The 115,343-nt window shown below is 40.5% G+C and carries 86 protein-coding genes and 1 pseudogene (1 of these 87 cut by a window edge); 51 read left to right on the forward strand and 36 right to left on the reverse strand.

What is annotated here, in order from left to right; all coding sequences use genetic code 11:
* The 4 genes from B0G92_RS11960 to B0G92_RS11975 all read right to left on the reverse strand — a co-directional run.
* Positions 1-749, reverse strand: the start of a protein-coding gene (locus tag B0G92_RS11960) for a beta strand repeat-containing protein (protein ID WP_101472369.1). Its footprint begins 8,473 nt before the window's first position; only the first 749 of its 9,222 coding nucleotides appear in the window; its start codon is at positions 747-749; its stop codon lies beyond the left edge, outside the window.
* An 88-nt stretch (positions 750-837) separates the two neighbouring features.
* The gene (locus B0G92_RS11965) at positions 838-2,784 is read right to left on the reverse strand and encodes an OmpA family protein (RefSeq protein ID WP_101472370.1); all 1,947 of its coding nucleotides are present in this window, start codon (positions 2,782-2,784) and stop codon (positions 838-840) included.
* A gap of 14 nt (positions 2,785-2,798) precedes the next feature.
* Positions 2,799-3,719 (reverse strand): PorP/SprF family type IX secretion system membrane protein, encoded by a 921-nt coding sequence (locus B0G92_RS11970; RefSeq protein WP_101472371.1) that lies wholly within the window; start codon positions 3,717-3,719, stop codon positions 2,799-2,801.
* Positions 3,720-3,737: 18 nt separating this feature from the next.
* On the reverse strand, positions 3,738-5,021 hold the full coding sequence (locus B0G92_RS11975; protein WP_101472372.1) for a T9SS type B sorting domain-containing protein: 1,284 nt from the start codon (positions 5,019-5,021) through the stop codon (positions 3,738-3,740).
* Positions 5,022-5,707: 686 nt separating this feature from the next.
* Here B0G92_RS11975 and B0G92_RS11980 point away from each other — a divergent pair.
* From B0G92_RS11980 to B0G92_RS11990, 3 genes are all read left to right on the forward strand, one after another.
* Positions 5,708-8,443 (forward strand): fibronectin type III domain-containing protein, encoded by a 2,736-nt coding sequence (locus tag B0G92_RS11980; RefSeq protein WP_101472373.1) that lies wholly within the window; start codon positions 5,708-5,710, stop codon positions 8,441-8,443.
* Between the two features lie 119 nt (positions 8,444-8,562).
* Positions 8,563-9,609 carry a glycoside hydrolase family 130 protein gene (locus tag B0G92_RS11985; protein ID WP_101472374.1) on the forward strand — a complete coding sequence of 349 codons (1,047 nt, stop codon included), beginning with the start codon at positions 8,563-8,565 and terminating at the stop codon, positions 9,607-9,609.
* A 16-nt stretch (positions 9,610-9,625) separates the two neighbouring features.
* On the forward strand, positions 9,626-10,564 hold the full coding sequence (locus B0G92_RS11990; RefSeq protein ID WP_180326436.1) for a polysaccharide deacetylase family protein: 939 nt from the start codon (positions 9,626-9,628) through the stop codon (positions 10,562-10,564).
* Positions 10,565-10,630: 66 nt separating this feature from the next.
* Here the strand turns inward: B0G92_RS11990 and B0G92_RS11995 are convergent, their stop codons facing one another.
* The 4 genes from B0G92_RS11995 to B0G92_RS12010 form a co-directional block, all read right to left on the reverse strand.
* On the reverse strand, positions 10,631-10,831 hold the full coding sequence (locus tag B0G92_RS11995) for a hypothetical protein (protein ID WP_101472376.1): 201 nt from the start codon (positions 10,829-10,831) through the stop codon (positions 10,631-10,633).
* A gap of 116 nt (positions 10,832-10,947) precedes the next feature.
* Positions 10,948-12,273, reverse strand: coding sequence for a sensor histidine kinase (locus tag B0G92_RS12000; protein WP_245867845.1), 1,326 nt, complete (start codon positions 12,271-12,273; stop codon positions 10,948-10,950).
* 2 nt (positions 12,274-12,275) lie between these two features.
* Positions 12,276-12,950 carry a response regulator transcription factor gene (locus B0G92_RS12005; RefSeq protein WP_056065491.1) on the reverse strand — a complete coding sequence of 225 codons (675 nt, stop codon included), beginning with the start codon at positions 12,948-12,950 and terminating at the stop codon, positions 12,276-12,278.
* Positions 12,951-12,989: 39 nt separating this feature from the next.
* On the reverse strand, positions 12,990-13,457 hold the full coding sequence (locus tag B0G92_RS12010; RefSeq protein ID WP_101472377.1) for a PepSY-like domain-containing protein: 468 nt from the start codon (positions 13,455-13,457) through the stop codon (positions 12,990-12,992).
* A 395-nt stretch (positions 13,458-13,852) separates the two neighbouring features.
* Between B0G92_RS12010 and B0G92_RS12015 the strand changes: the two genes are divergently transcribed.
* From B0G92_RS12015 to B0G92_RS16800, 3 genes and pseudogenes are all read left to right on the forward strand, one after another.
* Positions 13,853-14,479, forward strand: a complete 627-nt coding sequence (locus B0G92_RS12015; protein WP_101472378.1) for a hypothetical protein — start codon at positions 13,853-13,855, stop codon at positions 14,477-14,479.
* 173 nt (positions 14,480-14,652) lie between these two features.
* Positions 14,653-15,372: a low molecular weight protein tyrosine phosphatase family protein gene (locus B0G92_RS16730; RefSeq protein ID WP_218971859.1), complete on the forward strand. Its 720-nt coding sequence runs from the start codon at positions 14,653-14,655 to the stop codon at positions 15,370-15,372.
* A gap of 224 nt (positions 15,373-15,596) precedes the next feature.
* Positions 15,597-15,686: pseudogene (locus B0G92_RS16800) on the forward strand (Crp/Fnr family transcriptional regulator); the annotation flags it as partial.
* A gap of 128 nt (positions 15,687-15,814) precedes the next feature.
* Here B0G92_RS16800 and B0G92_RS12030 read toward each other — a convergent pair.
* Positions 15,815-16,219, reverse strand: a complete 405-nt coding sequence (locus tag B0G92_RS12030; protein ID WP_101472379.1) for a DoxX family protein — start codon at positions 16,217-16,219, stop codon at positions 15,815-15,817.
* Between the two features lie 160 nt (positions 16,220-16,379).
* Here B0G92_RS12030 and B0G92_RS12035 point away from each other — a divergent pair, with 160 nt between their 5' ends.
* The 8 genes from B0G92_RS12035 (at position 16,380) to B0G92_RS12070 (ending at position 22,747) form a co-directional block, all read left to right on the forward strand.
* Complete coding sequence (locus tag B0G92_RS12035) at positions 16,380-17,312, forward strand: helix-turn-helix domain-containing protein (protein WP_101472380.1); 933 nt, start codon at positions 16,380-16,382, stop codon at positions 17,310-17,312.
* A 197-nt stretch (positions 17,313-17,509) separates the two neighbouring features.
* Positions 17,510-19,060: a tetratricopeptide repeat protein gene (locus B0G92_RS12040; protein WP_101472381.1), complete on the forward strand. Its 1,551-nt coding sequence runs from the start codon at positions 17,510-17,512 to the stop codon at positions 19,058-19,060.
* Positions 19,061-19,261: 201 nt separating this feature from the next.
* Positions 19,262-19,654, forward strand: coding sequence for an OB-fold protein (locus tag B0G92_RS12045; protein ID WP_143395037.1), 393 nt, complete (start codon positions 19,262-19,264; stop codon positions 19,652-19,654).
* Positions 19,655-19,662: 8 nt separating this feature from the next.
* Positions 19,663-20,511, forward strand: a complete 849-nt coding sequence (locus B0G92_RS12050) for a DUF5777 family beta-barrel protein (protein WP_101472482.1) — start codon at positions 19,663-19,665, stop codon at positions 20,509-20,511.
* A 10-nt stretch (positions 20,512-20,521) separates the two neighbouring features.
* Complete coding sequence (locus tag B0G92_RS12055; protein WP_056065469.1) at positions 20,522-20,875, forward strand: hypothetical protein; 354 nt, start codon at positions 20,522-20,524, stop codon at positions 20,873-20,875.
* Positions 20,876-20,885: 10 nt separating this feature from the next.
* The gene (locus B0G92_RS12060; protein ID WP_101472483.1) at positions 20,886-21,443 is read left to right on the forward strand and encodes a YceI family protein; all 558 of its coding nucleotides are present in this window, start codon (positions 20,886-20,888) and stop codon (positions 21,441-21,443) included.
* 2 nt (positions 21,444-21,445) lie between these two features.
* The gene (locus B0G92_RS12065) at positions 21,446-21,970 is read left to right on the forward strand and encodes an ankyrin repeat domain-containing protein (protein ID WP_101472382.1); all 525 of its coding nucleotides are present in this window, start codon (positions 21,446-21,448) and stop codon (positions 21,968-21,970) included.
* 6 nt (positions 21,971-21,976) lie between these two features.
* Positions 21,977-22,747: a T9SS type A sorting domain-containing protein gene (locus tag B0G92_RS12070; protein WP_101472383.1), complete on the forward strand. Its 771-nt coding sequence runs from the start codon at positions 21,977-21,979 to the stop codon at positions 22,745-22,747.
* 296 nt (positions 22,748-23,043) lie between these two features.
* Here B0G92_RS12070 and B0G92_RS12075 read toward each other — a convergent pair whose 3' ends face one another.
* The gene (locus B0G92_RS12075; protein ID WP_101472384.1) at positions 23,044-24,363 is read right to left on the reverse strand and encodes a serine hydrolase domain-containing protein; all 1,320 of its coding nucleotides are present in this window, start codon (positions 24,361-24,363) and stop codon (positions 23,044-23,046) included.
* Positions 24,364-24,698: 335 nt separating this feature from the next.
* Between B0G92_RS12075 and B0G92_RS12080 the strand changes: the two genes are divergently transcribed.
* The gene (locus B0G92_RS12080) at positions 24,699-26,531 is read left to right on the forward strand and encodes a M1 family aminopeptidase (RefSeq protein WP_101472385.1); all 1,833 of its coding nucleotides are present in this window, start codon (positions 24,699-24,701) and stop codon (positions 26,529-26,531) included.
* Between the two features lie 5 nt (positions 26,532-26,536).
* On the opposite strand, the gene B0G92_RS12085 is transcribed toward B0G92_RS12080, so the two are convergent.
* The 3 genes from B0G92_RS12085 to B0G92_RS12095 form a co-directional block, all read right to left on the reverse strand.
* Positions 26,537-26,752 carry a hypothetical protein gene (locus tag B0G92_RS12085; RefSeq protein ID WP_101472386.1) on the reverse strand — a complete coding sequence of 72 codons (216 nt, stop codon included), beginning with the start codon at positions 26,750-26,752 and terminating at the stop codon, positions 26,537-26,539.
* A 172-nt stretch (positions 26,753-26,924) separates the two neighbouring features.
* A complete protein-coding gene (locus B0G92_RS12090; RefSeq protein WP_101472387.1) occupies positions 26,925-27,323 on the reverse strand; it encodes a hypothetical protein in 399 nt (132 codons plus the stop codon).
* Positions 27,304-27,894: an RNA polymerase sigma factor gene (locus B0G92_RS12095; protein WP_056065446.1), complete on the reverse strand. Its 591-nt coding sequence runs from the start codon at positions 27,892-27,894 to the stop codon at positions 27,304-27,306. Before B0G92_RS12095 ends, B0G92_RS12090 begins: the two co-directional genes overlap by 20 nt.
* Positions 27,895-28,152: 258 nt before the next feature.
* Between B0G92_RS12095 and B0G92_RS12100 the strand changes: the two genes are divergently transcribed.
* Positions 28,153-28,491, forward strand: coding sequence for a DUF6249 domain-containing protein (locus B0G92_RS12100; RefSeq protein WP_056065442.1), 339 nt, complete (start codon positions 28,153-28,155; stop codon positions 28,489-28,491).
* A 383-nt stretch (positions 28,492-28,874) separates the two neighbouring features.
* Here the strand turns inward: B0G92_RS12100 and B0G92_RS12110 are convergent, their stop codons facing one another.
* Positions 28,875-29,303, reverse strand: a complete 429-nt coding sequence (locus B0G92_RS12110; protein WP_101472389.1) for a PepSY-like domain-containing protein — start codon at positions 29,301-29,303, stop codon at positions 28,875-28,877.
* A gap of 240 nt (positions 29,304-29,543) precedes the next feature.
* On the opposite strand from B0G92_RS12110, the gene B0G92_RS12115 reads away from it, so the two are divergent.
* Complete coding sequence (locus B0G92_RS12115; protein WP_180326437.1) at positions 29,544-31,874, forward strand: T9SS type A sorting domain-containing protein; 2,331 nt, start codon at positions 29,544-29,546, stop codon at positions 31,872-31,874.
* A gap of 67 nt (positions 31,875-31,941) precedes the next feature.
* Here the strand turns inward: B0G92_RS12115 and B0G92_RS12120 are convergent, their stop codons facing one another.
* The 5 genes from B0G92_RS12120 to B0G92_RS12140 form a co-directional block, all read right to left on the reverse strand.
* A complete protein-coding gene (locus B0G92_RS12120; protein WP_101472391.1) occupies positions 31,942-34,770 on the reverse strand; it encodes a M16 family metallopeptidase in 2,829 nt (942 codons plus the stop codon).
* Positions 34,771-35,185: 415 nt separating this feature from the next.
* On the reverse strand, positions 35,186-35,941 hold the full coding sequence (locus tag B0G92_RS12125) for a hypothetical protein (RefSeq protein WP_101472392.1): 756 nt from the start codon (positions 35,939-35,941) through the stop codon (positions 35,186-35,188).
* Between the two features lie 456 nt (positions 35,942-36,397).
* A complete protein-coding gene (locus tag B0G92_RS12130; protein ID WP_101472393.1) occupies positions 36,398-37,162 on the reverse strand; it encodes a LytR/AlgR family response regulator transcription factor in 765 nt (254 codons plus the stop codon).
* Complete coding sequence (locus tag B0G92_RS12135; protein ID WP_101472394.1) at positions 37,159-38,256, reverse strand: sensor histidine kinase; 1,098 nt, start codon at positions 38,254-38,256, stop codon at positions 37,159-37,161. The genes B0G92_RS12130 and B0G92_RS12135 overlap by 4 nt, the downstream gene beginning before the upstream one ends.
* 128 nt (positions 38,257-38,384) lie before the next feature.
* Positions 38,385-39,065 (reverse strand): Crp/Fnr family transcriptional regulator, encoded by a 681-nt coding sequence (locus B0G92_RS12140; RefSeq protein WP_101472484.1) that lies wholly within the window; start codon positions 39,063-39,065, stop codon positions 38,385-38,387.
* 105 nt (positions 39,066-39,170) lie between these two features.
* Here B0G92_RS12140 and B0G92_RS12145 point away from each other — a divergent pair, with 105 nt between their 5' ends.
* Genes B0G92_RS12145 through B0G92_RS12180 form a run of 8 tightly spaced genes read left to right on the forward strand, consistent with a single transcriptional unit; the run spans position 39,171 to position 47,844 of the window.
* Positions 39,171-41,561: a heavy metal translocating P-type ATPase gene (locus B0G92_RS12145; protein ID WP_101472395.1), complete on the forward strand. Its 2,391-nt coding sequence runs from the start codon at positions 39,171-39,173 to the stop codon at positions 41,559-41,561.
* A gap of 60 nt (positions 41,562-41,621) precedes the next feature.
* Entirely contained in the window at positions 41,622-41,825 is a 204-nt protein-coding gene (gene ccoS / locus B0G92_RS12150) for a cbb3-type cytochrome oxidase assembly protein CcoS (protein ID WP_056065388.1), read from the forward strand.
* 32 nt (positions 41,826-41,857) lie between these two features.
* Positions 41,858-44,050: a cytochrome-c oxidase, cbb3-type subunit I gene (ccoN, locus tag B0G92_RS12155; protein ID WP_056065385.1), complete on the forward strand. Its 2,193-nt coding sequence runs from the start codon at positions 41,858-41,860 to the stop codon at positions 44,048-44,050.
* Positions 44,051-44,054: 4 nt separating this feature from the next.
* Complete coding sequence (locus tag B0G92_RS12160) at positions 44,055-44,258, forward strand: cytochrome c oxidase subunit IV (protein ID WP_056065382.1); 204 nt, start codon at positions 44,055-44,057, stop codon at positions 44,256-44,258.
* Positions 44,255-45,187 (forward strand): cbb3-type cytochrome c oxidase N-terminal domain-containing protein, encoded by a 933-nt coding sequence (locus B0G92_RS12165; protein ID WP_101472396.1) that lies wholly within the window; start codon positions 44,255-44,257, stop codon positions 45,185-45,187. Before B0G92_RS12160 ends, B0G92_RS12165 begins: the two co-directional genes overlap by 4 nt.
* A gap of 26 nt (positions 45,188-45,213) precedes the next feature.
* Positions 45,214-46,632 (forward strand): cytochrome c oxidase accessory protein CcoG, encoded by a 1,419-nt coding sequence (gene ccoG, locus B0G92_RS12170; RefSeq protein WP_101472397.1) that lies wholly within the window; start codon positions 45,214-45,216, stop codon positions 46,630-46,632.
* Between the two features lie 51 nt (positions 46,633-46,683).
* Complete coding sequence (locus tag B0G92_RS12175) at positions 46,684-47,136, forward strand: FixH family protein (RefSeq protein WP_056065373.1); 453 nt, start codon at positions 46,684-46,686, stop codon at positions 47,134-47,136.
* 6 nt (positions 47,137-47,142) lie between these two features.
* Positions 47,143-47,844 (forward strand): sulfite exporter TauE/SafE family protein, encoded by a 702-nt coding sequence (locus B0G92_RS12180; protein ID WP_101472398.1) that lies wholly within the window; start codon positions 47,143-47,145, stop codon positions 47,842-47,844.
* 236 nt (positions 47,845-48,080) lie between these two features.
* Here B0G92_RS12180 and hemN read toward each other — a convergent pair whose 3' ends face one another.
* From hemN to B0G92_RS12195, 3 genes are all read right to left on the reverse strand, one after another.
* Positions 48,081-49,448, reverse strand: coding sequence for an oxygen-independent coproporphyrinogen III oxidase (gene hemN, locus B0G92_RS12185; RefSeq protein WP_101472399.1), 1,368 nt, complete (start codon positions 49,446-49,448; stop codon positions 48,081-48,083).
* Between the two features lie 100 nt (positions 49,449-49,548).
* Positions 49,549-50,445, reverse strand: a complete 897-nt coding sequence (locus tag B0G92_RS12190; protein WP_101472400.1) for a helix-turn-helix domain-containing protein — start codon at positions 50,443-50,445, stop codon at positions 49,549-49,551.
* 78 nt (positions 50,446-50,523) lie between these two features.
* Positions 50,524-51,345, reverse strand: coding sequence for an SDR family NAD(P)-dependent oxidoreductase (locus B0G92_RS12195; protein ID WP_101472401.1), 822 nt, complete (start codon positions 51,343-51,345; stop codon positions 50,524-50,526).
* Between the two features lie 195 nt (positions 51,346-51,540).
* On the opposite strand from B0G92_RS12195, the gene B0G92_RS12200 reads away from it, so the two are divergent.
* The 9 genes from B0G92_RS12200 (at position 51,541) to B0G92_RS12240 (ending at position 70,045) form a co-directional block, all read left to right on the forward strand.
* Positions 51,541-52,956: an aldehyde dehydrogenase family protein gene (locus B0G92_RS12200; protein WP_101472402.1), complete on the forward strand. Its 1,416-nt coding sequence runs from the start codon at positions 51,541-51,543 to the stop codon at positions 52,954-52,956.
* Between the two features lie 73 nt (positions 52,957-53,029).
* Positions 53,030-53,833, forward strand: a complete 804-nt coding sequence (locus tag B0G92_RS12205) for a helix-turn-helix domain-containing protein (RefSeq protein ID WP_101472403.1) — start codon at positions 53,030-53,032, stop codon at positions 53,831-53,833.
* Between the two features lie 316 nt (positions 53,834-54,149).
* Positions 54,150-56,900, forward strand: a complete 2,751-nt coding sequence (locus B0G92_RS12210; RefSeq protein WP_101472404.1) for a T9SS type A sorting domain-containing protein — start codon at positions 54,150-54,152, stop codon at positions 56,898-56,900.
* 12 nt (positions 56,901-56,912) lie between these two features.
* A complete protein-coding gene (locus B0G92_RS12215; RefSeq protein WP_056065351.1) occupies positions 56,913-57,107 on the forward strand; it encodes a hypothetical protein in 195 nt (64 codons plus the stop codon).
* A gap of 339 nt (positions 57,108-57,446) precedes the next feature.
* Positions 57,447-60,767 carry a T9SS type A sorting domain-containing protein gene (locus tag B0G92_RS12220; protein WP_143395038.1) on the forward strand — a complete coding sequence of 1,107 codons (3,321 nt, stop codon included), beginning with the start codon at positions 57,447-57,449 and terminating at the stop codon, positions 60,765-60,767.
* A 173-nt stretch (positions 60,768-60,940) separates the two neighbouring features.
* Positions 60,941-63,766 (forward strand): T9SS type B sorting domain-containing protein, encoded by a 2,826-nt coding sequence (locus B0G92_RS12225; RefSeq protein WP_180326438.1) that lies wholly within the window; start codon positions 60,941-60,943, stop codon positions 63,764-63,766.
* A gap of 111 nt (positions 63,767-63,877) precedes the next feature.
* Positions 63,878-69,241: a T9SS type B sorting domain-containing protein gene (locus B0G92_RS12230; protein WP_180326439.1), complete on the forward strand. Its 5,364-nt coding sequence runs from the start codon at positions 63,878-63,880 to the stop codon at positions 69,239-69,241.
* A 32-nt stretch (positions 69,242-69,273) separates the two neighbouring features.
* Positions 69,274-69,489 carry a hypothetical protein gene (locus B0G92_RS12235; RefSeq protein ID WP_056065342.1) on the forward strand — a complete coding sequence of 72 codons (216 nt, stop codon included), beginning with the start codon at positions 69,274-69,276 and terminating at the stop codon, positions 69,487-69,489.
* A gap of 157 nt (positions 69,490-69,646) precedes the next feature.
* Positions 69,647-70,045 (forward strand): hypothetical protein, encoded by a 399-nt coding sequence (locus B0G92_RS12240; protein ID WP_056065340.1) that lies wholly within the window; start codon positions 69,647-69,649, stop codon positions 70,043-70,045.
* Positions 70,046-70,188: 143 nt separating this feature from the next.
* Here B0G92_RS12240 and B0G92_RS12245 read toward each other — a convergent pair whose 3' ends face one another.
* Positions 70,189-71,160: a hydrogen peroxide-inducible genes activator gene (locus B0G92_RS12245; RefSeq protein WP_101472408.1), complete on the reverse strand. Its 972-nt coding sequence runs from the start codon at positions 71,158-71,160 to the stop codon at positions 70,189-70,191.
* Between the two features lie 112 nt (positions 71,161-71,272).
* Between B0G92_RS12245 and B0G92_RS12250 the strand changes: the two genes are divergently transcribed.
* Both B0G92_RS12250 and B0G92_RS12255 read left to right on the forward strand, forming a co-directional pair.
* Positions 71,273-72,301, forward strand: coding sequence for an alpha/beta hydrolase (locus B0G92_RS12250; protein ID WP_101472409.1), 1,029 nt, complete (start codon positions 71,273-71,275; stop codon positions 72,299-72,301).
* Positions 72,302-72,337: 36 nt separating this feature from the next.
* Entirely contained in the window at positions 72,338-72,757 is a 420-nt protein-coding gene (locus tag B0G92_RS12255; RefSeq protein ID WP_056065334.1) for an OsmC family protein, read from the forward strand.
* Between the two features lie 84 nt (positions 72,758-72,841).
* On the opposite strand, the gene B0G92_RS12260 is transcribed toward B0G92_RS12255, so the two are convergent.
* From B0G92_RS12260 to B0G92_RS12275, 4 genes are all read right to left on the reverse strand, one after another.
* Positions 72,842-74,773, reverse strand: coding sequence for an OmpA family protein (locus B0G92_RS12260; protein ID WP_101472410.1), 1,932 nt, complete (start codon positions 74,771-74,773; stop codon positions 72,842-72,844).
* 11 nt (positions 74,774-74,784) lie between these two features.
* Positions 74,785-75,696 carry a PorP/SprF family type IX secretion system membrane protein gene (locus B0G92_RS12265; protein ID WP_056065329.1) on the reverse strand — a complete coding sequence of 304 codons (912 nt, stop codon included), beginning with the start codon at positions 75,694-75,696 and terminating at the stop codon, positions 74,785-74,787.
* A gap of 51 nt (positions 75,697-75,747) precedes the next feature.
* The gene (locus B0G92_RS12270) at positions 75,748-84,588 is read right to left on the reverse strand and encodes a DUF7507 domain-containing protein (protein WP_180326440.1); all 8,841 of its coding nucleotides are present in this window, start codon (positions 84,586-84,588) and stop codon (positions 75,748-75,750) included.
* A 267-nt stretch (positions 84,589-84,855) separates the two neighbouring features.
* The gene (locus tag B0G92_RS12275) at positions 84,856-85,587 is read right to left on the reverse strand and encodes an aquaporin (RefSeq protein WP_101472412.1); all 732 of its coding nucleotides are present in this window, start codon (positions 85,585-85,587) and stop codon (positions 84,856-84,858) included.
* 261 nt (positions 85,588-85,848) lie between these two features.
* Between B0G92_RS12275 and B0G92_RS12280 the strand changes: the two genes are divergently transcribed.
* Positions 85,849-88,848 (forward strand): ligand-binding sensor domain-containing protein, encoded by a 3,000-nt coding sequence (locus B0G92_RS12280; RefSeq protein ID WP_101472413.1) that lies wholly within the window; start codon positions 85,849-85,851, stop codon positions 88,846-88,848.
* On the opposite strand, the gene B0G92_RS12285 is transcribed toward B0G92_RS12280, so the two are convergent.
* Complete coding sequence (locus B0G92_RS12285; RefSeq protein WP_056073792.1) at positions 88,845-89,483, reverse strand: response regulator; 639 nt, start codon at positions 89,481-89,483, stop codon at positions 88,845-88,847. The genes B0G92_RS12280 and B0G92_RS12285 overlap by 4 nt on opposite strands.
* Before the next feature lie 184 nt (positions 89,484-89,667).
* Between B0G92_RS12285 and B0G92_RS12290 the strand changes: the two genes are divergently transcribed.
* A complete protein-coding gene (locus tag B0G92_RS12290; protein ID WP_101472414.1) occupies positions 89,668-90,540 on the forward strand; it encodes a cation diffusion facilitator family transporter in 873 nt (290 codons plus the stop codon).
* A 79-nt stretch (positions 90,541-90,619) separates the two neighbouring features.
* On the opposite strand, the gene B0G92_RS12295 is transcribed toward B0G92_RS12290, so the two are convergent.
* Together B0G92_RS12295 and B0G92_RS12300 are read right to left on the reverse strand one after the other, a co-directional pair.
* On the reverse strand, positions 90,620-91,186 hold the full coding sequence (locus B0G92_RS12295; RefSeq protein WP_101472415.1) for a hypothetical protein: 567 nt from the start codon (positions 91,184-91,186) through the stop codon (positions 90,620-90,622).
* Positions 91,187-91,204: 18 nt separating this feature from the next.
* Positions 91,205-91,621: a hypothetical protein gene (locus tag B0G92_RS12300; protein WP_143395039.1), complete on the reverse strand. Its 417-nt coding sequence runs from the start codon at positions 91,619-91,621 to the stop codon at positions 91,205-91,207.
* Between the two features lie 275 nt (positions 91,622-91,896).
* Between B0G92_RS12300 and B0G92_RS12305 the strand changes: the two genes are divergently transcribed.
* A complete protein-coding gene (locus tag B0G92_RS12305) occupies positions 91,897-92,808 on the forward strand; it encodes a phytanoyl-CoA dioxygenase family protein (RefSeq protein ID WP_101472417.1) in 912 nt (303 codons plus the stop codon).
* Between the two features lie 4 nt (positions 92,809-92,812).
* On the opposite strand, the gene B0G92_RS12310 is transcribed toward B0G92_RS12305, so the two are convergent.
* The 4 genes from B0G92_RS12310 to B0G92_RS12325 all read right to left on the reverse strand — a co-directional run bounded on the left by B0G92_RS12310 (position 92,813) and on the right by B0G92_RS12325 (position 95,326).
* Positions 92,813-93,322 (reverse strand): hypothetical protein, encoded by a 510-nt coding sequence (locus B0G92_RS12310; protein WP_056073802.1) that lies wholly within the window; start codon positions 93,320-93,322, stop codon positions 92,813-92,815.
* A gap of 117 nt (positions 93,323-93,439) precedes the next feature.
* A complete protein-coding gene (locus B0G92_RS12315; RefSeq protein ID WP_101472418.1) occupies positions 93,440-93,883 on the reverse strand; it encodes a response regulator in 444 nt (147 codons plus the stop codon).
* A gap of 117 nt (positions 93,884-94,000) precedes the next feature.
* The gene (locus B0G92_RS12320; protein ID WP_143395040.1) at positions 94,001-94,438 is read right to left on the reverse strand and encodes a hypothetical protein; all 438 of its coding nucleotides are present in this window, start codon (positions 94,436-94,438) and stop codon (positions 94,001-94,003) included.
* 174 nt (positions 94,439-94,612) lie between these two features.
* Positions 94,613-95,326: a LexA family transcriptional regulator gene (locus tag B0G92_RS12325; protein WP_162239720.1), complete on the reverse strand. Its 714-nt coding sequence runs from the start codon at positions 95,324-95,326 to the stop codon at positions 94,613-94,615.
* A gap of 412 nt (positions 95,327-95,738) precedes the next feature.
* Between B0G92_RS12325 and B0G92_RS12330 the strand changes: the two genes are divergently transcribed.
* The 7 genes from B0G92_RS12330 to B0G92_RS12360 all read left to right on the forward strand — a co-directional run bounded on the left by B0G92_RS12330 (position 95,739) and on the right by B0G92_RS12360 (position 107,617).
* On the forward strand, positions 95,739-102,764 hold the full coding sequence (locus B0G92_RS12330) for an Ig-like domain-containing protein (RefSeq protein ID WP_101472420.1): 7,026 nt from the start codon (positions 95,739-95,741) through the stop codon (positions 102,762-102,764).
* Positions 102,765-102,800: 36 nt separating this feature from the next.
* Positions 102,801-103,727, forward strand: a complete 927-nt coding sequence (locus B0G92_RS12335; RefSeq protein ID WP_101472421.1) for a PorP/SprF family type IX secretion system membrane protein — start codon at positions 102,801-102,803, stop codon at positions 103,725-103,727.
* Positions 103,728-103,738: 11 nt separating this feature from the next.
* A complete protein-coding gene (locus tag B0G92_RS12340) occupies positions 103,739-105,673 on the forward strand; it encodes an OmpA family protein (protein WP_101472422.1) in 1,935 nt (644 codons plus the stop codon).
* Positions 105,674-105,828: 155 nt separating this feature from the next.
* Positions 105,829-106,029, forward strand: a complete 201-nt coding sequence (locus B0G92_RS12345; RefSeq protein ID WP_101472423.1) for a hypothetical protein — start codon at positions 105,829-105,831, stop codon at positions 106,027-106,029.
* 14 nt (positions 106,030-106,043) lie between these two features.
* Positions 106,044-106,223, forward strand: coding sequence for a hypothetical protein (locus B0G92_RS12350; protein WP_056073817.1), 180 nt, complete (start codon positions 106,044-106,046; stop codon positions 106,221-106,223).
* 141 nt (positions 106,224-106,364) lie between these two features.
* Positions 106,365-107,219: an SDR family oxidoreductase gene (locus B0G92_RS12355; RefSeq protein WP_056073819.1), complete on the forward strand. Its 855-nt coding sequence runs from the start codon at positions 106,365-106,367 to the stop codon at positions 107,217-107,219.
* 146 nt (positions 107,220-107,365) lie between these two features.
* Complete coding sequence (locus B0G92_RS12360) at positions 107,366-107,617, forward strand: hypothetical protein (protein WP_143395041.1); 252 nt, start codon at positions 107,366-107,368, stop codon at positions 107,615-107,617.
* An 82-nt stretch (positions 107,618-107,699) separates the two neighbouring features.
* Here the strand turns inward: B0G92_RS12360 and B0G92_RS12365 are convergent, their stop codons facing one another.
* Entirely contained in the window at positions 107,700-108,005 is a 306-nt protein-coding gene (locus B0G92_RS12365; protein WP_101472425.1) for a hypothetical protein, read from the reverse strand.
* A gap of 455 nt (positions 108,006-108,460) precedes the next feature.
* Between B0G92_RS12365 and B0G92_RS12370 the strand changes: the two genes are divergently transcribed.
* The 5 genes from B0G92_RS12370 to B0G92_RS12390 all read left to right on the forward strand — a co-directional run bounded on the left by B0G92_RS12370 (position 108,461) and on the right by B0G92_RS12390 (position 114,688).
* Positions 108,461-109,018: a helix-turn-helix domain-containing protein gene (locus B0G92_RS12370; protein WP_056073824.1), complete on the forward strand. Its 558-nt coding sequence runs from the start codon at positions 108,461-108,463 to the stop codon at positions 109,016-109,018.
* Positions 109,019-109,064: 46 nt separating this feature from the next.
* A complete protein-coding gene (locus B0G92_RS12375) occupies positions 109,065-109,511 on the forward strand; it encodes a response regulator (RefSeq protein WP_375153603.1) in 447 nt (148 codons plus the stop codon).
* An 18-nt stretch (positions 109,512-109,529) separates the two neighbouring features.
* Entirely contained in the window at positions 109,530-111,308 is a 1,779-nt protein-coding gene (locus B0G92_RS12380) for an ATP-binding protein (RefSeq protein ID WP_101472426.1), read from the forward strand.
* 158 nt (positions 111,309-111,466) lie between these two features.
* The gene (locus B0G92_RS12385) at positions 111,467-113,854 is read left to right on the forward strand and encodes a TonB-dependent receptor (protein WP_101472427.1); all 2,388 of its coding nucleotides are present in this window, start codon (positions 111,467-111,469) and stop codon (positions 113,852-113,854) included.
* Positions 113,855-113,866: 12 nt separating this feature from the next.
* Positions 113,867-114,688 carry a DUF4249 domain-containing protein gene (locus B0G92_RS12390; RefSeq protein ID WP_101472428.1) on the forward strand — a complete coding sequence of 274 codons (822 nt, stop codon included), beginning with the start codon at positions 113,867-113,869 and terminating at the stop codon, positions 114,686-114,688.
* Here B0G92_RS12390 and B0G92_RS12395 read toward each other — a convergent pair whose 3' ends face one another.
* Positions 114,689-115,072: a rhodanese-like domain-containing protein gene (locus tag B0G92_RS12395; protein ID WP_101472429.1), complete on the reverse strand. Its 384-nt coding sequence runs from the start codon at positions 115,070-115,072 to the stop codon at positions 114,689-114,691. It lies immediately after the preceding gene.
* Positions 115,073-115,343: the final 271 nt, after the last annotated feature.

A 115,343-nucleotide genomic window follows, 5' to 3' on the forward strand; every position in this document is an offset into this window, starting at 1 on the left:
TCGTTCGTATAGGTATAGGTACCATCATTGTTATTCACTAATGTTGTTACAGTTTCGTTGCCACGAACGATGTCCTGGATGTTGATGGTATGGGAAGTTCCCGTATTGTCAACATAGGTAAAGCTGTTTCCGTCATAGTAAACGTTTCCGCCTACCGAGGTGTTCGTCAGATTCGTTATCAGCTGGTTAAGCACGCTGCTGTTGCTGATGATGTTCTGGAAATTGCTGATGACATCTGCCGGCACATTGATAGTGACCTGAGTGCCTGCTTCGTTAGTATAGGTATAGGTACCATCATTGTTATTGACAAGTGTTGTTATCTTTTGCAAATCCGACAAAGCTATCCTCACATTATTTCCATCACTATCTGTCAGAATCAAATCCTGACCGTTTTGGGTCAGGCTGACATTGGTCGTGTTGGTATCATCGCCATTGCTAATCATTTTAATCCATTTGTTCTCATACCAATAGTAGAATCCCGGTGTAACACCTAAAGGAGCGGTTCCGGTTTCTGCCGTGTTAAAAACCAATAAGCTATTGGGCAGGGTTCCCGTATTGACGATCGGGTTCATACTGCTGGTACTCTGAAGTGCCACCCTTGGTATAAGAATACCTCTTTTCTCTGGTTGCCCGTCAACAGTTACTTCTAACTGTGATGAGTTATTAGGGGTTCTGGTTCCTATTCCTACCTGGGAATAAGCTGCAGAGGCTCCTAATATCGCAATGGCGGTGAGTAATAATTTCTTCATGATCGTAGTTTTAGTTTATTCTTAGTGCCGGCCTTAATATCTCCGTAAAACACGGCCAAAGGCTTTTAGTTTTTAAAATGTTTATTTATTATTTGATTTTTAGGATAACAAACTCGCTTCTCCTGTTTATTTCATGTTCCCTATCTGTACATTCCACACCATCAGAACATCCATTTCTTAACTGTGTTTCACCGTAACCTTTAGCCGAAAGTCTGCTGGAATCTATTCCGTGGTCTATCATATACCGCTTAACAGCATCGGCTCTTCTTTGGGAAAGCTTCAGGTTGTATTCACGTGTGCCTCTACTATCTGTATGGCATCGTATTGCTACCGTCATTGCCGGATACTGCCTCATGACGTCTATTATCTTCTCCAGGTCAAGAGCTGCATCAGGTCGTATGCTTGCTTCGTCAAAATCAAAATAAATATCCCTGATACCAAAGGCATCTGCAATATTTCCTTTTTCCCTGATTTCAGTAATTCGTTTTTGAAGAGCGATATCTACCTCTACAAAACCATTTGAACCATCTGACTCAACACTCTTTTCGTCTGTCAGGTAGTCTTTCTTTTCTGCACGTATATGATATCGTTTGCCCTTTTGCAGTTTTGTCTTAAAAATGTAATTACCCTTGCGGTCTGTGACTGCTTCTTCCAATAATTTAAACTTGTCATCAAAAAGGCCAAGTTTTACATTTTCCAAGCCTTTATCGTTTATCGAATCGCTTACATGTCCTTCCACAAACTGTTCATTTTCCAATTTCCTGTTTTCTTTCAATCTGTAGATATCGTCATATCCCATTCCTCCATTTCGGTTGGAAGAGAAGAAACCACCTTGTGATTTGGTATCAATCATAAAGGCAAAATCATCCTGACCTCCATTAACAGGAGTACCCACATTCTGGGGTTTCTCAAATCCGTTTTCGCCCATCTTACTTCTGAAAATATCCAGTCCTCCCAATCCGGGATGCCCGTCTGAAGCGAAATACAATTCATTTTCGTCAGATATAAATGGAAAAGTTTCTTTACCTTCCGTATTGATTTCTTTTCCCAGGTTTTCAGGTTTGCTGAATGTACCGTCAGCATTTATGCTTACCTTATAGATATCTGACTGTCCTATAGAGCCCGGTCTGTCTGAAGCAAAATAAAGCGTCTTGTCATCCGGGCTAAGTGCCGGATGCGCCGTGTTAAATTCATCGTTATTGAATGGTAACTCGGTAACGTCTCTCCATTTTTCATCTTCAAAAGTTGCCTTGTATATTTTTAGTACAATCCTCCTGTCTTTACTTCTTCCATTTTTTCCGTTATTGTAGTTATTGCGGGTAAAATATATGGTCTTCCCGTCTTGCGTAAAAGCCGGTGTAGCCTCATGGAAACCGCTACTGATTTCATTTGCAAATCTTTCCGGAGCTTCCAGAGTACCGTCACTTCTTACCTTTGAAGCATACAGATTCGTAAACGGAAGTTCTGTCCACCTGTCTATCCTTTTTGCGGCGCCTTTTTCTTCTCTTGAAGAAGCAAAGATGAGAGAGCCTTTATAAAAGGCTGTACCGTAATCCTGTCCTTCAGAATTGATTCCTGCGCTTTCAATACTATATCGTCCGGAGTTATCCAGAATAGCAGACAGATAATCCTTGTCTCCTTCATACAATCTTCCTCTGGCATCAATGGCATTCTTTTTTGAAAATCTGTCCATCATCTGTGCCGATTTTTCATAATCGCCAATAGACTTCAGCGTCTGGGAATACCTATAAAAATATTCAGGCTCGGGTTCTTCAACTAAAGCAAACAGTTCCGTATACCATTTGTTGGCTTTTTGAAATTCAGCATTGAAATAGTAGGCGTTGGCCAGTTTTTTGAGCAGGTCTGGTGAACTGTATCCTTTTGCGACTATGTTTTCATAAACAGTAATGGCATCGATATAGGCAAAGTCATCATAGAGCTTATCCGCTTTTGCCACCTTTCTTTGCTGGGCTACAGCAGAAAGTGTAAAAAAAACAGACAGCCATATGGTCATTACGAGGGTAATTTTTTTCATAAATATCCAGGAGTTTAGAAGAATCGAGGCGTCATTACCTTGTCATATTTTTTAAACAATTCAAATCGTAGAAATATCTCGTGAGAACCTGAATTATAGGTCGCCAGTTTGGTAGTTTCTGCATCATAGGCATAGCCGGCAAAAAAACCGTCGGTCATTTGAAATCCAACCATAGCACTCACAGCCGCACTCCATCTGTAGGCTACTCCGGCCGTTATTTTTTCGTTGAAAAGGAAATTGGCCGAAAAATCTGCCTGAAGCGGTGCCCCTTCAGCTATTTTAAAAAGAACGGATGGTTTAAATTTCAAATCCGGATTTAATTCAAAGACATGTCCTCCCATCAGGTAGAAATGCATATTTTGTCTTGCGGTGGAATAATTTCCATTATCCTGATAATGTTTGGTTTCAAGGAAAGCAGGCACAGAAAGCCCTACATAAGTATCTTTCGAATACAAAAAGGCACCTGCCCCAATATTTGGAGTAAAGGAATCTTCTATATTACTTTGAAATCTGGGGTCGTTAGGGTCATAGATATCCAGTTTGGTATAGTCAACGTTTAACAGGTTGGCCGTTGTTTTCAATCCGAAGGCCAAATTGAACTCTTCCGAAAGCCTAATCATATAGGAAAAATCGACCGAAATATTATTCTCACTGGATGGTCCTATTTTATCGTTCACAAAAGAGAGCCCAAGCCCAACATTGCTATTACTTATAGGAGAATGTAAGGCGAATGCGCCGGTTTTTGGTGCCCCTTTCAAGCCTATCCATTGTGCGCGATAGAGCCCAAAAATGCTCAACACATCTCTGGAACCTGCATAGGCAGGATTGATGTTCGCCGTATTGTACATATACTGGGTATACTGCGAATCCTGCTGGGCAAACCCTACTGCTCCTACAAGAAGAGCCAGCAAGGCAAGCTTATAACTGGTTTTCATGTTCTGTTTGTTTTCTGATTAGTTATCGTTCAGATATAGGTAACCTGCCTTTTCAATATTTCTTTTGTTTCCGGATGGCGAAGAAAATTCATAGGTAAGCACATAGAAATAAGTACCGGAAGGCAATTTGCTGTCTGGTTGTATGGTTGCTCTTCCATGCGAAATGCCATTGAATACATTCCCATCAGAATCGTAATTTGTAGTTTCAAAGACTTTCACGCCCCAACGGTTGTAGATACTCACCCTGTTGTTTGGGTAGTGCGTGATGCCGTCAATAAAAAAGTAGTCGTTTTTGCCATCACCGTTTGGAGTAACCCCGTTGTAGATTACGATATTTCCTTCCGGTTCTACTCTTCTTTTTACTTTGGCAAGTGTAAATACGCCAAATCCCGAAGTTGTGAAAAAAGACGTCACGGTTCCTGTGCCTCCATTGCCTCTATCGACAATTCCGCCTTCATCAACCCAAAGGTTCTGCTCTTCATTCCAGCGGACAATAGTCACTTTTTCTTCCTCTACGCCAGAGCCTTCAAGACCACGCCAGATAAATTCAGGAGTTGTCAATTCGTTCCAGGTAAGAGAAAGCATAATTTCGGTCTCCCCGTCTAATCTGTCAATTGTCCAGTATTCGGTATTGTCGATTACCTCTACATTTCCTGCCTTGCTGGCGTGTGGATATAAGGCATTGGAGTTTTCGAGAAAGTATTTCCCTATAAATGCGTCGGTAGGTGCATTTGGAGATGTAGGTGCTATTTTGGCTGGTCTGTGGTATCCTCCATTCCCTATTGGAAACCAGAATTCCTCATCACCGTTTTTTTGTACGTATCCGTCAATATGACTGTCATTGTCGGTATTGGAATGGGTTGCCTTGTTTTCATAAACAGCCAGACCATCACCTTCACCTTTCACAATACCGTTTAGTAAATCAGAATTGCCTGATATACTTATTGTTCCCGAAAGCCTGAAAGGAGGTTGTGGTGAACTGTTGTTGAAAAGTACATCATAAAATTTAAAGTAGTCGCTTGGTGCATTTCCGGAAATAGACTGCAGCCTGTTACCCTCAAACAAGGTATAGCCACGTTGTCCTGACGTGAAACTTACTTTTCCGTCGTTGTTAAAATTTCGGAAGACATGGAACTCTCCGTCATTTGTAAAGGTTGCTGTTGGGGTATTGTCAAAATCCAGATAGGTAGAAAGTGTGGTTCCCGGCAATACTGACATTTCTCCTGTATTTGCCATCTGTGCCTGCATGCTCCCCCCAAAGAGCAGTACTAAAAATAAATTCCCGATTATTGTTGTTCTCATATTATCCTCTGGTATCCCTTATCCTTACTTACTTTTTTGCCGCGCCCAGCGGGATCCGTACGAAGAACTTTACCCCTAAAACTCTTACGGCTTTCCCGCTTCCGCAGCCTGAAAAAGCGCCCGGCAGTGCTGCCTCTACCACAATACAGCACTCATGCAGGACGAGCGTCCTATAAGAGCATGTTGGGCCTTCTTTTTATCATGTATTTTTTACAATCTACATTACTGATAACATTTAATCCTTAAAAAATAAATACTAACCTGAGAACAGTTTTCATGGATAAAACTATCCAATGATGAAAAACACACACAAGTAAGAACCCATTCTCTTCAGAATATTTTTAAGTAGGGATTTATATAATCCTAAAGGATTTGTAGAAAGCTGGGGCATAGCTTTATGATTACAGAGATTAAATAACTCTCAATCACAGTACAAAGATGTGACGGTTACTTAGAAGGTTATAGCAAAAAGTAACAACTGGCAGTATACAAGCGTAACTGGCAACATACAAGAATAACTGGTTAGACCTATTGTAAGAATTTATAGGAAATGGTCTTTCTCCTTAATCGTTTCTTAAAACAAGCCTGAAAAAAAGCCGTCATTCTTTAACCCTAACTTAATCTTTTTCTAATTGCTGAAAATTTTAGCAAACCTATTTTTGTGCCAACAAACAACATAACACATCATGAAAAAATTCTATCTCTTATTACTGCTCTTTGCAGGATGGATGGCTGAAGCTCAATCTCTCTATCCCTACCTGCAAGCTCCTACTACCAATTCCATTTATGTCAACTGGAAAACAGAAAGCAATCCGGAATCTATAGTAGAATACGGAAGTGCGCCAAATGCGCTCACCCTCTCTGTTACCGGAACCAACAGCATATTTACAGACACCGGATATCCGGCCAATTACTATTACCACAGTGTAAAAATATCAGGGCTTAACCCAAACACTAAGTATTATTACCGCGTCAGAACCGGAACCAGCACTTCACAGACTATGTCATTCAAAACGCTACCGCTTCCCGGTCAAGCCGCTACATCTGACGGCCACCTGCGTTTTTTGGTTTTGGGAGACAACCAGATGCGAAACGTTCCGCGATTTGACACGCTTGTTGCCCAGGCCAAAAGAAAAATTGCAGAAAAATGGGGAATCACGGCAGACCCGTGCGATAATATTGCATTGACAGTAATGGTGGGTGACCAGGTAGATGTGGGTACTTTAGACCATTATGAAAACGTACATTTCAAAAAGAATAAGGCTTTATCCGGCTACCTTCCTATTCAGACTTTGGTAGGAAACCATGAAACTTACGGTACATTAGCCATGCAGGCCTATTATGACCATTATGTACTTGATGAAATGTCGTATAGAGGTATTTCATCCGGAACAGAGAATTATTATGCCAATCAGGTAGGAAATGTTCTTTTCATAGCTATGGATACAGAACATACCGGAATCCAACAGTTAAACTGGCTTACACAGGTGGTGCAGGCTGCTGATGCTGACCCGACTGTTGACTGGATAGTTTCTTTAGGACACAGACCTTATCAGGCAGAACAGTATGTGGGCGATATTTCTCCATGGATCCGAAATTCCGCTATGCCGGTTTTGGTAACTTCTGCAAAGCACATCTTGCATATTGGAGCCCACCACCACTTATATCACAGAGGCCAATTGAAAAATACGCCAACCTACCAGATTATTTCCGGAGGTGTGGCCTGGGACCAATATTGGGGCATGGCGGCAGAAAAAGATTTTGACGACGTACAGAAAACGATTTCCAACTGGATGTACCAAATTATAGATGTTGACGTCAATAACGATACTTTTGACGTGGAGTCCTACTCTATTGGTAGCGCCTATACCTGGAAAAACAATGAACTTATGGATGAATTCCACCGTTATAAAGGATTGGATTCACCACAACAACCAACAATATTGAACGATTTTAATGGTGGTGATGTAGAGTTACCTCTTGAAATTTCAAGTTCTGCCTATACTACTACTTCCGGCCAGTTGTTAAACTCGACAGAGTTCCTGATTGGAAAAACAGCCGATTTTGAAATCATTGAAAAAGACATTTACAGAGATTATGAAAACCTGTATGGCCCTTTAAACGGTCAGGTTGACGTATCGAAAGATATCAACGCGGGCATCGATATTACAAAAGTGACTCTGGCAGCAAATGAAATTCCTAACGGACAGTATTTTGTAAAAGTACGCCACAGAGACAGGAATTTAAACTGGTCTCCATGGAGTGCCGTAAAGTCATTTAATGTAACCAACAGCGGTTTTGCCAATACGCAAATTCAGTTAGACACTATTGCCTACAGACCTAACACCCCAATAAGTGTTTCTTTTACTGATGGTCCGGGTAACCAAAGAGATTGGATTGCTTTATATAAGGTTGGCCAGACACCGGGAAGCGCCAGTCCTTCACAATTGTGGACTTATGTAAACGGTCAGCGAAGCGGAACCGTTACTTTTAATGGTTTGACACAGCCGGGAAGGTATTATGCAACGTTTTTAGAAAATGACGGCTATACAGAATTGGCCGGTAGAAAAGAATTTTATGTAGGCCCATTGGTAACACTTTCTTCTAATGCCCAAACCTACGCTTCAGGGAGTCCGGTTACACTATCTTTTGCCAACGGACCCCGGCTTACCAATGACTGGATTGGAATTTATAAAGTAGGCCAAACTCCAGGCGGACCTGCTTCTACACAATGGCGCTATGTTACTACGGCTTCCGGAAACTTTACCTTCAACAATTTGGCCGATGGTTATTATTTTGCCGAATATTTCCTTCAGGACGGCTATAACAGTGTTGGAAACAAAGTATTTTTCCAGGTTGGAAACCAGATTACGCAACTAAGCATCAACAAGACCATCTACAACCTCAATGAAAATATTATTGCAACCTGGACAAATGCTCCGGGTATTGTTAAGGATTGGTTGGGAATCTATCATGCCGGAGACGACCCAAATGTAGACGAACTGGTAAGTTTTACCTATTTTGAGGGACTTTCTGAAGGGACAAAAGTTATACAGGACGACAAGCTGCCTACAGAAGCCGGAGATTATTTCATCGTAATGTTTACAAACGATTCTTATAATGAAGTATCCAACCGAATTTCTTTTGTGGTTGAAGAAGCATTGGGAACGGGTGAGTTTTCTTCTCAAAACGGGGTAAAAGTATATCCTAACCCGGTTAAGGAAGGCGAAAAGACCTATATCAAATCAAAATATCCAATCGACCAAATCGATATGTTTGATATGACCGGAAATCTGTTCTATTCTTCAAAAAACATTAATGATTACAATTATTCGATTATCAACCAAAGTTTGCCTTCGGGAACTTACATATTAAAAATTCACTCTAATAAAGTGTATACTGTAAAGGTTGTGGTAAACTAATCAAAACACAAAAATCTATAACAAAAGCCTCCAGATGGAGGCTTTTGTATTTACATTTAGGATTCTCTTAAGGTCATCCGACAAAAAGTTTTTGTAAATTCAATCCAATAAAAGTGACTATGAGAGATATTGCCAACCGTTTTCCTGAAAATCCGTTACTAAGCCCTAAAGACCTGTTGGCCAGCAACAGCCAGTTTCAGGTAATCTGCCTGCTCAATCCGGGTGTTTTTATTTATGAAAATAAAATCTGGCTCATTGTGAGGGTTGCCGAAAATATCAGCCAAAAAGAAGGTTCTGTTTTCTTCCCTGTCGTGGATGAATCCGGAGAAATTGAAATTCTTGAAATACTGCTGGACGACCCACATCTTATTGCTAATGATGCCAGGGTAATCAATTATAAAGGAAATGACTATTTAACCACCCTTTCTCATCTTAGGCTCTTGTGCAGTGATGACGGTATCCGTTTTAAGGAACCTGAAGGTTATCCAATCTTATCGGGAATAGGATATCAGGAAAAATTTGGTGTTGAAGATTGCAGGGTCAGCAAAATAGACAATATTTACTACCTGACCTATACTGCCGTTTCAAACAATGGCGTTGGTGTTGGTTTGCGGACTACAATCAATTGGAAAGATTTTGAACAGAAAGGAATGATTTTTCCACCCCATAATAAAGACTGTGCTATTTTTGAAGAACGCATCAATGGCAAATATTACGCCCTGCACCGTCCTAGCAGTAAGGAAATTGGAGGTAATTACATCTGGATAGCCGAATCGCCAGACGGACTGCATTGGGGAAATCACCAATGTATTCTCAAAACCAGAGAAAATCATTGGGATAGCGCCAGAGTTGGTGCCGGTGCTGCTCCAATTAAGACAGAACGCGGATGGCTGGAAATCTATCATGGCGCCAATGCCGAAAACTTCTATTGTCTGGGTGCTTTCCTAATGGAACTGGGCAATCCTTCAAAAGTAATATCCCGAACTGTCGAACCCATAATGGTTCCAACAGAAACTTATGAAACCAATGGCTTTTTTGGTGGCGTAGTTTTTACGAACGGCCATATTATTGAAGGAGACAGGCTGACCATTTATTATGGTGCTGCCGATGAATTTGTTTGTGGAGCCCATTTTTCAATCCGGGAAATTTTATCTTTGTTGGAATAAGTACTATCTCCAAACAATGACAATTACCCAAAAACACACCTTCATCCTGCTGTTTTTCCTGTTACATACAGGATTATATGCCCAAAAAGAAATTGCAATTACCATAGACGACCCCAACACGACGGTTACTCCAAAATTAGAATGGCAGGAACGAAATAATGCCCTTTTGAAAACACTTAAAAAGCATCACATCAAAGCAGCATTGTTTGTGTGCGGCATGCGCGTAGCCGATTCCAACGGCAGAGATTTATTAAAGCAATGGGACGACCAGGGTCATATGATTTGCAACCATTCCTATTCGCATCTGTATTTTAATTCCAAATCCAATTCCTTTAAAAAGTTCAGCGCAGATTTTAACAAGGGCGACAGCATAATCAAACCGTACCGGAATTATGCCAAATACTTCAGATTTCCATACCTGAAAGAAGGCAATACGGTTGAAAAAAGAGATTCGATGAGAGTATTCATGTCGCAAACTAATTACAAAAATGGAGCGGTTACGATTGATGCTTCGGACTGGTATATTGATGCGGAAATAGCCAAAGCATTAAAAGAAAATCCTGATGCCGACCTCACTCCCTACAAAAACTACTATATCCAACACATCCTTGACCGCGCCGCTTATTATGATGCTCTGGCTGTTCAACTGTTCAACAGACCGGTTAAGCACACACTCCTGCTACACCATTCTTTGCTAAATGCTTTGTTTCTTGACGATTTATTAACGGCTCTCAAAAAGAAAGGATGGAAATTAATTGATGCTCAAATGGCTTTCAAAGACCGCGTTTTTGAAAAAACTCCGGATATTGTTCCTTGTGGAGAAAGCATTATCTGGCAATGTGCTAAAACAACAGCAACCCTTTCCCAATCATTGCGTTATCCGGGCGAAGATGCCGAATATGAAAAGATTCCGCTGGAAGAAGCTGTAAAAGCCTATAAAAACAGTCGGAATTAAAAATAAAAAAAGCTCCTGATATCAGGAGCTTTCCGGGCACGTTTATTGCAGACCAGGCAAAGAGTCTTAGGCTTTCGCCTTAGGCGCTTCTTCTTTTTTTACTTTAGCCACTTCAGCCTTTTTGGTTTTTGCTTCGGCTTTCTTCATTTCTTTATTTGTTGCTTTTGCTTCAACTTTTACTTCTGCTTTTGCAGGTGCTTTTTGTTGTGCATTTACCATAGCGCTGGTTCCTAGAACTAATGCGGCTAACATCATTAATTTTTTCATGATTTCTATTTTTTAATTAAACAAGAATTATGTTTGTTTCTTAATTATAGGTCAAAGTTAGATTCGTTAAATGAAGATAAGATGAAGATTTTACCGTTAGCGATTAATTTAACATTTTATTTTTTCACTTCCTGAAAAATCAGACTGAAAGTTGTTCCCACATTCAGTTCTGAGCTTACCTTTATTGCTATTTTATGCAGATTGGCAATGCTTGAAACGATTGACAGCCCCAGCCCCTGCCCTTCATCTTCCAGATTTATTTTCATAAACCGATTAAAAATCTGTGACAATTGTGTTTCGGTCATTCCTTTACCCGTATCTGAAATGGAAATACTGTAAAGTCCTTCTTCAAAAGAATCTGAAACGGAAACACTACCGCCATTGGGCGTAAACTTGATGGCATTGAAAACAATATTATAAATCAATATGTGCATCAGCGTTTTATTCCCTTCAAAAACAAAATGTTCTTTTACTGTATTACTCACCCGAAGCTGCTTCATTTCAATACGGTCTTCAAGGTCTGCCAAGAGTTCAGAAATCAAACTCTGGAAATCGATAGGTTCAAAATTGGAATATTGGTGATTTTCTATTCTTGAAATGAGCAAAAGATTGTTAATAATACGTTTCAACGTGTCCAGATTCCGGAGCGAAACAACAATCTTATCGACACCTTCATCATTGATAGATTCGTTGTTGAGCAGGTTTTCCAGCCTGTTCTGCAAAACCGACACTGGTGTCAGCAATTCGTGGGAAACGTTGGCAATAAACTGCTTTTCCTTTTTAAATTGTTCCTGTATGCGGTCCATCATCTGGTTCAATCCATCATCCAGAACAATAAAATCAGATGTAGTCGTATGCACTTTAGAAAGGTCAAACAATTCCGGTTCATTAATAAGGTTAATCTTTGTGTCAATTATTTTCTGGAAAGGTTTTAGCAGATAATCAATAAATATGGATTGGGCAAAATGAGACACAATGAGCGTTGCCGTAAGCAACAATAAAATAACCAGATGAAACTTATCCAACAATTCGTTTACCTCGCTAAGCCGCTCTCCTATTTCAAGCACATAGTTGGTGTTTTTATAAGTGAAATGATGGTAAAGTACTCGGTATTCATTCGATTCATTTTCTACAATCCGGGTTTCGTCAACAAAATAATCTTTTGAGCGCACCGCGTTGTTGGAACGGTATAACTGGAGAAATTCGCTGTGAAGATTGGAGAAACTAATATAAAGCTCCGTACTGTCATTCCGTTCTATAAAAGCATTGATTTCGGAAGTATTGAGATTTTTGACAAACTTATCCCGTTTTTCAACCATCGAATTTTCAATCTTCTTATAGGCCACCTTTTTAATTACAAAAGACAGCGTAAACCACATGATGATTAATAGCAACAGGCGGATTACGGCACTGAATATCGAGATTTTATTTTTGAGCTTCATGTTTAGCTTATAATTCTATAGCCTACATTGCGTACGGTTTCAAACCATTCGATAGAAGCGTGTTTGTCGAGTTTCTTGCGCAGGTTCCGTACGTGAACATCTATAAAATTAGAATCGGAACTAACTTCCAGCACATCGCCCCATACATGTTCTGTAAGCTGCAGCCGCGTAATGACACGGTTTTTATTCAGTACCAGATATTGAAAAATATCAAATTCTTTTTTGGTCAGTGCCACGGCATTTTCCTGATAACTTACCTTATAATCCTGCAGCCTGATTTTGAATCCGTGGATATCGAGTTCATTAACCGTAAATCCGTGGATTCTACGAATTACGGCATACAATCGGGCACCCAATTCCGTCAGGGCAAAAGGTTTGGTCAGGTAATCGTCTGCGCCCAAATCAAGACCGTTAATTTTGTCGTCTAGCTCACCACGGGCGGTAATTACAATAACTGCCATTTTTGATTTGGCTTTCCGTACACTTTTCAGCACGTCAAACCCGCTACCGTCAGGCAGTCCCAAATCAAGCAACAGTGCATCATATTGGTTTACCGAAACCTCTTCCAGAGCTTCTTCGCAAGTAGCCACCCATTTGCAGACATAACCACTCTTGTCAAGATAGTCAATTAACTCTACTGCTAATTCTTTGGTATCTTCTACAATCAGGACATTCATAATTTACTTTATAATCATTTTGCAGACTATTCTTAAACATTAGCGGTCTTTCTCCACCATTTGCAGAAAATCGCCGGCGTCACTAAAAACGGCATCATAAAATTTTGAGTCGCTGGTAAGTCCCACTTCATAAGTATAGTAATTCGGTGTTTTTCGTATTCTTGCGGCTTCAACAATTTTATAGGTCGGATAATTTTTTTTAAGGTAAGATTGGATAGTTTGTGGCAACTTGTTCGGTTTGACCGCATGCTCCAACACCTGTAGTTCGCCTCTCAGATTATAATAGGCTGAAACCCTGGTGCCCTGAACGGTAAAATCTGCTACATACAGTTCTTCATTGCCATCATCACCGTCAAACTCGCTTCTCCATACGGCATTTGTTTTCGGAAATTCTTTTTCAAAAGCAAAACGTGCTTCGTCAGGCGGTGAATAAGGTTCTTTTTTGTCGGTTTGTCCATAAAAACTGGCCGTAATGAGCAATAAGGCTGCTAAAAAAGTATTTTTCATAATGCATAGGTTTTAAATTATACAAAAGAGACTCCATAACGAATTTACCATTTTTTATCTGATTTTTGGTTTTGTATGGTAAGAATCATAAACAAATATAGCTTGTAAAAATGAAGAGAAAATGAAGATAATTTTGGATTTGTGATTTATGAATGCTGACTTAGGATTTTGGATTTTTGATTTTAGCCACAGATTTTAATGATTACACAGATTTAAGGTATTTATATAATCTCTCAGTAAAAGAAAAACATTTACCCATTACCAATCAACTAAAAACTATCGCCTATCAACTATACATTATCAACTATAATAACTCAATTGGCCGCATTAAAAAAATTGTAAATTAGCCTTAGAAAAATTAAACCATTAAGAGCTACTTTAATAAAATAATAACAATGGGCATATTCAAAAAAATATTTGGCAGACAGAGTAAAGAAATTATTCAAAACACAACGCAAATAAAAAAAACTGACGGTTCTTTTGGTGATACAATTTTAAGATTTCAGAACTCTATTCAAAAATCTATTGAGTGGGATGACTTAAAGAATGTTGAATTTGCAATGTGGCTTCCTTGTAACGAAGACAAAACATTTGCATCATCACCAATTACTGAAAAATGGACAACTGTATATTCATTGACAAAAGACTATTGGTCCTATATTACGGCAGACCTATTGAAAACTTTAGAACTTACAGATGAGAAAACTTTCAGATTGGGACTTCCTGACAATTTTGAAGCATTTGCTTTTTTGACAAATGATAATGAACAAATTATTCTGTCATTATCCAAAGAAAAAGGAATCAGACTACATTTTGCAGAAACAACACCATTTAAATACAAGGCAGCATTTTTAGACAATTTTATATCTTATTGCATTGCGTGGAAAGAGTTAATAGAATTCAATAATGGGCCAAAAGATGAAAACTTAGGATTTGAAGAATGGTGGTTATTTACACTAAAAACATCTATAGCTGTAGAAGAACAAGAACCTTTGACAGGAGTAGGAAAAATTGTGATTTAATATCGTAAAAACAGCCGCTAACAAAGGTTTGGCAATATGGTGGCTGAAGAGTTTCTATAAACAATATGACAAGGTTCAACAGCAGGATCCGATTAAACTTTTGTATTAAAAATCCGCTACCAAAACGATAGCGGCTATTATAATTAATGCCACCAACAGACAAACAAGAACGAATGAAACCAACCTTTAGATGTGGGACAAGAAAAGCGATTGATGAGTTATCAGAAGAACTAAATATTCCGCATAATTCTTCTATGCAGGACTGGTCTTATACAGAAGGAAATCCTGATGACATTGAAAAGTACATTTCACATTACTACCTGACAACAGATGACGACAAGAAATTTGTTTTAATGGAAATTATAATTCAGGCAACAGAAGACCAAAATACTGAGGAACTTTTTATAAAGTATTGCGAAACAATTAAACCAATTTTAGAAGCCAACTTCAAGCTTCACGAATTTACTATTCATTACTGGGCTTGCTTTGACAACGAAAATATTGATGACTGTTGGAAAATCGCAACTCTAATGCGACAATTATGGACAGACAAATCCAAACTAAAATTACTTTTCGTTTGCACGGTAAACAGAATGAGAAGTGCAACTGCACACAAAATATATGAAGACGATAAACGTTTTGAAGTAAAATCAGCAGGCACAGATAAATCAGCAAATACTGTAATTTCCGATGAAATATTAAGTTGGGCAGACAGTATTATTGTTATGGAAAAACATCATAGAAATTTCATAAGACAAAAGTTTCCCGAAATTTATAAAAATAAAAAAATTGTATGTTTATACATTCCGGACGACTATGATTATATGCAGGCAGAACTAATTGACATACTAAAGAATAAAGTGGAAGATGTTTACAGACGAAGACTTATTTGACACCAAATTTACAGTCTGAAATACACCTTTTGCCAGATACCGAACTGTTACAAGATTAATACTACACATTAATTTGTGATTTTAGATTTTTGATTTTAGCCACAGATTTTAATGATTACACAGATTTAAGGTATTTATATAATCTTTCTTAAAAGAAAAATTGTGTAACCTCCACAAATCAACTAAAAACTATCCACTATACTCTATCAACTATCCACGACCTGATAATAGTAAAAAGGCTACCCAACAAAATGGTTGCTTCATACCTCAATATTTCGCAGGAAACCTTGAGCCGACTGAAATCAAAAGTGTAACTACCAAACACTACTCCGGATTGATTTTAGATTTGGGATTTTTGATTTTAGATTTCTATATCTAATCTCTAATTTCTACCATCTGCTATCTGCTATCTGCAACCCGATTTCTGATTTATAAAGTCCGTTTAAGCCTCTTTTTTCTCATCCCGCAATGCATCAATACTATAAGGCCCGGCACCAAAATAGGCTAACATAAGTGCCGCTCCAATAATCGACATGTTTTTCATAAATGTCATCAGAACCAGCTGGTGTAGCATAGGGTCACTGACAGTCCAGAAATCGTGCATGATAAAAGTAACCGGAACCAGAAAAATAATAATCAGCCAGGCACCCCATTTGGCCATAAAACCAAATAAAATACTAAGTCCTGCCGCCATTTCCAGTACGCCAACCAATGGAATCAGTATATACGACAGCGGAATTCCTTTAGCGGCTGCCTCATACACAAACGTATCTGAAAACTTAGCAATGGAAGAATACATAAAGATGATGCTGAAAAGAAACCTGCCAATCAAAGGGATATATTTCATGATATTTAAAATTTAATGAGCTGTAAATAGCTGTATTAAATTTACGGCTAAGTCAACAATAACACTTCGTGCCATTCCATCCGAAATTGGTCTGAAACCCGCCTTTTTTCCTACAACAGTCTAATACTGAGTTGACCGCAAAAAAGAACTCTCGCATAAAATGACTAACTTTACGACACTAAAGACGATTGATTTGGAAAAAACAGGCATCCGAAAGCTCTCAATCAGCGATATTCTGGAAATATTAGGTGATGTCCCGCAATCCGAAGGGCTCCATGTTTATATGGGAAAAGGTGCCATTACAACCATTCCGTTTCCTTATCCGTATCGCTCTGATAATTTTTCGGTGATGCTCATCCTTTCCGGAACGATGAAACTCCAACTGGACCTTATCTCCCATACTGCCAATCCAAATGACCTGATTATTATTTCGCCAAGAACCATCAACCATATCCTTGAAATTGGTGGGAATCTTGAACTGATTGCCGTTAGCTTTACGTTAGATTTTGCCCGGCAATCCAATCGGAATAAAAATGAAATCGATGCCTTTGAGTTCTTTGCTTCAAAAGCCATCCCTAAGCTTACCTTTAGTGAGGAGGAATGCCGGAATTTTATTTTTCTGGCCCGTTTACTTATGCAGGAAAACATTGAAAAGAACCATGAGCCCTATAGCGATGAAGTGCTTCACCATACCTTTAGCCTGCTTATGTATATAGTAGCTTCACGCTATAAAAAAGAAAACTCCGGACTAAAACCGGAACTGTCCCGTCAGGAAGAACTCACCTTAAAATTTCTCAAATTGCTTGACACCCATTTCAAACAGCAGCGCAGCGTGCAGTTCTATGCCGATTCGCTCTGTGTTACGAGCGGACATCTTACCAAAATTCTAAAAGAAGTTTCCGGAAAAACAGCCGGAGAACTGATAGAAGAAGCCCTCCTTTTGGAAGCGCGCATACTGCTGTCTGACCCTATGCTGACCATTGCCCAAATAGCAGACGAACTCCGGTTTAGCGACCAATCTTCCTTTGGAAAATCTTTTAAGAAAAACATAGGGCTTTCGCCCACAGAATACCGTAGAAAAAACAGCCGGTAGAGGCTTTGCAACTTTACAACTTTACGACTTTACAACTTTACGACTTTATATACAAAGTAATTCGCCCCTTTGGTACAAACTTCCTGACAGTGATTAAATATTTATATCTTTGAAATCCTTATTATTATCAAAAAACTGCCATGCGCTACAACCGGCTGCTTCTATTTTTGCTTTTATTTTTGCTATGCTTAAACAGCATGGCGCAGCCTTCGTCACAAAATACATTAATCCAGAAAGGTTGGGATGCGCTTGTAAAAGACCATGACGACGAAGCTTTCCGGTATTTTTTCCTATCCTATGAAAAAGCAAAAAAAGACAGGAATGAAACAGATATGGCAGAATCACTGCTCTATCTCGGCATCTGCTCTTTTGGTTCCAGCTATGAAAAAGGACTTGACTACGCTTTCCAGTCGCTCAATATTTACAACCGGTTGGAAAAAACCAATCCCGATGTGGGACAAATTGGCCGCAGCAAATGCCTGCAGCTTATCAGTACCATTTATTCACGACAGAAAAAATATGCACAGGCCAAACCCATCAGCCGCGAAGTAATCAGCATTCTCGAAAGCCGTGAAGACAAAAGCGGTACTCTGGGTCTTGCCTATTCCAGTCTGGGTTCTTTATACGAACAGCAACAGCTCAAAGATTCAGCCTATTATTTTTACAAGCTGGCCTTAAAAGACTTTGAAAAATCAGGCAATCAGGCCTATCTGCCCAATGCCTATATCAACATAGGCGAAAGCGAAATGGGACGCCACAACGACCAAAATGGTCTGGACTACTTTCAAAAAGCACTGGAGATAGCCAATACCACAGAAAATAAACAGGCTCAGGCTTCAGCACTTCTGGCCATTGGCAGATGGCACCTCAATCACAAACACAAAACAGAAGCTTTGTTTTATTTCCAAAAGGCACATGTGATATCGGAGGCACTTTCCGACAAGCTTTTTGAAATCATGACCGTCGAAGCACTCATCGAGCTAAACGAAAAGGAAAAGAATTACTTCGAAATGTCCAGGCTTCAAAAACGCCTTATTTTCCTGAAAGACCAACTCCATTCCTTAGAAAGGGAAAAAATAGTCAAGAGCCTTGAAATGCAATTTGAAGTGGCTGAAAAAAACAGAAAACTTGCCCTGGTTTCAAAGGAAAAAGAAGTGGCAAGACTTACCAATTATCTGTTGGCCATTTGCATTATTGTACTCCTGACAGCTTTAGTAACAGGATATTTATACCTTAAAAGCAGAAACAAGCGCGACAGGAATCTGCTCAAAACCAAAGAAGCTCTTCTGGAAGCCAAAGAAAAACAGCGCGAACTGGAAGAGATACGTTTCCAGAACGACCTGGACCATAAAGAAAGCCAATTGAGCGCCATCACCCTACAGATGCTGCAAAAGAACGAATTGTTAAGCGATATCAAATCGGCTATAGAACAGCAGCCTCAATCCGAACAGCAACTCATCAAGATGGTCAACCGCCATTTTGAGCAAAACAACAATTGGGATGATTTCAACCTCTATTTTGAAAGCATCAATAAAAACTTCTACACACGCCTCAAACAACTGTATCCGGAAATCAGCGCCAACGATTTAAAAATATGTGCGCTTATCAAGCTGAATCTTTCCATCAAGGAAATGGCTTCCATACTAAATATTTCTCCGGACAGTGTCAAAACTGCCCGTTACCGACTGCGTAAAAAATTACAGCTTGCGGCAGACGAAAACCTTACCAACTTTATACTTTCGGTCTAAAACAAGACTCTTGTCTACTAACTTTCTACCGCATTATACGGGCTTGTCTACCTTTTGTCTACCTGATTTTTTCGGGGCTTACCAACGTATCCACTAATTTTGGATAAAAGTTTTTAGTTGTTTAAGAAACTCCCGGGAATAGATTCCGTGTTTCCAAAAATCTTCTTCCGGGAACTTAAAAAAACAAAAAATAGCCCAATCATGAACAGAAAAAAATGTATATGGTTTATAGGTATAATCCTGCTGATTATCTGCGGAGCTTATCTCTATAACGGTGTCCTGTATAAAGAAGCCCGTAACATTGCGGAAGAAAAACCGGCATTCCGGCTTTCTTCTTTGCAATTGCTCAGTAACTACAAAGCAAATATGTCCGTATCGGATTCAAGCTACCTGAACAAAACACTTGAAATCAGCGGAAAAGTGACCCAGATTTCCGATTCATTATTAACCCTTGATTCCGGCATATCCTGCAGTTTTGCCAAAAACTTAGCTCCAGATATTCACGGCAAGGAAATAACCCTGAAAGGAAGATGTATTGGTTTTGATGAACTGATGGAAGAAGTAAAACTAGACCAATGTATCCTAATACAATAATTGTATCCATGAGAAATATAATCTTACCGTTGGCCTGTTTGTTATTGCTTGGCGGTTCTGCCTGTGCCCAGGAAGACCTGCTGTCGCAACTGGATTCAACCCAGGTACAGGATACTTATGCCACAGCCGCATTTAAAGGATTGCAGGTCATTACGTTGCAATCGACCAAAATGCCCGCTAAGAAAGAATTTTATTTTGTCGTATCACACCGGTTTGGAACCGTAAAAGGTGGTATTTCCGAGTTTTTCGGGTTTGATGATGCCACAACCAAAATTGGCGGTATTTACGGGCTGACGGACTGGCTTGCCGTTAGCGGTTCAAGACATACGCTTTCAAAAGTATATGAAACATCCGTAAAATATAGATTGGCCAGACAAAGTGACCTGTTTCCGTTTGAAATTGTGGGTTACAATACACTGGATATCAACAGCCTGCTAAAAAAGGACGATTACCCCAAAATTGAATTTTCAGACAGGCTGACTTATATCACCCAGCTGATTGTTTCCCGAAAAATATCGGAAAGGCTCTCTCTGGAACTCGTACCATCATACATACACAAAAACCTGTACAATCCTGAAATAGAAAACGATAACCAATTTGCATTGGGTTATGGCGGCAGGATGAAAATTAGTAAAAGGCTCTCTGTTAATCTGGAATATGCTTATAATTTTAACAAGCCTGATTTTTACAAAAACCCGCTTTCTGTTGGACTTGATGTAGAAACCGGAGGTCATATCTTCCAATTACTTTTTACCAATTCCCAATCGATGACAGAAAGCGGTTATTTAACGAGTGCTACCGGAGATTGGGGCAAAGGTGATTTTTTCTTCGGATTTAATCTATACCGTGTTTTTTAATTGAACAGACATGAAAAAGATATATTTATTATTGGCCCTGACGCTGTTTTTTGCTTGTGATTCCAATACTTATGAAGATTTGGAAAAACCAACTACTGTTGACGGACCGGTCACTTATCAGAATACCGTTAAAGCGATTGTAGACGCCAATTGTATACGATGCCATTCGCCCGGAGGTGTTTCCTCTTTCCGTCCGCTCACAACCTATCAGGAAGTCAAGGATGCAGTGCAGAATACCAACCTGCTGGACAGGATACAAAGACAGAACGGGGAAACAGGACAGATGCCGCAAACCGGAAGAATGCCACAAGATAAAATCAACCTGATTCTGCAATGGAGAGCCGATGGCCTACCGGAAAACTAAACTGAAAAATATGAAAATACTAAAAAACAAATTACCGATACTGCTATTGTTTCTGTTAGGAACCTTCTCTGCACAGGCGCAGAAATATATCACCAAAAACGGAAACGTAAAATTTGAAGCTTCCGTTCCTTCATTTGAAGAGGTTGCGGCAGAAAGCAAAAGCACCTCTGCCGTTTTAGAAACTTCTACAGGAGACTTTGCCGCACTGACACTAATGAAAGGATTTCGTTTTAAAGTAGCCCTGATGGAGGAACATTTTAATGAAAATTATGTGGAATCTGACAAATATCCTAAAGCAACGTTTAAAGGCAAAATAGAAGATTTTGATGCCTCACAGATTACTACCACAGAAAAGACAGTGACCATTACAGGTGACCTTACCCTGCACGGAAAAACCAAAAAGGTATCAAGCACGGCAAAAATCTCAAAATCCGGAACCGGTTTTAAAATAACCGGCAACTTTATCGTAAAGCCTGAAGATTTTGGGATTGAAATTCCAAAGATTGTCAGCAAAAAAGTAGCCGATAAGGTTACTGTAGATTATAATTTCTTACTCAATAAGCAATAAAAATGAAAAAACTTTTATCACTCCTGTTTCTCGTTACTGTTTCTGCCATTGCGCAAAACAAGGGCCCAAAAGATGTTTTCGATACTGCCCGTTATGGCACTGTTGAAGAAATAAAGGCATTGGCTGCCAAAAATCCGGATACAATCAATAAAGTCAATGCGATGGGATTTACACCATTGATTCTTGCCTGTTACAGGGGCAATCTGACCGTGGCAGAATACCTGACCGAAAACGTAAACAATATTAATTACAGCAGTTCCAGCGGTACAGCACTGGCCGCGGTTGCCGTAAAAGGAAATATCAAACTGGCAGAAGCCCTGCTGAAAAAAAAGGCCGACCCGAATATTGCCGATGCCGCCGGAATGACACCGCTGCTTTATGCTATACAATTCAAGAATAAGGAACTTATTGAATTGTTACTGCGTTACAAGGCAGATAAGACACAAAAAGACAAACAGGGCAAGGCGCCTTTTGAATATGCCGTAGATACCAGAAATCAAGAAATCATTAACCTATTTAAAAACTAAGAAAATATGAAAAAAACACTACTCACAGTAACTCTTGGACTTTTAGCGCTTGTGGCGCAAGCCCAGACAAAAACCACCGGAACGGTAAACCTGCTTGCCGGAATGACGGCAAAACTGGACCTGAACAGCACCAACTCTACTGCTACCCTAACGCTAACCGGACCATCAGACCGCTGGTTTGCGCTGCAATTCGGTTCATTTAGTAACGGACAAGGAATGGAAGCCGGACAAGATGTGGTATACTATAACGGAACCACGCTGATAGATGCCGTACATAATGGTGTTGGTACGCCACCAACTGCTGACACAAATAATTGGACAGTAACGTCAAACACGGTTGCTTCCGGAACCAGAACTATAGTAGCTACGAGAGCTTTTGACACAGCCAGTTCAAGCGATTATACTTTTGTTTATGCTAATACTTCTATTGATTTTGCTTTTGCAAGAATGAGCTCTGCCAGTTTTTCTTTAGCATATCACGGAGCCAACAGAGGCTACCAGATTGATGTTCCTTTGGCTCCTGCTTTGGGTGTTGACGATATTGAAGCTGCAAAAAAGTTTGCTATTTATCCGAATCCTTCCAGCAGTCAGTTTTCAATAAGAACAGATGAAGACATCAGGTCTGTTGTGATTTATGATGCGACCGGAAAACTAGCAGCCCGCTTTTCCAACCGCAAAGAAATGCTTGACATCTCTTCATTGCAATCCGGATTGTATTTTGTAGAAATTGAAACAACTAATAATGAAACTTCTATTGAAAAACTTATGAAAAAGTAAAATTGCTGTTTGCTTGGTTTCATTAGGTGAAAGGGCAGTCGTAAGGCTGCTCTTTTTTATTTTAGATTTTTGGATTTAGGATTTTTAGATTTTTGATTTATGATTTATGATTTAGGGTTTGGATTTTTGATTTGGGATTTTGGCCACGTCTAAAGACTCACAAATCCAGAAAGTTTACTTTCACCTTAGTTCCCGGAACCTTAACCCTTCTCACTTTCAACTTTCATCTTTCGACTTTCATCTTTCGACTTTCGACTTTCAACTTTCCACTATCAACTATCCACTATCACCTTTCCTTATTTTTTCATCAAAAACTTCGCAACAGCATGATAAGCCGGAATAGAATAAGCGTCATTGGCGCTATTTGCGGCAACAGGATGGGAAGCAAAACGCACAATAACCATGTCTGCCTTGGGGTCAACATAAATCACCTGGCCATGTACACCTCGGGCGCAGAACGCACCATGTTCGTTATGCGTAATCCACCACATATTTTTGTAGCTCCATCCTTTCAGTAGCGGATAACCCGCTTTGGCAAAGGCATTTTTGTTGCCTCCCTTTTTGATGTCTTCAATGGCTACCTTCGGGATAATCTGATATCCGTTTGCAAAACCGTTATCCAGAATGAGTTGGCCAAAACGTACCATATCTCTTAATCCCAGATTAAAGCCTCCACCGGCAAAAGGCGTTCCTGTAGCATCAACAGACAGGTAGGCGTCCTGCTCAACACCCAGTCGTTTCCATATCCTTTCAGACAATACCGTTGCCACATCTTTCTTTGTGGCGCGGGCAATAATCCAGCCCAGTACATCAGAATTTACCGTCTTATAGCCAAAAGCCTTGCCATGCGTACCTTTTTTCTTAACCAATGGCAGGTATTCATAATAGCTCTTTGGTCCTTTGTAATCCTTTGGTTTGGGCAGCGGATTTCCCGCAGCCGAAAACTGCCATATCTCCGCATTCGGGTCTGCATAATCTTCACTAAACTGTAGGGCAGTTGTCATATCCATAACCTGCCGAACCGTGGCATCTCCAAACGCTGATTTTTTAAGTTCCGGAATATAGTCGGTCACTTTTTTCCTTTCATCAATAATTCCTTCTTTTGCGAGCAGTATGCCCAGAGTCCCCGTAAATGATTTTGTTACAGACATAGCGGCATGCTGTCCTTCAGGTGTCAGGGCTCCAAAATATTTTTCGTATACTATTTTTCCGTGATGCAATATGATAACCCCATCTGCATAGGTCTTTTGCAGGCTCTCTTCCCAGGTCATCGGTTCTTTTTCTCCCAATGGAATAAAAGTGACGCCTCCAATATCTTCGCGAAGTGCTTCCTGTAGCGGATTTGAAGGTCCTAAACCACGGGAAACGTTAGTTGTAGGCATAAATTGTCGCATATGTGCCACACTCCACCGCAAGCCCGGAAATTCAAAGAAACTGCCATCTTCAAAACGCAGTATGCGATTTTCCGGCGGCGGCGAACCAACCATCCATCCCATTTTTACAGGGTCACTTTCTGCAGCAGTCGGGTAAACGGTTTTTTCCTGTGCTTTGGAGGAAGTACCATACAGCAGGCAGGAACAAAAAAATAATCGGGAATAAAAATAAAGCTGTTTCATAGGTAAAGATTTAGGTTGGTTGATTAAGCTAAAGGAAAAATTACAGTGAACACGTTTATAAATCACTGTAATTCAACCTAAAGTTACAATATATATTCTAAAACGGTCGAATATTTTTAAGGATTTTCTGTATAAAAAATACACCTCCCTACCTGTTTCTTTATCTTAAGGTGAATTGTATTTCGAAAAAAACTGTTATTTTTTAGTTGTTTTCTTTTAGAAATATAAGATAAAATTTGCATTTTTGTCTTAGGCATGTTGTGTCATGCCACTTCCCCCGCCAGATTAAATAACGACGTATCTTTTAGATGCAACTATCATAATACCTACGACCCATGAAAGTATTCCGATTGGCCTTTTTATTTTTGTTGATTTCCAACAGTTCTTTGTTTGCTCAGGTTCCCGTAACCGACCTTGATTTTGCCATACTCCGTTGTGAGAAGGCTTTTGAATCCGGAACGGAAGAGGATATCAAAACCAATTTTCCATTACCGGAACAGCAGGAATTGCTGCTTAGCCTTGACAAAAGCAAAACGAAAATTGTACGCAAGGCAGGTCCGTCAAAAATACTTGAAAGCGATAAGAAAAGTGCTTTGGTATTGCTAACGGGTACTTTACTTTTTGGCAATTCAGGAAACGAAACCCTTTACTCAGGACACTACTCCGGCATATACCGTTTTAAATACAGTGGCGGAAAATGGACCATTGCAGAAAAACTGCCAATTGACCGCAAGAATCTCCTGATGGGACATATCATAAACGCTGCTATTGACCCTGGCAGCAGCAGTTTGACTGTGAGTGACAGTATGAAAATCCTGACTCAGGAATCTTACGGATTTACGGTAGTGTTGAACCATAAGGCTAAGATAACAACGCTACAGGTGGATGGTAAGGATGCCGATTATGTGTTTAACGGTGGTATTCTTTGGGTGCGTACCAAAACCAATGCCGAGCAGCAGTTGGCACTTTCCTATACGCTTGCGGTTGACAAGTCTGAGAAGGATAAAAATTCCGGTTATTTTGATGATACTTACGGACATGTGAGAAACCAGTTTTTCTGGCATCCGTTTTTTAGTTTTTCAAGTCCAAACGACCGTGCTAATTTTTCGGTTCGTGTAACCATCCCATCAGCATACCAACTGGCTACCAGCCTGCCACAGGAAGAAACCGTTTCAGAAAACCAGAGAATTGTTAAGGCGCAGTCTGCCGGTCCAACATTTGCATTGGGGCTTTACTATGACAAGAAATGGAAAACATATCGTTATAAAAAGAATGATTACCAGTTGGAAGTTTTCTGTGATGCGGATTTCAAACCCAATCCGGATATACTCCATAAGAATTTCCTGGAAGCCTATGATTTGCTGGCTGAAAAATTCGGAAGTCCGAGAGGACAATATCTTGCCATTGTACAGGACCGCTCGAATGCCTCAAATGGTTGGCTTAACCGAAGCAATGATATGATTGTAGCTGCCAAACAGGGTAGTGATTTTTTAAGAGACAAACCGTCACCCCGCGCTCCGTTTGCTCATGAGGTAGCCCATGCGTGGACCACGCCTATTGGTCCTGCTACCAATTTCCTTTCGGAAGGTTGGGCGTCTTATGCAGAACGTTATTTTCTTGAAAAGCAATATGGAGAAGCTATTTTTAAAGACTACCTTACAAGCTATAAGAATATTTATTTCTCGGAAGGTTTTGATACCAAAGTTTCTTTATGGGACGATGTTTCCAATGATGGTGTTTCCTATTACAAAGGTGTTTGGGTGTTTTATATGCTTGAACAATTGCTGGGGAAAGAGGATTTTGAAAATGGACTGAAAGCTTTTATGCAGTCCGGAGAGCCTATGACGATACCATTTTTTATGGATAAGCTTACCAAAACGACCGGCAAAAAAGTACAGCCTTTTTTAGAGCCGTGGCTTAAAAGCAAGCAGGTTCCTCATGTGCGTGCTGTTTTGAAAGATAATGCCCTTGTGATTAGCCAGGAAGGTGATGTATTGCCTTTTTTACTGGAAGTAGAATTTACTTTGGGCGATGGAACAAAAACGTTGAGTTCTTTCCCTATCAAGGATAAGCAGCATCGTTTCAAGCTTTCCGGTGCTAAGTTTGCCGGTGCTAAAGCGATAAAATTAGACCCAAGCGGCAAACTGCTAATCAAAATTCTGGAATAATTGCCTTATCGTTCATAGCCGCAGCGCGTCTTCCCTGCTTTTTGGGCTTCCCTGAGGGTTATCTTCTCTATTTTGTAGGTGCAGTTCTGCAAACCTTCACAGCTTTCCGTATAGTGAAATCGTTTCCCGTTCGGGCTGTTGCAGATGTATACTTCTTTCCTTTTTGAGGTTGTTGCCTGAATAAACAGGATACTTAACAATACCAATAGAGATGATTTCATTTTACTGTTTTATTGGATGACAAGACAGTAAAAATAAATAATTTTATTTATTATAAATGTTTTTGTTTGTTAAAAATATTGAAGTGCTAAGTCATTAAGAAAAAAAGGGCCAGGGTCAAGAGTTATTTAAACCTTAGTCCTTTTCTCCTTAGAAACTTTTTACCTTATCAACTTATTTCCCTTGAAAATGATTTCTAATTAAAGGAATTTGTACCAACATTGCTAATAGTAAGGCTACTGCTGCATACATAGTTGTTTTAGAAGAATCCAACTGGTTTGCCATGTTTTGGAGTTTGTTAGCGTAGGCCATGTCAAAATCAATATTGAATATTTGTTGTTCTGAGCCATCTGTGAAATAAGCATAACCAAACAATCCAATAATAATGGTAATCAATACAATCCAAAAAGTTTTTGGCAGTAAGGGTTTATAGGCTGGAATGGTCTTTTCCGGAGCCATAGCAACCTGTGCCATCACACGGGATGTAAAATCAAAGGATGGCGTTTCCAGCGGCAGGCTTTTCATTGCCTTGTCTGCCAGTTTTTCCAATTCGTTATTTTCGTTCTCTTTCATATTCGCTAATAATTTCAGGTTCGAGTCTGGCTCTTACTATTTCGCCTAGCTTCTTCCTGCAACGGAAGAGTTTTATTTTTACATTATTCGCTTTAATGCCTATTATCTTGGCTATTTCTTCAAGCGATTGTTCTTCAAAATAATACAGGGTCAGCAAAAAGGCATCTTCGCCCGGTAATTGCTGCAAACACTCCTGTATAGCACGGTGGCGTTCTTCCCCGTCCATGGCATCCAGTACATTTTCTGCTGCTGCCAGTTGGCGTGAGCCATAATTATCTATATCAACTGTTAAAGGTACCGTTTTATGTTTCTTAATCCTATCCAGACAGGTATTATAGGCTACCCTATAAATCCATGTTGAAAATTTTGATTCCCCTTTAAATTTTTCCATTGACCGGAATACTTTTACAAAAGTGTCCTGCGCTGCTTCTTCAGCCTCTTCGGTATTTTTAATCATCCGTAGGGCTAAGGTATAAACCAGGGTTTTATAGCGTTCCACCAAATGCGTAAATGCCTGGGTGTCGCCTTTCATAATCCGGTCAATATAAAACTGGTCGTTAGGTAGTGCCATATAGATGTAAGACGATACAAACTGCTGATGGGTTACAGCTAAAATAAAATTTTTATTGGTTAGTGGAAAATTTGTTGTGAAGTTTGGTGCTAAGGTGCTAAGGTGCTAAGGTGCTAAGGTGCTAAGGTGCTAAGGTAGAAAGTTGAAGTAAGTATAATTAGGCATAATAATATTTTTTTTCAAAAAGTTGTAACCTAAATCCGAAAGCTGTCGTCATAAGGTACAGATACAATCAATAACATTTAAAAATCATCAATCATGGAACGAATTATTATACCTGTTTGCTTATTTGCTACAATTTTTGGAGTTTTCTATATCTATTTGAGTACCCGCAACCGCGAACGTCTTGCTCTGATAGAAAAGGGCGCTGATGCCAGCCTTTTTAAGAGCAGTCCGCAAAATGTACCGGTTTGGAAATTGCTACTTCTGAATCTTTCACTGTTACTTATAGGCATAGGGATCGGACTTCTTATTATTTCTATTCTACATGCATACACTTTGCTTGACAGCGAGGCTGCCAATACGGCTATAGTGTTTATCATGGCCGGAATAAGCCTGTTCACAGGTTTTACACTTTCCAAAAAATTGGAAAAATAATTTTTAGGTTTGATTATATTAAAAAACGCAGGACTATCCTGCGTTTTTTTGGTTGATTGATTGGCTGGTTGGTTAACTAAAAGGTTTTTCTTTTGCAATTTTCAACTGCCTAAGAAATAAGCCCAGTCAGCGAAAAGCATCTTAAATTTATAGCCAGGAAACATATTATACTGTCACCCAAACCTACTAATAACTATTTTTGTTTTATTACGGATTTCCATAAAGTAGAGAAAAAAAGTCGAAAGTCGAAAAGTCAAAAAGTCGAAAGTTGGAAAGCTGGAAAGTTTTGGAAAGTTTTGGAAAGTTTTGGAAAGTTTTGGAAAGTTTTGGAAAATAAAAAAACGCAGGAATATCCTGCGTTTTTTATTTTCTTCAATAGACAATTAATCCTTTTTCAGGAATTTTCCATCTTTTGTAAATTCCAAATCAATGCCATTGGTCAGGTCTACATCTACATCTTTATGGCCATAATCAATATGGGTGATTTTTTCGTTTGGATAATTCGCTGCTACATAATCCCTGATTGATGCAGGAATAAAGGCTGTGGGTATCGGATTTTTGCCTCCATCGACTTCACGATAGGAACCGTCTTTCCAGAATTCTACTTCTGTACCGTCCTGCAACTTGACTTCATAGCCTTTTTCACCATGTTCTGCATCTTTTTTGGCTTTTTCAATGCCTGTATGACTAAAATGTTCCTTAAGAAATTCCTGTGCCGGTTTTGGCAATTCACCTGGGGCTATTTTCTTTTGGGCCAATGCCGGTATTGCCAATCCAAGCAATAGTACGGCTAAAGCAATTTTTGTTTTCATAATTCATTTTTTTAGGTTATGTTCTCACTAAGTTAACATAACTTCAATGGCTTTCCTATTTTTTTAAGAAAGGTTTAGTTTTTTGTTAGGAATTTACAAAATAAGACCGCTAAAAACACAATACATTAAATATCAATTAGTTAAAATATAACTTTTCAATCTCAAAGCAGGTTCACCTTTATAAAGATGAACCTTTTTGCCTTCAGGAGTCCTAATTTTGGATCAAAAAAAACAATTGCTATGAAAAAATGTTACTTACTGCTGGCCCTGATGGGCTGGCAAGCGAACTCGTATTCGCAAACGTTAAACCAATCGGCTAACTGGCCCAATACTGCCTGGACAATTACAGGGAATTACAATGAGGATTCCGAAGCTTTTGAATCTGACCCCAGAATTGCATCAAGCTTTGCCTATAATGACCGTTTTTCCGGTAATCCGCATGAGGACAATATTGCGGCCGAATCGCCTGTAATTAATCTGAGTGCTGCTTTTGCAAACGGCGAAACCTTATTGGAGCTTACAATGCCCTATGGCTATCGTTATAAAGCCAACGATGCCTTACGACTGGAATATTGGGATGCTGCCATTTCTGCCTGGATTCCGTGGGGAGAAAATATTCCCGGCAATGCAAATACGTCTTTTGCTGTCAGTAATTTTTGTTCGCTTCCTAAAACCCTTTATATTTCGGAAATGCTGAACATTTCGGGTTTTACAACGGCACAGCTCACAGGATTCCGTTATCGGTTGTTTTATGATGATGACCCGGCCGGAGCTGCCTGGAACTATGGTTTTTGCTTTGACTCGCCAACATTACGTTCGTGGTCGTGTGCGGCTCCAACCCGGCTTACCGCTACCGGAGTAGGTTCCAGCCCGATAACGTGGGACAATGTTCCGGGCATTGCAGGCTATGAATATGTTTTGAATACGACAAGTGCCGACCCGACAGGTGCGGGAACACCTACGTTGTCGAATATTTTTCTGCCTTCCAATTTGTCTTTACCGCCAAGCACCAAGCATTTTTTCCATGTTAGGAGCGTCTGCACCACTTCACAAAGTCCGTGGCGAACCGTTTCGTTTACAACTAGTCCTGTCAATGACAATTGTACGGCGGCAATTGCCCTGACAGTCAACCCGACGGCCGTTTGTACGGTAAAAACAGCCGGCACACTTGAATCGGCTACAGATTCTGACGAACCTCATGTGGGTTCAGGCCGTCCTGATGACGATGTGTGGTATACGTTTGTTGCCACAGCAACTTCGCACCGCATCGAATTGACGAATATTACCGGAAACGGCTCGGAAATAATCGTGCATGAAGTACTGGAAGGTACCTGTGGCGGCGGACTGATTAGCGTGCACCTCAGTGACCCTGACCTCAACCCTACTTCAAGTACTCCGCGTGCGCTGACTATAGGCAATACTTACTATATCCGCGTATTTACGTATGCTTCTGATGCCAACACCCAAACTGATTTTGACATCTGTATTACTACTCCACCGCCACCTCCTGCCAATGACAACTGTTCAGGTGCCTATACGCTTACTGTTAATCCGACTGCTACCTGTACGGCTGTTACGGCCGGAAGTCTTGTTTCGGCTACAGATTCCAATGAAGGAAATCCTGAAATTGGAACACCAAACGATGATGTGTGGTTTAAGTTTACAGCTACACAAACAGCGCATCGTGTTACTTTACGCAACGTAAGCGGCATGCCAAGAGATTTGGTAGTAGAAATTTTGCAAGGCAATTGCGGCAACCTGACAAGTATGAAAATCAGCACTTCTTATGCCAATACCGTTTTTGGCCTCACGATTGGCAATACCTATTATGTAAGGGTGTTTAGCGAATCGCCTGATACCGGTGCTACTACCACATTTAATGTTTGCCTGAGCATTCCTCCTACAGGCGCCATTTGTGAAAAACCAATTGTAGTTTCGGGATTGCCTTACACCACTACTGATAACACTATCAATTATGGCGATGATTATGATTTCCCACAAGGAGGAGAATCAGGCTGCGAAGGAACCAACAACCATTATCTCGGTGGCGATGAAACCGTTTATGCCTATACGCCTGCTGCGAATCAGACCATCAATATCCGGATTCCGGGCGCTCCGGGCTGGACGGCTATTTTAGTTTATACGGATTGTAATGCTATTGGTACCGGGGCCATAGCCTGTGCCAACGGGGATTTTGAAATTGGTGACAGGGAAATTAATGAACTTGCCGTGACAGCGGGAACTACCTATTATATTTTACTGTCAACACAACCGGCACCCCAGAGTTTTGCCTATACGCTGAATATTACGGAAGAATCTTTGGGAACGAAACCTTTTGACGATAGCAGCTTTAGGGCATATCCTAATCCTGTAAAAAACATACTGAATCTTTCGTATAAAGAAGAAATGACAGCTATCAAAGCATTTAATATTTTAGGTCAGCAGGTGCTTTCTAAAAACATCAATGCAACCGAAAGCGAGGTTGATATGTCTGCCTTGCACAGTGGTACTTATCTGGTAAAGGCCTATGCCGGCGAAGAAGTCAGGACATTCAAGGTAATCAAACAGTAACAATCCCGAAAAAACATAAAAAAGCCGCCCAATGGGGCGGCTTTCTGTATTTAGGAATGTATCAGGATTATTTTTCAGGATTAAGAACTCCTATGAAGCTGTTCTTTCCGTCAAAGAATTTGTTGGCTGCCGCCTTCATATCCTGAACTGTAATCTTATTAAGTTCTTTTTCAAAATTCAGGAATCGCTCAACGCTATCTCCTGAGAATTGAAGCTGTTGCAATTTGCCAATCCAATACTGGTTTGTTTTGATTTCTTCTCTTCTTCTTTCGATAATAGCAATTTTTACTTTTTCTAAATCTTTCTGTTCCGGACCATCCTTTTTAAGCTTGGCAATTTCTGCTTCTGTCTGTTTCAGGATTGGTTCAACACTTTCCGGCCCGGTTGGCAATTGTGTCTGGATGCTATAGTTGGAATAAGGCTCTTTGTCCATCGAACCCTGGAAACCACCGCTATAGATTGAACCCATTTCTTCACGAAGCTTTTCGATAACGCGAATAGTAAGAATGTCTCCAATCATGTTGGCTTTCAGCGCCATGTCTTCACTATATGGCATTTCTCCAAAATATTGCGCCACCACAAGACTCTGAGGTTCTGTTCCTTTATTGAACATGAATTTGTTGTTTCCTGGTTTCAATCTCAAGCCATTATCCACAAATTTAGGTTCTTTTCCGCTTGTTGGCAGGGAAGCCAAATATTGCTCCAATAAAGGTTTTAATGTATTTTCATCTATATTTCCAACGAAGAAGAAGTGGTAACCATCTGCTTTTCCAAATTCATTCTTGTAGATTTCAACAGCACGCTGCGGATTTATGGATTTAATTTGCGCCTCAGTTGGAATTACCATTGGTCGAAGCGGATTGTTGTTGTACATTACATTTACAAGCGTGTCCACAAAAGCTGCCTGTGGGTTGGATTTGATAAATTTAAGCTGCATCTGCATCTTGCTAACATATCCGTTAAACAGGCTTGGGTCAAGACGAGGTTCTGTCAGTTCCAGATAGTTCAATTGTAAAAGACTTTCGATATTCTTGATATCAGACCTTCCTCCTATTTCATTGGTAGTTTCACCCATAGATTGTCTTACAGAAATATTCTTTCCTGTCAATGATTTGTTCAGGTCTGTTGGCGTAAACTTGCCATAACCCATAGTTTCAATTACAGAAGTCAGCATAGATACTGTCGCCTTATCTTCAACTCCATACGCATTTGTACCTCCTTTTTTAACACCTGTGAAAAGGATTTCGTCACTCTTGAATGTAGTTGGTTTTACGGTAACTTTAACTCCGTTACTCAAAGTGTAGGTAGTCGCTTCTAATTTGGCGTCTTTTTCCACTTTAGTAATTTTCCCTTTTGCAGGCATTTTATCCAAAAGAGTAGTACTTATGGCAACTTCTGCTTTTTTCTCTGCTTTTTGGGTAAACGATTTTTGTATAGCTGCCAATAAGGTAGCGTCATTGTTTATAAGCGCATCTTTTGTTTCAGAACTTAGCACATAAGCAAAGAATTTCTCCTTGTCTTCTTTTGAAAACAGTTTTTTGAATGCAGCTGTTACTTCTTCAGGCGTAATGCCCGGAAGCAGGGTTTTGTATAGTTCCAGTTCTTTTTCGATACCAGGAGCCGCCTGACCTATGAAAAAGTTTTCTTCATATTCGCCTAAATAGGCTACTGAATTAGTCGTATTGCGTTCGTTATACTGTTTTTCAGCATAGCTTAGCAAACTCTTTTTAACCAATTCCAACTCGTCTTTCGTAAAACCGTATTCTTCAATGCTAAGCAATTCTTTTACCGCAGCATTAAGAGCCGTAGTCAAATCAGCCACCGGTATTACCGTTAAGCTTAATGCCTGATAGTTTCTGATGTAGGTTGAATTGCTTGTCTGTGCAGCTGAAAATGGAGGTGTTGCTTCTGAAGCAAGGTCACGGTAACGACGGTTGATAGCGCTAAATGCTAATTGTTCAACCAATGTATTTCTGTAATCGCCTACTGTTTTGTCTGCTTCTGTTTTTCTTGGAGAGAAATTAAGAGACAATCTTGTTGTAGTCTGCTCAGGGTCTGTAAGGAACATAACTTCCTGTTTAGTATATGGACCTGCACCGTGTTCTACACGCTGTCTTGGGCTGCCTGGATTCACAAGTGAACTGAAATATTTTTTCACCAAAGCTTCACCTTGTGCCGTAGTCACATCTCCCACTACTACTACAGCCATCAAATCCGGACGGTACCAGTCTTTGTAGAATCTTCTCAAAACATCCGGCTTGAATGTTTTTAGTAATTCTTCTTTCCCTATTGGAAGTCTTTCGCTGTATTTAGAATTCAAAAGCGGCGGAAGGAATTTTTTTCTTAGTCTGCTAATCGCACCCAGATTTGCTCTTGCTTCTTCAAGTACAACTTTTCTTTCCTCGTCAATATCCTTGTCTGTCATCAAAGCACCCTGAGCCCAGTCTTGCAGGATTTGGAAAGCCGTTTCCAGATTTTTAGGATTGTCTGTAGGAATTGGCAGCATGTAAACCGTTGTATCAAATCCGGTTTCTGCATTCAGGTCGGCACCAAATTGTACACCCATTGATTGCAGATTATCCACCAGTTTGTTTTTTGGAAAGTTTTTGGTTCCGTTAAACAACATGTGCTCTGTAAAGTGAGCCAATCCCTGTTGGTCATCGTCCTCCATAATAGAACCTGTATTTACAAGCAGACGAAGTTCTACCTTTTTCTCAGGCTTGCTGTTGGGACGGATGTAATATTTCATTCCGTTTTTCAAAACCCCTGTAGTTGTTTTGGGGTCTGTAACCAGCTTCTCGCTAAGATTCTGCGCGGTTGCACTTTCTACAGCCATGAGACAAACTGCCCCATAGAAACCAGCCGATAAGATGATTTTAAATAATTTGTTTGTCATTTTCGGTTATAGTTTTAAGCTTAATAGTTTACCAATAACATACCTCTATGCTATTACAATTACACATTTGTCATACTTTGTTATTTTTTGTTACAAATTTTATAATGTGTGTTGTGTCAAATTATTTAAAAAATTGTTATGTCTTTGTTTGTGGGGATTTTTGGGAGAAAAAATTCCTTTAGTTAGTCAGAAATTAGCGCGACATTTCTTTCTTAATCAAGAAATTCACCCCTAACAGATTATACTTATGGTTTCCTAAAAACATAAAATTTATATTGCAACAATAATGATATCTTATAAAAATTGCCCCGCAAGTTCCCCACATTAATTCCTTGGCTTTGGGTCAAGATAGAAATTAATAAGGTGCCTGCGGGGCGGTAAAAATCAACAGTCAACTCTAATGGGTTGAATACCGTTATCTTTTGTTATAATTGGAATATTCTGAAAGTGTCTGGACCGGTGTTGCCTGTCCTAAGAACTTAGCCATCATATCCAGATTTTCGGTGGTAGTGAAATAACGCTTTGCCTGTTCGTTCCAGCTATATTTTATAGTAAGATCAAACTTTTCAGCATTCAGCATTTTGATTTTCAAAGGTTTTTCGTTGATAGCCTGTACCTGTTCTACTTTTTTGGTTTTAAGATTGATGGTCATATACATACGGCAGTCTTTCATGAAAGCAGCATCTTTATCAGAAGGATTTGGATTCTGTTTGTAGCTTATAACCAATTGGCCCGGCGTTTCTTTTTCAATTCTGTAGGTCGCATCATCTGTTTGGGCTGCCGGCTGCTCTTTTTTCTGATTCTTACGAAAAGAATTGGTATCAGAACGCGAAGCCGATTTACCGTCTACAGTAAGTACTGTCCATTGTTCTTCTTTTGGCAATGACGGGTCAAACTGTGCCCTGATTACTTTTTGGCTGGCTGAAGTTATTGTGGTCTGTTGAAGCTCATAAGCATAATTCTTAGGAAGCTGCAGATTTTCCGGATTAAGAACACCTGTATCAATATTATGTTTTGCAAAGGCATCCAACACTGCATTTTTTTGGGCTGAAACACCTATTGTCGATAATACCATAAAAAGAGCTAATAGCAATTTCATTCCATTTTGCACTCCCGATTTTGTTTCTTCATGAGCCATTCCTATTCTGCCCATTGCATTACTTTTTTTCATAATTCTTCTGTTTTATTATTTTGATGGGGCAAAATTAGGAGCGGCGTTTGGCCCTTTGGAAGGTTTACTGAGCGAAACGTCCAAATTAAAAGGTGAAATGTCTGTAGGGTAAAGTGAAATGATTTGAGATTACTATCTGGAAACAGTTGTAATTGTAGTCTGTTAAAAAAGCTGATTTTGACGGCTTATTTCAATTATATTTTTTTAGCACGCGGATTATCACGGATTAAAATAATTACGTGGATTTAAGAAGTTTTTTAAACTTAGTGTCTCAGAAACTTAGTACCTCTTTTTTAGCCACAGATTAAATCAATTACACAGATTTACGAGTCTGTATAAAATGAAAGTGAACTTTGCGGCTCTGCGCCTTTGCGAGCAACTATTTCAAGCAAAGACGCAGAGCCCCAAAGCAAAAAACATAAACTTATTGGAATCTATTTTGATGTAATAAAGCTTCTAATAATCCAGCCATTCCTTAAACAAAGGTGCTTTTGTACGGCTTACGATAACTTCTTCCGGAGCGTTTTTGATTTTAAGCTTTAGCTTACCATTAAAATAATTCTGCACCTGTTCAATAGAATTAGCCTGTACGATATACTGGCGGTTGACCCTGAAAAAATTTCTGGGTTCCAATTCCTGTTCCAAAGCTTCCAAAGTTTGTGGCACTACTACCTTTTCATTAGTAAAAAGATAGGCATAGCTAATGTTGAGATGCGAATAAAAAAAGGCAATATCTTCCACATTAATTTTTCGGTAGGCATCTCGATACGGTAGCAGGAAACGCGTTCGGTATTCCTTGGGTTGCATTTTGGCTAGTAGTCCTTCCATAAAATCGTGTGGTATTTGCGGTGTTTGCGTAGTCTGTTCAAACTTAGTTAAGGCGACTTCTAATTCGTCCTTATCAATCGGTTTTAGCAGATAATCAATGCTATTGTATTTGAAAGCTTTAACAGCATATTCGTCATAAGCGGTCGTAAATATCACGGGACATTTAACCTCAACGCGATTAAAAACTTCAAAACTCAACCCATCGGCCAGCTGTACGTCCATCAGGATCAGATCCGGGCATTCGTTTTCAGAAAGCCAGTCCGCAGCTTTAGCAACACTGCTCATAATGCCTGCAATTTTTACATCAGGTCGGATTTGAGACAATAATCTTAGCAGACGTTCTGAATTTAGCTTCTCGTCCTCAAGTATCAATATGTTTCGTAATGCGCTCATGAGATCAATGGTACTTTAACGGTAAAAGTTTTGCTATCCTGCTCTATGGAAGGTTTTCTGTCGCTTAATAAAGCATAACGATCAATGATGTTCTTTAGGCCAATACCCGTAGAATCTGTCTTATTTACCAAAGGCAGCAAATTGTTGGACACGACCAATTCATCATTATCATTAGAATAAATAGCTACTATCAACGGATTTTCTTCTTCCGTCCGATTGTATTTCAGGGCATTTTCAATAAATAACTGCAACGTCACGGGCGGAATCATCATTTTGAGTTTGGATGCTTCAATATCAATCTTAAAAACACAGCCTTCTCCCATCCTATGCCGTATCAGAAAAAGATAGGCATCCAGAAATTTCAGTTCTTCAGCTAAAGGAACGAGTTTCTTTTTAGAGTTGACAAGCAGATAACGGTAGACTTTAGTAAAGTTTTCTGTGTATTCATAGCCTAGCTGCTGGTCTTTTAATATCAGTTCCGAAAGCACGCTTAGGTTATTGAATACAAAATGTGGGTCGAGTTGCATTTTAAGTGCCTGTAATTCGATTTCGGAAGCCAGTTGCTTGTTTCGGGCGGCATTGATTTCATGCTCTGCAGCTTTTATGGTGGCTTCCTTCCAGTTCCGCAACAGAAAATCGCCGGTATTAAGGGCGCTGACCATCAAAGCCCATAACATAATTGAAATAATGGTATAGACTCCTTCGCGCAAGCCAATAGGCGAAGGCTGCGGATTAGTAGTGCCTCCAAATATCAGATATACCAATGTAAGGCAAATAATGAGGAACAAAGCTCCTAAAATCTGGAATATTGCCTGAATTAATAGCCTTTTCAAAGGACGTACCATCCACGGAATTCTCTTATTGAGCTTACGGTCTATAAAAAGGCTGAACCATACGATAGCCACACAGAATATCAGGTTAACCAACACATCTTCTACCTGCTTGTAGACTGGCATGGCAAAAAAATTATGCCAATACGAATAGGGAAAAATAATAAACACGGTTGCATAGGACACAACAAATGTAAAAGTAACCAGCAGCACGTTCTTGATGCTGTTCCTTTTTGTAAGATTCGTTTTTTCCTGCTGTCCCATGTAATTCTTTAGGTTTAACCCAATTATGGGTTATTAGTTGGTTTTTTCCGGTTTTTGTTACAATAAAAAAGCACGGGCTGAAATCCAATCCGTGCTTTGTATAAGATACTTAGTTGTGAAAACCGTTATTACTCCGCTTCCCTCTTTAAGCCTTTAATATCTTTTAAAAATATCTTTTTGCCTTTAAGTTCAATGAGCCCGTTTTTATTAAAATCTGATAGCAAACGGATACAGCTTTCAGTTGCCGTTCCAATCATACTGCCAATTTCTTCACGCGTGAGTTGGGTTTTCAGACTTCCGTCTTCGTGCGTACCAAAGGTTTCCTGTAGATGTAAAAGCGTTTCGGCCAGGCGTTCACGAACGGTTTTTTGTGCCATGTCAACCACATGGTCGTCGGCTTCTTTAAGGTCACCGCAAATGGCACGCATCACATTCATTGAAAATGCATTATTCTTGTTGAATAACGGCATGATTTCGCTTTTTGGGATAAAGCATACTTCCATGTCTTCAAGCGCAATGGCGCTCAGGTTGGCAGGCTCATCACTAATCATGGAACGCTGTCCGAGCAATTCTCCTTTAGAGACTAACTTAATAATCTGGTCCTTGCCGTTAGCGCTTAGTTTGGACAACTTGCAGACTCCGTCCTTAACGCAAAAAATGCCATTCACATTCTCTCCTTCCTCAAAAACAGGTTCTCCTTTTTTGATGGTATAGGACGACTTGCGGTCCGCTATTTTCAGCAGTTCCTCTTTATTGAGGGCCTTAAGCGAACTAAACTCTCGAACGATACATTGCTCACACTTACTCATGGGCGGGATGGGAATTAGTTTTGCAAAGATACGGAAAAGCATGATAATTATCATAGTTTGTGCTTCAGGCATTTCCAAACTTTGCACCAGGTAAATGAGCAAATTATGGACACGCACAGTTGTTTTCACTGCGGTCTTGAAGTTATTAAAAAAGAAGAAATCGTTTTTGACGGAAAATCATTCTGCTGCAAAGGCTGTCAGACGGTTTATGAAATTTTCGCAGACAACGGACTTTCGTCTTACTATGACTTTGGAAAAATGCCGGGCGCTTCGCCTCAGGCCGTAAATGGAAGATATGATTTTTTAGACAACGAAAAGATAACCTCCAAATTATTGGAATTTCAGGAAGAAGGCACCAGTATTGTCTCTCTGTATATTCCGCACATCCATTGCAGTTCCTGTATCTGGATTTTGGAAAACCTGCACCGGCTTCATCGTGGTATAGGTTCTTCTCAGGTCAACTTCTCAGAAAAAAAGGTGCGGATTATTTTCAATCCGCAGGAAACCAATCTCAAAGACATCGTTTTGATGCTCTGCACTATTGGTTATGAGCCTTACATTTCATTGGAGAATTATGAAAAAGGCAGGACTGCATCAGACCGCAGCCTTATTTATAAATTGGGAGTAGCTTTTTTCTGTTTCGGAAACATCATGCTGCTTTCCTTTCCTGAATATTTTGAAACCGAAGAATTCTGGCTCGACCAGTACCGCGGTTTTTTCCGCTGGCTCATTTTCGGACTGTCACTTCCTTCCTTCCTGTATTCCGCAAGCGGCTATTATGTCTCTGCCTACAAAAGCATCCGAAACGGTATGTTCAATATCGATATCCCGATTGCGTTGGGAATCATCGTCATGTTTGTCCGCAGTACCGTAGATATTGTTCTGGGTTACGGACAGGGATTTTTTGACAGTCTTACCGCTCTTGTCTTTTTTATGCTGGTTGGCCGACTGTTCCAACAAAAAACTTACAGTTTCCTTTCTTTTGAAAGAGATTTCAAGTCGTATTTTCCAATTGCCGTCACACAAATCAAGGCACAGGAAGAAGTTTCTGTTCCTGTCTACGATATCCAAAAAGGTGACCGACTGCTTATCCGCAATCAGGAACTGATTCCGGTAGATGGTATACTCATCAGCAACGATTGCCAGATTGATTACAGTTTTGTAACCGGAGAAGCTGACCCCATCCATAAAAAATCAGGCGATAAGGTTTTTGCCGGTGGGCGGTTATTGGGACAGGTAATTGAAATGGAAGTCTTAAACTCGGTTTCCCAAAGCTATCTTACCCAGTTGTGGAGCAATGATATTTTTCAAAAGAAAAACGCTGTACAACGCAGAAGCATTACCGATGCCATTAGCCGTTACTTTACGCCTGCCCTGTTGCTGATTGCTTTTTTAGGTTTCAGCTATTGGATTTTTAAAGATGCAAATACTGCTTTTAATGTATTTACCGCCGTATTGATTGTGGCTTGTCCGTGTGCATTGGCATTAACTGCTCCTTTCACGTTGGGCAATGTATTACGGATTATGGGCAGGCAGAAGCTCTATCTTAAAAATGCCGGCGTAATTGAACAATTAGCCAAAGCCGACATGATTGTTTTTGACAAAACCGGAACCATTACAACCAGCAAGGCATCTGATATTTCATTTATTGGAAATCCGCTGTCTGCTATAGAACTGTCATACATCAAAAACCTGCTTCGGGGTTCCAACCATCCGTTAAGCCGCAGGCTGTATGATTTCCTTCCGGTTGCCGAACTGCGTATTGTGCATGGTTTTGAAGAAATTACCGGAAAAGGTATTGAGGGTATTATTGACGGAAACTGTATTCGGCTTGGAGCGGCTTCCTATGTAGGGTGCGAAAACTCAAGCAATACACAAACGGCAGTGCATATTGCCATCAACAACGATTACAAAGGAAGTTATGTTTTCGACAACCAGTATCGCAAAGGTCTTCAGCAGCTATTTCAGAGTCTAAAAAAGAATTATGATATAAAAATCCTTTCGGGAGATAATGACGGCGAACGCAAACAGCTGGAACAGCTACTACCTGAAGGTACAGAATTGTTATTTAACCAAAAACCGGAACAAAAACTGGAAGCCATCAGGAAATGGCAGGAAAAAGGTCATAATGTAATGATGGTTGGCGACGGATTGAATGATGCCGGAGCATTGGCACAAAGCAATGTGGGGATTTCTATTTCTGAGAATGTCAATGTATTCTCTCCGGCTTGCGACGGCATACTCGATGCAACGGAGTTTTCGAAGATTGCTTATTTCCTGAAATTTTCTAAAAAGGCCATTACTACTATCAAGATGAGTTTTACGCTTTCGCTGCTTTATAATGTCGTTGGATTAGGCTTTGCCGTTAGCGGAAAACTGTCGCCTCTGGTGGCGGCCATTATTATGCCGTTAAGCACCGTAACCATTATCAGCTTTGTTACGCTGGCCAGTAATTATTATGCCCGAAAATTAAAACCCAAAACCGGCCGGGTATGATAAATATCATGTTTTTCCCGAAGCCGCCAAAGTAATTTTGTTCTTATAAAATCATAAGGTATGAGCGTCATCTATTTACTAATCTCCATCAGCATTGTCGTGGCTGTTGGCTTCTTTATTGCCTTTGTGAGGGCGGTCAGGGGCGGACAATATGACGATGACTATACTCCATCGGTTCGGGTACTTTTTGACGATGAAGTTGTTTCCAAAAAACAGGAGCATCCATCCAAAACCCGGAAAAATTGCCCGGAAACCAATCCTTAATATCTGATAACCCAATAAATCCAAAATCAAGCATGGAAGTACAACAGTTTTACTATGACAACAAAATCGTAAAGAAGTTCCTTTACGCGACCATCATCTGGGGTGCGGTAGGGATGCTTGTAGGGCTTTTGATAGCCTCAATGTATCTCTTTCCAAACCTGACGGAAAACATTTCATGGCTCAGCTACGGAAGGCTGCGTCCGCTGCATACCAATGCAGTTATTTTTGCCTTTGTGGGTAATGCTACCTTTGCTGGTATTTATTATTCGATGCAGCGTTTGCTCAAAACCAGAATGTTCAGCGATGTGCTGAGCAAGATTAATTTCTGGGCGTGGCAATTTATTATTGTAGCCGCCGCCATCACGCTGCCATTAGGCTATACTTCTTCCAAAGAATATGCTGAACTGGAATGGCCTATAGATATTGCCATTGCTGTGGTTTGGGTCGTATTTGGTATCAACATGATTGGAACGATTCTCAGAAGAAGAGAGCGCCATCTCTATGTGGCTATCTGGTTCTACATCGCTACTTTCGTAACCGTAGCCGTACTGCATATCTTTAACAGCCTTGCGCTTCCGGTTGGAGCGCTAAAAAGCTACTCAGTATATGCCGGAGTACAGGATGCTTTGGTGCAATGGTGGTATGGACATAATGCCGTAGCATTTTTCCTTACAACGCCTTTCCTTGGGCTGATGTACTATTTCGTGCCAAAAGCAGCCAATCGTCCGGTTTATTCCTATAGATTGTCTATCATTCACTTCTGGTCATTGATTTTTATCTATATCTGGGCCGGACCTCACCACCTGCTCTATTCCTCATTGCCGGACTGGGCACAGAACCTGGGTGTGGTATTCTCCATTATGCTGATTGCTCCATCCTGGGGTGGTATGATTAACGGATTGCTGACATTACGCGGTGTTTGGGATAAGGTACGAACAGAACCGGTTTTGAAATTCTTTGTCGTAGCCATCACGGGTTATGGTATGGCCACATTTGAAGGACCAATGCTATCACTTAAAAACGTAAACGCTATTGCTCACTTTACCGACTGGATTGTAGCCCACGTACACGTAGGTGCTCTGGCCTGGAACGGATTCCTTACCTTCGGTATGATATACTGGCTGTTGCCACGCATGGCAAAAACGTCATTGTATTCTAAAAAGCTGGCCAACTTCCATTTCTGGATTGGTACTTTAGGTATTATCCTGTATACGCTACCAATGTATGTGGCAGGCTTTACACAGGCTTCAATGTGGAAACAATTCAATCCTGACGGTTCTTTAGTATATGGAAACTTCCTTGAAACTGTAAAACAGATTATGCCAATGTACTGGATGAGAGCTATTGGAGGTACCCTGTTTATTATTGGACTGTTTGTAATGATTTACAACATCGTAAAAACTGTAAAACAAGGAAATGCAATCGAAGACGAATTGGCCGAAGCCCCTGCTTTACAGAAAATTACAAACAAAAGGCTGAAAGGCGAAAAATTCCACCCCTGGCTGGAAAGAAGACCTATACAGTTAACCATCTTGGCAACTATTGCCATCCTGATTGGCGGTATCATACAGATTGTGCCAACTATTATGGTAAAATCAAATATTCCTACAATTGCAGCGGTTAAACCTTATACGCCACTGGAGCTGGAAGGACGCGACTTGTATATCCGTGAAGGTTGTGTTGGCTGCCATTCGCAAATGATTCGTCCGTTCCGTTCTGAAGTGGAGCGTTATGGTGAATATTCCAAATCAGGAGAATATGTCTATGACCACCCGTTCCTTTGGGGTTCTAAGAGAACCGGACCAGACCTGATGCGACTTGGGGGCAAGTATTCAGACAACTGGCACTTTAACCACATGTGGGATCCAAGAAGTACATCGGCCGGATCCATCATGCCATCCTACAAATGGCTTTTTGATAACAAACCGATGGATTATTCCGATATCCAGAAAAAAATGGAAGTTATGGTACAACTGGGTGTTCCTTACAGTAAGGAAGAAATTGCCAACGCACAGGCCGCTATTAAAAAACAGGCACTGGCTATAGAGAAAAACCTGTATAGTGACCCTGACTTCAAGAAAAGCTATGAAGAAAGTCAAAAGGCCGCCGCTGCCAAAGGTGAAACCTTTGTACCAATGCATCAAAGAGAGATTGTTCCTATGATTGCCTATCTGCAACGACTGGGAACCGATATCAAAGTCAAAGAAGCAAAAACCAACAACTAATGCCATGCTGAAATTCATCAAACACAATATGGAAACCATCTCAGGAATTGAGATTTATCCTATCATTTCACTACTGATTTTCTTTTTATTTTTTGTAGCCCTTTATGCATGGACCTACACTTACAAAAAAGAAAAAATCACCGAAATGAGCCATATTCCTTTCGAAAGCGAAAACGAAATCGATAACCTCAAAAACGACAAGCCATGAAAAAAATCTTTCCGGTATACCTGAGGGTACCCATCATCTTCTTTGCCGTATTTCTGGCTATGGAGTATTTTATCGACTCTGGCGACAGGCCTGCTTTTCTGAAATATCCAATGATTTCAGTGTTTCTGGTCGTATTCCTGTTCCTGCTTATCGCGATTGAAGTGGTTGTGGCCGCAGTCGACAATGTGACCTATCATTTGTTGACCGATGAACAGCGAAAACAGTTGGAAGAAGCCAACGAAATTAAGATTACGGACAGCAAACTGTTCCAAAAAATCAAAAAATGGTTTGTCAAGGAAAGTCCTATCGAACAGGAAGCCGATATCATGTTGAATCATGATTATGACGGAATCAAGGAGTTGGACAACGACCTGCCGCCCTGGTGGACCAAGCTGTTTTATGCCTGTATTGTTTTTGCCTTTATCTATCTGGCAAAATACCACATCTTTGGACATGACAACCAGGCTAAGGAATTTGAAACCGAAATGGCCGAAGCCAAACTAGCCGTTGAAGAATATAAAAAGACAGCCAAAGACCTAATTGACGCCGAAACTGTGACCCTGCTTACAGACGCCGGCGATATTGCTGCCGGAAAAACAATATTTGAAACCAATTGCGTGGCCTGTCACAGGCCGGATGCCGGTGGAGCTATTGGCCCTAACCTGACAGACGACCATTGGATTTTGGGTGGTGGCATTAAAAATGTCTTCCATACCATCACAGAAGGTGGTCGCGACGGTAAAGGAATGGTGGCCTGGAAAGGTACTTTGAAACCTTCTGAAATCCAGCAGGTCGCAAGTTATGTACTATCGCTTCAGGGCTCTAACCCTAAAGACCCTAAGCCGGCCGAAGGTGAAATATGGGTAGAAGAAAATGCACCAAAGGCAGATACTAAAACAGAAGAAGCAAAAACGGTGGCCCAAAACTAAGGGCTGCCGTCTAAAAAATAAGAATTATGCCAAAAATGCGGGATGAATCCTTTCGCGATGCGATTGGAACGGTAGATGACAAAGGAAAAAGAGTATGGGTCTATCCTAAGATACCTACAGGTAAATTGTATGAAAAGCGCAAGATTGTCAGCTATTTTTTACTGCTGTTCCTGTTTGCCGCACCATTCATCAAAATCAACGGAAACCAGTTCCTGCTCTTTAATGTGACAGAACGCAAGTTCAACATTTTTGGATTTCCTTTTTGGCCGCAGGATTTCTACCTGTTTGTTATTTCTATGTTGGTAGGAGTCGTGTTTGTGGCATTATTTACAGTGGCTTTCGGAAGGATTTTCTGTGGCTGGATATGTCCGCAGACCATCTTTATGGAAATGGTCTTTCGCAGGATTGAATTCTGGATTGACGGCGACCGAGGAGCCCAGATGCGACTTGACAAGCAAGATTGGGATGCCGAAAAAATTCGCAAAAGGCTGTTGAAATGGATTATCTTTTTTATCATTTCTTTCCTGATTGCCAACGTTTTCCTGGCCTATCTTATTGGTAGTGACGAACTGATTCGTTTGGTACAAGAACCCCTGGCTAACAACCTCAGTACTTTTATAGCCTTATTAATTTTTACCGGAGTTTTTTACTTCGTCTATGCCTGGTTTCGCGAACAGGTGTGCATTATTGCCTGTCCTTACGGAAGATTGCAGGGCGTACTGCTGGACAATAAATCAATCATTGTGGCTTATGACCATGTTCGTGGCGAAAAGGAAAAAGGCAGGGCAAAAATTGATAAAAGAGAAGACCGTACGCTTAGCGGCAAAGGCGACTGTATTGACTGCAGACAGTGTGTCAATGTATGTCCAACCGGTATCGACATCCGTAACGGGACGCAACTGGAATGCATTAACTGTACTGCCTGTATTGATGAATGCGACGCCATTATGGAAAAGGTTAGTCTGCCAAAAGGATTGATCCGGTATGCTTCAGAAGATGAGATTACAAAACATAAAACGTTTGAATTTACGGCGCGTATGAAAGGCTATGCTTCTGTATTGCTGATTCTTACCGGTATTTTTATTGGACTATTGTTTTTAAGAAATGATGTAGAAGCGACCATATTGAGATTGCCGGGACAATTGTTTGAACACAAGGGCGAAAATATCAGTAACGTATATACATATAAAATTGTCAACAAGACGGTACACAATCTTGACGACATCCATTTTGAACTGCTCAGCCCTAAAGGAACTATAAAAACAGTTGGAAAAGCATGGTTCAATATTGATAAGGAAGGAATGGCACAAGGAACGCTGTTTGTAGAAATCCACCCGGCTTTTCTGGAAGGCGACCGTACTTCTATTGAAATAGGTGTTTATCAGGGTGGCAAATTAATTGAAACGGAACGCACCAATTTCCTCGGTCCGAGGAGCTTTAATTAAAAAATAATCGTGCTGTCTGCTAAAGCATAACAGCACTAAAAATTAGAAATCATGAAAAAAATAAACTGGGGAACCGGAATCTTTATTGCTTTTGCACTGTTCATGTCGTTTATCCTCTTTTTTGTCTTTCTGGTACAGTCTGACCACAAATATGATAATGAGCTGGTGATAGAGGATTATTACAAATACGAAACCGGACTGCAATCACAGCTTGACAAAGAAAACAATGCAGAACAGCTGCAGGAAAAGGTAACGGTTGAAGTAAACAAAACCGGTATTACGGTGCATTTCCCTCACGATTTCGATTATAAAAACATTACAGGAAAAGTGTCCCTTTACAGGCCGTCCAGTCAGAAATTAGACTTTGGGATTCCCATCGCATTGTCTTCTTCAAATTTGCTCATACCTAAAAGTGATTTGGCTGACGGCCGTTGGGACATTCTTGTTGAATGGAATTACAACGGCACGGGCTATCTCAATAAAGAACAGCTCACCCTTGAATAAACCAAAATGTTATATTCTGCTTTTTTCTTCGGTTTGATTTCCAGCTTCCACTGTGTAGGGATGTGCGGACCAATTGCCATGATGCTGCCGCTCGACCGTAGCAGCCAGGCTAAAAAGACAGCCCAACTCCTGCTCTATCATTTGGGAAGATTAACGGCTTATAGCACTTTGGGACTAATTTTTGGATTGCTTGGAAAAGGTTTTTATCTGGCCGGGATGCAACAGCAGCTTTCAATAATGGTTGGTGTTTTTATGATATTGATTGCTATTGTTCCTGAAAAGGTTTTTATGAAATATAACTTTTCACGGCCAGTTTATACTATTATTTCCAAAGTAAAATCCGGATTGGGGAAACAGTTCAGGAAAAAAAACAACAGCGCCTTGTTTCTTATTGGCCTGTTAAACGGGTTTCTGCCTTGCGGATTAGTTTATGCCGCTTTGTTTGGCGCACTTGCCATGCAAAACGCCCCTTTAGGAATCGCGTATATGGCGCTCTACGGACTGGGCACCATTCCTATGCTAAGCGCTGCGGCCTATGCAGGGAGTTTTTTAAGCAACGGTTTCAGAAGTAAATTGCAAAAAGTAATTCCTGTAGTTACCGTCATTATAGGAACACTCTTTATTCTGAGAGGAATGGGATTGGATGTTATATATGTTTCTCCCGGTGATATGAGTTTGTTTGTGAAGAGCGGGGCAGATTGTCGCTAAAGGCACTAAGTTGCTGAGGTTCTGAGGCGCTGAGGTTTTTAAAAAAGGTGCTAAGATACTGAGGTTCTAAGACGCTGAGGTTTGGTTCAGTTTTCGGAAAAGGTATTTCTTTATAAATAATTCTGTTTATTTTTTATCTCTCAACAAAAAACTTAGAACCTTTTTACCTTATTCCCTCTTAACCTCAATATCTTTCAACCTTAGAGCCTTAGTACCTCAAAACCTTAGTAACTTCTCTACACAATTAATGAAAATAACTGTGTTTCCGGTATTCTGCGTTTTAAACGAAGGTCAAACGCCATACAGACATTGCGTAAAAAAGGTTTTCCGGCTTCTGTAATGGTAAGCTTATTATTTTCAATATGCAGCAGGCCGTCATTTTCCATTTCTGATAATTCGGAGAGTACGGCAGGAAGTTCCGGGAAACAGGCATCTGCATGGTTCCATTCGGTTTCAAAGCGGCACATGAGGTTGAGTATGTGCTGTCTGATAATCAAATCTTCCATGGTAAGGATGTGGCCCCGGTTTACGGGTATCTGGTTCCATTCCAGCAATTGGTAATAGTCATCCAAATCTTTTACGTTTTGTGCAAAACCATACCAGCTATCGCTTATAGACGAAACGCCCAATCCTATCATAAGTTGTGTTTTGGAGTGGCTGTAACCCATAAAATTACGATGCAGTTTTCCTTCTTCAGTAGCTTTATAAAGCGAATCGGTTTCCAGTGCAAAATGGTCCATGCCAATTTCATGGTAGCCGTTGGAATGCAGTAATGCCTTGCCTATTTCATATAGTTTGCGCTTCTCCTCATCTTTAGGAATATCTTCGTCCTTATAGCCACGCTGTCCGTTACCTTTAATCCACGGTGTATGGGCATAACTGTAAAATGCCAAACGGTCCGGCCTTAGAGAACGGGTCTTCTCGATAGTATCGACCACATCTTCAATCGTCTGAAACGGCAAACCGAAAACCAAATCATGTCCAACAGACGTATAGCCAATTTCTTTAGCCCATAATGTTGTTTTTGCCACATTGGAAAAAGGCTGGATGCGGTGAATGGCTTTCTGTACGGTTTCTGAATAATCCTGTACGCCAAAACTCACCCTGCGAAAGCCGAGGTCGTATAGTTTTTGCAGGTGTTCTTTTGTTGTATTGTTGGGATGCCCTTCAAAACTAAACTCAAAATCTTTAGCCTTAGTCCCGGTTTTCAATATGCCGTTAATCAGGTCTTCCAGATGTTTTACGGCAAAAAAAGTAGGTGTTCCGCCGCCCAAATGAATTTCCTTAATGACAGGCTTTTCATCCATTGCATGGCAATACAGCTGCCATTCCTTTAAAACGGCTTTCAGATAAGGCTGTTCTACGTTATGGTTTTTGGTAATGCGTTTGGTACAGCCACAAAATGTGCAAAGGCTTTCGCAAAACGGCAGGTGAATATAGATGCTGATTCCTTCGGCAGCATTGCTTTCGCGGAATGATTTTTTAAAAGATTGCATCCAGGCTTCATAACTGAAATCACCACTCTCCCAATACGGAACGGTTGGATAGCTCGTATATCTTGGACCGGGAACGTTATATTTTTGAATAAAGGAATTGCTTGGCATAATCGGTAATTTTATGCCAAAGCTACTCCTGTTGCTGTTTTTAAAAAATGATAATTGTCATGTCTGTTTATTTTAACAACATGACTTTGAACAGGATATCTTAATTCACGAAATTCTTGCGGTATTCGTTGGGACTCATGCCTACTTCTTTTTTGAAAAGCCTTGAAAAATAAGGTGGATTGTCAAAACCTAAAGCATAGGCTGTTTCAGAAACCGAATTTTCAGAACCCTGCAATAAATTTTTAGCTTCAGAAATCAGGAAGATGTGAATCAATTCAATTGCCGTTTTTCCGGTTTCCTGTTTCAAAACATCACTCAGGTATCGCGGTGAAAGGTTGAATAAGTCAGCCAGTGACTTGACTGTTGGGAGTCCTTTTTCCTGCAACTTTCCTTTTTCAAGATACGATGCCAGCAGGTCGTTAAACTTAGAAACTGTTTTTCCCGACAATTCTGTCCTGTTAATAAACTGCCGCTTATAGAAACGCTGCGAATATTTCAGTATGGAATCGATATGGGCAATGATAATTTCCCGACTGTATTCGTCCTGATTATTATAATATTCCCCTTCAATTTTACTATGCAGGTCCCAGATAATCTGTTCTTCACGTGCGGAAAGATGGAGCGCCTCATTGGCTTCGTAATCAAAATATCCGTATTTTTTTATCTCAGAATGTAGATGGTAGCCATTTAGGAAATCTTCATGAATCCAGATGATAAATCCTTTTTCTTCGAGTTCCACATTATTGATTTCTATGACCTGTCTTGGCTTCATGAACATCATCGAACCGTTATCATGGTCATATTTTGTTCGCCCATAAAGTACATAACCCGATTTGATTTTTTTAAAAGCAATCATGTAAAAATCGGTAGTAAATTCGCTCTGCCCGATAGAACATTCGGATAGCTTTTCGCACATTACCATGCTAATCAAAGGATTTTCCGGTGGCGGATAGCCAATGGAACGGTGCAGTTCGCTAATGGTTTTGAAATGTCTCATAAAAAAGTAGAAGAACTACGCTTTTAAAGGCGCAGTTCTTTTTAAAATTAGGTACGTAAATATACTAAAAAAAGCAAATTAATTTCCGTGGGCTTTTGCAGATACTTCTTTCCATTCTTCCCATTCTGAAAGACGTTGTGCATATACTTCTTTTACCCATGGCAGGGCCACTTTCCCCAGGAAAAGACGCAATGGCGGATTGGCGGCATCAACCAATTTCAAGATGGCTTCAGCTGTTGCTTCCGGTTTACCAAAAGAATCCGTATCAGCCATTCCGGCCTGGAAGGCAGCTCTTACATTGTCATAGGCTTTGATAGTTTCTGACTGTATAGCAGAAGACCCGGCCCAATCTGTAGCGAAACCGTTAGGTTCAACCAGAGTTACGTTGATACCAAATTCCTTGACTTCAGTAGCCAGTGTTTCGCTTATGGCTTCAACTGCAAATTTAGAGGCGTTATATATTCCTAAAGTTGGCAAAGTAGCCACACCTAATACACTCGACAATTGGATAATATGTCCGTGGCCCTGCGCTCTCAAAATTGGTAACGCTGCCTGGGTTATCCACAACAGTCCGAATACGTTGGTTTCAATCTGGTCTCTGGCTTCTTTTTCTGAAGTTTCTTCTATCGTTCCAAACAGTCCATAACCTGCATTGTTGATAATAACATCCAGTTTTCCGAAATGTTCTTTGGCCTGATTGACAGCGGCAAAACTTTGCTCACGGCTGGTCACATCCAGTTGTATTGGCAATATTGCATCGCCATATTGTGCTTTTAATTCTTTAAGCGAATCCAGATTTCTTGCTGTTGCAGCAACTTTATCGCCACGTTTAAGAAAGGCTTCTGCCCATATTTTTCCAAATCCTCTGGAAGCTCCTGTAATAAATATGATTTTTGACATCAGTAAATGTGTTTAGATTAATAACAGGACAAAGTTAGGCTGGTGACGCACCGGAGAACTTATACAAAAAGCGGTAAAACATATACATTTTGTTTTGAGCCATACAGCAAAGCAACTTTGAGCTTTACAGCAAAGTCAGCCCGCTGTTTGTATACGAATTTTGTCCTGTAACAATTAATCAAATTAGTATAGCATATGAAAACGATTGACAAAATCTACATCAACGGCGAATTTGTAAAGCCAAAAGGAAATCAGATATTTGACCTTATCAGTCCAACAACCAATCAGCTAATCGGACAGGTTACTTTGGGAAATAAGCAAGATGCACAAGATGCCATTGCAGCAGCAAAAGAAGCATTCAGGACTTTCTCTCAAACAACTAAAGCAGAACGTATCGAATATCTGAAACGTTTGCATGAGGTAGTTTCCAGAAGAAAAGACGAGCTTATTGAGGTAATGGTTGAAGAATATGGAGGAACGCTCCAATTCTCAAGAATGAGCATGGAATTTGCACTGAGTTCTTTTACTTCTGCTATTGCAACTCTGGAAAAATTCGACTTCACTAAAAAAATGGGCTTTTCTGAAGTACAACTGGTTCCGCTTGGCGTAGTGGGCATTATCATTCCGTGGAACGCCAGCAACGGTTTTATTGCCGGAAAACTAGCCACAGCAGTAGCTGCCGGATGTACGGTGGTTATTAAGCCAAGTGAAATGAGTGCCTTACAGACACAGATTATGACAGAATGCCTGCATGAAGCAGGATTACCAGCCGGTGTATTCAATATCGTAAACGGATTGGGCAATGTGGTGGGCGCCGAAATCAGCAGCCATCCTGATGTAGCCAAAATTTCGTTTACCGGTTCCAGCAACGTAGGAAAAATTATTGCACGTGAAGCCTCGGCTACTCTTAAGCGTTACACTTTGGAGCTAGGAGGCAAATCGCCTAATATTCTTTTAGATGATGCCGACTTTACCAAAGCGATTCCAATGGCTATTGCTGCGGCCTTTATGAACAACGGACAAGCCTGTGTGGCAGGAACCCGACTTTTGGTGCCGGAAAACCGATTGGAAGAAGCGAAAGAATTAATACAAAGGCTGCTTCCCCAATTTCCTGTTGGTAATCCCAAAGAAGAAACAACGGCTGTTGGCCCTATGGTTAGCAAAAAGCAATACGAACGCGTGCAGAATTATATCCAATTGGGTCTTGATGAAGGCGCTACACTACTTGCAGGCGGACTTGGCTATCCGGAAGGATTGGAAAACGGAAATTTCGTAAAACCTACCGTTTTTTATAATGTAGATAACAAGATGCGCATTGCACAGGAAGAAATTTTTGGTCCGGTATTGTCCATTATTACCTATAAAGATGAAGCCGAAGCGGTTACTATTGCCAATGATACTATTTACGGATTACAAGCTTATGTAAGTTCTGCCGATACCGAAAGAGCCCGACGTGTTGCTTACCAGATTAATGCAGGGCGTGTATTGGTTAACGAATTAAATCATGACCCGGAAGCACCTTTTGGCGGATTTAAACAGTCCGGAATAGGAAGAGAATTTGGGGTTTATGGTTTGGAAGCCTATTTGGAACCAAAAGCATTAATTGGGTAATACTGCCAGCCTTGCTTCAGGAATACGGCTAAAGCGGCTGTATTCCTGAAACTATTTTTTTAACTTTACGCTCATGACAGCAATCAGAGAAGACCTTCCGCAAGTATTATATTCCTGCTATCACCAACGCAGCAGAGAAGGCGAACATTTTATTCCGGAACATGTTTTTAGTTATCAGATATCGGGAACAATGTCGGCATGGGATGCAAACAATGCTTATGAAAGCAAAGAGGGCGATTTCCGTCTTAGCATCCGAAACCGCCTGGCCAAGTTTGCCAAACAGCCGCCCGAAAACGGAGAATTTAAACTTCTTTCCCTATTCTTAGACCAGGACACGCTACGGGAAGTGAGCCGGGAAATTAATTATACCGCCACAAAAACGGCTATGGAAAAAGCGGTTCTTCCTATTGCTTCCAATCCACTTTATGTAAGTTTTATGGAATCCCTGCTCGCCTATCTTCAATTACCGCAGGAAAACAATACCGAACTCTTAAAGCTCAAAACTAAAGAAGCCATTTATCTGCTGATTAAAATCAATCCGGAACTCAAAGACATTTTATTTGATTTTAACGAACCCGGCAAGATAGACCTTGAGGCTTTTATGAACAGGAATTTTCATTTCAACGTACAACTCAAACGTTTTGCCTATCTCACAGGACGAAGCCTGGCTACGTTTAAACGCGATTTCCAGAAAATATTTCAGGACACGCCAAGTCATTGGCTGCAACAACGCCGATTACAGGAGGCTTATTACCTGATTACAAAAAAGGCCAAAACACCATCAGAGGTCTATATTGATGTAGGTTTTGAAGATCTGTCGCATTTTTCATTTGCATTTAAGAAAAAGTATGGGGTATCGCCTTCAAAAGCAGGATAATTCACATCTGCAATAATTTGGGCTATTTTTGAACCTTTACCCAGTCCTTCTTACGGAAATCCGTAATTCCAGAGCAATCCTGTTTTGATACAGGCCTTTTCCGCCTATTTTTCTGTGAACCATTAGAAAACAAGGATTTATATCTTAAAAGATTAAAAAAATTTAAACATAAAATAAACTTCATAACCTTAAAGTCACGCTTTCTTAAAACAGCATCTCCATAAGTAAAAGTTCGTTAACGAAAAGGTAATCTAAAGCTCAAGAGCCTTGGGACTCAATCCTATAACTTTGGCTCTCAAACTTTTAACTTTTATTGATGAAAACAATTCTACGAACAAATTACATCAAGTCACTGGGACTAGCAGTACTTGGGTTATTTTTCGGCACTGCATGGGGGCAGGCCACTTTGCCAGTAAACAGGACTTCCTGGGGAACTGAACCACAAGGATGGACAAACAACGGATGCGCACACAGAACTACAAGTTCTGCCTGTTCTAACAACAGTGCAACGACTTTTGACGGAACAGGTGACAACAGGATACTTTTTATTAATGCTGCACCACAGACCTTATCGATGACCTTAAAAAATCAAGGAATGTCCGGGCAATCCTATCTGCTCGTTGAACAATCTGCAGATGGTAGTGATTATACGGAATTAGGAAGGTATGGTACGGCTACCGGCGCAACATCAATTACCAATGCACAGTGTTCTGATATTGATTTGCCTTTGCTTTCTTCTACACGTTACATCCGATGGACTTATACTAAAGCCAGCGGTAACTGTGATATGGACGATGTTATTGTTACAGCCGCACCGGTTGTTCCTGCATTTACCGTTAGCTCTACATCTATAACCAGCTTTGGCAATGTCAATGTAGGTTCTTCTTCCAACAGTTCTTCGGTTACAGTTTCAGGAACTAATCTTACCGGTAATATTACAGCCACGGCTCCTGTAAATTTCCAGGTAAGTACAAATAATTCAACATGGTCAGGTTCGGTAAGCTTTACTCCTACATCCGGCACCGTAAGCAGCAGACCGCTTTACGTACGTTTCTCACCTCAGAGTACCGGACTTAAATCCGGTTCTGTTACAGTAAGTACTTCAGGAGCATCTAACCAAAATATCTCCGTTTCCGGTACAGGAGTTATTACTTCTACTACATGGAACGGTTCCGCATGGAGCAACGGAAATCCGACTGCTGCTCTTGATGCCGTTATCAGTGGAAATTATGATACGACCGCTGCTGCACCACAAGGCCCAATTACAGCGAAAAACCTTAGCATTACTTCTGGTACAGTAATCGTTGGTGCTAACGGATTGGAAGTAAAAGAAACATTGTCTAAAACCGGCGGAACCATCGATGCTACTGCAGGTGACATTACTTTCTCCGGTACTACAGCACAAACACTTCCGGCTAATTTTTTTACAAACAATACGGTACAGAAATTAATCCTTAATAATGCTGCCGGACTAACCTTAGCCGGTACGACTAACCTGACGGGAGTTCTTGACGTAGTGTCAGGTAATTTGGCCGCTAATGGCAACCTGATATTAAAATCAACCGCTTCAGGTTCTGCCAGAATCGCTGCCGTAACCGGTTCTATTACCGGAGAAGTTACCGTTGAACGCTATATCCCACAAGGAAAACGTGCTTTCCGATTTTTAACTCCGGGAGTTACCACAACTAATTTTATCAGCAATAACTGGCAAACCGGAACCCATATTACCGGTTCTGATTCAGGCGCGAACGGATTTGACACTACATTGACAGGAAATCCATCGATGTATGTTTATAACAACAATACTGCTTCCGGCAGCGGATGGAGCGCAATCGCAAATACTGACGCTACCAATTTAGTGGCAGGAAACGGCTATAGAATCCTGATTCGCGGTGACAGGAATGCAGACTTAGGGCAATCTTCTGCCGCCAATATGAATGCGGCCGTAACCTTAACTGCAAAAGGAACCCTGAAAACAGGCCAGGTTGTTTTTGATGCTGCGACTACTCCGGCCATCAATGCAACCCAAAACGCTACAACTAACGGTTACAGCCTGATTGGAAATCCATATGTGAGTCCTGTAGACTGGCATTCTGTAACCAAATCAGGTGTAGAAGATGTGTATTATGCATGGGACCCAAATATGGGTACTGCGGCACAAAGAGGGCGTTATGTAGCCTACAGCCAGACTGTTGGGAGCAATAACTTACCAGAATCAGCAGTCAATCAATACATCCAGCCAGGACAGGCATTTTTTGTAAAAAATACAGTTTTAGGCACAGCCGGTTCTGTTACTTTTAATGAAAACAACAAGGCTTCACAGTTTGCCAACGTTTTCAGAACAAACTCTACAGAAGAAAAATCTGTATTCCGTATTGCGGTGTATGATGCTAATGAAACCGAAGCTGGTTACCCTATTGACGGTACAATTGCCGTATTTGGAAGCAATTATGATACTGCTATAGGATTAGGCGATGTTGAAAAACTTTACGGTTCGGGCGAGCATTTGGCATTTGGAAGAAACAGCAAAATATTAGCTATCGATGCACTGGCTCCTGTTATAGCTAATGATGAATTGCAGGTAAAGACACTTCAATTTACAGCTGGTAAAACCTATACTTTCAAAATCAATGCTGCTAACTTCCCTGAAGACATGCAGGCCTATCTTATTGACCAACACGCTGGAACTGAAACACAATTGAGTCTTTCCGGAGCTACAACGGTAAATTTTGCAACAACAGTTCAAGCAGGCTCTTATGGAAGTGACCGTTTCCGCGTCGTATTCCGTTCTACAACTTTAGGAAATGGACAATGGAACAGCAATACTGTAAAAGTTTATCCAAATCCAATCCAGAACAACCAGTTCAATATCGCGTTGCCAAATAATGTTGCCGGAAAAGTAGCAATCACGTTATATAACCTTGTTGGACAGGAAATCTACAAGACCAACGTAGAAAGTTCAAACATCATAACAGTAAACCCATCATTGCAATTAAGCAAAGGAATCTATATCCTACAGGTATCTAACGGTACAGCTTCAGTAAAACAAAAAATTGCAGTAAAATAAATCCCTATCAAAATGAAAAACTTCAAAATATTACTATTAGTTCTGATGCTGACTACGGGAGTTCAAAACATGAATGCCCAGGAAGATTTTGACGATGATACGCAAGATGTCCCTCAGGCACCAATCAATGATTATATTATTCCGATGCTTTTGGCCGGTGTTTATTTAGGCTACCGATTGCTAAAAAGCAGGACTAAGGAAGCATAATTTCTTTAAATAAAAACGGCTGTAGAGATTACAGCCGTTTTTTATTTAAAAGTGGCTAAGGTTCTGAGGTGCTAAGGTACTAAGGTACTAAGGTTAATAAACTTCTAAATTCGTGTAATTCTTCTAATCTGTAGCCAAAATCAAAAATCAAAAATCTCAAATCCAAGATCCTCAGGCTACTGATAGCCAATTAAATTTTAATTGATATAGATAACACAATCATAATTTTGATTTTACAGTAATAAAACACCTACGTAAAGTGCAACGGGAATATATTGACAATCTTTGTATGTATCTGTAAATGAACCAACAAAACAGATTCCTCAAAATTACAGCCCTATGAATACAGCTTTACACAAAAGATTCATTGTCCCTTTTCTTTTTATTATTTTCCTGCTCTATCCCGTTTCAGATTATGCCGAGATTCTTGGCTGGGATGCTAACAATAACGGTGGTGGATTTGGCGTCAGCCCCTGGACACCTTCTACACGAAATGCCAATTTGCAAACTTCAGGACTTGTCAGAGGTTCAGGTATTTCAACCAGTGGTAGTGCAGCAGGTGGATGCTGGGGAGGTTCCGGAGGATGGTCAACATCCCAATCCGATTCTAACAGCTTTTATTTTACTTTTCAGGCAGCTGCCGGATATAAAGTCAGCCTGAGCTCTATTTCTACCGCAACCCGAAGGTCCAATTCGGGGCCATCAGGATGTATAGTTTATTATTCTGTTGGCGGCGGTCCTTTTACCAGTGTAGCCACCTGGTCCACCTCATCTACAAGCGGTACGACAGGAACGCCTAATTCAGTTTCCTTATCGGGAATCAGCGCTTTGCAAAATATTGCCGCAGGAGTTGTCGTTAAATTCCGGATAATCCCTCAAGGCTCAACAGGAAACTATTACCTGACAGGCGGAACCAACTCTTTAAAAATAGACGGCAGTGTTACTGCCGCTGTCAATCCTTTAATTACTCCTTCTACTACTTCACTGGCTTCTTTTGGCGATGTTATGGTAGGAAACAGCTCATCTGCAACCAGCTTTACATTTAACGGTGCCGGACTTACGGAAGATGTAAGTATTCTGGCTCCGGCAGGATTTGAAATCAGCACAGATGGCATTAACTGGTATCCCGGTACAGACATCAGTCCGGTTGGCGGCACATTAAATAACGTACAGATTTGGGTACGTTTCAGTCCCACAACTGTAGGAACGGCCTCCGGAAATATTATACTCTCATCAACAGGAGCAACCAACAAAACGGTTGCGGTTACCGGAAATGGCATCCCGGCTGTAAGTTCTATTGTAGTTGATGATGAACCTTACGGCCCTTACTGTAATGGAACCGATACTACTTTTGATTTGGATTTTACACCGGCCGGAAGTTTCAACAGTACTAATTTTTATGCGCAGCTCTCTAATACTGACGGTACCTTTCCAACAACACCAACCAATATTGTCGGAGTATCTGCCACCAGTCCAATCACCGTGATAATTCCTGCCGATACGCCTCCAGGCTCAAATTATAGAGTAAGAGTTTATAATGACGACCCGCTGACTTTCAGTAATAATGATAACGGACATAATATTACAATTACAGGAGCAGCAACGCTTTCCGGAGTTACGCAATCCAACATTTTGTGCGACGGAGGTGCGACTACAATCAACCTAAGCGGCCTGATCCCTGAATCAACCTCTTCTATCAGCTACGCAATTAATAATGGCACTGCGCAAAACATTGCAGGTATTATTGCAGACATTAGCGGTAATGCCAGCTTCACCATAAGTCTTCCTTACAGCAATAACGGACATTCTTTAGTTATAGGAACTATCGAAAGAACTGATATTTCGTCCTGTCCGAATGCGCTTACTGCAAACAATTCTGTTGTATTGGCTGTAAATCCTTCCCCAACAGTAACTGCTGTAAGCACTACTCCCTTATGTGCAACCAATGGCAATGCTGTTATCAGCCTGACCGGATTGATTGCCAACAGTACTTCAGAGATTACTTATACGATTGCGGGAGGTACAGCCGTAACAGTTTCGGGAATTACTGCTAATGCTTCCGGAGAAGCTGGTTTTGAAGTAGCCGTTTCGACTGTAGAAAATGGCCGGACATTAGACATAACTTCGATTAAACGAACAGATGTAACTCCAGATTGCGAAAGTGTGATTAGCGACATAAGCACCATTTTGGTTATCAACTCCAGACCAACAGCAGCAATAAGTGGTGACCAGTCCGTTTGCCAGGGTTCGGCTTCTTCTGAACTTAACATTGCTTTGACGGGAACAGCCCCATGGAATCTAACCTATACCGATGGAACTTCAACTTTTCCAATTACCAATATCCAAACATCGCCTTATACTTTTACGGTTACTGCTAATGAGACAAAAACCTATACGGTAACTGCCGTAGAAGACGCCAATTGTATTGCACAATCTGCTGACATAAGCGGAAGCGCTACCATTACTGTCATAGAAGCAGGCAATGGAGGAACTATAACCGGAAATTCAACTGTATGCTTCGGAACCAACAACGGAACACTTACTTTGGAAAATCATGTAGGAACTATTATAAAATGGCAATCTTCTACCGTTGCAGACTTTAGCGGTACTGTTACCGATATTGAAAATACGGCCGCAACTCTTAACTATACAAATCTTTCAGAAACCGCATATTACCGTGCTGTTGTGCAAAACGCTCCGTGTACGGAAATTTATTCCACTATTGCGACAATTACGGTTAACCAAACCGAAGCTCCAACCACTGCTCCACAAACTTTTTGCAATGCCGCAACTGTTGCCGACTTACAGCCAAACACTGCCGGAATCCAATGGTATGATGCTCCAAACGGAGGAACTGCTCTTTCGTTGACACAACCACTGACCAATGGTGATTACTATGCTACTATGACAGTTGACGGATGCGAAAGTACCCGTACGCTAACATCTGTTACAATAAATACGGTTACGCCACCGACCACAACAGCACAGACTTTCTGTAATACCGCAACTGTTGCCGACTTACAGCCAAATACTGTTGGAATCCAATGGTATGATGCACCAAACGGAGGAACTGCTCTTTCGTTGACACAGCCACTGACCAATGCCGATTATTACGCTACCATGACAGTTGACGGATGCGAAAGTGCCCGTACGCTAACATCTGTTACGATAAATATGGTTGCGGCACCAAACGGTTCTGAAAACCAGAATTTCACAGAAGGTGAAACATTGGCGGATCTTGAAGTTACCGGAACAAATCTGGAATGGTATGCTACAGAAACGGCAGCCGAAGCCGGAACACCTGTACTGGATTCCAATGAACCTCTTGTTGACGGTACGACTTACTATGCCGTACAAACAGTTGGCGAATGTAGCAGCAGTCCATTGGCGGTAACCGTTTCAATAGTATTGGGCAATCCTGAATTTGACTTAACAACGCTCAAGGCCTATCCGAATCCGGTAACTGATTTATTAAACGTTTCCTATTCCGAAAACATTCTTGCTGTTGAAATTTTTAATCTGATTGGACAAAAAATAATGGATAAGACCGTAAACAATACACTGGTAACCATCAACTTATCAGATATCGAAACCGGAACCTATCTCGTCAGAGTTAGCTCTGGAAAAGCACAGAAAACTTTCCGAATCTTAAAAAAATAAGAGAAAACAATTTCTTAAAAAAGCCTGCCGCAACAGCAGGCTTTTTTATGCCGGTAACATTGAAGAAACGAAAACGTAACACCGGCCGGCACCAACATAACATTTTGATAAATCAAACAACGGCTTCAGTTAATCTGTCATTCCTAGATTGCGCCGGTTTTAAACTGACTCAAATGAAATTACAAAAGCTCAAACATTTCCTTATTATTGCTGTTCTGGCTCTTTTCTCTTATCAAGACGCTTTCTCCCAATGTTTCCAAATCGAAAGTATACTGGTTGACGCTTGTGGCGTACAGGAAGGATTGAATGAAATGGTACGATTTAAAGTAGGCAATACTGCTATAAATACAAGTAATATGAGCGTGTCATGGCCAAACAATCCATGGCAGGGACTTATACGAAACTCTGTCACCGCTGCAAAAGTAGCTACTCTTAATGCTGATATTCTGGATGCCGGCGGATGTGGCCAGTTAATCGAGCCTACAGGAGGTGTTCTTCCGGCCAATGCCAGTGTAATTTTGGTCACCAGCCATAATTTTGATACCGACCTGAATTCATTTGGAGCTTTAACTGATAACGTTTATATCATTTTTCAAAATAACCCGACTACAGTGTCAGGGCATTTTGCCAACTCAGGAACCGGAATCAGAACATTGACTATTTCTTTTGGTTCCTGCTCTGATACCGTTTCCTATGACCGTGCCCTGCTAATTGACACCAATGGTGCTACTGTTCCTGCAGATGGCGCAATAGTGCAATACACTCCGGCAGGAACTGCAACCTATATCAACAATGGCTGTTCTGCTCCTGTTCCTCCATTTACTGTTGATGCCGGACCTGCTACTATGTCGGCTTGTGCCGGAACTACAATTTCTTTGAACGGAATTGCGCAGGGATATCAATCAGTAAGATGGTCGGCTGTAAGCGGTACGTTTTCAACGGCAACCAATCTGTCAACCACCTATACTTCAAGCGCTTCACAGGCAGGAACCGTTGTTGTTATTACCCTAACTGCTACCAACAGTTGTGGCCTGGAGATAAGAGACACTATTAATCTTACCTTAACTAACAGTACTACGCCTAACTTCCCTACTACACTTTCCTTGTGCACAGGAAGTACGGCTCCGGTATTGAACACTACTTCCCCGAACGGAATTTCCGGAACATGGAATCCGGCTGTTGTGAGCAATACGGCAAGCGGAAATTATGTATTCACTCCTAATGCAGGACAATGTGCCTCAAATATAACTTTGAGCGTAACCGTATCTAACAGCATCACGCCTAATTTCCCAGCTGCAATTTCAATATGTACCGGAAGTACGGCTCCGGTATTAAACACTACTTCACCAAACGGAATTTCCGGAACATGGAATCCGGCTGTTGTGAGCAATACGGCAAGCGGAAATTATGTATTTACACCCAATGCCGGGCAATGTGCCACAAATATGACTTTAAATGTAACGGTTTCTAATAGTATCACGCCAAACTTCCCTACCACACTTTCAATCTGTACCGGAAGCACAGCACCGGTTTTAAATGCTACTTCACCCAACGGAATCACAGGAACGTGGAATCCGGCGGTTGTGAGCAATACGGCAAGCGGAAGCTATGTATTTACACCCAATGCAGGGCAATGTGCCACAAATATGACTTTGAACGTAACTGTAACCAACGGAATCACGCCAAACTTCCCTACCACACTTTCAATCTGTACCGGAAGCACAGCACCGGTTTTAAATGCTACTTCACCCAACGGAATCACAGGAACGTGGAATCCGGCGGTTGTGAGCAATACGGCAAGCGGAAGTTATGTATTTACGCCCAATGCAGGGCAATGTGTCACAAATATGACTTTGAACGTAACTGTAACCAACGGAATCACGCCAAACTTTCCTAACACACTTTCAATCTGTACCGGAAGCACAGCACCGGTTTTAAATGCTACTTCACCCAACGGAATCACAGGAACATGGAATCCGGCGGTTGTGAGCAATACGGCAAGCGGAAGCTATGTATTTACACCCAATGCAGGGCAATGTTCCACAAATATGACTTTGAACGTGACTGTAACTAACGGAATCACGCCAAACTTTCCTACCGCACTTTCAATCTGTACCGGAAGTACGGCTCCGCTATTGAACGCTACTTCACCCAACGGAATTACAGGAACGTGGAATCCGGCGGTTGTGAGCAATACGGCAAGCGGAAGCTATGTCTTTACACCAAATGCCGGGCAATGTGGAACAAGTACGACTTTAAATGTAACCGTTACGAATAGCATTATCCCGGATTTTGCAACAGAATTGGCATTATGCAACGGAGATGGCGCGCCAGCATTGGCTACTACCTCACCAAATGGAATCACAGGAACCTGGAATCCGGCCATTATAAACAATACCACAAGCGGAAGTTATGTATTTACTCCAAATGCCGGACAATGTGCTTCAAACGTGACATTAAACGTAACAGTAGGACAACTTGATTTTAAAGTAGATAACGGATGCGAAGGCGGAAACTATAGGCTGACCGTTGTTCCAATTTCTGATTTTGATAGTAATGATGTTGATTACGAATGGAAAAATAATCAGGGCGTCAGAGTAGGAACCGATTCCAGCCTGAACGTAACCGAACTGCTGAACTCTACTCCTGTTGAAGAAGAATTCCCTATAACTTATACAGTACAGGTGACCACTGCACAAGGATGTACCTTAACCAGAGAAGAAACCGTATACGGTATTTTCTGCAGCATACCAAAAGGAATATCTCCTAACAACGACAATAAAAATGATGAATTTGACCTTAGCGGATTAGGTGTAAAAGAACTGACCATTTTCAACCGATATGGTGTTAAAGTATACGGATACAAAAATTATACAAACCAATGGAAAGGACAATCTGATGATGGAAAAGAACTTCCGGATGCAACCTACTATTATGCCATTTCCAAAAGCGACGGACAAACAGTAACCGGATGGGTTTACCTCAACAGACAACGATAAAAACATTTAAGTAACTGTTTATTAAATATTTAATAAAGAAAAACCAATCCTTCCAAAGTAGAATAAACATTACTTTTCGTAGGTTTTGAAATAATGCTAATCTCCCATACTATGTCAAGAAACCTTAGCAATCCTGTCAAAAAAAATACGCTTTTATTTGTGGTCTTATTTTTTTTGGTAACCCTATCCGATGCTACGGCACAGATTTATTATCATAATTTTGGTACAACGACTATTTCGGCACATCCTTATGCGGTAGCACCAACTACTTTAAATACAAATCTGTCCGGCTCATTATGGAGCAACAGCCTTAATACATGGACAAGTACAGCCGGAGCTACAGGAGAAGCTTTACGTCTTACTACATCTGCAAATGCTACGATTACCCTGACATTTAACGTTGCTGCGAATTTTCAGGTAAATGTTACTTCATTTGATTTTTGGAGGCAGCGAAGTAATTTCGGGCCTCAAAACTGGTCGATGTCCATCAATGGTATCAATGTTGGTAGCGGTACGGTTGATGCTACCGGAGGCGCTATTGGAACCACCAACGTTGCGAATACTGTTTCCGGACTTACGGGAACTGTTACTGTTGTGATTTCACTTACCGGATCTACCGGAAACGGTACATTCCGTCTGGATGATTTTACATTAAACGGAAGCGTGACTTCCAATTGTGCCGCACCAACAGTTACTTCGTTTACGCCTGCTTCAGGACCACAAAATACATTAGTTACTATAAACGGTAATGGCTTTACGAATGGCAGCGGAACTTCTTCCGTAAAATTCAACGGTATTCCGGCAACCAGTTTTACTGTTGTTTCCAATACGGTTATCAAAGCCTATGTACCGGCCGGAAATGCTTCAGGGCTAATCAGTATTACTACCAACGGATGCGAGGGTTTTTCCACAGCTAATTTTACCAAAATTTCAACAACAAGTGTCGGAAATTATTCGAGCGACATTTATATTTCTGAACTTTATGATGCTCAGGCCGGTGATGGCGGTGTTATAGAATTATATAACGGAACCAATGCTACTGTTGACCTGACAGGATATACGATACGAAGATATGGTGATATTGGCGGTTCTACTTTTTATACCATTGTATTGAGCGGTTCCATCCCACCGGGAGGAATTTTTTTAATCGGAATTGGAACAGGCACTATTCCCTGCGGCATTACTTCAAGCCAGACCTACCCAACCGGATTTAATGCCAATGATGAGTTCCAACTGCTTAAAAACGGAACTATTATCGACAATGTACATGCACCAAACAACGTAGGATATTCCGTTATCCGAAATCCCAACGCGGTGGCTCCAAAAGCTGTTTTTAACAGCAGTGACTGGAATACCCAAACCTCTGAAAGTTGTGCCAACATAGGAATTCATAATGTAACCAATACTGTTCCGCCAACCTTATCCAATCCAACGAGCAGGATAGTTTGTGAAAACAATACGGTTACTTATACCGCATCTCTTGCCAACAGTACCGGTTTTACCTTCCAATGGAAAAGGCTTGACGCAAGCGGAAACTGGGTCAATGTTACCAACGGAGCGCCTTTTACGGGAGCAAATACCAATACGCTTACTATCAATCCGGCACCTTTGACGCTTGATGACAGCCAATATTATTGTCAGGTCACTTCTACACAGCATACTTTAGTGAGCAACGCTGCTCAATTGGAAGTAAACCCGGCAACAATTCCTGATTTTCCAACATCGCTTAACTACTGTGCAGGTGCCAGTATACCTGCATTGAATAATACTTCCCCTAACGGAGTTACCGGAACCTGGAATCCTCCAACCATCAGCAATACCGCAAACGGAAGTTATGTATTTACACCAACAGCAGGACTGTGTTCTCCTGGCGTTACCTTAAATGTTGCTATTTCCAACAGCATTACGCCTGATTTTGCAACCACATTAAGCCTATGTTCAGGAGATACCGCTCCTACCCTGAATGCCACATCGCCTAACGGAATTACGGGTACGTGGAATCCGGCAACCATAAACAATACAACTAACGGAAGTTATGTATTTACACCAGATGCCGGACAATGTGCCACGCCAACTACATTAAACGTAACCATCAATAACAACATCACACCGGATTTCCCTACAACACTGACTTTCTGCAACGGAGATACGGTTCCTACGTTAAATACGACTTCGCCAAACGGAATCACGGGTACATGGAATCCTCCAACAATCAGCAATACCACAAGCGGAAGCTATCTCTTTACACCAAATACCGGACAATGTGCCACGACAACTACATTAAACGTAACCATTAATAACAACATCACACCGGATTTCCCTACCACACTGGCTTTCTGTAACGGAGCTACTATTCCTGCCTTACAGGCCATTTCGCCTAACGGAATTACCGGAACATGGAATCCTGCAGCAATCAGTAATACAGCAAGTGGAAGCTATGTATTTACACCGGATGCCGGACAATGTGCCACTACAGCTACCCTGAATGTAACTATTGATACTAATATTACTCCGGATTTCCCTACCACACTGACTTTCTGCAACGGAGATACGGTACCTGCCTTACAGCCAACTTCGCCAAATGGAATCACCGGAACATGGAATCCTGCAGCAATCAGTAATACCGCAAGCGGAAGCTATGTATTTACACCAAATGCCGGGCAATGTGCTACGACAACCACATTAAATGTCACTATCAATAACAATATTACGCCGGATTTCCCTACTTCGTTAGCATTCTGTAACGGCGATACAGTTCCTGCACTTCAGGCTACTTCTCCAAACGGAATCACAGGAACATGGAATCCTGCAGCAATCAGCAATACCGCAAGCGGAAACTATGTGTTTACGCCAAATGCCGGACAATGTGCTACAACAACCACATTAAATGTCACTATCAACAATAACATCACACCGGATTTTGTTTCTTCTTTGATTATTTGTACAGGAAGCACTGCTCCTTTGCTGAATACAACTTCACCCAATGGAATCACGGGTACATGGAGTCCTGCCACAGTAAGCAATACAACAAACGGAAGTTATGTATTTACACCAGATGCCGGACAATGCGCCACGACAGCAATACTAAACGTAACAGTTACCAATAACATCACACCTGATTTTGCAACAGCCCTTTCATTCTGTTATGGTGACGGAATACCTTTACTAAATACGACTTCTCCAAACGGAATTACGGGATTCTGGAATCCTCCAACAATCAGCAATACCAGCAGCGGAACTTATATATTTACACCGGATGCCGGACAATGTGCTACTACGGCTACACTGAATGTGACCATCAATAACAATATTACTCCGGACTTCCCTACCACACTGACTTTCTGCAACGGAGATGCGATTCCTGCCTTACAGCCAACTTCGCCAAATGGAATCACCGGAACATGGAATCCTGCAGCAATCAGCAATACCGCAAGCGGAAGCTATCTATTTACACCTAATGCCGGACAATGTGCTACTACGGCTACACTGAATGTAACTATCAATAACGCTATCACACCAGATTTCTCTACGACACTGACTTTCTGTAACGGAGATGCAGTTCCTGCCTTACAGCCAACATCACCCAACGGAATTAACGGAACATGGAGCCCTGCTTCAATAAGCAATACAACAAACGGAAATTATGTCTTCACACCTAATGCCGGACAATGTGCTACAACAGCCACTCTGAATGTGACCATCAACAACAATATCGTACCCGATTTCCCTACTTCATTGGCATTCTGTAACGGGGATACGGTTCCTGCCTTGCAGGCAACTTCTCCTAACGGAATCACCGGCACATGGAGCCCGACAACAATCAACAATACCGTAGGCGGAAACTATGTGTTTACGCCAAATGCCGGACAATGTGCCACGCCAACTACATTAAACGTAACCATCAATAACAACATCACACCGGATTTCCCTACAACACTGACTTTCTGCAACGGAGATACGGTTCCTACGTTAAATACGACTTCGCCAAACGGAATCACGGGTACATGGAATCCGCCAACAATCAGCAATACCACAAGCGGAAGCTATCTCTTTACACCAAATACCGGACAATGTGCCACTAATATGACTTTGAGAGTGACTATCACACCTCAAACAGTACCAAATTTCCAAACAATAATGACAATCTGTAACGGAAGTACGGTTCCTGTCCTGAATACGACTTCTCCAAACGGAATCACCGGAACCTGGAATCCTCCAACCATCAGCAATACTGCAAGCGGAAGCTATATATTTACGCCAAATGCGGGACAATGTGCAACAACAGCTACTTTAGCCGTAACAGTCAGCAATAGTATTTTACCGGATTTTCCAACCACATTGGCATTCTGTAGCGGCGATACGGTACCTGTGCTACAAACAACATCGCCTAACGGAATATCAGGTACATGGAATCCTCCGGCAATAAACAATACTACCAGTGGAAATTATGTGTTTACACCAAATGCCGGGCAATGTGCAACGGGCACGACCCTTGCGGTTACTATTAACAGCCTTGCTCTTCCTGCCATTGGCGGTCCTAATGCAGTTTGCCTGTCAAACACGATACAGCTAACCCATCCTACTCCTGGCGGAATCTGGACAAGTGGGAATACGAATATAGCAACGATTGATGCAGCCGGAAATGTTACCGGAGTTAATGCAGGCACAGTAATAATCACCTATACTGTAAACAATGGCAGCTGTACGTCATCGGTCAGAACAACTGTAACGGTAGCCGCACCACCAAAACCAATACTTAAGGAAGGTTATATCTGTCTTGACAATCAAACAGGCAACTATATTTCTACGGTTAATCTGCATTGCCAGGTTCCTAATGCTAACCATAGTTTTGTCTGGACCCGAAACAACACCGTCCTGCCTACCACTACCAATATGCATATTGCCACCGAGCCCGGAACCTATGAAGTAATAGTGACTAATCTGACTTCAGGATGTACGGCAACGGCAACAACAACTGTAGGCACATCATCTATTGCCATTGCAGAAGCTACAGTGGGAAGAGATTTTAATAAAAACCAGATTATTACGGTTAACGTTACGGGCGGTTCAGGACAATATGAGTTCCAACTGAACGGCGGTGCGCCGCAAACCAGCAATCAGTTTACGAATATTTATGAAGGTGAATATGAAATTATGGTAAGAGACACGCAGGGATGCGGTTTGATTACGCTTACTGTATACGCTTTGAATTATCCTTATTACTTTACGCCGAATGCAGATGGTTATAATGACACCTGGAACATTGACGGGCTTTCCAACCAACCGGAGGCTACAATTTATATTTTTGACCGCTACGGAAAACTAATCAAGCAGATTTTTCCTTCGTCTGCCGGATGGGATGGTACCTATAACGGACATCCGCTGCCTGCAACAGATTACTGGTTTAAATTGCTTTATAAGAGCCGTGATGGAGTGAACAAAGAATTTAAGGCCCATTTTGCCCTGAAAAGATAATTTCCAATATTTCGTTACTTAAATACCACAGCATGAATTTCATCAAACCAAAAAGATACGAAGATGTCGTATATAATATGGACCAGGTGTACAAAATCGAAAAGCTAATTGACGAATATGAGTTTCATTTTAACAATGGAAGAGTGATTAACGTAAAAGCGTCACTTGTAAGCAACAAGATTAAAAAGCTGTTCGACACCAAGTATAAAAAGAAAAATCTTACAGAATCTAAAAATACTTCCAAATAATTCTTGCAAATTGATGAAATCAGTCTAAATAAGGCTTTTTTGTGACCGATTTTAAGTCCTTTAATTTGAAAAAGAGTAAATTTTAAAGTAAGTTTGTAGAACCCTAATCTATTACTTAAAATTACAAAAAATCCCTTATACCACGAGGGTGAACGTTATGGAATACAACAAGACTCATGCTCTGGACAATGGCGTTTCAGTAGTACAAAGCATTATGCGCAAATTTAAGGTATACGCCGACCGATATTATAAGTACTCTTTTCCGGAAGAACCTTTTTTTAAAGAGATTGCTGAGAAATGCATCAGCGATGCTTTCGGAGCCAATCATAAAGAATCTTTCACCAAAGCAAAAATCAGGGAACTTTGGGGCTATGTCAAAAAGCAGGCCCTTAACTATATCCTCAACGTTGAAGCTGAGCTCGATAAGGAGTTTCCTAATCACGGACAACTTAGTTTTTATGCATTTAAGCTGAATTGCAAGACAGAGAATCTAAAAGAGAAAGTAACGGCTTTTAAGTCACAGTTTACAGATGCTGAAGATTTTATATCCAGATAATACACCTGGATTTATTGATACAAGGCTCCCATTGGGAGCTTTTTTATTTTATGTTATTCTCTTTTTACTTTAATAACTTTAGGCTTTGCGACTCTGTGCCTTTGCATGAAAAATAATTGCTCACAAAGACGCAAAGACGCGATTTACATAAATCCTTTGATCGCATTAATAAAATAAGGCGAATCGTTCCATTGAATTTTACGGTAATTGAAATCCTTCCTAAGCGTCTCCGGCAGGCAATCCCAAATGGCACGGCTCATTTTTTCCAATAACAGCTTTTTGGAAAATGTATCTGAAACCACCAGACTGATTTCCCGAATGGGTTTGGGTTCCTTAAATGGCTTAAACAAATGCTTTTCATTTTCATTGAGTATGGAAAGTTCCGGAAGGATTGCAAAACCGAGTTGGGCCCGTACCAGATTTTTCAACGTTTCTATAGAGCTGATGTCATAAGAGAACTGCTCACTTATTTTGCGGTCTTCCTTAATGTCACATATATCGAGAAGTTGCGCATTGTAACAGTATTCATTTTGCAACAGCAAAAGTTCCGGTTTGTCACTGGCCTGGAGTTCATAAAAGTCTTTAGCCGCAAACGGATGGCTCTCGTTAAGATAGGCCACAAAAGGCTCGTTAAAAACATGGTGTTCTTTCAGGTTCGGGTTTCCGGTTGGAGTAGCCATAAGCGCCACATCTAATGCTCCAGTTTCAATATCGTGCATTAGCTGACCCGTAGAAGCTTCACGAATAACAAAATGCATTTTAGGCGCAGCTTCTTTCATTGCCTTTATGAATAAGGGAATCAGATAAGGCGACAAGGTAGAAATAACACCCAGCTTTAGTTCTCCTTCCAGGTCATTTTTTTCATTAATAACAAAATCTCGAATTTCATTGACTTCGCGGAGTATCTTTTTTGCTCTTGCAATAATCTGTGTTCCGAGTTTTGTGGGTGTCAAAGGTACTTTTGTACGGTCGAATATTTTTATTCCTATTTCTTCTTCCAGATTTTTCAGCTGAATTGTAAGTCCGGGCTGGGTAACATTACAAACTTCTGCAGCCCTTGCAAAATGGCGTTCTTCGTCTAATGCTACGATGTATTTTAATTGCTGTATAGTCATACATTATAATTTTATTTTATAAAGGTAAAAAATTATCAATTTGATTTATAATTAAACCCGCTATAAATTTGTCCCATCAAATCAAAACAATTATAACTTAATAATTTACATCATGAAAAAATTAGCAATAGCAGCCGTTGCGGTATTAAATGCAACACTAGCAGTAAGTCAAATCGATCCATCATTAGCAGGTAGCTACAGTATCGAAAAAAACACTCGTGAATTCCTAAAAGCCGTTCACGGAAATTCAGGCCCACAGCTTTATGAACTTTCTATCGAAGATGCCCGAAAAGTATTAATCAATGCACAGACAGGAGATTACAAAAAATTACCTGCCGATATTGAAAACAAAACCATTACACAGGATGGAAAAACCGTTTCCATCCAAATTGTAAAACCAAAAGGTCCCAAAGAAAAACTTCCGGTACTGATGTATTTCCACGGTGGAGGATGGGTTTTAGGAAATGCTTTTACACATGACCGACTGATAAGAGAATTAGCGGTTGGAGCCAACATAGCTGTTGTTTTTGTAAACTACACTCCTGCTCCTGAAGCCCGATTCCCGGTTGCAAATGAAGAAGCCTATGCTGCCACCAAATGGATTAAAGAAAACGGAGCTTCTATCGGACTAAATCCAACAAAACTGGCTGTGGGCGGTGATAGTGTTGGTGGTAATATGGCAATTGCTGTAACGTTGATGGCCAAAGAAAGAAAAGGCCCTAAAATTGATTTCCAATTGCTTTTTTATCCGGTAACCGATGCCGATTTCAGCACGGCTTCCTATCAGCAATTTGCCAACGGACATTTTTTAACACTTAATGCAATGGTATGGTTCTGGAATATTTATGCACCGGAAAAAGCGACAAGAAACCAGATTACAGCTTCTCCTTTGCGAGCCGATATTGAAGAATTAAAAGGTTTGCCTGAAACTTTGGTTATTACTGCAGAAAACGACGTGCTGCGCGATGAAGGCGAAGCTTATGCCAAAAAACTAAATGCAGCAGGTGTGAAAGTTACAGCTACACGATACATCGGGACAATTCACGACTTCGTTATGCTCAATCCAATTACAGAAACTCCGGCTCCAAGAGCAGCCATCAAACAGGCTGTAGATGCCTTAAAAGAAAAACTAAGCAAATAATTACAAAAAACAAATAACAATTAAAATTTAGAAATCATGAAATTTACAAGAAAAGCAAACGCAAACTGGCAAGGTACTGGAATGGAAGGAAAAGGAACCATCAGTACTCAAAGCACTACTCTAAACAACACCCAATTATCTTTTAAGACACGCTTTGCAGAAGGCGTAGGAACAAACCCGGAAGAATTAATAGCTGCAGCTCATTCAGGATGTTTTACGATGCAGTTGAGCTTTTTGTTAAGCGAATTGAATTATGTACCTACCGACCTGAATACTGAAGCTGTGTTAACTTTTGAAGACGGAACGATTACTAAAATCCATTTGGAATTGAATGGTGTTGTTCCCGGAATTTCGGAAGAAGAGTTTCAAAATATAGCTTTAAAAGCGAAACAGATTTGTCCGGTTTCTAAAGTTTTGAATGCTGAAATTACTTTGGGAGTTTCTTTAAGTCGCTAAGGTACTGAGGTACTCGGGAATAATTCTGAATAAAAAAACCGTGCTTTTGCAAGCACGGTTTTTAACCTTAAAACTATCTAAACATTACATGGCTGTGATGATAAATTCGCTTCTTCTGTTCTGCTGGTGTTCCTGTTCTGTACATTCAACACCATCTGCACATTTATTAACTAACTGGGTTTCGCCATAGCCTCTACCCGTGATTCTTTCTTTGGCAACTCCATCCTGAACCATCCAGTCGATGGTAGATTTTGCCCTGCGGTCAGAAAGTTTCTGGTTGTATTTATGAGTCTGGCGGCTGTCCGTATGCGAACGGACATCAACTTTCATATTCGGATACTGTTTCATCACGTCAACAATTTTAGCCAAATCAATAGCTGCATCCGGACGGATATTCCACTTATCAAGGTCAAAGTAAATAATCTTGATGCCGAATGTTTTGGCCAAATCGGTTCCAACCGTAATCTGCTTCACCGGTTTATCCAATTCGATAGAAAGGTCTGTTTCTCCGGATTCTTTCGGGATAATGGCTTTTAGTTCGTTTGGCGTATAATCTTTGCTTTCTGCTTTTACATAATACACATTCCCGCATTCTACATCAAAGCTGTATTTTCCTTCGTGGTCGGCATAGATGGTTTTGATAACCTTAAATGAAGCATCAGCCAACGTTACCCTTGCATTGGCAATAGGAAGTCCGGTTTCTTTATCCGTAATCGTTCCTGCCAGTAATTGCTCGCATTTCATTTGTCTTGTTTCCTGGAATTTGTAGATGTCATCATATCCTTTACCTCCATCCCTGTTCGAAGAGAAAAATCCGAATCGGGTTTTGGTATCAATCATGAAAGCAAAATCATCTTTTGGCCCGTTAACGGGAGCTCCAACGTTTTTGATTTCACCATAACTTCCGTCTTTATTAATCTGGGTTACAAAAACATCCAAACCTCCTAATCCAAGTTGTCCGTCTGAAGCGAAATACAATTCATTTTCATCTGTAACATATGGAAAAGTTTCACGGCCTTCTGTATTGACTTGTTTCCCTAAGTTTTCCGGAGTTCCAAAACTACCATCAGCGTTAATTGCCACTTTAAACAAATCCGACTGACCTAAAGTTCCCGGCATGTCTGATGCAAAGTATAAGGTCTTTTCGTCCGGACTCAAAGCAGGGTGTGCCGTACTGTAATTGTCGCTTGTAAAAGGCAATTCCGTTATGTTTACCCATTTGCCATTTTCAAGAGTACCTTTGTAGATTTTCAATAACGTCGCTTTGTCGCTGTTCTTTCCTCTTTTCCCTTTGTTATAGTTATTTCTGGTGAAGTAGACTGTTTTTCCATCTTTGGTAAAAACAGGCGTGGCTTCATTGAATTTGCTGTTCAGGGAAGTGTTGAATTGTTCCGGCTCCAACATAGAACCATCCGAACTGATTTCAGAGGCATACAATTTCGTAAACGATTGGTTGGTCCACTGGTGCTTTCTGTTGAAAAGACCTCCGGTATCTCTGGCAGAAGTAAAAACAAGTTTATTGCCAAAAAAAGCGGTTCCGTAATCAGAATATTCTGAGTTGATATTGATATTTTCAACCTTGTATCGCCCAGAATTGGCTTTTATTTCCTCCAGATAATCTTTATGTTTGGTGTACAGCTGCGCTCTTAAATCGGCCGCATTCTTTTGGTTAAACTGCGCCAGCATTTGATTCGCCTTTTCATAATCGCCAACCGATTTAAGGGTTTGCGAATAACGGTAATAGTATTCCGCATCAACCGGCTGGTTCATTGCAAAAAGTTCCTCATACCATTTGTTGGCTTTGTCTAATTCTGCATTGAAATAGTAAGCATTTCCCAGCTTTTGGAAGAGATCAACAGATTTGTATCCTTTCTCTGCTACCCTTTCATACGTCTTGATTGCATCGACATAGGCATATTTCTCATACTGCTTGTCGGCAGCTGCAAGTTTGGCTTCCTGTGCCTGGGCAGTCAGTAAAGAAAAGACTGCCAGGGCTGTATATAATTGTTTTTTCATAGTTGCTGCTTTTAGAAGAATCTTGGAGAGGTTACTTTGTTGAATCTGTTGAATAATTCGAAACGAAGGAAAACCTCATGCGAACCTGAATTGTAGTTGGCAAGCTTTGTCGTTTCTAAATCATATCCGTAGCCTACAAATAGTCCTTCTGTGATTTGGAATCCTGCCATAGCACTCACGGCTGCATCCCATCTCCAGGCTACTCCAAGCGTCAGCTTATCATTGAAAAGAAAGTTTCCTGAGACGTCAGCCTGAAGCGGCGCTCCATTTACAGCTTTCATCAAAAAGGCCGGCTTGAATTTGATGCTTGGACTCAAATCGAAAACATAACCTCCAATCAGATAAAAATTCATCCTTTCCTGATTTACAGATACTGAATTGTCATCGTATCTGTGGGTTTCAAAAAAGTTTGGTACCGAAAGTCCCAAATACATCTTATCGGAATGAAAATAAGCTCCTGCCCCAATGTTTGGCGTGAAGTTATTATTCAGATTCATTAATCGCGGATCTCCCTGATCTGCCGGATTCAGCTTATTAACATCCAAATTGAACATATTTGCTGTAGCCTTAATTCCAAAAGACAGCTTAAATGTTTCTGAAGTCTTAACAGTATAGGAAATATCTGCAGAGATTGCATTTTCATCTGTAGGTCCTATCCTGTCGTTTACAAATGATAATCCCATTCCTATATTAGTGCCGTTAATTGGCGTGTTGATAGAAACGGTATTGGTCACCGGTGCTCCGTCCAAACCAACCCATTGCGTTCTGTGAAGTCCGAAAACGCTTAGTACGCCTCGCGAACCTGCATAAGCAGGGTTGATATTGATGGTATTGTACATATACTGCGTGTATTGCGCATCTTGTTGTGCAAATGCGCTTGCACCTACAAGAATCCAGACGAAAAATATGATTATTTTTTTCATTGTTTAATTTGTTTATCCTGGGAACCCATTCCGATTCCCAGGAATTTAACTTTATCTGCTTAAGTATAAATAGCCGCTCTTTTCTCTTACAGTACCATCTTGTTTTTTGTATTTCAAGATGTAGAAATAAGTACCATCAGGTAATCCTTCTGATTTGTTTACTGTAACCCTTCCTTCAGAATATCCTCTAAAGGCTTTGTCATTGTTGTTATAGCCACTTGTTTCGTAAACTACAACACCCCAGCGGTTGAAAATTTCTACTTTGTTGTCTGGATAGCATCCTAATCCTCCTATGTATAAAAATTCGTTGCTGCCATCATTATTTGGAGTAACTACATTGAATACATTGATGGTACATCCGTCAATTTCAACAATCGTTGGATTGTTTCCTGCATTATCTGTATGGTCAGAAGCATCTGTAACTTCTACATCCAGCGGACTGTTTCCTGTAACGAATGCCTGGTTCGACACACTTCCTGCATTGATATCGGCTTGTGTAATGGTATAGATAGCCGTAAATGTAGTGCTGTCACTTTCTCCAACAGCAAGAGTTATAGGACCTCCACTTACAACAACTCCCGGTAGCGGATCTGTAACAGTCACATCGCTCAGGCTTACGTTTCCTGTATTGGTTACCGTAAAGTTATAAGTGATGGTTTCTCCTACTTCTGCGATTCCATTGTTATTGCTATCGTTGAAAGTTGCTGTCTTAATCAGCGCAATCGCCGGATTTTGCTCAATAATCGTAACTGTACAATCCGGACAGGTTGGTTCGTATAACGGATCGTTCGGGTCTAACGGAGATGGGTCCTGCGACTCCACATCAATTGGGTTTCCAGACGGATCTGTACCTTCTGCCAACGCCAGGTTATAAACTGCTCCTAATTCAATATCAGCTTGGGATATGGTGTAAGTTGCCGTGAACGTTGTTGAATCAGTAGCTTGTGGTGCTAAAGAAGCAATAGGTCCGCCTGAAACTGCAACTATAGGGTCGGTCACAGAAATATTCGTAACAGTTACGTTTCCTGTATTTCTAACCGTAAAGCTATATTGGATAACATCTCCGGCATTTACGATTCCGTCATTGTTCGCATCCTGATAAACTCCTTCTTTGAATAATTCAAACTTAGGATTTTGAGGTAGTACAGTTACAGTTGGATCGTCATTTCCTGGCAATGTAGGGTCATTACTATCTGAGTCATCTGTAATTGGTGTTCCTACTACCGGAGTAGCAGTTACTAATGCCTGGTTGTTTACAACTCCTGCGTCAATATCAGCTTGTGTAAACGTATAGACTGCAGTAAATGTAGTCGAATCAGTAGCACCTGCAGCTAAAGTTGCAAGAGGTCCGCCATTTACAGTCACCAAAGGATCGGATACCGTAATGTTTGTCAATTCCATTGTTCCGGTATTGATTACCGTGAAATTATAAGTAATGGTTTCCCCTACCTGTGCAAATCCGTCACCGTTTGCATCATTGAAGGTTCCTTGCTTGATAATTTCAACACCTGGCACCTGAACCAAAATTGTTACTATAGCCGTATCACAGTTGGTTGGGTTCAATATTTCACAAATGCTGTATTCTAACGTATATGTTCCTGCTGGTGTTCCAGGCGCAACAGTTATTGTTCCGTCAGGATTTAATGTCAGAGGAGCATCTGCATTTACAGTTGTTAGAGTTACTTCTGATGGAATAACCGCTACACCATTCAGCGTATCGTTAGTAAATACGTTTCCGGCATTTACCATTCCTTCAGTTCCGTTTACAATCGTACCGGTCAAGTCATCATTTACCGCATCGATTGGAGCAGGATTAACAACTATTGTCACTGTAGCTGATTCACAATTTGTAGGATTTAATATCTCACATAACTGGTATATAATAGTATACGTTCCCGCAGGTGTCTGTGGGTCTACGCTCACTGTTCCAGTTGCCGGATCCAATTCCACACCCGGGTTAGTCGATGGAGTCGTTACCGTGATGGTTACCTGTGATGGGATTACCGGAACACCGTTTAGGGTATCATTATCCAATACGTTCACTACGTCAGGATTACCTTCATATCCGTTAACCGGAGTTGGATTATCATTTACCGCATCGATTGGTGCCTCTTCCACTACTACCGTTACGGTTGCAGAATCACAGTTGGTCGGGTTCAAAATCTCACACAATTGGTATACGATGGTGTAGGTTCCCGCAGGAGTCTGTGGGTCTACGCTTACCGTTCCCGTTGCAGGATCCAGTTCCACGCCAGGGTTAGCCGATGGGGTCGTTACCGTAATCGTTACCTGTGACGGGATAACCGGAACACCGTTTAGGGTATCGTTATCCAGTACGTTTACTACATCGGTATTGCCCTCGTATCCGTTAACCGGAGCCGGGTTGTCGTTCACCGCATCGATTGGTGCTTCTTCTACTACTATAGTTACGGTTGCAGAATCGCAATTCGTCGGGTTCAAAATCTCACACAATTGGTATACGATGGTGTAGGTTCCAGCAGGAGTCTGTGGGTCTACGCTTACCGTTCCTGTTGCAGGATCCAATTCAACGCCAGGGTTAGCCGATGGGGTCGTTACCGTGATGGTTACCTGAGATGGGATTACCGGAACACCGTTTAGGGTATCGTTATCCAATACGTTTACTACGTCTGTGTTTCCTTCATACCCGTTAACCGGAGCCGGGTTATCGTTAACCGCATCGATTGGTGCCTCTTCCACTACTACCGTTACGGTTGCAGAATCGCAGTTCGTCGGGTTCAAAATCTCGCACAGTTGGTATACGATGGTATAGGTTCCCGCAGGAGTCTGTGGGTCTACGCTTACCGTTCCTGTTGCAGGATCCAATTCAACGCCAGGGTTGGCCGATGGAGTCGTTACCGTGATGGTTACCTGAGATGGGATTACCGGAACACCGTTTAATGTGTCGTTATCCAATACGTTTACTACGTCTGTGTTTCCTTCGTATCCGTTAACCGGAGCCGGGTTATCGTTAACCGCATCGATTGGTGCCTCTTCCACTACTACCGTTACGGTTGCAGAATCGCAGTTGGTCGGGTTCAAAATCTCGCATAATTGGTATACGATAGTATAGGTTCCCGCAGGAGTCTGTGGGTCTACGCTTACCGTTCCTGTTGCAGGATTCAATTCCACGCCAGGGTTGGCCGATGGGGTTGTTACCGTGATGGTTACCTGTGACGGGATTACCGGAACACCGTTTAATGTGTCGTTATCCAATACGTTCACCACGTCCGTATTTCCTTCGTATCCGTTAACCGGAGCCGGGTTATCGTTAACCGCATCGATTGGTGCCTCTTCCACTACTACCGTTACGGTTGCAGAATCACAGTTGGTCGGGTTCAAAATCTCGCATAATTGGTATACGATAGTATAGGTTCCCGCAGGAGTCTGTGGGTCTACGCTTACCGTTCCCGTTGCAGGATCCAATTCCACGCCCGGATTAGCCGATGGGGTTGTTACCGTGATGGTTACCTGAGATGGGATTACCGGAACACCGTTTAATGTGTCGTTATCCAATACGTTCACCACGTCCGTATTTCCTTCGTATCCGTTAACCGGAGCCGGGTTATCATTAACCGCATCGATTGGTGCCTCTTCCACTACTACCGTTACGGTTGCAGAATCACAGTTGGTCGGGTTTAGTATCTCGCACAGTTGGTATACGATAGTGTAGGTTCCCGCAGGTGTCTGTGGGTCTACGCTCACCGTTCCCGTTGCAGGATCCAGTTCCACGCCCGGATTAGTCGATGGGGTTGTTACCGTAATTACAACTTCTGATGGTACTACCGGAACACCGTTTAGGGTATCGTTATCCAGTACGTTTACTACATCTGGATTTCCTTCGTATCCGTTAACCGGTGTTGGAGTATCGTTATTGGCTACGATAGGTGCTGCGGCTACTACAACTGTTACGGTTGCAGTATCGCAGTTGGTTGGGTTTAATATTTCGCAAATTGTATAATCAAAAGTATAGTTTCCTGCCGGTGTGTCCGCTAAAACATCAACTGCTCCTGTAGTGGTATTGAATGTTATTCCTGCCGGTACACTTCCCGGTACAACACTAACTGTTACTTCACCTGGAATTACTGCTACTCCATTTAAAGTATCGTTTGCTAAAACATTTGGAATTGCATTTCCTCCTACATAACCATTTACCGGAGTGGCGTTTGTATCATTAACCGCTACAATTGGCGCAGCAGTTACGACAATAGTTACTGTAGCTGAATCGCAATTTGTTGGGTTTAATATTTCACATAGCTGGTACACTATCGTGTAGGTTCCCGCAGGAGTTTCCGGATCTACGCTTACCGTTCCTGTTGCCGGGTCAAGCTCTACGCCTGGGTTTGTTGACGGAGTAGTTACCGTAATTACAACTTCTGATGGTACTACCGGAACACCATTTAAAGTATCATTAGTCAAAACATTTACTACATCAGTATCTCCTTCATATCCGTTAACCGGAGTTGGATTATCATTATTCGCTACGATTGGTGCCGCCGCTACGTTTACAGTGACCTGTGCAGTGTCGCAGTTCGTAGGGTTTAGCACCTCACAGATAGTATAATCGAAAGTATACGTTCCTGCAGGAGTTCCCGCATTTACGCTTACTGCTCCCGTAGATGTGTTGAACGACAATCCTGCCGGAACAGCTCCAGGAGCAACCGAAACGGTTACCGAGCCTGCCGTGATGGCTGCACCATTCAGGGTATCGTTTGCCAATACGTTTGGTATAGCCGTACCTCCTGCCATACCGTTAACCGGAGTCGCAGTAGTATCGTTATTCGCTACGATTGGCGCTGCCGCTACGTTTACAGTGACTTGTGCAGTGTCACAGTTCGCAGGGTTTAATACCTCGCAGATGGTATAGTCGAAAGTATACGTTCCTGCAGGAGTTCCCGCATTTACGCTTACCGCTCCCGTAGAAGTGTTGAATGACAGTCCTGCCGGAACAGCTCCCGGTGCGGTTGTAATCGTTACTGTACCTGCCGTAATTGGCGAGCCATTCAACGTGTCGTTTGCCAATACGTTTGGTATAGCCGTACCTCCTGCCATACCGTTAACCGGAGTCGCAGTAGTGTCGTTATTCGCTACGATTGGAGCCGCCGCTACGTTTACAGTGACTTGTGCAGTGTCACAGTTCGCAGGGTTTAGCACCTCGCAGATGGTATAGTCGAAAGTATACGTTCCTACAGGAGTTCCCGCATTTACGCTTACCGCTCCGGTTGAAGTATTGAAAGACAGTCCTGTCGGAACAGCTCCGGGAGCAGTAGAAATTGTTACTGTACCTGCCGTGATTGGCGAACCGTTCAACGTGTCGTTTGATACTACGTTAGCAATAGCCGTACCGCCCGCAATACCGTTAACCGGAGTCGCAGTATTGTCGTTATTCGCTACGATTGGAGCCGCCGCTACGTTTACAGTGACTTGTGCAGTGTCACAGTTCGCAGGGTTTAGCACCTCGCAGATGGTATAGTCGAAAGTATACGTTCCTGCAGGAGTTCCCGCATTTACGCTTACCGCTCCCGTAGAAGTATTGAAAGACAGTCCTGCCGGAACAGCTCCCGGTGCGGTTGTAATCGTTACCGTACCTGCTGTGATGGCTGCGCCGTTCAGTGTGTCATTTGTTAATACGTTTGGTATAGCCGTACCGCCCGCGATACCGTTAACCGGAGTCGCAGTAGTGTCGTTATTCGCTACGATTGGAGCCGCCGCTACGTTTACAGTGACTTGTGCAGTGTCACAGTTCGTAGGGTTTAGCACCTCGCAGATGGTATAGTCGAAAGTATACGTTCCTGCAGGAGTTCCCGCATTTACGCTTACCGCTCCGGTTGAAGTATTGAACGACAATCCTGCCGGAACAGCTCCGGGAGCAGTAGAAATTGTTACTGTACCAGCCGTGATTGGCGAACCGTTCAACGTGTCGTTTGATACTACGTTGGCAATAGCCTGGCCACCTGCCAAACCATTTACAGGAGTTGCAGTAGCATCGTTATTGGCTACGATAACATTCACAGGAGTTGTTGTTGTTGAATCTGTGTTATCTGTTGTATCAGGGTCATTTTCATCGCCATCAACAGTAGCAGTATTCGTATGGTTTCCGGTAGCATTGACAGTAGCGGTAATTACTAAAGTCTGGATTGCTCCATTAGCTAAGTTCCCTACTGTCCATAGTCCTGTTGCGGAAGCATAGGATTGTCCTGCTGTATGTGAAACATACGTATATCCTGAAGGAAGCTGGTCTGTTACCAATACATTGGTTGCATTACCCGGTCCGTTATTGGTTACAACCAAAGTAAATTCTACCTGTGAGCCAACATTTGGCGTTGCATTGTTTACAGTCTTGGCAATTTCCAAATTCGCATCTGCATCCGGAGCAACCGTTACGTCATCTGTATTATCACCCGGAACCGGATCATTTTCTGTACCTGTTACGGTAGCTACGTTTGTATAGTTTCCTGTAGCATTTACCGTTGCAGTAACAGTCATTGTTCGTGTAACTCCGTTAGCTATGTTTCCTATTGTCCAGATTCCCGTACCACTGTTGTAAGTACCGGCAGTAACAGTTGAAGAAACATAAGTAAAACCTGTTGGCAACTGGTCTGTAACTACTACTCCTGTAGCAGCATTTGGCCCGTTGTTCGTCACAGCAATTGTAAAAGTTACCGATTGCCCGATTGTAGGCACTGTAACATTTGCCGTTTTCACAATTGTAAGGTCGGCTATAGCGGCAACATTCAGGTTGTTGTATTTAATATTATTACAGTTTTCAACTGCTGTTCCGTTTCTACATTCCAAATGTGGGTCGGTTGGTGGTGTTGTGCCAGGATGAGTGGCATCAATATCTGTTACGTCAGCCGGGCGTATAATTGAAGCTTCCACATTTAAAGGTTGTCCTGCTAAAGATGAACCTACAGTTCCTGTAATCGTAAATACGATTTCTGAACCGTTTGTCATATTCAGGTCAGCTATATAGTTGCCCGAAACTGGGTCTACAGCTCCGCTCACTACTACAACAGTTCCCTGGCTATTTACATAAGTAACTCCCGTTATTGTAAATCCGGCCGGAACAACAAAGGCAAAGCCTGAACCTGTCACGTCGCTTGGCCCATTATTTTTTACTACTACATTATAGTTGACTTGTTGTCCAACAGCTACAGTGGTAGTTGAAGGCGTAACGCTTACTACTTCCAAATCAGCCGCTGCAACAATAATATCGAGTGTTTTTATAATTACTTCTCCGGGAACAAAACTCCAGGTATCTAATGATTTTTCGTTACCAAAACTTGAACCTCCATCTCCATTATTTCCTGTTCCAGAACTACCCATCGTGTATCTTCCCCATTTATGTCCGTTGCTGTTACTTGAAATACCAGCTATTCCGGAAGCAGTAGGGTTTGATTGTGTATTTGCGTTTCCGCCCTGAACATTTGAATCATCCCAATATACCAAATCTCTATTTGGTGTATAAAGGTTATAACTGCTGTTCAGTTGCTCAATAATAATACCTCCCGGATTAATTTCCATATCTATAAAAGGGAAATGGACTTCGGCACCAAACAGCTGTACTCTGATTTCTCCAATATTGGTATTGGCCGGCAGCGTATTCCCTGCCCCGTCACGTCCGTCCCAAAAAACAGTATTGGTCCCCATATTACAGTTTCCTGTTATGGTTCTGGTTGGGAAAGCTCCCAGTATTTCAATTCTGTATGTTCCTGAAAGGTTAGAATCGAAACCAATATAAGCTCCCTTATTACCGGAACGGTTTGGAGTTCCCTCTGCACCTGTATAAGTGATGTTTGTAGCCGTAGGCGTAATCACAGTGTTTTTTAACCAGGTTGTTACGCTCAAAGAAGTACTTACTGCCTGAGTTGCACTTGAAGGCAAATCGGCAGCAGGCGTTGTATAAAATATTTTATGCGTAACGTTATTAGCATCGTCCTGACTTCTAGGGTCATGAACTCTAAAATCAGCACTTGAAGGGCTTGAAAGGTTCAAACTCTTATAGGAAGGGTTTCCTGTAGCATCCAAAAAACCTTTATTATTTACAAAAAAAGTAAACCCAACTCCATTCGAGCCGTTATTGGTTACTCTATAGGCAATTCCGTCACGTGTTAAAACAGTAAATTTACCATAAAAGGCCTTATTTGCCTGAAATGAAGTTCCCTGTATGTGCAGGTTAAACACATTTGAATACACACGTCCGGAAATCCAATTGGAATTAGCTGCATTTCTTACGGAAATATCCCAGGCAGCTATCAATTCTGTATTGTTTCCTTGCGTCCAGTTAGCATCAGCAGCAACATCCACAACACTTGGTGTAGAGCTGCTGGTTTCAGAACCCGAAGGTAAAAATTCTACTTTCCAGATTCCCGCCTGTCCGGCACCAACTGTGACCGAATAAGGTGTGTATCGGTCACCTCCGGCTCCTTGTCCTGGATATTGCGGTCCGGCTAATTCACCGGCACGGTTAGGAATTTGACCTGTTGTATTCGCAGCAGATAAGAATTGAGTCCCGTCTGGTGCTATCAACCTGATACGTCCATTACCAATGTTTTGGGCGCTAGATCCTGTCGCAATAGTTTCTCCCACCTGGGCATAGACATAATGCGTTCCTAAAGTTTTAAAAGGCCAGGAATTGATGGTGGTTCCTCCGGCCGTATAGCTATTACTATACAGGAAAGCACGGTTACCCACTACTCCGGATGGATAAAGGTCCTTACTTCCATCTGCATAAGCTGCATTCCAGAAGCTGGCCATCGTCAGAAGGAAAACAAGCATTAAGATATTTTTTACTCTTAATGCAGCATTCCCAAACATGACATTTACCTGTCGATAGGGCAAGAATCTGCCTTGACAACTGTAGTTTTTGTTCATCTTTATGGTTTTAATTGTTTTAATTGAAAATCGGGGAAAACAGTTTTTTGGTGGTGGCAAACGGTTTATTAAGAGCGATTTAAAGAATAAAGTTTTTACACATACGCAGATTGGTTTGATTAATAAATGGTTAGACACAACTATCTGGCTGACGGACAACCCGATTGTGCAAATTTCTTTACTATACTGCGTAGGCCGTGTAGACAATGCATACAGCATTTGTAGAATAAATTCTACAAATTTGGCTTATGATTTCAGGTTGCGGATTTAGTTAATTGGCCTGATGAAGGTGATGTAGTAGATAATTCCTGCCAGACCGGCTCCGGCAAAAGGTGACAACCATAAAGACAACGCTTCTATTGCCTCATGATTTCCATAGATTAGCAATTCTGCAGCAGTAACGGCCGGATTTAGCGGATAATTGGTAATAGACATATTGACAAAATTGGCCATAAAAACAGTTATTGCCATAATAGAAGCCACATACAACTTACTCTTTTTCAAATAGGTCAAACCCAAAAAAAGCAATAAAATAATAAACATCAGTACGCTTTGGCATACTGTCGATAACATTAATCCTTCCTCGTATCCCAACACTGTCGGCTTAATGAACATCCCGGAAATTGTTCCGCCTTTTTGCGAAAACAGATAAAACCCCAGAAAGGTTGCCAGAATCCCTCCTGCTACATGCATACAGGTATAAGCAATAAGTCGGTTAAAACCTATTCTGTTGGCAATAAAAAAACCAACCGAAATAGCAGGATTATAATGGGACCCTGATATAGGATAGAAAAAGAAAGTAGCCAAAAAAGTAAGGATACCTATAGAGAGGCATAGTAGCAGCTGATTGAAAAAATTATCTTGAAAAAATGGAATAAGCATTCCCGCTACAACAAAAAAAGTCAATAAAAATGTCCCTGCAAATTCTGCAAGAATGCTCACTAATTGCACTTTAGCGAACATCTTTTTATGCCCGGAGGCAAATGTTGGTAAACTCATAAAAATTTAGTGGAATAATAGCAAGGGAAAGAAATCTTTCCCTTGCATCAAGTAATCAAAACCTATAAAAATTAATCGGGTTAAATCATTTACTAAATTCCATATTGACATTGGAAAAAATTGTGGCTCATATAAATACTTATTGTAGAATTAATTCTACAACACCATTCGGCATTTTTCATGCTGAACTTTGTAATATTGAGCAATGGATTTCCCTTATCAGATAGCGCTGATTAAGCCACTGATTTCCATCTGCTAAAAATGCCATTTTCTAAACCACTATACCTGTTGTTTGCTGTGTTTTTCAGCATCTCTACCCTTTTTTCACAACAAGAAAACCGGGAGTATGACATCATATGGCATTCTGCAGATGATAACAGCCTTCCACAAAACAGTGTCAAGTCAATCATTCAGGACAAATACGGTTTTTTATGGCTTTCAACAGAAAACGGATTGGTGCGCTATGACGGCAGTAAGTTCAAAGTTTTCAATATTGAAAATCTAAAAGGACTGGGAACGAACAGGATAAGCTATTTCAGAGGGACAGTTTCTACCGACAGTATTTATGCGTTGAGCGACTTTACAGATCTGATACTTATAAAAAACAACAGACCTTCAATCATCCCAAAACATAAAATCCCCGAATCTTTTCGCCTGACCAACCATCTTCACAAAGGCAAAAGAGTTTATGCTCATAAGATTTACAAAACAGACAATAGCTATTTCAGCCTGGAAAACGGGAAACTGGCAGCCTACACCAAAAACAATCAGAAACTTTGGGAAATAGAGTATGAGTATGACCCGGACAATACGGAATTCTTCTTAGTCAACAACGCTCTTTATTCTCATAAAAACGGAAAGTTTGTACGGTTCGAAAACGGGAAAGCCTACCTCGCCACTATTGAAGGATTACCAACTACGGGATTTACAGTATTTCCAAATACGGTGGCACAACAAACCTTCATTACTTTTAACAATACGGTATATCTGCTGGAAAAGAACCAGGATAAATTAATCCTGAAAGTCCTGCTAAAGGATTTTAATATTTCTAAAAACAATATTATTTCGTATTACTATGATGTCCCGAATGACATCTTGTATTTGGGAAGCAGTACCGACGGACTGCTGATTGTCAAGAAAAAGAAATTCAACAGCATTATTGGCAATAATAAAAACGGAGTATATTATGCCCAGATTCCTCATGGAAATGATAGTTTTCTCTCTACAACCGGAGAAATATTCAGCTCTTCCGGCGTGCAGAAACAACGTTTCTTCACCAAGGAGAATGACAATTACATCCTCCTCAAAGACCGTAACGGCGGCCTCTGGACCAAACAGGACAACAGAATTTACCGACTTAATAAAAGTACCAACTTTACGACTTTCGACACCTGGTTTTTTGAAGACCGGGTCATTCTGCTTTTTGAAACACTAAAAGGAGAAATTCTGGCCGGAACAGCTACGAATGGTGCTCCCGCCGGAAAGCTTTTCAGACTGGAAGATACCGGACTATCAAAACCGAGTTTTAAACTTTATATGGTGGTTCCTTTTCATCCTACTTATATGCTTCAAATTGAAGATAACATCTTGTGGACAGGTTCGCATTTGGGCTTCCATAAAATTTATTTCCGGGAAAAAAAGGTTGAAAATATCAAGAAAATCTCCAATACTTATGTAAGGAGCATCTATATTGAAAACCCAAACGAAATATGGGTAACTACCTATGAAAAAGGTTTTTTTCTTTACAATCCGTACACCAAAAAAACAACCCATTTTCCTATTGACAAAAACAGGTATCTGCTTTCATCTCATTGCATTATTGAAGACCAGAATGGTTATTTATGGATTTCCACAAACAAAGGGCTTTTTCAGGCTTCAAAGAAAAACCTGTTAAATTATTCTAAGGGAAAAACAGATAATGTTTACTATCAGTATTATGACAAATCAGACGGATTTTACACCAATGAATTCAACGGAGGCTGCCAGCCTTGCGGTCTGAAATTAGGAAACAATGCCCTTTCATTTCCATCAATGAGGGGCAACATATTATTCTTTCCTGAAAAAATAAAACTGCTTCTCCCCGATAATGAAATCTATTTTCAGGAAGCCGAAGTTGACAACCGGACACAGGAAATCAGCAATGACACCTTGCTTTTGAAAAATAATTTTGGAAGGGTAAGGCTATTTATCAACAGTCCGTATTACGGAAACCCAAATAACCTGAATATTGAAATCCGCTTACAGGGACCTATTTCTCAAAAATGGACTTCTTTGAAAGGCGATGAGATTTCTTATACTTCACTCCCACACGGAACTTATTATCTTACAGCTCGAAAACTCACCGGTTTTGACTCTAATTATAAATACAAAACGCTCACCATAATTATCCCGCCGGCTTTCTACCAAACTATCTGGTTCAATATCCTGATGGTTTTATGCGGTTTGACGCTTATTTTTTATACCATTAAAATGAGAATCCGCTACATCAGGAGAAAAAATGTTCTTTTGGAAAAAAAGATTGCGGAACAGACTTTCCAATTACGCAATACCATCAGTACGTTAAGAAACACTAAAGAAAAACTAAGTGAGGAAATTATCAACCATAAGAAATTAATCCGGACGATTACGCACGACATCAAGAGTCCGCTCCGCTTTTTGGCATTAACCGGCAAGCATGCCTATCAGAACAGTAACAATATAAAAGTAGTTGAAGAAGATTTAAAGTCTATTTATACTTCTTCTTTCCAGCTTTATCATTTTGTTGACAATCTTTTGGAATACACCAAAGTGAGCAAACAGGAAAACTCTTCCGAACCTTACAGTCTTTATACTCTTGCGGAAGAAAAAACAACCATCTTTTTAAATATAGCTTCTTCTCAAAAAACAGAGATAATCAATAAAATTGACACTACTCTCGTACTATCAACCAACAAACTGCTGTTGTCAATTATTATCCATAACCTGCTCGACAATGCCATTAAAAATACCTTTAACGGCAGGATTGTGCTTACTTCCGGTAAAAGAGATGAAAATATTTTTATCCGGATAAAAGATACGGGAAAAGGGATGTCGCCCGAACTTGTAGATTTTTACAATACCTCTAAAAACAGCAAAACACAGGAAGGTGTCCGAAAAATAGGTATGGGATTACCAATGGTGGCCGAGCTCTTAATTATCTTAAACGGCAGTATGCATATTGAAAGTACAGTCCAACTAGGAACTGAAATAACCATCTGGCTGCAGGAAGAAAAAAGCAGCTAGTTTTCGTAAATCTTAAGGATTTCTACCAGACTGACTACATTGTTAATTCTTAACTTTTCAAAAATCCTGTTTTTGTAAGTACTAACTGTAGTCATTTGAATATTCAACTGGTTGGCTATTTCCAGATTGCCTTCTCCCCTGGCCAAAAGTCCGGCTACTTCAATTTCACGGTCAGAAAGGCTTTCCAACGGATTGATAGGAGTTTTATGCAATACATTTTCCAGAATTTTCTCTTTGACAGTGGCGCTGATGTATTTTCCGGTTTCCATAACCGATTGTACTGCATTGATAATCTCGCTTTCGGAACTGTGTTTGTTCAGGAAACCATTGGCACCGGCATGGATATACCGAAGGGCATATTGCTCTTCATCATAGGCAGAAAACATCAAAACTTTCAGGTCCGGATAGGACAGCCTGATTTTTTCAATCATTTTGGTACTGTTGCCTCCCGGAAGATTGATATCTAAAAATAATAAATCGGGAACACTGGTTTTTAGCAGGTTCAATACAGACGTAAAACTTTCGGCGTGCTCAACCGTAATTCCATTGAATGATTCTTTCAAAATCAATGAAATTCCGTGACGGACTACACTGTGGTCGTCAGCCAGTAGTATTTTTTTCAACTCTGTTGCCATTTAGGGGTATATTTGCAAATCAAAAATACGATTATTTCATTGATTGACAAATCTTACAACATAACTTATCAAAATTTTCCTAAATAAAATGGATTTGTAAAAAAGTGTATTTTTTATAAAAACTCTCGCCAACCTGAAGTATCTTGCAACAAAATAAATAGCGCATCCCACCCAATCCCATCCGATGAACACACACACTGAAACGGCAATTAAAACCACTTATTTCAGCATCTTAGGAAATACTGCATTGGCTTTTATAAAAGGAGCAGCAGGATATTTTGGTAATTCGTATGCATTAATTGCCGATGCTATTGAATCTACTACAGACATTTTTTCATCGGCCTTGGTTTTATTCGGATTAAAATATTCCAGCCGTCCGGCCGATGAGAACCACCCTTACGGACATGGAAGGGCGGAACCGCTGATTACGTTTCTTGTTGTGGGGTTCCTCATAACTTCTGCTACTATCATAGCTTATGAAAGCATACTGAATATCGGGACACCGCATGCACTTCCAAAACCTTACACCCTGATTGTCCTTGGAGCTATTATTATATGGAAAGAAATTTCCTTTCGCCTTGTCATGAAAAAAAGCAAGGAAACCAACAGCTCATCCCTAAAAGCAGATGCCTGGCATCACAGGAGCGATGCCATTACTTCTGTAGCTGCCTTTATCGGTATTTCAATTGCTTTATTTTTTGGAAAGGGTTATGAATCTGCTGATGACTGGGCTGCTCTTCTGGCTTCAGGATTCATACTTTACAACAGCTACCTGATTTTCAGACCCGCTCTCGGTGAAATTATGGATGAACACCTGTATGATGACCTGGTAGAAGAAATCAGAAAAGTTTCTTTGACATCAGCAGGAATTATCGGAACTGAAAAATGCTATGTCCGAAAAGCAGGAATGAAATACCATGTTGACCTTCATGCCATTGTTGATGCTAATATAACGGTTAAGGAAGGCCACGATCTGGCACATCAGTTAATTGATACCTTACACAGGGAAATTCCTCAATTAGGGCACATCCTGATTCATATCGAACCTAACAGTTAATTAAGATTTCCGTTTATTTCATCCATAAAAAAACTCCCGGGTTGAGTCCGAGAGTTATAGCTTTTTATTGATGGTAAAGTTAAATACTGTTTTCCAGTTCCAATTCGTCCATACTAAAGATCAATGCTTTTACCTGTAACAGAAAATCTTCAATTTCGATTTCCCCTGACCTGACCTGGCAAAACAATGCCGCATATTCATCATGCAATTCGTTTCTTCTATCATCGCTTAGGTTTTCATATTGCTCCTGGTTGGCTCCCAAAATAATAAAATCAACAGTAAAAGGCACATCAAAATTATTGTCTGTATCTGTCAGCTTGTGTGTAATACTGGAAAATTGCTCCAGCTTTTGCTGTGCTAAATAATACCTTTCCAACTGCTGGTCACTAAAACGTTTGGAATTCAGAATACAGTCAATAATTTCATAAAAAATCTCTGTTTCAATATGAAGTTCGGATTTTAAGTCTCTGTACATCTTATTAATCCATGTAATGGAATTAACCACATTGAGTACTTCAACTGCGTAGCCAAATTTTTCTATATCACTAAAATATTGAAAATGTTTTGTATCCAAAATCATAAAAGGGCTGTGTTCTTCAAGGCTAAAGTCCTTCCTTTCTTTTAGGTCTTCTTTTTTGATTATCATATTTTTCTTTTTAAACTATTATTCTTCAATTGTGAGTTCCCATATATTTCCTTGTTCGTCTTTCGCTTTTAGCTTTCCGTCACCCATCCATTCCACATCAATCTCAATCTCTCTGCCCGTTTCATCTTCAATAATACCTTTGCCGTATTGTTCTCCTTTTTCAACATCTGCATAACCCGTTAATTCGTTCCCTTCTTTATCAAAGCCAATAACATCATAATGGGATTCAAAACTTTCAATCTGTGTTGTATGAAAATCCTGATGCTGTGAGATTAATCGGCAGATTACGGAATCCTTAGGAATATATTGGAAATCTTTTATATGAGAGACATCAAGATTACTGTAGGTCACAATCTCCTTATCTTCTTCACAACCAGAAAAAGCAAAAAACAATAACACTATGCATGCAAGAGCAGATTGGGGAATCTTAGCCATAAATAAATAGGTCATTAAATTATTTCCGGGCACGGCAATTATTCTCTTGCTTTAAAAACCTCTTTCCGTTCTTAGTGGTAGTGAGAAATAAGGTACGGAGCTTCCGTAAGCTCTATTTAAACAGATTACTGGAAATATCGCCGGCTCATTTTCAAATATAATGAGTGCAAAAAACGCTTCCTTACGGTTTTCCGTAACGAAGGTTAATTTTTTGTTTTTTTATTTGGGTATACGATTATTCTTTATTTTTGAAAAACAACCTTAATCTCAAAACCATGCCCTGGACTTATCTTGAAAAACTTTGGAAACGGACAATGGAGTCCCATACCGGCAGAACTACCGATACCGGTTCCTGGGATAAGGAGATTGAAGTATTGTACCGATTGGGAATCAGTATGGAAGACACGCTGCAATTCCTCTATTTTGAAAAGCCCGATTTTGGAAGTTTTAAGTCCTGGATAAAGGCCAACAGAAAAGATTCTGTGATTTCGGTAGAATTTGAAGAAGTGCTCTCTAAACAAGACCTTGAATTCTGGGACAAAAATGGATATGTCATTCTAAAAGAAGTTATTTCAAAAGAAGAATGTAAAGCGACAGAAAATGCCATCTGGGAATTTCTTGGAATGAATCCCGAAAAAAAGGACACCTGGTATGAGAGGCATGCGGAACAAAAAGGACTGATGGTTAACTTCTCAAACCATCAAACCCTAAACAGAAACCGGCTTTCTGAACGGATTTACAAGGCCTATGTACAGCTTTATAAAACTGATAAGATTTATCCCACTATAGACAAAGTGAGTTTTAATCCTCCGGAAACCGAAAACTTTAAATTTATGGGCAGTCCGCTACACTGGGACGTGAGCCTGAAAACACCTATTCCTTATGGATTGCAGGGATTGCTTTACTTAACTGATTGTGGTCCGGATGATGGCGCGTTTCATTGTGTTCCGGGTTTTCATAAAGAAATCAATTCCTGGTTGGAAAAACTGCAGCCTGACGAAAATCCAAGAGAAAAGGCGCCCGAAGCCTTAACAGCAATGCCAGTTACAGGCAATGCTGGCGATTTTATTATCTGGCAAAATACATTACCCCATTGCGCTACTGCCAATCGGGGCAAAACACCAAGAATGGTGCAATATCTTACCTATTTCCCGAATGATTATCAATCTGCTTCGGAATGGATTTAAGGCATTAGGATTTGTTGATAATGCTCCATCTCGGAATCCTGGCATTTTCACCTTCCTTAAGTATGAAGCGATAGCCATGATTGGCATCAACTATTTCGCGTGTGGTCGGGTCAGTAATCGTATATTCGATATGAGCCTTTTGCTTGAAATATTTTTTCCATGCCGGAAATATGTCGAGATATTTTCCTCTGATGGATTGAAATTTGAGGGTTTTTGAAACTTCCTTATTCTCCAGTTTGAAATCGACATACAGGCATTCATCCCACTCGCTTTTGCTTTCAAGGTCTGCATCAGAAAGAGCAGCCGGAGCATAAATAATCGTATAGGTAGAATCAGATGCCTGCTCCATAACCTTGTAAAAACGATACGAAAGTGTAGTCAGCGAAGCAATTTTATCAGAAGCCTGTCGGGCATTTCCTTTATCTGTTTTTGAAATAGAACTGATAAAAGCCACATCCTGCGCCAAGCTGATGGTACACACAAAAAATACGGCAGATGACAGAATTATTTTCATAACGTTGCTGTTGAATAGTACAAAGATATTGCAAAAAGAACATCACTTTTTCACATCCGCAACTTATTTTGAACAAAAATTATTTTTTCTTACGGGTTTAAAAAACTTTCTTTTTTGTCAGACATGATAGAAAAAATTTTTCCTGTCCATGCCGGAGCCAAAGTATTGCCAGTTGATATTGAGGACGTTTTTTATGGTCTTTTTCAATATTGAAAAATCATTGGGCTTTGTGATATAAATATTAGCTCCGTTGACAAACGTTTCTTCAATATCTTTTTCTAAAGAAGACGTTGAATAAATCGCTATCGATATGTCCATAAACCGTGGATTCGACCTTATCTGCTTCAGACTTTCCGTTCCGGAAATAAGAGGCATATTCAAATCGAGAAATATAATTTGTGGAAGGGAAATATCTTCTCTATTAAGATACTCCATCAATTCCAGGGCATTCTTAAACATTAGCAAATCAATAGAATCATCGATTCCCTTTATTACTTCTTCAAACAATTCACGGTCATCCTGGTCGTCATCAACCAGGAAAACATACATAGATGTACCCATATTAAATAATTAGGTATTAGATTAGACATAATGGCTTAACATGCAGGATGTGGCTAAAATTTTGTTCTCCCCAATGCAATCTTAAAAAAGATGCACCCTAAGAACCGGGCATGCGCATTATTCCGCTTTCTTATTACCTAAAATTAACATGTAAATATCATGTTTTAAAAAGAGTGTAAGGAAGTCTTTTCCTGAATTCCATGTCATGAAAATTTTCGATTTTTCATCCTTAACAGAGCTATGCAATTCTTCATAACTGTGTTCAGAATCCAGGTCAGGATGGAAAGATGACAGATTACTTATTGTTTCTTCAAATTTGAGATTATTTTCTGCAAGTAATCGCCTTACTTCTTTGAAGGCTGTAGTAAATCCATCAATATTTCTTTCGAAATTAATGATATAAATATTTTCTTCTTCGGGATGATTGTACCATTTATAGTACATCATATCCTTTTCGCTTAGTGGAGCGGGATATATGGAAATAGGTGATTTACCAAAAGTCTGTGACAAGCCTTTGGCGCAGATGAGCAACAATAAGAAACAAACTAATTTCACAACTCCCATAGATATGAGACAAAATTATTTATATTATTTCTGAAAATGTTACACAATTATAAGGTGGATTTATCTTATTCCACAGAATTATGATAAAACGCGATATTTTTCAAGTGCGCCATAAAAAGGATTCTCTATAAAATTAAGGAAAGAATCCTTTTTATGGCATAGTTATTACTTGACTTTCGCATCGTCAAGAAACTTATTAATCTTTTTGATGCTTTCGTTTATAAATTTGAATCGGTTGGCATTATTTATGTCGTACGACAAGACACCACGCACAACCCATGCTTCTGAAATTTCAGAAACGTTCAATTTAGAACTGGAATAAAAATCATTTTCATTGCTCAATACAAAAATGTTATCATCATAGGTACTTTTTGCCACCCGATTGATGAACAGGCCTTTTTCATGGCTTACAAAAACAATGATAGAATCATTTTCAATCCGGTCAATGTCAATTTTTTCGCAAACCACAAATGAATTCTCATCTATTACAGGAAACATGTTATTGCTAACCACCTGAAATACTCTGGATTCATCTGCACTAATAAAAGGAAAACTGTACTTTGGAAGAATATCAAGTAAACTGGCATTGTCATTTCCTTTGGCATATTGAAACTGAACTTCTCTTGAAATCAACGGAGTGTGGTTGGTATAGGCTCCTGCTTTTTTCTTATTTAAGAATATTTCATTCAAATCAAGCTCATAAAGCTCGCAAATTGTGATTATAGAATCAAAATCTACACTATCTCTTTTTTTCCAAGTAGAAATCGTATTTGGCTTAATGTTCAAAAATTCAGACAATTCAATATCTGTCTTGATTTTCAGCGCTTTCTTCAATCTACTAATAACGCTAATCGCGTTTTGTGATTTATTTTCTTGCATATTCGCAAAATGTGTTGTAACTTTATCCGAGGATAAAATTAAATTCATGAAATCCGTTAAAAAATCCACTTTAGGAAATTGTCTGCACAACCAATTTCAAAAAGCATTTTTTTAAAAAATATTCACAAGTACGTGGTATTTTTTAAACACCAAGCATAAAGTCATATCACAGAATGAATCTATGAGGGCGGGTTCTGGAAATTTGGGTTTTTTGCGAATTATTACGGATTTAAAATCAATAACAATTCGAAACAAATATATACTTTTTCTAAAAATACCACTAAAAACATAGTATAAATTATTCATAATTACCCAATTACAATACATATGTAAGAAAAAGGCTTAAAAAACTATTAATTTCCCGTTAAAATAAAGGTTCCCAAATCTATCTATTAACTAAACGCAGTTGCTTATGAAAATTAATTTTACTTTTCAAAGGGCGTATTATTTCCTATACTCCCCAATCTTAATCTTATTGCTTTTTTACCATAATCCTCTCAGTGCGCAATCCACAAGAGTTTATGCTACCGTAATTTCGGGCGAAAGCAATACCGACCTTTCTGCCAATGCCGTCGACGGTAACCTTGCTACTAAAGCAAACGTACGGGCAAGTTCAGGACTAGCTTTAGGTATCGGCGCTTATTCAGGTTATATCGAACTCGAATATCCAACGCCATTACCGGCCAATACTACTTCGTATATTAAGATTCAGACAGATGAAAATCTCCTTCCTGCTTTATTGGGAGGAAGTCTTGGAGGCTTGCTTTCGAATGTATTAGGAGCCGTGCTTATTGGAAATCAGGAATTTACCGTTCAGGCAAAAGACGGAAATAACGTCCTTTTGCAGGGCGATAGCCAGGACATAGGCGAATTCGCAACAGAAAGGCTTCGAATTGTAACCGATGAAACAGGCGATTATTTTGTTGCCATAACTCCTGCCCAATCCTATAACAGAATCCGTTTGAGAAACAGGATAGGAAGTCTTTTGGGATTATTCAACACAAAACAACTGGGTGTCTTTGATGCTTTTTATATTTCAGACCCGGATGATTGTGGCTATGCTTCCTATACTTCTTATAGTGGACAGGGCATCAGTCTGGATCTTTTGAATCTTGGCGGTGCCGGAGTAACCAACCCAAAAAATGTATTGGATTCTGACCCTAACAGTTTTTCCCGATTGAGTTTGGGCGTTTTAGGCGTGGCAGCATCAATAGAACAAACCGTTTATTTTGACGGCCTCTCACAAACCACAGACGAGTTCGACATCAGGTTAAAAGTCGACCCGTCTTTATTAGCTTTAGGTGTCGCGAACAATATCCAGATTATTGCGTATAATGGCCCTGCAATTGTAGATTCCAGGTCTCTGAGTTCTTTATTAAATCTGGATTTACTGACATTGCTGCAAGGAAATCAAGTCGCTACTATCCCTTTTGCCCCAAATGCACCAGCCGATAGAATTACAGTCCGCTATACTTCCCTGCTCAATTTGCAGCTGACACAGCGCCTTGACCTTTATGATATTGTTCGCGTTCCTAAAATGCCTACCATAACAGACCCGGCTACTTTAAATGCTGTAGTATGTTCAGGAAGCACCGCTTCACTGATTGCGAATACCGCTGCCGGTAATGAAATCCGATGGTACAATACTCCAACAGGTGGCCCTGTTTTAGCAACTGTTGCATCCGGTGCGCCATTTCAAACAGCACAATTAAGTGCCAATACTATTTTTTATGTAGCTGCCGCAAAAATAGGTTGTACAGAAGAATCGCGAAGAGTAGCTGTTCCTGTAAAGGTTATCAGCCTGCCAACTGCTGCCGATATCAACATACAGAGTACACTTACCGCCTGCCAGGGAAATATTGTCCTTACTCCGACTACAACAATTGGAGGCGCGCTAATCCGATATTATACTGACCAGAACAAAACACAGGAAATCACTACCGGATTTGCCGGACATGCCGGAGCAACCTATGTCAAAAATCCGGCTACAGGAGCGCTTACTATTACAGGATTAAGTGAAGCCAACTCACCCTACTCCTATTTTATATCTCTTACTTCTGAAGGTATTTGCGAAAATGCCGTTAATAATCTGAAGGAAGTTACGGTAAACGTTTCCAGTATTCTTAACCTGCAAATACAATCTGCAATATCAGGATGCGGCTCTGTTAACCTTGCCGATGCCATCCTAAACCTCAACCCTACCACTACCTATGTTTTCTTTGATGCTTCCAACAATCCTATTACGGCAGAAGCAGCATCAAATATTACCACAAGCGGAACCTATTCCATACAGGCACAGGGAGCCAATAACACCTGCTCGTCAGATATACTTCCTGTAGCAGTAACTGTAAATCCGCAACCCAACCTGTCTATTACCAATACGGCTTTGGTTACTCAAATAGGCAACACCGTTACTTTAGATGCCGTTTCTACAGGAACTATTACCTGGTATGCTCCTAACGGAACGGCCCTACCATCAAACGTTGCCGGTCCTTTCGCAGCAGCAGGCACCTATACTTTTACGGCTATTGCAACTAACGGAACCTGCTCTGTAAGCGGTTCAGTTACCATAACGGTATTAGACCCTAACGAATGTCCTCCGCTGTCAGAAAGAAAGTACGCCAACTCACAACGTTGGAATACGATATTAACAGGAGGCGTAGTTAATGCAGGAAGCGCTGTTGACGGTAATATCCAGACTTTCTCGACTATTACCACCGGAATTGGATTGTTGGGCATAGGAACAACTTCTCAGATTTTGGAATGGAGCGAAACTATTGCTGCGGGAACTCCTGTCACTTTAAAATTGGGGTCTGAATACAGCGGAGTTACTTTAGCAGGCGGCTTTTCGGTTGTTGGAACAAAAAGAAACGGTTCCGGGACACCTGTAGATGTAGGAACGCTTCAACCGGTTTCAGGGTCATTATTAAACCTGCTGTCCGGACAAAACAACTTTGAATATACTTTCGTTCCGGCAAACAATGCTGGTCCGCAAGCCTATGACGGTGTCCGTATTGAAATCACCTCACTGCTTAGTGTGGCCCAAAGCGCAAAAGTTTATGAAGCTTATTATAAAACCCCGGCAACTCAAATTGCCTGCCAATCCGGCGATGCTGAAGACGTGTTATACGGAGCAATTGACCTGGGAGTTGGAGCCGCTACTTCTTTAGTAGGTGTAACTACCCCACGCAATGCCATTGACAATAGCGAAACTTCCTTTGCCACTATGATTAGCAGTGTAGGGGTTTTGGCTGCTGCAGAACTCACCACCGTTTTCCGCACTCCTTCTGTAGTGGGTGATACTTTAAAAATAAGAATTTCAAGACCGGGTTCATTATTAAACCTGAACCTTCTTGCCGGTATTACCATCCAGCCAATGCTAAACGAAGCTATGGCAGGTCCGGCTATTGGCAATACCAACGTACTGCTTAATCTGCAATTGCTTCCGGATGACCAGGGAGCCATCCTTACAGTTGTTCCTCAACATTCATTCGACAGAATCAGAATCCGTTTTGGAGGAGTTGCCAATGTACTGGACCAATTGCGAATCCATACTATCGAAAGGGTTGCCAACACAAAAATCGAAGGCGGAGATGAAAACAATGCCGTCGAAGCCTGTCAGGGAGAAACAATCAGACTGGAAGAAGATTCTGTAGCCTGTACTTCCTTTATATGGTATGATGCAAAAGTTGGAGGAAATGTAGTTTCTACCGGAAATTCCTTCACGCTTCCCAACAACTTGTCAGCCGGAATACATGTTTATTATGTACAACCGGTTCGATTTGGATGTGAGTTCTTAGCCCGCGGAAGAGTTAGTGTTACGGTAACACAAACAGCTCCGGCAGATGCTATCGCTTCTGTTCAGATTAACGGAGGAAATTCGGCTTCGTTTTGTACCACAACCGGGAATGTAGTCCTGAGCGCTGTTCTGAACTCGACTATGACACTTTCTAATCCTGTTTATTACTGGTATAAGTTAGACGGTACCACACAAACTTTAATTCCGTCAGAAACCAATTCCAGTCTTGCCTTGACAGGACTTACACCGGGAACTTATACCTATTTTGTTGGGGTTAGCTCTGATGAATATTGCCAGACTGCTCTGGCAGACAGAAAGCAGGTTACTTTCACTATCCTGCCTCCTTCAACAGCAGGAGATGTGGTAATAGACAACAAAACGGTCTGTCTTAACAGCACTGTAACGCTAAATCCTACAAGTACTTTGGCAAATCCGCAGTTCACTTATTACCTTACGAACGATACGACACAGCCAATTACTAATGGTACTATTGGCGGTATCACTTATGCACTTGGAGCCAACGGAACGCTTTCTATAACCGGTCTTGTTACTGCCGGAAGTCCTTACACCTATTATATTGCGATTACCAGCGACACTACCTGTCTGAATACGGCCGGCAATCTTAAAGCGGTTACGGTGACAGTGGGCAATCCTCCTGCACCAACAACAAATAATGCTACACAAAACTTCTGTAGCACTAACAATCCAACAGTTGCCGATTTGCAGGTGAACGAAGCTAATGTTGTGTTTTACAGTCTTCCATTAGGAGGTGTTCCGCTTCTTGCAACAACTCCGCTTACAGCCGGAATTTATTATGCTGCACAAATTGACGGAAGTTGCGAAAGCGATACCAGACTAGCCATTACAGTTACAATAGGGAATCCGCCAACACCAACAACGGCTAATCCTACACAAAATTTCTGCGAGCTCGACAACCCTACGATAGCATCAATACAGGTCAACGAAACTAATGTTGTTTTTTATGATGCCGCAGTAAACGGAAACCTGTTGCCTTCTACCACACCTTTAACGCCGGGAATATATTTCGCCGCTATTTTAGATGGAACCTGCGAAAGCGAAAACAGATTGGCAATTACAGTAACCATTACTGACCCGGGAACACCAACAACAGCTGCAACAACACAAAACTTCTGTCAGGGCGACAGTCCTACTGTAGCCGATTTGGATGTAAACGAAACCAATGTAGTTTTCTACAGCTCTCCTAATGGCGGTACGCCTTTAGCATCAACAGAAGCTTTGGTAAATGGAACCTATTATGCCAGCCTGGTGGACCCGACAGGTTGTGAAAGTGTAACACGTCTTGCTATTACAGTAAATATTACGGTTGTGGGTACGCCAACAACAAATGACAATACACAGGAATTCTGTCTGGAAGACCGGCCAACAATTATGAGCATACAGGTTAATGAAACCAATGTGGTTTTCTATAACGCTCCTACAGGAGGAAGCCAATATGCTCCAACGGCTCCGCTAACCAGTGGAATTTATTATGCTTCGCTGGTGAATGGCGTTTGCCATAGCGAAACACGTTTGGCTATTACAGTAACGGTTTCCAACCCGAATACTCCTATAACCAAATTCCCAACCCAGAATTTCTGCCAGGCAAACAATCCAACTGTTGCAGACATTGATGTTAATGAAACCAATGTCGTATTTTATGATGCGCCAACAGGAGGCAACCTTCTTGCTCCAACAACACCGCTGGTTGCAGGAATTTATTATGCAGCACTCCAGGTAGGCGATTGTGAAAGTGCTACCAGACTTGCAATTACAGTAACAATTAGCAACCCTGCTACTCCAACTACTAATGATGACACACAGGAATTTTGTAGTGCGCAAAACCCGACAGTCGCTAATCTTCAGGTAAATGAGCCAAACGTAGTATTCTATACTTTGCCTACAGGTGGTACGCCGCTTGCTCCTACTGAAGCTTTGACAAACGGAACCTATTATGCGAGCCTGAGAGATGCAACAGGTTGTGAAAGCGTTACACGTTTGCAAATTACGGTAAGTATAACAGTAGTAGGAATACCTACAACAAACAGTACAACGCAAAACTTCTGTCTGTCAAACAATCCTACCGTTGCCAATATACAGGTGAACGAGGCAGGAGTTGTATTTTATGATGCTCCAACCGGAGGTAATGTTATAGCAACAACCAGTGTATTAACTGCCGGTGTTTATTATGCTTCCCTGTTCAACGGAATTTGTGAAAGCGAAGCGAGACTGGCTATTACCGTAACAATAGGCAATCCTTCTACCCCAACAACCAATAATGGGACTCAAAGTTTCTGTTTGTCAAACAACCCGACAGTCAGCAACATTCAGGTCAACGGAGCAAATGTCATTTTCTACAATGCACCAAACGGAGGCACAGCATTAGCACCAACAGCAGCATTAACAAATGGTATTTATTACGCTTCAGCTACTGATGGAGTTTGTGAAAGCATCAACAGATTAGCCATTACGGTTACTATAAACAACCCGAATACACCTACAACGGCTAATACTACCCAAAGATTCTGCCAGGCAGATGGCCCAACAATTGCAGACCTTCAGGTGAATGAAACCAATGTAGTGTTTTACAATACGCCAACAGGAGGAACAGCATTAGCCACAACAACACCTTTAGTGGCAGGAATCTACTATGTTTCTCTAAGTGACGGCACCTGTCAAAGCGCAACAAGACTGGCTATTACAGTACAATTCCTGACAGACGGCCAGGCAGTGATTACCGGAGGTGGCAACCAGGCCTGTTCTTCTGAAACCGTAACCTACACTACTGCAGCCGGAATGACAGACTATGTATGGGACGTAGTTGGCGGTACAATTACAGGTGGCGGCCAGACATCAGACAATTTTGCGACCGTTACCTGGAACACCGTAGGCACCGGAAACATTAGCGTTACCTTTACAAACACTACCGGCTGTTCCAGCGATAATTTTGCTACCAGAGATATTGCTGTCAATGTCTGCTCCGATATAACAATCAGCAAGACTGCCAGCAATCTCAAGCCTAGTATTGATGAGAATATCATATTCACGATAACCGTAAGCAATAACGGACAAAGCCAGTTCACAGACCTTATAATCAACGAGCCATTACAAAGCGGCTTCCAATATGTGAGCTCCAATGCTTCAACCGGAACCTATTCCAATACATCCGGTGTCTGGACTATTCCAACTTTGGCTTCCGGACAAACGGCTACCTTACAAATTACTGTTAAGATACTATCGACCGGAAGTTATGTAAATACGGTAACAATAACCTCATCTACTCCTATAGATTCGAATACAGAAAATAACATAGCATCTATTTCTATCGAACCTATTTGCCTGATTGTATACAATGAGTTCAGTCCGAATAATGACGGTGACAACGATTTATTCCGAATTGACTGTATTGAGAATTATCCTAACAACACGTTGCAGATTCACAACCGCTACGGTGTTGAAGTCTATAAGACCAGAGGCTACCATAATACCTGGGACGGAACTGCGAATGTCAACTCTCCTATCAACGAAGACAAAAAACTTCCAACAGGAACCTATTACTACATTCTTGATTTAGGTGATGGAACTGGAACAAAAAGCGGATGGATTTATCTGATTCGCTAATTCCACAGGATAATTTCAATTTAAAACAGCAAGAGTATGAAAATCACTATATACAAAATCAGCTTAGTATTTCTTTTTATCCTGATTTCGATAAAAGCAAATGCACAACAAGACCCTGGATATACGCAGTATATGTATAATCCTCTGACAATAAACCCTGGTTATGCGGGTTCAACAGGAACGCTTGAAGCGGTCCTGTTGCATCGCTCGCAATGGGTAGGAATAGATGGCGCTCCTTCTACACAGGCGTTCACACTCCACAGTCCGCTGACAAATGACAAAATTGGTTTGGGTTTTACGGCAGTTAATGACAACCTTGGCCCTTCCAATGAAATCTATCTTGATGGAAACTTCTCCTACACCCTAATGTTTAGCTATAATACCCGATTGGCTTTGGGAATAAAAGCCGGAGCAAGGGTTCTGAATGTAGACTGGTCAAAAGGAAGATTCTATGATGGTTCTGATGTGTTATTAAACAGCAATATCAATAATAAGATAACGCCATCAATTGGTGCTGGTGCCTATCTCTATTCAGACAACTGGTATATTGGCGCTTCGGTTCCAAGTTTTATCAAAGGCGATTATTATGATGACATACAGGAATCCATACAAATCGAAAGACTTCATTACTATTTGATAGGAGGTTATGTGTTTAATTTTTCAGACAATTTCAAATTTAAACCGGCAGTTTTGGCAAAAGGGGTCAGCGGAGCACCAATCTCGGTAGACGTTTCGGCTAATTTCCTGATTCAGGAAAAATTCACCCTGGGTGCCGGATACCGCTGGGATGATTCTGTAAGCGCATTGCTTGGTTTCCAGATTTCAAAAGACTTTTTCGTGGGGTACTCTTATGATTACACCACAACCGACCTTAACAAATATAACGACGGTTCCCATGAAATCATCCTGCGCTATCAGTTGTCCAGAAAAACAAGTCAAATCAAATCACAACGATTCTTCTAAAAAATAAGCTCATGAAAAATATATTCCTACTACTCCTGTGTCTTAGCATTGCTTCGGTAAACGGACAAAGCAAATTAAAAAAGGCCAACAAGCTTTTCAAGGAATTTTCTTATGTAGATGCTTCAAAAGCTTATGAAGAATATCTTGAAAAAGAAAAGTCGCCGTCAACACAAGCACTGAAAAATGCCGGAGATTCCTTCTATTATATCGATGACAAACGAAATGCCTTAAAATGGTATCAAAAGCTATACGACATACAAGGCACAAGCATGCCGGACGAATATCTGCTTCGATATGTGGAATCTCTAAAAGGTGTTTTAGATTATGAGAAAGCCGATAAAGTGACCAAAGAATATCTGGCCGGAAAAGGCGACCAGAAAAGGATTGCAAGCTATAACCGTTTAAAAAAGCAGATGGATAGCCTGGCTAAAGAAAAGCCTTTGTATACCATCCGAAACCTGGAAATAAATACGGATAAATCCGATTTCGGAACTGCATTTTTCGGAGATAAAATTGTGTATTCTTCAAGCAAGGATACAACAAAATTCAAGGAAAAACTGTATAATTGGAACAAGCAACCTTTCCTGAACCTGTATGTGGCAGAAAGAAATACGGCTAATGGCAGTTTATTCAACGAAACGCTGTTTCTTCCCAACGCCATGACAAAATACCATGAGGCTACGGTGGCTTTTGCACCCGACCTTAAAACGGTATACTACTCCACGAATATTGTTCGGAAAAAGAAACTTGTCAATGACGAGGAAGGTACTAACAATTTCAAGATTGTAAAAGGTACAATTAGTGATGGTAAATTGAACGCTCCGCAGGATATTTTCTTCAACAGTAAAAAATATTCTGTTGGACATCCTGCCATAAGTGAAGATGGAAAATGGCTTTTCTTTGCTTCCGATATGCCGGGTGGTTATGGCGGTTCAGACCTGTATGTTTGCCAAATTGCCGATGACGGAACTATTGGCCCACCAAAAAACCTGGGACCGGAAATCAACACCGTTGGTAATGACATGTTTCCTTCTTTTACAAATGGAATGCTGTATTTTGCTTCCGATGGTCATTTTGGCTGGGGTGGACTTGACATTTACGAAAGCCGTTTTAAAGAAGACCGTACTTTTTCAGAACCCCGAAATTTAGGAGCTCCCATCAACAGCAACAACGATGACTTTGCTTATATCGTAGACCCGAAAGACACCTATGGCTATTTTTCTTCAAACCGTGCGCAGGGAAAAGGCGATGACGACATTTACTATTTCACAAAAGAAAAAGCACCTTGCAACCAAATGATTACAGGAAAAGTAATCAATTCAAAAAGCAAATCTGTTATTGGTGATGCCAGTGTAAAAGTTTCAGACCTGTTTGGCGATAAGATTGCCGAAACGACTACTGCTGCAGACGGGACTTACAAACTAACCGTGCCGTGCAACATGAAAGTCAAGGTTACGGCCTCAAAAACGGGGCATAGTACTGAAGAAAAGGAAATCGAAAGCAAAAAAGTCAATGGTGCCGAAATTAAGGATGTTAATTTTGAACTGACCAAATATGATGACATTGTTATTGTTGATGGCAACAAGGAAAAAATAGACATCAACCCTATTTTCTTTGACTACGACAAATCCGACATCACGCCACAGGCTGCTGCCGAACTGGATAAAGTGGTCTTTGCCATGTCTAAATTTCCGAAAATTAAAATCAAGATTGAATCGCATACGGACTCCAGAGGAAAAGATGCCTACAACATGAAACTCTCTGATTCCAGAGCAAAATCAACACAAACCTATATATTGTCAAAAGGAATTGACCCGTCCAGAATCGAAAGTGCGATTGGATATGGTGAAAGTCGATTGACAAATAAATGCAAAAACGGTGTGAAATGCACCGAGGCCGAGCACCTGGCCAACAGACGCTCCGACTTTATCGTTATTGAAAAGTAGATTTTTTTGGGGAATCTTGATTGCGTTAGGACTGCCGTAAAAAAGCAGTCCTTTCTCATTTTAAACACATCATATAACTTTTTCTGTTAATTCTATAATACATTTTCCTGATAAAAGGAAGAAATTTGAGATATAGAAACCTTAAAAAACGGATTATGAAAAGTTTAGCGAGCAAATTATTTTTAGGAACATCAGTCATCCTGTTAGGCTTCATTACTTCCTGCAAAGAAAAAACGACAGAAAATAATGTAGATGTTGACATGGTAGATACTACTACCGTTGAGGAACCAACAGCACCAGCCATGCCGGATACAACCACTGTTCCATCTGATACAACAAAAACACCTATGCCTTAATAATCAAAGAAATCATGGAAGATAATCAAAACAAAGACAGCCACCATTTAAATCTTGGGTCTGACAATGGTACCATTAACTTAAAATCCAAATTGCCGGATTGGCTTTTAGGATTTTTCAAGCCGCCAATGGTTTGCCTGACAGACAGCAATGAAGGTTTGCCTGAAGGCTATCCGGATGATGATGACTTCTAATATTGCAAACCTTACAGGTAATTGATTAAACAATCAATTATTTAATTTTGGGGATTATTTATTTCTGAAATCCCTGCTATATAAAAATATAAGCAGGGATTTTATTTTTTCTACTTACAACCAATTTCAATTTCTTACATCATGAAAAAGCCAGATTCTTTTCCAGCTCAACAACAATCACCGCCCGGTAAGGAATATAAAATGTTTCCCGAACCCGAAATTATACAGAAAAACTATACCGGAAGCAACAAGCTAAAAGGCAAAACCGCTTTAATAACAGGTGGCGACAGCGGTATAGGAAGAAGTGTGGCCGTACATTTCGCAAGAGAGGGAGCCAATATTGCCATCGCTTATTACAGTGAAACAAAAGATGCGGAAGACACTAAAAAAATGATACTGAAAGAAGGCAGGGAATGCCTTCTCTTAAAAGGTGATTTGAAAAAGGAATCCTTTTGTAAAAGTATCGTTCAGAAAACCATCAGCAAGTTCGGTTCATTAAACATACTGGTAAACAATGCCGCAGTACAATTCCCGAAAGAAGAAATAGAGGAAATTGACAGCAAGCAAATGTTAGAAACTTTCGAAACCAACATCTACCCTTTTTTCTATACCACGTTTGAAGCCATAAAACACTTAAAAAAAGGCGATTGTATTATCAATACGACCTCAGTAACTGCCTACAGGGGTAGTCCGCATCTTCTGGACTATTCCAGCACAAAAGGTTCAATTGTTTCATTTACAAGATCTGCCTCCGGCATGCTTGCCGATAAAGGCATACGCGTAAACGGAGTGGCACCGGGACCAATCTGGACACCATTAATTCCGTCTACATTTGATGAAAAAGAAGTTAAAAAATTCGGAAAAGACACCCCAATGAAAAGGGCCGGACAACCCAGCGAGGTAGCTCCAGCCTATGTCTTTTTAGCCAGCCAGGATGCCAGCTATATCACCGGACAGATTATACATATTAACGGGGGTGAAATCGTTGGAGGTTGACATTTCTTCTTATTTTTTACAAATTTTATAAAATCATTAGTACATAACCATTTTTAAAGTTTGTAAATTTAATTGTGACAAATCACAAAATGATGCCTCATAAAGGCTTTGATATAACTATTAAATTAACCTATAAACTTCACACCATGAAAACCAAAAATGTATTACTAGGAATTGCAGCCGGTGTAGCCGCAGTGGCTGTTGCCAGATTAATCCTGAAAAGAACCGGCGCCTGGGATTCCATGTGCGAAAAAGCATCAGACATGGAAGACAGAATGTTTCACCAAGGATATCGAAAAAGAGAACGGGAATCGTTAAGCACTTTGCCAAAAGGCGAAGAAAAAACCGTAAGCAAAAAACATTACGAAGCTTCAAAACTTAAAAATGCCGTTTTATAATTAAACGGTTCTTCTATATAAATATAAAAACGGCTTATGCTATGGGTATAAGCCGTTTTCAATTTAGCTAGCTTCAGTAAAGCTAAAAAGTATCCTGGTAGTTGGGTTCCTTTTTAAAATAATTATGCTTTTTCAATCGGATGCGTCTTGAATTAGCCGCATACTTTTTAGAAAAGCTATGATAAAGAAAAACATTCATTTTACGTTTTTCGCGAATCAGCAAAGGTATGTTTATCATTACTCCTAGTACACAGATAGACATCAGTATCAATAGCAGCAACATATAAATAATATAATTCAGCTCGAAAGAATTTCTAAAATCAGTGACAAAAAAATAAGCCGCGATTCCAAAAACAAAAATCGATAATAACAAAGAAACTATTTTCATGATTTTGCTTTTTAGTTGGACTTTTTCCTTCGTGGAGAAAACCTTTTGTCAAATTTAAAAACTTTGTTAACAAAAATTTTTACATAATTTTAAGAAAGTCTTACAACATAAAAATATTTGAACAACTCTACATAAAGTCCAATATTTCAACACAATGATTTTATAATAATGTAAATAAAAATAAAAATGATGTAATTATTTCCCTGTTAAAATAAATACATTTGAAAAGATGGTAACAACTGAGAATTAATCATCGAAGGGGGGAAAAATTGCTATACTGATTCAGCCAAATGAAATGGAGTATTTTGAAAAAAATGCTCCTTTTTTATTTATGCAAGTTGTTGAAATATAGCTTAAAACTAAAAACAATTAAACATTCTGATGATTAGTCGGCAAAAAGCTATAGGATTTAGAACATTTTTTAATAAATTTATTGTCCTAACCACAGCTACTACATGAAACTATATATCAAATACGACATCAATCAGGCCTGCAGGATAATCATGCAGGAACAGCTTGAAAAATTTGGCATCCAGTACCAGCTTCTCGATCTGGGCGAAATAGAATTCAAAGAATCTATCCCCGAAGAAACGTATAACGAATTAAGAGAAGCCTTAAAAAAATACGGCATTGAGTTGCTGGACAACCAAAAAAGCCAGCTCATTCAAAAGATAAAAGATACTATTATAGAAATGGTATATGAAAAGGACAAATTGCCAACTTCAACCATTTCTTCTTATCTCTCCGACAAGCTCAACCTGAGCTACGGCTACATTTCCAATATATTTTCGGAACATACCTATACTTCCATTGAGAACTATATTATTATGCAGAAAATAGAGAGGGCAAAAAAACTGATAATTGAAGACGGACTCACCCTAACCGAGGTATCCTATAAACTCAACTACAGCAGTGTAGCACACCTTTCAGGACAATTCAAAAAAACTACCGGTCTGACACCGTCCATGTTTAAAAGGATTGTAGATAAAAGACGAAGCATGACCAAAGAATAACAAATTAAAACTTATATTTGAGCTATCAAAATCCCCCTAAACTATGATTAAAGACCAGTCTATAAACATTATGCTTGCAGATGATGATGAAGACGACCGTAACTTTTTTAACGACGCCATAAAGGAACTAAAAATCAATAACAACCTGACGGTCTTTAAGAACGGAAGTGAATTAATGGATTATCTGGAACAACCAGATACGCTATTACCACACATATTATTTCTGGATTTGAATATGCCCAGCAAAAGCGGTAATGAATGCCTTAGGGAAATTCGCCAAAACCCTAGGTTTAAAGACATGTCAATTGCAATTTATTCAACCTCATCTTCAGATAAGGATATAGAAGAGACTTTTGTTGGAGGTGCGAATATTTATATTAAAAAGCCCAATGATTTTGGAAACCTGAAAAAAGTACTTAAAGAAGTTGTCAATATCAACTGGCAATTCCACACGTCCGGATTAAACAAAGACACTTTCTTTTTCAGCATCTAAAGGCCAAAACCAAAAGACATGAAACTAAAAGAATTATTAACCCCTACTCTGATTTACAGAACCGCCCAGGGGGTATCATTTATTTTGGTTATCAGTGTTGCCATAGTTTTTCATGTCCAGATGAAAAGTCTCAATCAGTCTGTAGACCTTATCTCTACTTCCAACAAAAAGCAGTTTGAGCTGGAAAAAATTATCTCTGAAGTCATCCAGAGAGAAAATGAAATGCGAAGCTATATCATTACAAAAGATTCAGCATTTTATAACAATAATCTTACTACAAAAAGAAAAATATTCAAAAGCCTGTCATTATTAAAAGACAACTTTTCAAGCAAACAGGATTTGGAAAACATCGAGAATATTGATGACATCCTACAAAAAAGGCTGGCTCTTTTTGATGAAACTTTGGCAATTTCGAGTGCCCAGCCTATTGATTCGGCATTGCTGAATGCCAAATTATTAGAAGGAAACAGGCAAACAAAAGAACTTCAGGAAAAAATATACGAACTCATTGAACAGGAAGTTACCAAACTAAAAATACACAATATCAATCACCGTTATGATATTGAAACATCAACAATTACGGCCTTTTCACTTACCATCCTGACTCTGGTCATCCTCCTTTTTTCACTAAACAAAATCAATATTGACTTCCAAAAAGTACGCAAACTGAACGAAGAACTCAAATTTGTGAATCAGGTATCAGACAATGCCGAAAAAGTAGCCGGAATAAGCCACTGGAAAATCAATATGCACACCGGCAAATTCTTTTATTCCGACAATTTTTACAGAATATTAGGTGAGGAACCCAATGCTTTTGACTCCAAAGTCGAAAACGTAACGCCGTATATCCATCCGGATGATTACGAAGAAACTATGAAGCAGCATGAGGAATCCATGAAAAACCATACGCCAACTTCAATGATTTACAGAATCATACGCAAGGACGGCCAAATACGGTATATCAGTTCAACAGGCGATTTCACATACAACACTAAAGGAGAGCTTGTCAAGATTGGCGTAAGCAATGACATCACAGAAGAATATACCATCAAGCTGGCTTTGGAAGAAAAAAACAAGACACTCATTGCCATAAATGCCGAACTGGAATCGTTTAACCAGATTGTCAGCCATGACCTTCAGGAACCTTTGCGAAAAATACAAATGTTTATTTCCAGAATTGAAGAATCAGAAACAGAAACCATATCAGAAAAGGGCAAAGACTATTTTTTAAAAATTAAAAATTCTGCAAACAGAATGCAGAACCTGATGATGGACCTTGTTGATTATTCCAAGACCATGAAAGACGACAAGGTTTTCGTAAAAACCAGCCTCAACAAGCTTCTTGCGGATGTATTGCTGGAACTCAACGTTAATATTGAAGAAAAAAATGCTACTGTAGAAATAGGCAATCTGCCAAAAATAAATGCCATTCCTTTCCAGATACATCAGCTTTTTGTCAACCTCATCTCAAATTCACTGAAATACAGTAAAAAAGATGTTCCTCCCGTTATCAAAATCAGAACTGAAAAAATTAAAGCCGGTGAGAAAATAAACGACATCGAACTCTTTGGAAAAAAATACCATAAAATAACCATAACTGATAATGGCATTGGTTTCAGACAGGAATTTTCAGAAAAAATCTTTATGCTGTTCAAACGCCTGGAAACCGACATTAATTATAATGGTACGGGAATAGGGCTTGCCATCTGCAAAAAAATTATAGAAAACCATAAAGGATACATCAAAGCGGAAGGAAATCCTGAAATTGGCTCTACTTTCACCATCTACCTTCCTTAAATAACATAATTATTTCTTAAAGTTAAATAATGTAACAATTCGATTTATTTGTCGTCCTACTGTTGTAAAACGTTAAAATCTGTTTTTGTAAAATAATTCTTAAAAATAGACGTTTTCAGGAAAGTGAATTTTCTCACAAGAACATTAACAAATAAATCATGAATCAAAAAAATCAAAAAACACACGTTCCTTTACTAATTCTGATCTTCCTCATCGGAAGTTGGGCAAAAGCCCAGGACAAAGTCACCATAAGCGGTACTATTGTCAATTCGCAAAACAATGAAACTCTTATTGGAGTTAGCATTTACATCCCTGAACTTCAATCAGGCACTACCACAAACGAATACGGTTTCTTTTCGTTATCCATCCCAAAAGGAGACTATACGCTACAGGTTAGCTATATGGGTTTCCAGACTTCGGAAGAAAAAATTTCATTGCAACAGAATCTTCGAAAAAACATCAGCTTGGAAAGTTCTACGCAAAATCTTGAAGAAATCGTAATTACCGAAAGAAAAAACATTGCCAACATCAAAAAACCTGAAATGAGTGTCAACAAGCTTACCATTCAGGAAATCAAAAAAATGCCGGCGGTTATGGGTGAAACAGACATTTTAAAATCCATTCTCCAGCTTCCGGGTGTTACCAATGCCGGTGAAGGAGCTTCCGGCTTTAATGTTCGTGGAGGTGCTGCAGACCAAAACCTTATTCTTCTGGATGAGGCACTCCTTTACAACTCCTCTCACCTGTTTGGCTTCTTTTCTGTTTTCAATTCAGATGCTATCAAAGACCTTAAACTTTACAAAGGAGGCATTCCTTCGCGTTTTGGAGGTCGTGTTTCTTCTGTTTTAGACATCTACCAAAAAGAAGGAAACAGTAACGAATTTCATATGAACGGTGGTATTGGTGTGATTTCGAGCCGACTTTTGGCTGAAGGTCCTCTCGAAAAGGGAAAAGGCTCTTTCCTTGTAGCCGGAAGAAGTTCGTATGCACACCTGTTCTTAAAATTGACAGACAACAAGAACAGCGCCTATTTTTATGACCTGAACACAAAACTAAGCTACAAGCTTAACGAAAACAACAGCCTGTTTTTGTCCGGTTATTTTGGGAGAGACGTTTTTGACATTGGCGACCAGTTCAACAATGTTTATGGAAACGCGGTCCTCAACCTGAGATGGAACCATTTGTACTCAGAAAAACTTTTCTCTAACCTGTCTATGATTTACAGTGATTACTATTATGGACTTAAGTTGGATGTTGCCGGACTGAACTGGGATTCTGGTATTAAAAACTACAATATCAAATACGATTTCAAGCATTATATTAGCGACCGATACAAAATGACGTATGGTCTGAACGCGGTTTACTATGATTTTAACCCGGGAACCGTATCACCAACAGGTCCTTCATCCGGAATCAACCGCGAGCAATTAGACAAAAAATATGCCCTGGAACCGGCCTTATATGTAGATGCTGAACACGAAATAACCGATAAACTTAGCATAAACTACGGTTTCCGTTACAGCATGTTCTACAGAATGGGACAACAGGACATGAATATTTATGCCAATAACGAAGCGGTTACCTTTAACCCGGAACTTCAAATTTATGAAAAAGGCAAACCTATTGGAACTGAACATTTTGGAAGCGGCAAAACAATTGCCTCATTCAACAATCTAGAGCCGCGGTTGGCCGTATCCTACCAACTGGATGACAACCAATCCATAAAGGCGAGCTACAACCGTATGAGCCAGTACATTCATCTGGTTTCCAACACGGCATCACCTACTCCGTTAGACGTATGGGCGCCAAGCGATAATTTTATCAAACCACAGCTTTTAGACCAGGTTGCATTAGGCTATTTCAGAAATTTCCATAACGATGACTATACATTGGAAACCGAAATCTATTATAAAAAAGTCAAAAACAGAATCGACTATATTGATGGCGCAGACCTTATTGCCAACAAGGCAATTGAACAGGTAATCTTAAACGGCAGGTCGAGGTCATACGGATTGGAGGTATTATTACGCAAAAACTCAGGCAAGCTAAACGGATGGATTTCCTATACACTATCCCGCTCAGAACAGCAGACACCGGGAAGAACAGCTCTTGAAACCGGAATCAATAACGGAAAATGGTACAGCACAGGCTATGACAAAACGCATAACCTGGCCGTTACAGCATCCTATAAATTGACCGAAAAATGGTCTTTCGGAAGTACTTTTGCCTTGCAATCCGGACAGCCGGTTACTTATCCTAACGGACAATATGAATATGGCGGAGTAATCGTTCCTAGCTATGGCGCCAGAAACGAAGACAGGCTTCCTGCCTACCATCACCTGGACGTTTCTGCAACGTATATCCCAAAACCGGATAAGAAAAAAGGATGGCAGGGAGAATGGGTTTTCAGCATCTACAACCTTTACAACCGTATGAACTCTGCCTCTATGACATTCAGGCAAAATGAAGATACCGGAAGAAACGAGGCTGTAAGACTTTCTATCTTCGGCTTTATTCCAAGCGTTACCTATAATTTCAAATTCTAATACGATACCATCATGAAAAATATAAAATATATAGCCCTGCTTTTCCTGTCAATTCTTTGCTTTAGCTGTGAAGAAGTAGTAGATGTAGACCTTAAAACGGCACCTCCCCGACTTGTGATTGACGCTTCAATAGACTGGGTCAAAGGAACAGATGGCGCAACCCAAAAAATAAAACTGACCACCACCACCGGCTATTTCCAAAATGTAATTCCGGTGGTGTCCAATGCTACCGTCTTTGTTACAAACAGCAGCAACACGGTCTTCACTTTTACAGAAACTCCGGGCACAGGAGAATATATCTGTTCTGATTTCCAGGCCGTAATTGGTGAAACCTATGTCCTGACCGTTGTTCACAATGGCCAGACCTATACGGCAACCGAAAAAATGACTGCCGTGCCCGATATTACCAGGACAGAACAGAATAACGAAGGTGGATTTTCAAACGATGAAATCGAAGTCAAATTTTTCTATAACGACAATGGTCAGGAAGACAACTTCTATCTAAGCAAGTTTGAAACCAGCCGTCTTCCCTATCCTGATTATGATGTACTTGACGATAAGTTCTTTCAGGGTAATGAAATGTTCGGGCTTTTCACACACGAAGATTTCAAACCCGGAGACCAGCTTAAAATTTCTCTTTTGGGAATTTCAGAACGTTACTATAACTATATGTACATCCTGATAGGCATTGCAGAAGGAGCCGGAGGCGGTCCTTTCCAGACAACTCCTGCCAACGTAAGAGGAAATATTGTCAACCAAACCGACAAAAACAATTATGCATTAGGCTACTTCAGAGTATCTGAAAGAACCGAACTGATTTATACCATACAATAATTATTGCTCCAGAGGTAGGCCGGTTTCTGTCCAGGAATCGGTTCCTCCTTTGAGCTCAATGATATTCTTAAAACCTTGAGACTGCATAATTTCAACTGCTTCTGCACTTCTTCCGCCAGCCTTGCAGTACACATAAACAGGTTTTGTTTTATCTAATTTGTTTATTCGGTCTGTAAAATCCTGGTCGTAAAGGTGAACATTTTTAGCGCCTTTCAAATGGCCCTGCTTGTACTCTTTTGGAGTTCTGACATCTACCAATTGCACATTTCCTTTTTCAATTCTTTTGGAAAAAGCCTCAGGAGCAATCAATTCAGGAGATTTATTCTGCGATTGACAGGAAACAAAACTAATCAGGACAAATAAGAAAGAATATAAAGTTTTCATGTTTTAAATTTTTAGGACATAAAAGTAATTTATTTTTTATAAAAGAGCTACTAAGGTTCTAAGATGCTAAGGCACTGAGGTACTAAGGCACTAAGGTACAAAGATTATGAGATGCTAAGTTTAATAGACTTAAAATCTCTGTAATCATTCTAATCTGTGGCTAAAATCATAAATCTAAAATCCAAATAGTCTCCTTTCATATCTACCTAATCATTTTAATCTGTGGCTAAAATCAAAAAATCTCAAATCAAAAATCATAAATCCGAAATCT

Origin of the sequence: Flavobacterium lindanitolerans (genome assembly GCF_002846575.1) — a bacterium.
Lineage (GTDB): Bacteria > Bacteroidota > Bacteroidia > Flavobacteriales > Flavobacteriaceae > Flavobacterium > Flavobacterium lindanitolerans.

What these genes read in the sequence shown, in the direction of transcription:
- hemN (WP_101472399.1), bottom strand. Translation starts at nt 49,448, where the DNA reads ATGCCAAGCAATTCCTTTATTCAAAAATATAACGTTCCCGGTCCAAGA.
- B0G92_RS12040 (WP_101472381.1), top strand. Translation starts at nt 17,510, where the DNA reads ATGGCGCAGCCTTCGTCACAAAATACATTAATCCAGAAAGGTTGGGAT.
- B0G92_RS12315 (WP_101472418.1), bottom strand. Translation starts at nt 93,883, where the DNA reads ATGGGTACATCTATGTATGTTTTCCTGGTTGATGACGACCAGGATGAC.
- B0G92_RS12135 (WP_101472394.1), bottom strand. Translation starts at nt 38,256, where the DNA reads ATGGGACAGCAGGAAAAAACGAATCTTACAAAAAGGAACAGCATCAAG.
- B0G92_RS12070 (WP_101472383.1), top strand. Translation starts at nt 21,977, where the DNA reads ATGAAAAAAACACTACTCACAGTAACTCTTGGACTTTTAGCGCTTGTG.
- B0G92_RS12165 (WP_101472396.1), top strand. Translation starts at nt 44,255, where the DNA reads ATGAAAAAAATCTTTCCGGTATACCTGAGGGTACCCATCATCTTCTTT.
- B0G92_RS12030 (WP_101472379.1), bottom strand. Translation starts at nt 16,219, where the DNA reads ATGAAATATATCCCTTTGATTGGCAGGTTTCTTTTCAGCATCATCTTT.
- B0G92_RS11995 (WP_101472376.1), bottom strand. Translation starts at nt 10,831, where the DNA reads ATGAAAAAATTAATGATGTTAGCCGCATTAGTTCTAGGAACCAGCGCT.
- B0G92_RS12120 (WP_101472391.1), bottom strand. Translation starts at nt 34,770, where the DNA reads ATGACAAACAAATTATTTAAAATCATCTTATCGGCTGGTTTCTATGGG.
- B0G92_RS12230 (WP_180326439.1), top strand. Translation starts at nt 63,878, where the DNA reads ATGTCAAGAAACCTTAGCAATCCTGTCAAAAAAAATACGCTTTTATTT.
- B0G92_RS12175 (WP_056065373.1), top strand. Translation starts at nt 46,684, where the DNA reads ATGAAAAAAATAAACTGGGGAACCGGAATCTTTATTGCTTTTGCACTG.
- B0G92_RS12005 (WP_056065491.1), bottom strand. Translation starts at nt 12,950, where the DNA reads ATGAATGTCCTGATTGTAGAAGATACCAAAGAATTAGCAGTAGAGTTA.
- B0G92_RS12240 (WP_056065340.1), top strand. Translation starts at nt 69,647, where the DNA reads ATGGAATACAACAAGACTCATGCTCTGGACAATGGCGTTTCAGTAGTA.
- B0G92_RS12140 (WP_101472484.1), bottom strand. Translation starts at nt 39,065, where the DNA reads ATGAGTAAGTGTGAGCAATGTATCGTTCGAGAGTTTAGTTCGCTTAAG.
- B0G92_RS12395 (WP_101472429.1), bottom strand. Translation starts at nt 115,072, where the DNA reads ATGAAAACTTTATATTCTTTCTTATTTGTCCTGATTAGTTTTGTTTCC.
- B0G92_RS12390 (WP_101472428.1), top strand. Translation starts at nt 113,867, where the DNA reads ATGAAAAATATAAAATATATAGCCCTGCTTTTCCTGTCAATTCTTTGC.
- B0G92_RS12300 (WP_143395039.1), bottom strand. Translation starts at nt 91,621, where the DNA reads ATGGCTAAGATTCCCCAATCTGCTCTTGCATGCATAGTGTTATTGTTT.
- B0G92_RS12090 (WP_101472387.1), bottom strand. Translation starts at nt 27,323, where the DNA reads ATGAAAGAGAACGAAAATAACGAATTGGAAAAACTGGCAGACAAGGCA.
- B0G92_RS11970 (WP_101472371.1), bottom strand. Translation starts at nt 3,719, where the DNA reads ATGAAAACCAGTTATAAGCTTGCCTTGCTGGCTCTTCTTGTAGGAGCA.
- B0G92_RS12055 (WP_056065469.1), top strand. Translation starts at nt 20,522, where the DNA reads ATGAAAAAGATATATTTATTATTGGCCCTGACGCTGTTTTTTGCTTGT.
- B0G92_RS12225 (WP_180326438.1), top strand. Translation starts at nt 60,941, where the DNA reads ATGAAATTACAAAAGCTCAAACATTTCCTTATTATTGCTGTTCTGGCT.
- B0G92_RS12290 (WP_101472414.1), top strand. Translation starts at nt 89,668, where the DNA reads ATGAACACACACACTGAAACGGCAATTAAAACCACTTATTTCAGCATC.
- B0G92_RS12310 (WP_056073802.1), bottom strand. Translation starts at nt 93,322, where the DNA reads ATGAAAATAATTCTGTCATCTGCCGTATTTTTTGTGTGTACCATCAGC.
- B0G92_RS12010 (WP_101472377.1), bottom strand. Translation starts at nt 13,457, where the DNA reads ATGAAAAATACTTTTTTAGCAGCCTTATTGCTCATTACGGCCAGTTTT.
- ccoS (WP_056065388.1), top strand. Translation starts at nt 41,622, where the DNA reads ATGAGCGTCATCTATTTACTAATCTCCATCAGCATTGTCGTGGCTGTT.
- B0G92_RS12215 (WP_056065351.1), top strand. Translation starts at nt 56,913, where the DNA reads ATGAAAAACTTCAAAATATTACTATTAGTTCTGATGCTGACTACGGGA.
- B0G92_RS12235 (WP_056065342.1), top strand. Translation starts at nt 69,274, where the DNA reads ATGAATTTCATCAAACCAAAAAGATACGAAGATGTCGTATATAATATG.
- B0G92_RS12045 (WP_143395037.1), top strand. Translation starts at nt 19,262, where the DNA reads ATGAACAGAAAAAAATGTATATGGTTTATAGGTATAATCCTGCTGATT.
- B0G92_RS12060 (WP_101472483.1), top strand. Translation starts at nt 20,886, where the DNA reads ATGAAAATACTAAAAAACAAATTACCGATACTGCTATTGTTTCTGTTA.
- B0G92_RS12075 (WP_101472384.1), bottom strand. Translation starts at nt 24,363, where the DNA reads ATGAAACAGCTTTATTTTTATTCCCGATTATTTTTTTGTTCCTGCCTG.
- B0G92_RS12180 (WP_101472398.1), top strand. Translation starts at nt 47,143, where the DNA reads ATGTTATATTCTGCTTTTTTCTTCGGTTTGATTTCCAGCTTCCACTGT.
- B0G92_RS12355 (WP_056073819.1), top strand. Translation starts at nt 106,365, where the DNA reads ATGAAAAAGCCAGATTCTTTTCCAGCTCAACAACAATCACCGCCCGGT.
- B0G92_RS12255 (WP_056065334.1), top strand. Translation starts at nt 72,338, where the DNA reads ATGAAATTTACAAGAAAAGCAAACGCAAACTGGCAAGGTACTGGAATG.
- B0G92_RS12130 (WP_101472393.1), bottom strand. Translation starts at nt 37,162, where the DNA reads ATGAGCGCATTACGAAACATATTGATACTTGAGGACGAGAAGCTAAAT.
- B0G92_RS12265 (WP_056065329.1), bottom strand. Translation starts at nt 75,696, where the DNA reads ATGAAAAAAATAATCATATTTTTCGTCTGGATTCTTGTAGGTGCAAGC.
- B0G92_RS12350 (WP_056073817.1), top strand. Translation starts at nt 106,044, where the DNA reads ATGGAAGATAATCAAAACAAAGACAGCCACCATTTAAATCTTGGGTCT.
- ccoN (WP_056065385.1), top strand. Translation starts at nt 41,858, where the DNA reads ATGGAAGTACAACAGTTTTACTATGACAACAAAATCGTAAAGAAGTTC.
- B0G92_RS12065 (WP_101472382.1), top strand. Translation starts at nt 21,446, where the DNA reads ATGAAAAAACTTTTATCACTCCTGTTTCTCGTTACTGTTTCTGCCATT.
- B0G92_RS12330 (WP_101472420.1), top strand. Translation starts at nt 95,739, where the DNA reads ATGAAAATTAATTTTACTTTTCAAAGGGCGTATTATTTCCTATACTCC.
- B0G92_RS12210 (WP_101472404.1), top strand. Translation starts at nt 54,150, where the DNA reads ATGAAAACAATTCTACGAACAAATTACATCAAGTCACTGGGACTAGCA.
- B0G92_RS12335 (WP_101472421.1), top strand. Translation starts at nt 102,801, where the DNA reads ATGAAAATCACTATATACAAAATCAGCTTAGTATTTCTTTTTATCCTG.
- B0G92_RS12365 (WP_101472425.1), bottom strand. Translation starts at nt 108,005, where the DNA reads ATGAAAATAGTTTCTTTGTTATTATCGATTTTTGTTTTTGGAATCGCG.
- B0G92_RS11990 (WP_180326436.1), top strand. Translation starts at nt 9,626, where the DNA reads ATGACAATTACCCAAAAACACACCTTCATCCTGCTGTTTTTCCTGTTA.
- B0G92_RS12285 (WP_056073792.1), bottom strand. Translation starts at nt 89,483, where the DNA reads ATGGCAACAGAGTTGAAAAAAATACTACTGGCTGACGACCACAGTGTA.
- B0G92_RS12145 (WP_101472395.1), top strand. Translation starts at nt 39,171, where the DNA reads ATGGACACGCACAGTTGTTTTCACTGCGGTCTTGAAGTTATTAAAAAA.
- B0G92_RS12295 (WP_101472415.1), bottom strand. Translation starts at nt 91,186, where the DNA reads ATGATAATCAAAAAAGAAGACCTAAAAGAAAGGAAGGACTTTAGCCTT.
- B0G92_RS12035 (WP_101472380.1), top strand. Translation starts at nt 16,380, where the DNA reads ATGACTAACTTTACGACACTAAAGACGATTGATTTGGAAAAAACAGGC.
- ccoG (WP_101472397.1), top strand. Translation starts at nt 45,214, where the DNA reads ATGCCAAAAATGCGGGATGAATCCTTTCGCGATGCGATTGGAACGGTA.
- B0G92_RS12305 (WP_101472417.1), top strand. Translation starts at nt 91,897, where the DNA reads ATGCCCTGGACTTATCTTGAAAAACTTTGGAAACGGACAATGGAGTCC.
- B0G92_RS12095 (WP_056065446.1), bottom strand. Translation starts at nt 27,894, where the DNA reads ATGGCACTACCTAACGACCAGTTTTATATTGACCGGATTATGAAAGGC.
- B0G92_RS12380 (WP_101472426.1), top strand. Translation starts at nt 109,530, where the DNA reads ATGAAACTAAAAGAATTATTAACCCCTACTCTGATTTACAGAACCGCC.
- B0G92_RS11985 (WP_101472374.1), top strand. Translation starts at nt 8,563, where the DNA reads ATGAGAGATATTGCCAACCGTTTTCCTGAAAATCCGTTACTAAGCCCT.
- B0G92_RS12160 (WP_056065382.1), top strand. Translation starts at nt 44,055, where the DNA reads ATGCTGAAATTCATCAAACACAATATGGAAACCATCTCAGGAATTGAG.
- B0G92_RS12000 (WP_245867845.1), bottom strand. Translation starts at nt 12,273, where the DNA reads ATGAAGCTCAAAAATAAAATCTCGATATTCAGTGCCGTAATCCGCCTG.
- B0G92_RS12195 (WP_101472401.1), bottom strand. Translation starts at nt 51,345, where the DNA reads ATGTCAAAAATCATATTTATTACAGGAGCTTCCAGAGGATTTGGAAAA.
- B0G92_RS12200 (WP_101472402.1), top strand. Translation starts at nt 51,541, where the DNA reads ATGAAAACGATTGACAAAATCTACATCAACGGCGAATTTGTAAAGCCA.
- B0G92_RS11980 (WP_101472373.1), top strand. Translation starts at nt 5,708, where the DNA reads ATGAAAAAATTCTATCTCTTATTACTGCTCTTTGCAGGATGGATGGCT.
- B0G92_RS11975 (WP_101472372.1), bottom strand. Translation starts at nt 5,021, where the DNA reads ATGAGAACAACAATAATCGGGAATTTATTTTTAGTACTGCTCTTTGGG.
- B0G92_RS12275 (WP_101472412.1), bottom strand. Translation starts at nt 85,587, where the DNA reads ATGAGTTTACCAACATTTGCCTCCGGGCATAAAAAGATGTTCGCTAAA.
- B0G92_RS12280 (WP_101472413.1), top strand. Translation starts at nt 85,849, where the DNA reads ATGCCATTTTCTAAACCACTATACCTGTTGTTTGCTGTGTTTTTCAGC.
- B0G92_RS12360 (WP_143395041.1), top strand. Translation starts at nt 107,366, where the DNA reads ATGAAAACCAAAAATGTATTACTAGGAATTGCAGCCGGTGTAGCCGCA.
- B0G92_RS12260 (WP_101472410.1), bottom strand. Translation starts at nt 74,773, where the DNA reads ATGAAAAAACAATTATATACAGCCCTGGCAGTCTTTTCTTTACTGACT.
- B0G92_RS12190 (WP_101472400.1), bottom strand. Translation starts at nt 50,445, where the DNA reads ATGAGACATTTCAAAACCATTAGCGAACTGCACCGTTCCATTGGCTAT.
- B0G92_RS12245 (WP_101472408.1), bottom strand. Translation starts at nt 71,160, where the DNA reads ATGACTATACAGCAATTAAAATACATCGTAGCATTAGACGAAGAACGC.
- B0G92_RS12205 (WP_101472403.1), top strand. Translation starts at nt 53,030, where the DNA reads ATGACAGCAATCAGAGAAGACCTTCCGCAAGTATTATATTCCTGCTAT.
- B0G92_RS12125 (WP_101472392.1), bottom strand. Translation starts at nt 35,941, where the DNA reads ATGAAAAAAAGTAATGCAATGGGCAGAATAGGAATGGCTCATGAAGAA.
- B0G92_RS12325 (WP_162239720.1), bottom strand. Translation starts at nt 95,326, where the DNA reads ATGCAAGAAAATAAATCACAAAACGCGATTAGCGTTATTAGTAGATTG.
- B0G92_RS12015 (WP_101472378.1), top strand. Translation starts at nt 13,853, where the DNA reads ATGGGCATATTCAAAAAAATATTTGGCAGACAGAGTAAAGAAATTATT.
- B0G92_RS12250 (WP_101472409.1), top strand. Translation starts at nt 71,273, where the DNA reads ATGAAAAAATTAGCAATAGCAGCCGTTGCGGTATTAAATGCAACACTA.
- B0G92_RS12115 (WP_180326437.1), top strand. Translation starts at nt 29,544, where the DNA reads ATGAAAAAATGTTACTTACTGCTGGCCCTGATGGGCTGGCAAGCGAAC.
- B0G92_RS12080 (WP_101472385.1), top strand. Translation starts at nt 24,699, where the DNA reads ATGAAAGTATTCCGATTGGCCTTTTTATTTTTGTTGATTTCCAACAGT.
- B0G92_RS12085 (WP_101472386.1), bottom strand. Translation starts at nt 26,752, where the DNA reads ATGAAATCATCTCTATTGGTATTGTTAAGTATCCTGTTTATTCAGGCA.
- B0G92_RS12270 (WP_180326440.1), bottom strand. Translation starts at nt 84,588, where the DNA reads ATGAACAAAAACTACAGTTGTCAAGGCAGATTCTTGCCCTATCGACAG.
- B0G92_RS12340 (WP_101472422.1), top strand. Translation starts at nt 103,739, where the DNA reads ATGAAAAATATATTCCTACTACTCCTGTGTCTTAGCATTGCTTCGGTA.
- B0G92_RS12345 (WP_101472423.1), top strand. Translation starts at nt 105,829, where the DNA reads ATGAAAAGTTTAGCGAGCAAATTATTTTTAGGAACATCAGTCATCCTG.
- B0G92_RS12110 (WP_101472389.1), bottom strand. Translation starts at nt 29,303, where the DNA reads ATGAAAACAAAAATTGCTTTAGCCGTACTATTGCTTGGATTGGCAATA.
- B0G92_RS12385 (WP_101472427.1), top strand. Translation starts at nt 111,467, where the DNA reads ATGAATCAAAAAAATCAAAAAACACACGTTCCTTTACTAATTCTGATC.
- B0G92_RS11965 (WP_101472370.1), bottom strand. Translation starts at nt 2,784, where the DNA reads ATGAAAAAAATTACCCTCGTAATGACCATATGGCTGTCTGTTTTTTTT.
- B0G92_RS12220 (WP_143395038.1), top strand. Translation starts at nt 57,447, where the DNA reads ATGAATACAGCTTTACACAAAAGATTCATTGTCCCTTTTCTTTTTATT.
- B0G92_RS16730 (WP_218971859.1), top strand. Translation starts at nt 14,653, where the DNA reads ATGAAACCAACCTTTAGATGTGGGACAAGAAAAGCGATTGATGAGTTA.
- B0G92_RS12370 (WP_056073824.1), top strand. Translation starts at nt 108,461, where the DNA reads ATGAAACTATATATCAAATACGACATCAATCAGGCCTGCAGGATAATC.
- B0G92_RS12050 (WP_101472482.1), top strand. Translation starts at nt 19,663, where the DNA reads ATGAGAAATATAATCTTACCGTTGGCCTGTTTGTTATTGCTTGGCGGT.
- B0G92_RS12100 (WP_056065442.1), top strand. Translation starts at nt 28,153, where the DNA reads ATGGAACGAATTATTATACCTGTTTGCTTATTTGCTACAATTTTTGGA.